Origin of the sequence: Micromonospora sp. LOL_024 (assembly GCF_048060415.1) — a bacterium.
In the GTDB taxonomy this organism is placed as follows: domain Bacteria; phylum Actinomycetota; class Actinomycetes; order Mycobacteriales; family Micromonosporaceae; genus Micromonospora.
Window position 1 is genome coordinate 227,604 of the sequence record NZ_JBHMIS010000003.1, and the last position, 81,522, is coordinate 309,125.

At 71.0% G+C, this 81,522-nt stretch carries 62 protein-coding genes and 1 pseudogene (1 of these 63 cut by a window edge); 38 read left to right on the forward strand and 25 right to left on the reverse strand.

The annotated features are described in order from the left end of the window. From ACFHWY_RS06755 to hrpB, 3 genes are all read left to right on the forward strand, one after another. A protein-coding gene (locus tag ACFHWY_RS06755; RefSeq protein WP_416579220.1) for a helix-turn-helix domain-containing protein crosses the window boundary here: on the forward strand, nucleotides 1-143 show its 3' end. The gene continues 700 nt to the left of window position 1, outside the view; only the last 143 of its 843 coding nucleotides appear in the window; its start codon lies beyond the left edge, outside the window; the stop codon is at nucleotides 141-143. A gap of 43 nt (nucleotides 144-186) precedes the next feature. After that, nucleotides 187-399: a DUF397 domain-containing protein gene (locus tag ACFHWY_RS06760; RefSeq protein ID WP_416579221.1), complete on the forward strand. Its 213-nt coding sequence runs from the start codon at nucleotides 187-189 to the stop codon at nucleotides 397-399. Between the two features lie 103 nt (nucleotides 400-502). Next, nucleotides 503-3,025 carry an ATP-dependent helicase HrpB gene (hrpB, locus tag ACFHWY_RS06765; protein WP_416579297.1) on the forward strand — a complete coding sequence of 841 codons (2,523 nt, stop codon included), beginning with the start codon at nucleotides 503-505 and terminating at the stop codon, nucleotides 3,023-3,025. Nucleotides 3,026-3,029: 4 nt separating this feature from the next. Here hrpB and ACFHWY_RS06770 read toward each other — a convergent pair whose 3' ends face one another. After that, on the reverse strand, nucleotides 3,030-3,758 hold the full coding sequence (locus ACFHWY_RS06770; RefSeq protein WP_416579222.1) for a PP2C family protein-serine/threonine phosphatase: 729 nt from the start codon (nucleotides 3,756-3,758) through the stop codon (nucleotides 3,030-3,032). Nucleotides 3,759-3,980: 222 nt separating this feature from the next. Here ACFHWY_RS06770 and ACFHWY_RS06775 point away from each other — a divergent pair, with 222 nt between their 5' ends. Next, nucleotides 3,981-6,590 carry a glycoside hydrolase family 9 protein gene (locus ACFHWY_RS06775; RefSeq protein WP_416579223.1) on the forward strand — a complete coding sequence of 870 codons (2,610 nt, stop codon included), beginning with the start codon at nucleotides 3,981-3,983 and terminating at the stop codon, nucleotides 6,588-6,590. Between the two features lie 195 nt (nucleotides 6,591-6,785). Here the strand turns inward: ACFHWY_RS06775 and ACFHWY_RS06780 are convergent, their stop codons facing one another. From ACFHWY_RS06780 to ACFHWY_RS06790, 3 genes are read right to left on the reverse strand one after another with little or no spacing between them, the layout of a single operon-like run. After that, a complete protein-coding gene (locus ACFHWY_RS06780) occupies nucleotides 6,786-7,754 on the reverse strand; it encodes a TIGR03885 family FMN-dependent LLM class oxidoreductase (RefSeq protein WP_416579224.1) in 969 nt (322 codons plus the stop codon). Nucleotides 7,755-7,806: 52 nt separating this feature from the next. Continuing rightward, a complete protein-coding gene (locus tag ACFHWY_RS06785; protein ID WP_416579225.1) occupies nucleotides 7,807-9,219 on the reverse strand; it encodes an NADP-dependent succinic semialdehyde dehydrogenase in 1,413 nt (470 codons plus the stop codon). Nucleotides 9,220-9,233: 14 nt separating this feature from the next. Then, nucleotides 9,234-9,497 (reverse strand): DUF6343 family protein, encoded by a 264-nt coding sequence (locus ACFHWY_RS06790; RefSeq protein WP_416579226.1) that lies wholly within the window; start codon nucleotides 9,495-9,497, stop codon nucleotides 9,234-9,236. Between the two features lie 146 nt (nucleotides 9,498-9,643). Here ACFHWY_RS06790 and ACFHWY_RS06795 point away from each other — a divergent pair, with 146 nt between their 5' ends. Beyond that, nucleotides 9,644-10,309, forward strand: a complete 666-nt coding sequence (locus ACFHWY_RS06795; protein ID WP_416579227.1) for an antibiotic biosynthesis monooxygenase — start codon at nucleotides 9,644-9,646, stop codon at nucleotides 10,307-10,309. Nucleotides 10,310-10,421: 112 nt separating this feature from the next. Beyond that, a complete protein-coding gene (locus ACFHWY_RS06800) occupies nucleotides 10,422-11,273 on the forward strand; it encodes a GDSL-type esterase/lipase family protein (protein WP_416579228.1) in 852 nt (283 codons plus the stop codon). Here the strand turns inward: ACFHWY_RS06800 and ACFHWY_RS06805 are convergent. Next, nucleotides 11,261-11,605 (reverse strand): annotated as a pseudogene (locus ACFHWY_RS06805) (hypothetical protein); the annotation flags it as partial. The gene ACFHWY_RS06800 and the pseudogene ACFHWY_RS06805 overlap by 13 nt on opposite strands. 253 nt (nucleotides 11,606-11,858) lie before the next feature. Between ACFHWY_RS06805 and ACFHWY_RS06810 the strand changes: the two are divergent. The 3 genes from ACFHWY_RS06810 to ACFHWY_RS06820 all read left to right on the forward strand — a co-directional run bounded on the left by ACFHWY_RS06810 (nucleotide 11,859) and on the right by ACFHWY_RS06820 (nucleotide 14,085). Further along, nucleotides 11,859-12,773, forward strand: a complete 915-nt coding sequence (locus ACFHWY_RS06810; RefSeq protein ID WP_416579229.1) for a proteasome assembly chaperone family protein — start codon at nucleotides 11,859-11,861, stop codon at nucleotides 12,771-12,773. Between the two features lie 114 nt (nucleotides 12,774-12,887). Continuing rightward, nucleotides 12,888-13,685 carry an exodeoxyribonuclease III gene (locus tag ACFHWY_RS06815; RefSeq protein ID WP_416579230.1) on the forward strand — a complete coding sequence of 266 codons (798 nt, stop codon included), beginning with the start codon at nucleotides 12,888-12,890 and terminating at the stop codon, nucleotides 13,683-13,685. 88 nt (nucleotides 13,686-13,773) lie between these two features. Next, the gene (locus ACFHWY_RS06820; protein WP_416579231.1) at nucleotides 13,774-14,085 is read left to right on the forward strand and encodes an antibiotic biosynthesis monooxygenase family protein; all 312 of its coding nucleotides are present in this window, start codon (nucleotides 13,774-13,776) and stop codon (nucleotides 14,083-14,085) included. A 40-nt stretch (nucleotides 14,086-14,125) separates the two neighbouring features. On the opposite strand, the gene ACFHWY_RS06825 is transcribed toward ACFHWY_RS06820, so the two are convergent. Further along, nucleotides 14,126-14,794, reverse strand: coding sequence for a class F sortase (locus tag ACFHWY_RS06825; RefSeq protein ID WP_416579298.1), 669 nt, complete (start codon nucleotides 14,792-14,794; stop codon nucleotides 14,126-14,128). Nucleotides 14,795-14,960: 166 nt separating this feature from the next. Continuing rightward, nucleotides 14,961-15,644, reverse strand: coding sequence for a hypothetical protein (locus ACFHWY_RS06830; RefSeq protein ID WP_416579299.1), 684 nt, complete (start codon nucleotides 15,642-15,644; stop codon nucleotides 14,961-14,963). A gap of 227 nt (nucleotides 15,645-15,871) precedes the next feature. On the opposite strand from ACFHWY_RS06830, the gene trmB reads away from it, so the two are divergent. The 3 genes from trmB (at nucleotide 15,872) to ACFHWY_RS06845 (ending at nucleotide 19,913) form a co-directional block, all read left to right on the forward strand. After that, a complete protein-coding gene (gene trmB / locus ACFHWY_RS06835; protein WP_416579300.1) occupies nucleotides 15,872-16,513 on the forward strand; it encodes a tRNA (guanosine(46)-N7)-methyltransferase TrmB in 642 nt (213 codons plus the stop codon). A gap of 133 nt (nucleotides 16,514-16,646) precedes the next feature. Then, a complete protein-coding gene (locus tag ACFHWY_RS06840) occupies nucleotides 16,647-19,151 on the forward strand; it encodes a DEAD/DEAH box helicase (protein WP_416579232.1) in 2,505 nt (834 codons plus the stop codon). Between the two features lie 120 nt (nucleotides 19,152-19,271). After that, on the forward strand, nucleotides 19,272-19,913 hold the full coding sequence (locus ACFHWY_RS06845) for a hypothetical protein (RefSeq protein WP_416579233.1): 642 nt from the start codon (nucleotides 19,272-19,274) through the stop codon (nucleotides 19,911-19,913). Between the two features lie 52 nt (nucleotides 19,914-19,965). On the opposite strand, the gene ACFHWY_RS06850 is transcribed toward ACFHWY_RS06845, so the two are convergent. After that, nucleotides 19,966-20,382, reverse strand: coding sequence for a cytidine deaminase (locus ACFHWY_RS06850; protein ID WP_416579234.1), 417 nt, complete (start codon nucleotides 20,380-20,382; stop codon nucleotides 19,966-19,968). A 165-nt stretch (nucleotides 20,383-20,547) separates the two neighbouring features. On the opposite strand from ACFHWY_RS06850, the gene hrpA reads away from it, so the two are divergent. Further along, entirely contained in the window at nucleotides 20,548-24,609 is a 4,062-nt protein-coding gene (gene hrpA, locus ACFHWY_RS06855) for an ATP-dependent RNA helicase HrpA (RefSeq protein ID WP_416579235.1), read from the forward strand. Nucleotides 24,610-24,644: 35 nt separating this feature from the next. Here the strand turns inward: hrpA and ACFHWY_RS06860 are convergent, their stop codons facing one another. Next, complete coding sequence (locus ACFHWY_RS06860; RefSeq protein ID WP_416579236.1) at nucleotides 24,645-25,586, reverse strand: LysR family transcriptional regulator; 942 nt, start codon at nucleotides 25,584-25,586, stop codon at nucleotides 24,645-24,647. A gap of 71 nt (nucleotides 25,587-25,657) precedes the next feature. On the opposite strand from ACFHWY_RS06860, the gene ACFHWY_RS06865 reads away from it, so the two are divergent. The 6 genes from ACFHWY_RS06865 to ACFHWY_RS06890 all read left to right on the forward strand — a co-directional run bounded on the left by ACFHWY_RS06865 (nucleotide 25,658) and on the right by ACFHWY_RS06890 (nucleotide 32,723). Next, on the forward strand, nucleotides 25,658-26,350 hold the full coding sequence (locus ACFHWY_RS06865) for a succinate dehydrogenase cytochrome b subunit (protein WP_416579237.1): 693 nt from the start codon (nucleotides 25,658-25,660) through the stop codon (nucleotides 26,348-26,350). 2 nt (nucleotides 26,351-26,352) lie between these two features. After that, nucleotides 26,353-28,290, forward strand: a complete 1,938-nt coding sequence (locus ACFHWY_RS06870) for a fumarate reductase/succinate dehydrogenase flavoprotein subunit (RefSeq protein ID WP_416579238.1) — start codon at nucleotides 26,353-26,355, stop codon at nucleotides 28,288-28,290. Then, nucleotides 28,287-29,048 carry a succinate dehydrogenase/fumarate reductase iron-sulfur subunit gene (locus ACFHWY_RS06875; protein WP_416579239.1) on the forward strand — a complete coding sequence of 254 codons (762 nt, stop codon included), beginning with the start codon at nucleotides 28,287-28,289 and terminating at the stop codon, nucleotides 29,046-29,048. Before ACFHWY_RS06870 ends, ACFHWY_RS06875 begins: the two co-directional genes overlap by 4 nt. Nucleotides 29,049-29,224: 176 nt before the next feature. Then, a complete protein-coding gene (locus ACFHWY_RS06880; protein WP_416579240.1) occupies nucleotides 29,225-30,406 on the forward strand; it encodes a zinc-dependent alcohol dehydrogenase in 1,182 nt (393 codons plus the stop codon). Nucleotides 30,407-30,487: 81 nt separating this feature from the next. Continuing rightward, nucleotides 30,488-31,519: a serine hydrolase gene (locus ACFHWY_RS06885; RefSeq protein ID WP_416579241.1), complete on the forward strand. Its 1,032-nt coding sequence runs from the start codon at nucleotides 30,488-30,490 to the stop codon at nucleotides 31,517-31,519. Between the two features lie 52 nt (nucleotides 31,520-31,571). Further along, nucleotides 31,572-32,723, forward strand: a complete 1,152-nt coding sequence (locus tag ACFHWY_RS06890; RefSeq protein ID WP_416579242.1) for an MBL fold metallo-hydrolase — start codon at nucleotides 31,572-31,574, stop codon at nucleotides 32,721-32,723. A 63-nt stretch (nucleotides 32,724-32,786) separates the two neighbouring features. Here ACFHWY_RS06890 and ACFHWY_RS06895 read toward each other — a convergent pair whose 3' ends face one another. Next, a complete protein-coding gene (locus tag ACFHWY_RS06895; RefSeq protein WP_416579243.1) occupies nucleotides 32,787-34,298 on the reverse strand; it encodes a deoxyguanosinetriphosphate triphosphohydrolase family protein in 1,512 nt (503 codons plus the stop codon). 62 nt (nucleotides 34,299-34,360) lie between these two features. Between ACFHWY_RS06895 and ACFHWY_RS06900 the strand changes: the two genes are divergently transcribed. The 5 genes from ACFHWY_RS06900 (at nucleotide 34,361) to ACFHWY_RS06920 (ending at nucleotide 39,980) form a co-directional block, all read left to right on the forward strand. Next, nucleotides 34,361-36,778 carry a Tex family protein gene (locus ACFHWY_RS06900; RefSeq protein WP_416579244.1) on the forward strand — a complete coding sequence of 806 codons (2,418 nt, stop codon included), beginning with the start codon at nucleotides 34,361-34,363 and terminating at the stop codon, nucleotides 36,776-36,778. 184 nt (nucleotides 36,779-36,962) lie between these two features. Then, on the forward strand, nucleotides 36,963-37,364 hold the full coding sequence (locus ACFHWY_RS06905; protein ID WP_416579301.1) for a hypothetical protein: 402 nt from the start codon (nucleotides 36,963-36,965) through the stop codon (nucleotides 37,362-37,364). Between the two features lie 182 nt (nucleotides 37,365-37,546). Then, nucleotides 37,547-38,194, forward strand: coding sequence for a sugar transferase (locus ACFHWY_RS06910; RefSeq protein WP_416579245.1), 648 nt, complete (start codon nucleotides 37,547-37,549; stop codon nucleotides 38,192-38,194). Continuing rightward, nucleotides 38,191-39,339 (forward strand): aminotransferase class I/II-fold pyridoxal phosphate-dependent enzyme, encoded by a 1,149-nt coding sequence (locus tag ACFHWY_RS06915; protein ID WP_416579246.1) that lies wholly within the window; start codon nucleotides 38,191-38,193, stop codon nucleotides 39,337-39,339. Before ACFHWY_RS06910 ends, ACFHWY_RS06915 begins: the two co-directional genes overlap by 4 nt. Then, nucleotides 39,336-39,980 (forward strand): acetyltransferase, encoded by a 645-nt coding sequence (locus tag ACFHWY_RS06920; protein ID WP_416579247.1) that lies wholly within the window; start codon nucleotides 39,336-39,338, stop codon nucleotides 39,978-39,980. The genes ACFHWY_RS06915 and ACFHWY_RS06920 overlap by 4 nt, the downstream gene beginning before the upstream one ends. Nucleotides 39,981-40,014: 34 nt before the next feature. On the opposite strand, the gene wecB is transcribed toward ACFHWY_RS06920, so the two are convergent. From wecB to ACFHWY_RS06945, 5 genes are all read right to left on the reverse strand, one after another. Beyond that, nucleotides 40,015-41,139, reverse strand: coding sequence for a non-hydrolyzing UDP-N-acetylglucosamine 2-epimerase (gene wecB / locus ACFHWY_RS06925; protein ID WP_416579248.1), 1,125 nt, complete (start codon nucleotides 41,137-41,139; stop codon nucleotides 40,015-40,017). After that, a complete protein-coding gene (locus tag ACFHWY_RS06930; protein WP_416579249.1) occupies nucleotides 41,136-42,374 on the reverse strand; it encodes a glycosyltransferase family 4 protein in 1,239 nt (412 codons plus the stop codon). The genes wecB and ACFHWY_RS06930 overlap by 4 nt, the downstream gene beginning before the upstream one ends. Further along, on the reverse strand, nucleotides 42,371-43,495 hold the full coding sequence (locus ACFHWY_RS06935) for an NAD-dependent epimerase/dehydratase family protein (RefSeq protein WP_416579250.1): 1,125 nt from the start codon (nucleotides 43,493-43,495) through the stop codon (nucleotides 42,371-42,373). Before ACFHWY_RS06935 ends, ACFHWY_RS06930 begins: the two co-directional genes overlap by 4 nt. Further along, nucleotides 43,489-44,529, reverse strand: coding sequence for a polysaccharide biosynthesis protein (locus ACFHWY_RS06940; protein WP_416579251.1), 1,041 nt, complete (start codon nucleotides 44,527-44,529; stop codon nucleotides 43,489-43,491). Before ACFHWY_RS06940 ends, ACFHWY_RS06935 begins: the two co-directional genes overlap by 7 nt. A 119-nt stretch (nucleotides 44,530-44,648) precedes the next feature. Then, nucleotides 44,649-46,049 (reverse strand): hypothetical protein, encoded by a 1,401-nt coding sequence (locus ACFHWY_RS06945; RefSeq protein ID WP_416579252.1) that lies wholly within the window; start codon nucleotides 46,047-46,049, stop codon nucleotides 44,649-44,651. A gap of 179 nt (nucleotides 46,050-46,228) precedes the next feature. Here ACFHWY_RS06945 and ACFHWY_RS06950 point away from each other — a divergent pair, with 179 nt between their 5' ends. The 5 genes from ACFHWY_RS06950 (at nucleotide 46,229) to ACFHWY_RS06970 (ending at nucleotide 55,262) form a co-directional block, all read left to right on the forward strand. Then, nucleotides 46,229-47,536: a glycosyltransferase family 4 protein gene (locus ACFHWY_RS06950; protein WP_416579253.1), complete on the forward strand. Its 1,308-nt coding sequence runs from the start codon at nucleotides 46,229-46,231 to the stop codon at nucleotides 47,534-47,536. Beyond that, complete coding sequence (locus ACFHWY_RS06955) at nucleotides 47,533-48,858, forward strand: lipopolysaccharide biosynthesis protein (protein WP_416579254.1); 1,326 nt, start codon at nucleotides 47,533-47,535, stop codon at nucleotides 48,856-48,858. Before ACFHWY_RS06950 ends, ACFHWY_RS06955 begins: the two co-directional genes overlap by 4 nt. Before the next feature lie 192 nt (nucleotides 48,859-49,050). Further along, nucleotides 49,051-52,161 carry a M14 family zinc carboxypeptidase gene (locus ACFHWY_RS06960; protein ID WP_416579255.1) on the forward strand — a complete coding sequence of 1,037 codons (3,111 nt, stop codon included), beginning with the start codon at nucleotides 49,051-49,053 and terminating at the stop codon, nucleotides 52,159-52,161. Between the two features lie 94 nt (nucleotides 52,162-52,255). Continuing rightward, nucleotides 52,256-53,185 carry an NAD(+)/NADH kinase gene (locus tag ACFHWY_RS06965; RefSeq protein ID WP_416579256.1) on the forward strand — a complete coding sequence of 310 codons (930 nt, stop codon included), beginning with the start codon at nucleotides 52,256-52,258 and terminating at the stop codon, nucleotides 53,183-53,185. A gap of 199 nt (nucleotides 53,186-53,384) precedes the next feature. Then, nucleotides 53,385-55,262 carry a polysaccharide biosynthesis protein gene (locus ACFHWY_RS06970; RefSeq protein WP_416579257.1) on the forward strand — a complete coding sequence of 626 codons (1,878 nt, stop codon included), beginning with the start codon at nucleotides 53,385-53,387 and terminating at the stop codon, nucleotides 55,260-55,262. A 109-nt stretch (nucleotides 55,263-55,371) separates the two neighbouring features. Here the strand turns inward: ACFHWY_RS06970 and pgm are convergent, their stop codons facing one another. Continuing rightward, entirely contained in the window at nucleotides 55,372-57,012 is a 1,641-nt protein-coding gene (gene pgm / locus ACFHWY_RS06975) for a phosphoglucomutase (alpha-D-glucose-1,6-bisphosphate-dependent) (RefSeq protein ID WP_416579258.1), read from the reverse strand. Continuing rightward, a complete protein-coding gene (glgC, locus tag ACFHWY_RS06980) occupies nucleotides 57,009-58,241 on the reverse strand; it encodes a glucose-1-phosphate adenylyltransferase (protein WP_416579259.1) in 1,233 nt (410 codons plus the stop codon). Before glgC ends, pgm begins: the two co-directional genes overlap by 4 nt. A 95-nt stretch (nucleotides 58,242-58,336) precedes the next feature. Here glgC and glgA point away from each other — a divergent pair, with 95 nt between their 5' ends. The 6 genes from glgA to ACFHWY_RS07010 all read left to right on the forward strand — a co-directional run bounded on the left by glgA (nucleotide 58,337) and on the right by ACFHWY_RS07010 (nucleotide 68,006). After that, nucleotides 58,337-59,533 carry a glycogen synthase gene (gene glgA / locus ACFHWY_RS06985; RefSeq protein ID WP_416579260.1) on the forward strand — a complete coding sequence of 399 codons (1,197 nt, stop codon included), beginning with the start codon at nucleotides 58,337-58,339 and terminating at the stop codon, nucleotides 59,531-59,533. Between the two features lie 24 nt (nucleotides 59,534-59,557). Next, on the forward strand, nucleotides 59,558-61,669 hold the full coding sequence (locus ACFHWY_RS06990; RefSeq protein ID WP_416579261.1) for a maltotransferase domain-containing protein: 2,112 nt from the start codon (nucleotides 59,558-59,560) through the stop codon (nucleotides 61,667-61,669). After that, nucleotides 61,657-63,759 carry a 1,4-alpha-glucan branching protein GlgB gene (glgB, locus tag ACFHWY_RS06995; protein WP_416579262.1) on the forward strand — a complete coding sequence of 701 codons (2,103 nt, stop codon included), beginning with the start codon at nucleotides 61,657-61,659 and terminating at the stop codon, nucleotides 63,757-63,759. The genes ACFHWY_RS06990 and glgB overlap by 13 nt, the downstream gene beginning before the upstream one ends. A gap of 207 nt (nucleotides 63,760-63,966) precedes the next feature. Then, nucleotides 63,967-65,433, forward strand: coding sequence for a lipopolysaccharide biosynthesis protein (locus ACFHWY_RS07000; RefSeq protein WP_416579263.1), 1,467 nt, complete (start codon nucleotides 63,967-63,969; stop codon nucleotides 65,431-65,433). 6 nt (nucleotides 65,434-65,439) lie between these two features. After that, a complete protein-coding gene (locus ACFHWY_RS07005) occupies nucleotides 65,440-66,816 on the forward strand; it encodes a glycosyltransferase (protein ID WP_416579264.1) in 1,377 nt (458 codons plus the stop codon). Continuing rightward, nucleotides 66,813-68,006, forward strand: coding sequence for a glycosyltransferase family 4 protein (locus ACFHWY_RS07010; protein WP_416579265.1), 1,194 nt, complete (start codon nucleotides 66,813-66,815; stop codon nucleotides 68,004-68,006). Before ACFHWY_RS07005 ends, ACFHWY_RS07010 begins: the two co-directional genes overlap by 4 nt. A 46-nt stretch (nucleotides 68,007-68,052) precedes the next feature. On the opposite strand, the gene ACFHWY_RS07015 is transcribed toward ACFHWY_RS07010, so the two are convergent. The 3 genes from ACFHWY_RS07015 to ACFHWY_RS07025 form a co-directional block, all read right to left on the reverse strand. After that, nucleotides 68,053-69,036, reverse strand: a complete 984-nt coding sequence (locus tag ACFHWY_RS07015) for an LCP family protein (RefSeq protein ID WP_416579266.1) — start codon at nucleotides 69,034-69,036, stop codon at nucleotides 68,053-68,055. A gap of 142 nt (nucleotides 69,037-69,178) precedes the next feature. Next, on the reverse strand, nucleotides 69,179-69,382 hold the full coding sequence (locus ACFHWY_RS07020) for a hypothetical protein (protein ID WP_416579267.1): 204 nt from the start codon (nucleotides 69,380-69,382) through the stop codon (nucleotides 69,179-69,181). A 1,582-nt stretch (nucleotides 69,383-70,964) separates the two neighbouring features. Then, the gene (locus ACFHWY_RS07025; protein WP_416579268.1) at nucleotides 70,965-72,005 is read right to left on the reverse strand and encodes an App1 family protein; all 1,041 of its coding nucleotides are present in this window, start codon (nucleotides 72,003-72,005) and stop codon (nucleotides 70,965-70,967) included. A gap of 219 nt (nucleotides 72,006-72,224) precedes the next feature. Here ACFHWY_RS07025 and yaaA point away from each other — a divergent pair, with 219 nt between their 5' ends. The 3 genes from yaaA to ACFHWY_RS07040 all read left to right on the forward strand — a co-directional run bounded on the left by yaaA (nucleotide 72,225) and on the right by ACFHWY_RS07040 (nucleotide 74,857). Continuing rightward, a complete protein-coding gene (yaaA, locus tag ACFHWY_RS07030) occupies nucleotides 72,225-73,019 on the forward strand; it encodes a peroxide stress protein YaaA (protein WP_416579269.1) in 795 nt (264 codons plus the stop codon). A gap of 98 nt (nucleotides 73,020-73,117) precedes the next feature. Then, complete coding sequence (locus ACFHWY_RS07035) at nucleotides 73,118-73,807, forward strand: hypothetical protein (protein WP_416579270.1); 690 nt, start codon at nucleotides 73,118-73,120, stop codon at nucleotides 73,805-73,807. A 78-nt stretch (nucleotides 73,808-73,885) separates the two neighbouring features. Then, nucleotides 73,886-74,857: a TAXI family TRAP transporter solute-binding subunit gene (locus ACFHWY_RS07040; protein WP_416579271.1), complete on the forward strand. Its 972-nt coding sequence runs from the start codon at nucleotides 73,886-73,888 to the stop codon at nucleotides 74,855-74,857. Between the two features lie 64 nt (nucleotides 74,858-74,921). Here the strand turns inward: ACFHWY_RS07040 and ACFHWY_RS07045 are convergent, their stop codons facing one another. The 5 genes from ACFHWY_RS07045 to ACFHWY_RS07065 form a co-directional block, all read right to left on the reverse strand. Next, nucleotides 74,922-76,316 (reverse strand): ATP-binding protein, encoded by a 1,395-nt coding sequence (locus ACFHWY_RS07045; protein WP_416579272.1) that lies wholly within the window; start codon nucleotides 76,314-76,316, stop codon nucleotides 74,922-74,924. Nucleotides 76,317-76,325: 9 nt separating this feature from the next. Next, nucleotides 76,326-76,982: a response regulator transcription factor gene (locus tag ACFHWY_RS07050; protein WP_416579273.1), complete on the reverse strand. Its 657-nt coding sequence runs from the start codon at nucleotides 76,980-76,982 to the stop codon at nucleotides 76,326-76,328. 79 nt (nucleotides 76,983-77,061) lie between these two features. Further along, on the reverse strand, nucleotides 77,062-77,373 hold the full coding sequence (locus tag ACFHWY_RS07055) for a hypothetical protein (RefSeq protein WP_416579274.1): 312 nt from the start codon (nucleotides 77,371-77,373) through the stop codon (nucleotides 77,062-77,064). A 125-nt stretch (nucleotides 77,374-77,498) separates the two neighbouring features. Continuing rightward, a complete protein-coding gene (locus ACFHWY_RS07060; protein ID WP_416579275.1) occupies nucleotides 77,499-79,244 on the reverse strand; it encodes a CDP-glycerol glycerophosphotransferase family protein in 1,746 nt (581 codons plus the stop codon). A gap of 105 nt (nucleotides 79,245-79,349) precedes the next feature. After that, nucleotides 79,350-81,522, reverse strand: a 2,173-nt coding sequence (locus ACFHWY_RS07065; protein ID WP_416579276.1) for a DUF6077 domain-containing protein, incomplete at its 5' end; no start/stop codon positions are given.

An 81,522-nucleotide genomic window follows, 5' to 3' on the forward strand; every position in this document is an offset into this window, starting at 1 on the left:
AGAATCTCTCGATGGGCATGGCACTGGAGGAGGTCGCTCAGGTGCGCTCGTATAGGCTTGTGCACGAGAGGCTGCGCCGTCTCGCGCTCGATCCGGCGGCATCCCTGATCCGCTTGAAAGAAGCTTCTCGCTACTTTACGTGACCGCTTCGACGCGGTCACTGTCGGTATCGACGAAGGGACCGCGATGACCGCGCTCGACCTGTCCAGGGCGAAGTGGCGCACCAGTTCACGCAGTGTGGGCAACGGCAACTGCGTCGAGGTCGCCACCGTCGACGGTCGGGTAGCGGTACGGGACACAAAGAATCGGCCCGGCCCGGTGCTGGCCTTCTCCCCCGACGCCTGGCACGCCTTCCTCCGCACCCTCTCCCCAGCACCGCCCGCCACCCCGTCGATCTAGGGCTTATCGCTACCGCTGGAGATCACCTCGCGACGTTCTGCCCTAGATCGACAGGGCGTGGGCGTGCCGGTTGGATCCGGCGGGGTCGGTGCGAGACTGGGGCGTGCTCTCCGACGTGGCTCTCGACCTACCGGTCCGGCCGGCGCTGCCGGCGATGGTGACGGCGTTGCGTTCGGCGGGCGCCGCGGTCCTCGTCGCCCCGCCGGGCACCGGCAAGACCACCCTGGCACCGCTCGCCGTGGCCGACGCGGTGCCGGGGCGGGTGGTCGTCGCCCAGCCCCGCCGGGTCGCCGCGCGCGCCGCCGCCCGACGGATGGCGGCCCTCCTCGGCGAGCAGGTTGGCGATCGGGTCGGCTACGCGGTGCGCGGCGAGCGGCGAGTCGGCCCGCGTACCCGGGTCGAGGTGGTCACCACCGGGCTGCTGGTCCGCCGGCTGCACCACGACCCCGAGCTGGCCGGGGTCGGCGCGGTCCTGCTCGACGAGATCCACGAGCGGCAGCTCGACGCCGATCTGGCGCTCGCCTTCACAGTGGAGTGCCGGGTCGCACTCCGGCCCGATCTGTGGCTGCTGGCCATGTCCGCGACACCGGAGGCGGACCGCTTCGCCGCCCTGATCGGCAGCACGGCGCCCGCGCCGGTGGTGCGGGCCTCGGCGGCGCTGCACCCGGTGACCCGGATCTGGGTGCCACCGCCCCGGCCGGTGCCGCCACCGGGCGCGGGACCGGTGGATCGGGTGCTGCTCGACCACGTCGCCGCGACCGTCCGACGGGCGTTGGACGAGCAGGGCGGCGACCTGCTCGTCTTCCTGCCGGGAGTGGGCGAGATCGGTGCCGTCGCCGGGCGGCTGGCCGGGCTGCGCGACAGCGTCGACGTGCTGCGGTTGCACGGCCGCCAGACCGCAGCCGAGCAGGATGCCGCCCTGCGGGCCGGTCGGCGGCGGCGGGTGGTGCTGGCGACGGCGGTGGCGGAGAGCAGCCTGACCGTGCCGGGCGTACGCACGGTGGTGGACGCCGGCCTGTCCCGGGTGGCCCGGCTGGACCTGGCCCGAGGGCTGGGCGCGCTGGTCACCGTGCCGGTCTCCCGGGCGGCGGCCACCCAACGGGCCGGCCGGGCCGGCCGGGAGGCACCGGGCCACGTCTACCGCTGTTGGCCACAGGCGGCACACCAGCGGCTGCCGGCACAGCCGGAGCCGGAGATCGCCGCCGCCGACCTGACCGGCTTCGCCCTGGAGTTGGCCGCCTGGGGTGCTCCCGACGGCCGCGGGCTGGCGCTGCCCGACCCGCCGCCGCCGGCGGCCATGGCGGTGGCCACGGAGACGCTGAACGCCCTCGGTGCGCTCGGCCCCGACGGCCGGATCACGGGACGGGGTCGGGCCATCGTCGCCATCGGAGCCCATCCCCGGCTCGCGCGGGCCCTGCTCGACGGTGCCGCCCGCGTGGGTGCGGACCGCGCGGCCGAGGTGGTGGCGATACTCGCCGAGCAGAACGTAGCCGGGTCCGGCGACGATCTCGCCGCCGTCTGGCGCCGGCTGCGCGCCGCGACCGACCCTGGCGCTACGGCACGCTGGCGCACCGAGGTCCGCCGACTGCGCGCCGCCCTACCGGGCGCAGTCAGGGATCAGCCGGCCAGCGGCGCGGCGGCCCGGTTGCCCGACGACCTCGCCGCCGGGCTGCTGGTCGGGCTGGCCTACCCGGAACGGGTGGCTCGGCTGCGCCGGCCCGGCGGTTCGGCGTACCTGATGGCCGGTGGAACCGCCGCGGAGCTACCGGCGGGCTCGGGCCTGGCCGGCGTCGACTGGTTGGCCGTGGCGGTGGCCGACCGCTCCCCCGGCGCACCGGCCGCCCGGATCCGGCTCGCCGCCGTCCTGGACGAGACGACCGCCCGCGAGGCGGGCACCTCGCTGTTGCGTACCGAGCGGGAGGTCGGCTGGTCGGGTACGGACGTGGTGGCCCGGGAGGTGGTCCGGCTCGGCGCGATCGAGCTGGTCGAGCGCCCGCTGACCCGACCCGACCGGGGCGAGGTGGGTGCGGCCCTGCTGACCGGGCTGCGCAGCGCCGGACTCGATCTGCTGACCTGGACGCCGGGGGCGCGGACGCTGCGCGAGCGGCTGGCGTTCTGCCGGCATGTGCTCGGCGCGGACTGGCCCGACGTGTCCGACGAGGCGCTGCTGGCCGACGCGCCCCAGTGGCTCGGGCCGGAGCTGGCCGGCGCCCGCCGCCGGGCCGACCTGGCCCGCGTCGACGTGGTCGGTGCGCTGCGCCGGCTGGTGCCGTGGTCGCTGGCCGGGAGGCTGGACGAGCTGGCTCCAGAGCGGATCGCGGTGCCCAGCGGCTCGCGGATTCGGGTGGACTACGCCGACCCGGCGGCGCCGGTGCTCGCGGTCCGGCTCCAGGAGACGTTCGGCTGGCCGGACGCACCCCGGGTGGGCGGCGGTCGGGTTCCGGTGCTGCTGCACCTGCTCTCCCCCGCCGGTCGCCCGGTGGCGGTCACCGCGGACCTGGCGTCGTTCTGGCGATCGGCCTATCGGCAGGTGCGGGCCGAGCTGCGCGGCCGGTATCCGCGCCATCCCTGGCCGGAGGACCCGGCCACGGCCACACCGACCCGACGCGCCGGGCAGCGGCGCTGAGGTATCACGGCTCGTCGGTCACGTCCGCGACGACCACCGTGATGTTGTCCGGGCCACCGGCCCGCAGCGCGAGGTCGATGAGCGCTCGGCTGCACGCCTCGCGGTCCGGGTGGCCGGCCAGCACCTCGGCCAGGGTGTCGGCCCGCACGACGTTGGACAGCCCGTCGCTGCACAGCAGCCAGCGGTCGCCGGCCCGGGGCACCATCGTCGCGTACGTCGGAGAGACCTCGTCGCCCTGCAACGCCTGGGTGACCACGGCCCGGCGGGGGTGACTGCCGGCCTGGTCCGGGGTGATCAACCCTTGGTCGACAAGCATCTGCACGAAGGTGTCGTCCCGGGTGATCTGCTTGAGCACACCCTCGCGGAACAGGTAGGCCCGGGAGTCTCCCACGTGGGCCAACGCCAGGCAGCTTCCGGTACGCGCGAACAGCAGCGCGGTCAGCGTGGTACCCATTCCCTGCCGCTGCGGGTCCTCGGCGACCGCCTGGCGGATCCGGTCGGTGGTTAGCTCGATACCGTCCTGCAACGCGGCGACCAAGGCGTCCTCGGGGGTCGCCACGTCCAGCGGCGCCACCGCCTCGATGGCTATGGCGCTCGCCAGGTCGCCCGCGGCCATGCCGCCCATGCCGTCTGCGACCGCGACCAGCCAACTGCCGGCGTGCAGCGCGTCCTGGTTGCCGCTGCGGATCAGCCCACGGTCGCTCGTCCCGGCGGAACGAAGCTTCAGGGTCATGGCACGCAGCCTGCCAGGAGAAGGGCTCCGTTGTCTCTAGGAGATCGGGACCACCCGGCGTGGCGCGGCGAATCTCACTACCCGGCGACCCAGAGCCCATCGGGTGAGATCGATTGACATGGCCTGGCCACCCTGGAAACATGCCCGATACCTGGGAGCGCTCCCAGCTTCACCACCCCCACCTCGCGTGTTCCGTCCCGCTCGTCGGAAGGAAATTTCCCCGTGACGCCATCCCGACGTCGTCTCGCGGTGCTCGCCGCAGCGACCGCCGTGGCGCTGGTCGGCGTTAGTGCCGGCACCGCCTTCGCCGATCCACCCGCCGACGCACCCGAACAGATCCGCAACGGTGACTTCAGCGACGGCTCGTCGCCCTGGTTCTCCTACGGCACCAACTCGCTGGACGTGGTCGACGGCCAACTCTGCGCCGCCGTGGCCGGCGGCCTGGCCAACCCCTGGGACGCCGGCATCGGCCACGACGCGGTGCCGCTGATCGCCGGCGCCGAGTACACCCTCGGCTTCGACGTCACCGCCACACCCGGCAACACGGTCGCCGCCGTGCTGCAACTCGGCAGCGAGCCCTACACCGGCTACTACTCGGTCACCGCCGCCGCGACGCCGACCCAGCAGCGCGTGGAGCGCACCTTCGTCGCCCCGGACGACGACGAACGCGCCCAGCTGATCTTCCAGGTCGGCGGCAGCGCCGTGGCACAGACCATCTGCCTGGACAACGTCTCGCTGCGTGGCGGCAACCCGCCCGAACCGTACGTGCCGGACACCGGCCCCAGGGTCCGGGTGAACCAGGTCGGCTACCTGCCGGGCGGGCCGAAGAACGCCACGGTGGTCACCGAGGCGACCGAGGCGCTTTCCTGGAAGTTGCACGCCGCCTCCGGTGCCGTGCTGGACAGCGGCACCACCACTGTCCGTGGGGTCGACCCGGCCTCGGCGCAGAACGTGCACTCGGTGGACTTCTCGTCGTACCGCACGCCGGGGCAGGGCCTGACCCTGGCCGTGGACGACGAGGTCAGTCACCCCTTCGACATCTCCGGCACGCTCTACGACCAGCTGCGGTCGGACGCGCTGCAGTTCTTCTACATCCAGCGCAGCGGCATCACCATCGACGGTGACCTGGTCGGCGAGGAGTACGCCCGCCCCGCCGGGCACCTGGGTGTCGCCCCGAACCAGGGCGACACCGACGTGCCCTGTGCCGCCGGTGCCTGCGACTACCGCCTCGACGTGCGTGGCGGCTGGTACGACGCCGGCGACCACGGCAAGTACGTGGTCAACGGCGGAATCGCCACCTACCAGCTGCTGAGCACCTTCGAGCGGACCAAGAACGCCGCCACGGCCGGATTCGGAGCCGACCTCGGCGACGACACCCTGCGGCTGCCCGAGCGGGACAACGGGGTGCCGGACGTCCTCGACGAGGCCCGCTGGGAGCTGGATTTCCTGATGCGGATGCAGGTGCCGGCCGGCAACCCGCTGGCCGGAATGGCCCACCACAAGATCCACGACCGGAACTGGACCGGCCTGCCGCTGCAGCCCGAGGACGACGACGAGCCGCGCGAGCTGCACCCGCCGTCCACCGCGGCCACCCTGAACCTGGCCGCCGTCGCCGCTCAGTGCGCCCGGCTGTTCGCCCCGTACGACACGGAGTTCGCCCGGCGCTGCAGCAACGCGGCGAAAACCGCCTACGCGGCGGCCAAGGCCAACCCCGCCCGGTACGCCAGTCCGACCGGCAACGGCGGCGGCCCGTACGACGACACCAACGTCACCGACGAGTTCTACTGGGCGGCCTCCGAGCTGTACCTGACCACCGGCGAGGGCACCTACCTGAGCGACCTGACCGCCTCGCCGCACCACACCGGTGACGTCTTCGACGCCCGTGGCTTCGGCTGGCAGAGCGTGGCCGCACTGGGCCGCCTCGACCTGGCGACCGTGCCCAGCGGGCTGACGACCGCCGAGCTGACCCGGATCCGCGCGTCGGTAACCGCCGCCGCCGACAGCCACCTCGCCGAGATCCGCCAGCAGGCCTACGGGCTGCCCATGCCCGGCGACGCGAACAGCTACTTCTGGGGTGGCAACAGCAACGTCATCAACAACGCGATCGTGCTGGCCACCGCCTTCGACCTTACCGGCGCGGAGAAGTACCGCGACGGCGCGGTGCAGGCCATGGACTACATCCTCGGCCGTAACGCGCTGAACATCTCGTACGTGACCGGGTGGGGCGAGCACGCGGCGGAGAACCAGCACAGCCGCATCTTCGGCCACCAGCTCGACCCGAGCATGCCGAAGCCGCCGTCCGGCTCGATCGCCGGCGGACCGAACGCGGCCCTGCAGGATCCGTTCGTCGAGCAGTTGCTCAAGGGCTGCGCGCCGATGTTCTGCTTCGTCGACGACATCGCCTCGTACTCGACCAACGAGGTGGCCATCAACTGGAACTCGGCGCTGGCCTGGATCGCCTCGTTCCTGGCCGACCAGGGCGATTCCGCCGCGGTGCCGGCGCCCACCTGCACGGTGTCGTACACCAACTACGGCCCGTGGCAGGGCGGCACCGGCTTCACCGCCCAGGTGAACATCCGCAACACGGGCACCGCCACGGTGAACGGTTGGACCGCCCGGTTCGCCTTCACTGGGGACGCCAAGGTACGCGAGGCGTGGATGGCGAACGTGACGCAGTCCGGGGCCACGGTGACCGCGAAGAGCGAGTCGTACAACTCGCGGATCAGCCCGGGTGGCTCGGTGATGTTCGGTTTCAACGCCACCACCGCCGGCGGCGCCACCCCCTCACCTCACCTGGTCACCGTCAACGGCGCCCCCTGCGCCGCGTCCTGAGCCCCGGGTGGGGTGCCGTCGGCGACCGGCACCCCACCCGGCCCCATCCCGAATGAGGTGATCAGAGAAACGACGGTGCGGTGGGCGGTGGACCGCAGCCGGACGGGATCCACCCTCACCGCCACCGAACCGTAGACGGTCGCCGACCCTGGCCGGGTCAGTGCTCGCCCGCCGCTGCCCTGCACCGCCGACCGGTCAGCCGGCCGAGCCGCGCAGCTTGGGCAGCACCTGCTCACCGAACGCGTCCAGGAACGGCCGTTGCTCCTGCCCGACGTGGTGCAGCGCGATCTGGTCGAAGCCGAGGTCGACGTACTCCTCGAGCCAGCCCAGGTGCCGGCCCAGATCGGCGGAGATGTTGACCACCTCGGCGAGCCGGGTCATCGGCACCTCGGCGGCGACCGCGTCGAAGTGCTCGGGCGTCGTCAGGTCCCAGCAGACCGGCGGCGCGAAGACGTTGCTGCGCCACTGGTCGTAGGCGATCGCCTCGGCCTCGGCCTGAACGGGCGACCAGCTCAGGTGTACCTGAAGGTGCACCGGCCCCCTGCCTCCGGCCTCCCGGTACGCCTCGATCATCCGGCGCAGGTGATCCGGCGTCGCGTTGACCGTGATCAGCCCGTCCGCCCACTCGGCGCACCAGCGGGCCGTGGCGACGCTGACCGCCGCACCGACCAGGGCTGGTGGCTGCTCCGGACGGCTCCACAGTCTGGCCCGGTCGACCCGGATCAGGCCGTCGTGGCTGACCTCCTCGCCCGCCAGCAGGGCGCGGATGACGTCGACACACTCACGCAGCCGGGCGTTGCGTACGTCCTTGCGCGGCCAGACGTCGCCGGTGACGTGCTCGTTGGCGGCCTCACCGGAGCCCAGGGCCGCCCAGAACCGGCCCGGGTACATCGCACCCAGGGTGCCGATGGCCTGCGCGATGATCGCCGGGTGGTAGCGCTGCCCGGGCGCGTTGACCACACCGAACGACAGCCCGGTGGCCTGCAACGCCGATCCGAGCCAGGACCAGGCGAACCCGGAGTGCCCCTGGCGCTCGCTCCACGGCGCGAAGTGGTCGGAGCACATCGCGGCGTCAAAGCCGACGCTCTCCGCGTGGATCACCGCTGCCAGCAGATCACGTGGATGGATCTGCTCGTGGGAAGCGTGGAAACCGATCACCGTCATGCCGCCACTCCCTACCCAACCGGGCGCCGCCCTATGCAGGGTCAGGGCTTGCCTACTCGGAATGCACGCCGGCGCCGGCCGGGGCCGTGCCCACACCCATCCAGACGGTCTTGACGTTGCAGAACTCGCGCATTCCCTGGGCCGAAAGCTCACGCCCGTAGCCGGATTTCTTCACCCCGCCGAAAGGCAACTGGGGATAGGAGGTGGTGATGCCGTTGATGAAGACGGCTCCCGCCTCCAGGTCGGTGGCGAAGCGCTCCTGCTCCTGCGGATCCCGGGTCCACGCGTTCGAGCCGAGGCCGAACGCGGTGCCATTGGCGAGCTCGATCGCGTCGTCGTACGACGACACCCGGTACAGACCGGCGACCGGCCCGAACACCTCCTCGGCCCACATCCGCATCCCCGGGTTTAGGTCTGCCACCACCGTCGGTGGGTAAAACCAGCCCGCGCCGCCGGGCTTCTCGCCGCCGCAGAGCACCGAAGCTCCCTTGTCGACGGCATCTCGCACCTGCGCGTCGACCTCGTCGCGGCCCCCTTCGCTGGCCAGCGGACCGACATCGGTGTCGTCGTCCATCGGGTCGCCCACCCGCAGCGCGGACATCCGATGCGCGAACGCCTCGGCGAAGACGTCGTACACGTCGGTGTGCACAATGAAGCGTTTGGCCGCGATGCAGGACTGGCCGTTGTTCTGGCAGCGGGCCGTGGTGGCCACCTCGGCGGCCAGTTCGACGTCGGCCGAGGGCATCACCACGAAGGGGTCGCTGCCACCCAGCTCCAACACGGTCTTCTTCAGCTCCCGGCCCGCGATCTGGGCGATCGACCGGCCGGCGGCCTCGCTGCCGGTCAGGGTGGCGGCCCGGACCCGGGTGTCACTCAGGATCCGGTCCACGGCGTCGGCGCCGACCAGCAGGGTGGTGAAGGCGCCCTCGGGGAAGCCCGCACGGCGGAACACGTCCTCCAGCAGCAACGCGGTCTGCGGCACGCTGGAGGCGTGCTTGAGTAGCCCGGTGTTGCCTGCCATCAGTGCCGGCGCCGCGAAGCGCATGACCTGCCAGAGCGGAAAGTTCCACGGCATCACCGCCAGAACCGGCCCGATCGGCTGGTAGCGGACGAACGCCCGGGTGGCGGAGACGGCCCGGGCGTCGGCGGGTTCGTCGGCGAGGAACTCGGCGGCCCGCTCGGCGTAGAAGCGGCAGGCCGCCGCGCACTTGGTCACCTCGGCCTTCGCGGCGGCCAGCGTCTTGCCCATTTCGGTGGTCATCAGCCGGGCGATCTCGTCCCGCTCCGCCTCCAGCAGGTCGGCCACCGTGTTCATCCACCACCCCCGCTGTTCGAGCGTGGTGCCGCAGAGTTGCCGGTACGCCAGGTCGGTCCGTTCGATCGCGTCGTCGAGCTGCTCGTCGGACATCGCCTCGTACGTCTTGAGCACCTGGCCGGTCACGGGGTTGGTGGTGGCGATGGTCATCAGGGCTACTCCCGTCACTCGAAGAGCGAGTGCCGTGCGCCGGGCTCCTCCCGGCGGCGGGCGGCACGGCGGCGTTGGATGACGATCAGGTCGACGACGGCAACCACCGCGAAGACGGCACAGACGACACCCAACCAGGCCAGGTCGGCACGGAACGCCAGCACCGCGAAGGCGGTCATGGTGACGAGCCCGAAGCTGGCCAGCACGAACCGGAGGTTCAACGCGCTGTACGCGTGACCGACCGTGCCGCGGGCACGCCGGGGCTGTGATCTCGTCATCACCCTCACCTACCCGGCCCTACCGCAGCTAACCGTCACCGCCGCGGCCAACAGCCGGTGAGGTGACGTGTCGCCGGTGGTGGGTTGCGTTACACCGGCCGGCGGTGAGCCTGCCTTTCCGCCCACTGGCGGGGAACATGGCAGACATGACCGTCTGTACTCCCGCGCCGGTGACCGTCGCCGTCGCCCGACGCACCGACCCCGCCCGCACCGACGAGATGGTGGCGTGGATGCGGGCCGGCACCGCGCTGGCCGAGGCGTTTCCGGGTTTCCTCGGTGCGGGCTGGGTACGCAGCGCGCCGGGATCCGGCGAGTGGCACATGCTCTACCGCTTCGCGGATCAGGACATGCTGCGCCGCTGGGAGGAGTCGCCGCAGCGGCGCTGGTGGCTGACCTCGGCGCAGGGCATCGTCCAGCACACCCGGGTCGAGCGCCGGACCGGCGTAGAGGGCTGGTTCGACCCGCCCCGGGAGGCGATCACCGAACCGACCTCCGTCCATGACAGCGGGGCTCGCAGAACCGGCGCTCCGCTCGCGCTCACCGCCGAGCGGCTGGACGTGGCGCCGACCGTACCCCCGTCGCCGCCGCGGTGGAAGCAGGCGGTGACGATCTGGTTGGCGTTCTTCCCGCTCAGCCTCACCGCCACCCTGCTGACGGGTCACCTTCTGCCGGGCCTGCCGACCGCGGCGCGGGTGCTGGTCATGACACTCACCCTGACCCCGCTGATGACCTACCTGGTGCTGCCCTGGATCACCCGGGCGCTGCACTGGTGGCTGCACGGGCTGCGGGCACCCTGGCGCATACCACGCTGACCGGCGCACGCCCCCCTCAGTGCCGCATCCCCGACAACAGCGCGTGTCGAGCCACCGCACCACCCGTAGAGTCACCATGCTGTCGCTCTGCGCTGTGAGGCTGGGGAAAGTGATGCCTGGACGCTGGACCACCGCCGCCGTCAGCCTGCTCGCGCTCGTCGCGTTGGCCTGCGAGGCGGGCGGGGACGCCGCGCCCCGACCGCCGGGGGGCACTCCCCCGCCCGGGTCGCCGAAGGTGGTCGCGGCGCTCGGCGACTCGATCACCACCGGGTTCGGGTCCTGCCTGGTCCTGACCTCCTGCGAGCGCAACTCCTGGTCGACGGGGGGCGGGCTCCGGGTCGACAGCCACTACCGGCGGCTACTCGACCGCGACCCGGGGCTGCGCGGCAAGGCGCACAACCACGCCCGACCGGGTGCCCGCGCCGCGGCGCTCGCCGGCCAGGCGGAGGCGGCGGTACGCGACCGCGCCGACTACGTGACCATCCTGATCGGGGCCAACGACGCCTGCCGGGGCACCATCGACGCGATGACGCCGGTGGACGATTTCCGGGCCGGGGTGGACCGTGGGCTGCGGGTGCTGCGTGAGGGCCGCCCGAAGGCCCGGGTCCTGGTGGTCAGCCTCCCGGACCTGTACCGGCTGTGGGAGGTCGGGCACGACGAGTCACGGGCCGTCCGGGCCTGGCGACGCGGCGTGTGCCCGGCCCTGCTGGCCGAGGCGACCTCGACGGCACCGGCCGACCGGACCCGCCGGGCGGCGTTCCGGGAACGGGTCGCCGCGTACAACAGGCAACTGGCGGCGGCCTGCCGGGCGTACGGCTCCCGGTGCCGCCACGACGGCGGTGCCACCCACCGGATCCGATTCGACCTGGACCTGGTCAACGCGCTGGACTATTTTCACCCGAATACTGCCGGCCTGTCCCGCCTGGCGGAGGTGACCTGGCGGTCCGCCGGCTACGCCGACTGACCACCCGCCTCGTCCGCAGGGCGGCGCGGCTGCGGGACCCGGGGGCCACGGTGCTGGCGATAGAGCATCCGGGAGCGCTCAGCAAGATCCTTGGTGGCCGAGGAGTTCGCCCAGGTGCCGAGGATGATCGCCGCGCCGGGCACCACCTTGGCTACGATCCGTTTCGCCGCGCGTACCCCGGCCATCTGCGCGAGGCGCAGGCCGAGCCGCAGCATCACTCGGCCGAGCGGCGCGGAGTGCCCATCACCGCCGAACAACGCGCAGGCCCGCTGGCGCCCGGCAGCCACCCCCAGCGCCACCCGGGCGCTCTCGGCGACCTTGTGCACCTTCTGCGGTGGACCGCGAGGAGGGCGCGGTGACGGGTTGACCGTCGGCGGGAACCGGATCGCTCATCGCCTCTCCTTTCGGTGGCGCCCACCCCTGTGTACCCCGTCGCGGCTACGCCGTTCCGGCGGACGGTCACCCGTCGATGCCGGGCCGGGCGGCCAGGCCCGGCAGGAATGCACCAGGATGGCGGGTACGTTCTGGCGATCGGGACGTCGTCAACCCGACGACCCGTTACGCACATCCAGGGAGGCCGCACCGGTGCTCGACCCACACGAGCTCTACGAGCTCACCGACGATCTGCCCGACCTCGGTCAGCCGGTCCTGATTCAGGCGCTCACCGGTTTTGTCGACGCCGGCAACGCCGGCCGGCTCGCCCGCGAACAGCTGCTCACATCGCTGGAGTCCCGTCCGATCGCCCGATTCGACCTGGATCAGATCTTCGACTACCGCTCCCGCCGCCCGGTGATGACCTTCGTGGAGGACCACTGGGAGAGCTACGAGGCACCTGAGCTGGAGCTGCGCCTGCTCCACGACGACGACGAGACCCCCTTCCTCCTGCTCACCGGGCCCGAGCCCGATTTGCAGTGGGAACGGTTCACGGCCGCCGTCGCCGGGCTGGCGGCCCGGCTGGACGTCCGGCTCACCGTCGGGCTCAACGCGATCCCGATGGCGGTGCCGCACACCCGGCCGACCGGCGTGACCGCGCACGCCACCCGGCGGGACCTGATCGCCGGCTACGAGCCGTGGCTGCAACGGGTCCAGGTTCCCGGCAGCGTGGGACACCTGCTGGAGTTCCGCCTCGGCGAGGCCGGCCGGGACGCGCTCGGCTTCGCCGCACACGTGCCGCACTACGTGGCGCAGGCCGAGTACCCGGCCGCCGCAGAGGTGCTGCTGGCCTCCGTGTCCCGCAGCACCGGCCTGCTGCTGCCCCGCGACGGGCTGCGCTCGGCCGCCGAGGCGGTCCGGGTGGAGATCGACCGCCAGGTCGCCCAGAGCGACGAGGCCAGCGGCCTGGTCCAGGCTCTGGAGGAGCAGTACGACGCTTACTCGCGCGGCCAGGGCGGAAAGAACCTGCTCGCCGCGGAGAACGGCCCGCTGCCGACGGCCGAGGAACTCGGCGCCGAGCTGGAACGGTTCCTGGCCGAGCAGACCCGTCCGAACAACGACAGCTAGAGGGGTAGAGACGGGGCCCCTGTTATCGCCTGACGCATAGCAGGGGTCCCTTGTTATCACCGTTCGGGGCGAGCCGGCCGCGCGAGCCGGCCGATTATGCGGCAGGCTGAGACCATGCGCCTGGCGACCTGGAACGTCAATTCGGTCAGGGCCCGCCTGCCCCGGCTGCTCGACTGGCTGGCCGGCACCGGGCCCGACGTGGTCTGCCTGCAGGAGACCAAGTGCCCCGACGGCGCCTTCCCGGTCGCCGAGGTGGGCGAGCTCGGTTACACCGTGGCCAGCCACAGTGACGGCCGGTGGAACGGGGTTGCCATCCTGTCCCGGGTCGGCCTGGCCGACGTCGCGGTCGGGTTCCCCGGCGAACCCGGGTTCCCCGAGCCGGAGGCCCGGGCGATCGCGGCCACCTGCGACGGGCTGCGGGTCTGGTCGGTGTACGTGCCGAACGGTCGGACGCCCGACGACCCGCACTACGCGTACAAGCTGTCCTGGCTGGCGGCGCTGCGGGACGCGCTGGACGCCGAACTGGCAGGCGGTCCGGCGCTCGCGGTCTGCGGCGACTTCAACGTGGCCCCGACCGACGACGACCTCTGGGATCCGGCGCTGTTCGTGAACTCGACCCACGTCACACCGGCCGAGCGGGCGGCGCTGGCAGCGCTGCGCGACCTCGGTCTCAGCGACGTGGTGCCCACCCCGATGAAGGGTCCGCACCCCTACACCTACTGGGACTACCGGGCGGGGATGTTCCACCAGAACAAGGGCATGCGGATCGATCTGGTGTACGCCTCGGCGGCGGTGACCCGCGCGGTCCGCTCGGCATACGTGGACCGGGATGCCCGCAAGGGCAAGGGGCCGTCCGACCATGCCCCGATCGTGGTCGACACCGACCTGATCCCCGCAGTCGAAGCCTTCTGACCCTGACCATCCCGTGGATCCTGATCCGAAACCGCCCCTGGAGGGGCGGCGTAGGCGCGCCAAGATGTTCGCGGTCTAGGGTGAGGTCATGGCAGTCGTAAAGATCAACGCGATCGATGTCCCGCCCGGTGCCGGCGAGGAACTGGAGAAGCGGTTCGCCGCCCGCGCCCGCGCCGTGGAGAACTCCCCCGGATTCCTCGGATTCGAGTTGCTGCGGCCGGTGGCGGGCGAGAGCCGCTACTTCGTCTACACCCGGTGGGAGACCGAACAGGCGTACCAGGACTGGGCCGCCGGCCCGGCCCGTGCCGCCCACGCCGCGCCGCCCGGCGCCGGGCAACGCCCCCCGGTCGCCTCCGGCGCGAGCCTCCTCGAGTTCGAGGTGGTCCAGCAGGTCCCTTGAGATGCCCCGCCGCACCCCGGCGCGGGTCGGCGCGGGTCGGTCAGGCAGCGCGGGTGGAGGTGAGGGTGGCGAAGGCGATCACGTTGTCGGCGTAGCCGGTGCCGCCACCGAGCCACTGGCCGCCGCACGTGATCAGCCGCAGGCTGGCCGGGCCTTCGTGGCCGTAGACCCGGTCCGCCGGCAGTTGGTCCTTCGCGAAGTGCTCCACCGAGTCCACAGTGAATACGGCCACCGAGCCGTCCTTCCGCGCAACCTCGACCGTGTCGCCGACGCGCAGCTTGCCCAGATCGTAGAAGACCGACGGGCCGCTCTTGGTGTCCACGTGCCCGACGATGACCGCCGGACCGGGCTCCCCCGGCACGGGCCCGCGGTCGTACCAGCCGGTCTCCTCATGACGGCTTAACGGCGGCACGGCGATCGAACCGTCCGGAGCGTCGCCGACCGGCTGCACCGGAGCCAAGACCTCGATCGACGGGACGAACAGGCTCACCGGCCGGGCGACCGTGGCGATGGCGGGCCCGCCGGCCGACGACTGCGCGCCGCCGATGGCCGCCCATTCCAGCGGCCCTCCGGCCGTGCGGCCAAGCCCGGCGCCGGTGGCGAAGACGCCGGCCAGGACCAGTACCACGGCGAGCGGCAGAGACCAGGGGCCACGGCCGGACCGTGCCGTGCCGGCAGCGGCACCGGGCGGACCGGGGCGGGAGACCACAGGAGGCACGAAGTGGTCGGTGCGAGGCCCGGGACGAGGCGGAGCGCCGGGAGGACGGCCGGCCCGTGCGCGGCCGGCGGCTCGGGGTAGGTGTGCGGAGCCGGTGGGTCGGGTTTCTCGACCGGATCCCGCGGATCTGGGTGCGCGTGCGGCGGTCATGGCCACGTCACCGGCTACTGTCGCGGCGACGCGCCGCCGCGACCCAGACGACCATGCCGGTGACGGTCAACGCGAGCCCGCCGGGCAGCAGTAGTCCGGCGAGTACGCCGTCTGCGCCGCCACCGAACCCGGTCGCCGGCCCACGGCTGGGGTTCGAGGGCTGGTGGCTGGGCTTCATCTGGCGTACCACCTGCATCATTGTGGATGCGGTTTCGCCGCCCCGGCATTCCAGCTTGACCCGGTAGTTCCCGGGCAGCACCCGATCCTTGACCATTGCCGTCCCGGTCAGCAGGCCGCGCTGCGGCTGCACGGCTACCCGGCCGAACGCGTCCGAGACGACGATGGCTCCCACCGAGTTGTCGTGGCAGCTCGCCCGGAGCCCGACCAGGTGTCCCGGCTCCACCATGCTCGGCGAGACCTCCACGAACACGCTCGGGCCCGGCTGCGGCGCGGCTTGGGGCGCACCGGCCTGTGCGGCGACGGTCGGCGCGACGGCCGCCAGGACGGGTGCCGCCGGCGACAGCCTCGCCGCTTCGGCCGCCACGGGTGGCGACAGAGGTGCCGCCACCGCCGCCGCCGGTAGCAGCGAAGTGGCGGCCAGGGCGATCGCGAGCAGCGGTGCGACGGCCGCGAAGGCGAGCGGCGGGCCGAAGGTCGAGGCGGCAGGAGGTGCCGGACGAGTACGGACCACTGACACGATGCCCCCTCCCGGCGCCCCGGGGCAGGCGCCGGATGCCGCCGGACACCCGGTTCTCGCCTCCACCGATGACGGTCTCACCACTGGTCGTACCTCACATCCGATCCGGCGCGGCGCTCGCGTAAACTCGGTGTGCTGTGACCCCCACCGACCCGATCACCGACGTCGCCGCACCGCACGCGGCTCGGCCGATCCGCACCTTCCACCCGCGTCGCGGTCGGATGAGCGGCCGGCAGGTGGCGGCGTTGGAACAGCTCTGGCCGGTCTACGGCCTGCGCGTCGCCGACGCCGTCCCGTTCGATTCCGCCGGCCCGTTCGATCCCGCCGGCCTGTTCGGCCGCCGGGCTCCGCTGGTCCTCGAAATCGGTTCCGGCATGGGCGACACGACCGTCGAGATGGCCGCCGCCGACCCGGATCGAGATTATCTGGCGGTCGAGGTGCACACGCCAGGAATCGCGAACCTGCTGTACCTGGTCCACCTGCATGAGCTGCGCAATGTCCGGATCGCTGAAGGCGATGCGTTGGACCTGGTCGAGCTGCTGCCGCCCGACTCGGTGGCCGCGGTACACGTCTTCTTCCCGGATCCGTGGCCGAAGTCCCGGCACCACAAGCGGCGGCTGATCCAGCCGGCCCACGTCGCGCGACTGCGCTCCCGGCTGGCCGTTGGTGGCACGCTGCACTGCGCCACCGACTGGGCGGAGTACGCCGAGTCGATGCGGGCCACCCTGGACGCCGACCCGGGTTTGGTCAACCCGCACGACGGCTACGCGCCCCGGCCCGCTCACCGGCCGGTGACCCGGTTCGAGCGGCGGGCGCTGGCCGTCGGCCGGCCGATCGCCGACCTGATCTACCTCCGACGGTGAGGAAGGGCACCCCCGGTTGACGCCTGTTGTATCAGAAGGGTCCCTCCCAACAACCAGCGAACAACCAGCACCGAGCGGCCAGGCGGAGCCCGGTTGGCGTCGGGGTCCACGGTCGGGGCACCATGGACCGGCCATGACACTCACCGCCGCGCTGCCGAAGTCCGCCGACCCCGACACCCTCTACGACGCGTTCGCCAGTTGGGCGTCCGGGCGCGGCCTCGACCTCTATCCCCACCAGGAGGAGGCGGTCATCGAGATCGTCTCCGGGGCGAACGTGATCATGAATACGCCGACCGGCTCGGGCAAGAGCCTGGTCGCCATCGCCGCGCACTTCGCCGCCCTGGCCGAGGACCGGACGACCTTCTACACCGCGCCGATCAAGGCTCTGGTGTCGGAAAAGTTCTTCGCGCTCTGCGAGGTCTTCGGCGCCGAGAACGTCGGCATGCTCACCGGCGACGCGAGCGTCAACGCCGATGCCCCGATCATCTGCTGCACCGCTGAGATCCTCGCCAACCTGGCGCTCCGCGAGGGCACCCGGGCCGACGTCGGCCAGGTGGTCATGGACGAGTTCCACTTCTACGCCGAACCGGACCGGGGCTGGGCCTGGCAGGTGCCGCTGGTCGAGCTGCCCCAGGCGCAGTTCGTCCTCATGTCGGCCACCCTGGGCGACACCACCCGGTTCGTCGACGACCTGGCCCGGCGTACCGGCCGGCCGACCGCCGTCGTCCGCTCGGCCGAGCGGCCGGTCCCGTTGCTCTTCTCGTACGCGATGACGCCCCTGCACGAGACGCTGGAGGAGCTGCTGGAGACCAGGCAGGCCCCGGTGTACGTCGTGCACTTCACCCAGGCCGCCGCCCTGGAACGCGCCCAGGCGCTGATGAGCGTCAACGTCTGCACCCGGGGCGAGAAGGACATGATCGCGCAGGCGATCGGTGGGTTCCGGTTCACCTCCGGCTTCGGCAAGACGCTGTCCCGGCTGGTCCGGCACGGCATCGGCGTGCACCACGCCGGCATGTTGCCCAAGTACCGCCGGCTGGTGGAGACCCTCGCCCAGGCCGGACTCCTCAAGGTCATCTGCGGTACGGACACTCTCGGCGTCGGCATCAACGTGCCGATCCGCACTGTGCTGTTCACCGGCCTGTCCAAGTACGACGGGGTGCGGACGCGGCTGCTCAAGGCCCGCGAGTTCCACCAGATCGCCGGCCGGGCCGGGCGGGCCGGCTTCGACACACTGGGCCGGGTCGTGGTGCAGGCCCCCGAACACGTCATCGAGAACGTGAAGGCCCTCGCCAAGGCCGGCGACGACCCGAAGAAGCGCCGCAAGGTGGTCAAGAAGAAGCCGCCGGAGGGCTCCATCGGCTGGGGCGAGCCCACCTTCACCCGCCTGGTCGACGCCGAACCGGAACCGTTGACCTCCAGCTTCCAGGTCAGCCACTCCATGCTGCTCAACGTCATCGGTCGCCCCGGCGACGCGTTCGACGCGATGCGGCACCTGCTCACCGACAACCACGAGGAGCGGGCCGCCCAGCGTCGGCACATCCGTCGGGCCATCGCCATCTACCGGGCCCTGAAGGCCGGCGGCGTGGTCGAGGAGCTGCCCGAGCCGGACGAGACCGGCCGACGGGTTCGGCTCACCGTCGACCTCCAACTCGACTTCGCGCTCAACCAGCCGCTGTCGCCGCTGGCACTGGCCACCATCGAGCTGTTGGACAGCGCGTCGCCGTCGTATGCCCTCGACGTGCTGTCGGTGATCGAGTCGATCCTCGACGACCCACGTCAGGTGCTCTCCGCGCAGCAGTTCAAGGCCCGTGGCGAGGCGGTCGCCGCGATGAAGGCCGAGGGCATCGAGTACGAGGCGCGCCTCGAACTGCTCGACGAGGTGACCTGGCCCAAACCGCTGGCCGAGCTGCTGGGTAGCGCCTACGAGATGTACCGGCAGGGGCACCCGTGGGTGGCCGACCACCAGCTCTCTCCCAAATCCGTGGTACGCGACATGTACGAGCGGGCGATGACCTTCACCGAGTATGTGCAGTTCTACTCGCTGACCCGCTCCGAGGGACTGGTGCTGCGCTACCTCGCCGACGCTTACAAGACGCTGCGGCAGACGGTGCCCGGCGAGGCCAAGACCGAGGAGCTGGTCGACCTGATCGAGTGGCTCGGCGAGTTGGTCCGGCAGGTCGACTCCAGCCTGATCGACGAGTGGGAGAGGCTGCGTAACCCGACCGACCTGCCTGAGGTCGCCTCGGCGCTGGCGGATCATGCGGCGGCGGTGACCCGCAACGCGCGGGCGTTCCGGGTGCTGGTGCGCAACGCCCTGTTCCGCCGGGTCGAGTTGGCCGCGCTGCGGCAGTGGCACGCGCTCGGCGACCTGGACGCGGACTGCGGTTGGCACGCCGACGCCTGGGCGGACGCGCTGGAGCCGTACTTCGAGTCGTACGACGGGATTGGCACCGGGCCCGACGCCCGCGGACCCGCGCTGCTCATGATCGAGCAGGGTCGGGAGCGGTGGACGGTTCGGCAGATCCTCGACGACCCGGACGGCGATCACGACTGGGGCATCAGCGCCGAGGTCGATCTGGCCGCTTCCGACGAGGCTGGCGCCGCCGTCGTCCGGATCATCGACGTCGGCCAGTTGTAGAAAGTCCGTTCTTGAGGGCCATCCGGAGTGTCCGGGTGGCCCTTTTTCTTCCCTGGGCAATGTCAGGGTCGTCGATTAGAATGTATGTACTAATCGAGTTCCTGACCTGGGAGGATGCTCGTGACAGCACCCATCTCCACTCCCCTCACGCCGTATGCCACCCTCCTCGGTTTCACCCGGTACGTCGGTCGCACCGGGCCGACCAAGGCCAGCTTCGTCGGCGGGCTGCGCCGCCAGCGGGCCAGCCGCTCCGGATTCAACCCGCACGGCCAGTTCGTCAAGGCACTCAAGGCCGACATCGCCTTCCACACCGGCGGCACCCACCTGGCGCAGGTGGTCGATGTGGTCAAGCCCCGGTGGCGCCCGCTCTACCGGGCGCTCGTCCCCGGGGCGACCGCGTGGCTGCACTCGCTCGGCGGGCCGGCCGGCGTCGACCTTACCCAGACCCGGGACACCCTGGCCATGCTCGGCGACCTCCCTATCAAGATCAACCCTCATTTCGGCGTCCGGTTCGCCGACGGTCGCGCCGAGGCGGTGCGGCTGCACTTCGACGAGGCCCCGCCCAGCGAGGAGGGGATGCTGGCCGCGTTGCACCTGACGGCCCGCCACATCGACGCTGTTCTACCGCATGCCGAGCCGGTCCTGGTGGATGTCCGTCGGGGCACCACCCACCGGATGCCCGTGGGCGCCAAGCCCGACGAGATCGAACGCTGGCTGGCCGGTGAGGCCGCCGCCTTCCGCGCCATCTGGTCCGCCGCCTGAGCCCGCCCCACCCGTAGAATTCGCTCCACTTCGGGGAAGTTGACGCCGACGGTCACGCCGAGGCGATGTCTTCCCCGAAGTCGCACACATCCTGGGGTGTAGGTCCGGGTAGGTCGGTGAGGGGTGTGGAGCTTGGGGCGTCGGCGGGACCGGAGATCACTCGCAGCGACGGGAAACGGTCCTGCAGGAGTTGGCGGCACGAGTCGCACGGGGTGAGCAGGATGCGGCCCCGGTCGCCGACCGTGACGATCGTCTCCAACTCGGTCACGCCCTGGGTGACGGCGGTGCCGAGCACGATCACCTCGGGGCAGGCGCCCCCCGCGGGGTGCACCACGTTCACTGCGGACACCACCCGACCGTCGGCCGTCCGGGCCGCCGTGGCGAGGGTGTGGGCGGCGCTGCGGCAGCGTAGCTTGGCCACCGCGCTGGCGGCCTGTACCAGTGCCCGGTCCGTGTCCCGCATCGTCATCGGCGTCCCCGTGATCGCTCCTGGTCGTTGATCAACCATAGCGTCCCGCCGGCCTCGCGGGAGATCGACCGGCCGTCGCCGAGACGATCAGCCGCACCGGAGAGACGCATCGGGCGGGTAACCGGGAGGCGGCTCGCCAGTGAGCTGCCTATCCTTGGGCACGCCATGCAGAATCCAGCCGCACCCGCCACGAGCGACCCTGTCCGCGAGTTGCAGCGCCGCCTCGCCCTGCTGATGTTCCGCGACCAGCGCCACCTGCGGCGCAGACTCGACGGGGTGCGCAAGGTGCGCGACCCGCAGCACCGCGAATCGGCGCTGGCCGAGATCGTCGCCGACGTGACGGCTGCCGAGGGTCGCCTGGAACGGCGACGGGCCGCGGTGCCCGCGGTCAGCTATCCGGCCATCCTGCCGGTGAGCGAGCGCAAGGACGACATCGCCGCGACGATCCGCGACCACCAGGTGGTGATCGTCGCCGGCGAGACCGGCTCCGGCAAGACCACCCAGCTACCCAAGATCTGTCTGGAGCTGGGCCGCGGGATCAGCGGGCTGATCGGGCACACCCAGCCCCGGCGGCTGGCCGCGCGGACGGTCGCCGACCGGATCGCCGAGGAGCTGGGCACCGAGTTGGGCGACGTGGTCGGCTACAAGGTGCGGTTCACCGACCAGGTGAGCGAGAACAGCCTGGTCAAGCTGATGACCGACGGCATCCTGCTGGCCGAGTTGCAGAACGACCGGATGCTCCGCCAGTACGACACCTTGATCATCGACGAGGCGCACGAGCGCAGCCTCAACATCGACTTCATTCTCGGCTACCTCAGGCAGCTGCTCCCCCGTCGCCCCGACCTCAAAGTGATCATCACTTCGGCGACCATCGAGACCGACCGGTTCGCCCGGCACTTCGCCGGCCCGTCGACCGTCGGGCATCCCGACGGCGAGCCGGCGCCGGTGGTGGAGGTCTCCGGCCGCACCTATCCGGTCGAGGTGCGCTACCGACCGTTGGTCGAGGTGAACGAGGACGCGGCGACCGACGACGGGGACGAGGAGAACGTCCGCGACCAGATCCAGGCGATCGGCGACGCGGTCGAGGAACTAGCTGTCGAAGGGCCCGGCGACATCCTGGTCTTCCTCAGCGGGGAACGGGAGATCCGGGACACCGCCGAGGCGCTCGGCAAGCTGGTGCAGCACAAGCAGGCCCTGCGGAACACCGAGATCCTGCCGTTGTACGCCCGGCTGAGCGTCGCCGAGCAGCACCGGGTCTTCGCCCCGCACGCGGGGCGGCGGGTGGTGCTGGCCACCAATGTCGCGGAGACCTCGCTGACCGTTCCCGGCATCAAGTACGTGGTGGATCCCGGCACCGCCCGGGTCTCCCGCTACTCCCAGCGGCTGAAGGTGCAGAGGCTGCCCATCGAGCCGGTGTCCCAGGCGTCGGCGAACCAGCGCAAGGGCCGCTGCGGGCGTACCTCGGACGGCATCTGCGTCCGGCTCTACGACGAGCAGGACTTCGCCGCCCGGCCCGAGTACACCGACCCGGAGGTCCTGCGCACCAACCTGGCCTCAGTCATCCTGCAGATGACCGCCATCGGTCTCGGCGACATCGCCGCCTTCCCGTTCATCGACCCGCCGGACAGTCGCAACGTCGCCGACGGGGTCAACCTGCTGCACGAACTGGGAGCGATCGACCCCGCCGAGACCGACCCGGCCCGTCGACTCACCGCGCTGGGCCGGCGACTCGCCCAACTGCCGGTCGATCCTCGCCTGGCGAGGATGGTGCTGGAGGGCGAACGCAACGGCTGTGCGACCGAGGTGATGGTGATCGCCGCGGCGCTGTCGATCCAGGATCCACGTGAGCGGCCCGCGGAGAAGCAGGCCCAGGCCGACCAGGCGCACGCCCGGTTCGCCGACGCCGAATCCGACTTCGTCGGGTACCTCAATCTCTGGCGGCACCTGCGCGAGCAGCAGCAGGCGCTCTCGTCCAGCGCCTTCCGCCGGATGTGCAGGGCCGAGCACCTCAACTACCTGCGGATCCGCGAGTGGCAGGACATCGTCAGCCAGCTACGGCAGGTGCTGCGTACCGGCGAGGGGGACGGCCGGGGACGCGGCCGGCGGGGCGCCGCCCCGGCCGGGGACGCGGCCGGCGGGCGACGCCAGGCCGGCGCGGACCTGCCGGAGGAGATCGACACCCCGAAGGTGCACCAGTCGCTGCTGCCCGGCCTGCTGTCCCACGTCGGCCTCAAAGATGCCCAGAAGCACGAGTACCTGGGGGCACGCGGTGCCAAGTTCGCGCTCTTTCCCGGGTCGGCGGTGTTCCGCAAGCCACCGCGCTGGGTGATGGCCGCCGAGCTGGTGGAGACCTCCCGGCTGTGGGGACGGGTGAACGGCCGGGTCGAGCCGGAGTGGGTCGAGCCGCTCGCCCAGCACCTGGTCAAGCGCAGCTACAGCGAGCCGCACTGGGAGAAGAAGCAGGCAGCGGTGATGGCGTACGAGAAGGTCACCCTCTTCGGCGTACCACTGGTCACCGCCCGCAAGGTGAACTTCGGCCGGATCGACCCGGCGCTGAGCCGGGAGTTGTTCATCCGGCACGCGCTGGTCGAGGGAGACTGGTCCACCCACCACCGGTTCTGGGAGGCAAACCAGCACCTGCGCGCCGAGGTGGAGGAGTTGGAGAACCGGGCGCGGCGACGCGACATCCTGGTCGACGACGAGACGGTCTTCCAGTTCTACGACGAGCGGATCCCGTCCGAGGTGGTCTCGGGACGACACTTCGACACCTGGTGGAAGACGACCCGGCGGGAACAGCCCGACCTGCTCACCTTCACCCGTGAGCTGCTGGTCAACGCGGGCCGGGGTGCGGTGGACGAGGGCGACTTCCCCGACCGGTGGAGCGCCGACGGGGTGGCCCTGCCGCTGACGTACACGTTCGAGCCGGGCACCCCGACCGACGGGGTGACGGTGGACATCCCACTGCCGCTACTCAACCAGGTGCCGGCCGACAGCTTCGACTGGCAGGTCCCCGGGCTGCGCGAGGACCTCGTCATCGCGCTGATCCGGTCGCTGCCGAAGCCGGTCCGACGCAACTTCGTGCCGGTCCCCGACTACGCCCGCGCCGCCCTGGCTGCGATCACCTCAGGCGAGGAGCCGCTGCTGGACGCCCTTACCCGGCAACTGCGCCGGATGACCGGGGTGACGGTGCCCCGCGACGCCTGGGACGTCGCCAGGTTGCCGCCGCACCTACGGGTCACCTTCCGGGTGCTCGGCGACGACGACAAGCCGGTCGCCGAGGGCAAGGACCTGCCGGCCCTGCAACGTCAGCTCAAGGCCGAGGTACGTCAGGTGGTGGCCGCCGCCGCACCGGACCTGGCCCGAACCGGGCTGACCGGATGGGAGATCGGAGTCCTGCCGCGCACCATCGAGCAGGTACGCGCCGGGTACGCGGTGACCGCCCATCCGGCGCTGGTCGACGAGGGCGGCACGGTCGGGGTGCGGGTGTTCGACTCGCCGGCCGAGCAGGAGGCAGCCCATTGGGCGGGTACCCGGCGACTGCTGCGGCTGACCGTGCCGTCGCCCGCGAAGTTCCTTCAGGGGCGGCTGACCAACGAGGCGAAGCTGGCGTTGTCCCGCAACCCGCACGGCGGGGTGCAGGCGCTGATCTCCGACGCGGCCGGCGCGGCGATCGACAAGCTGGTCGCCGACGCCGGCGGGCCGGCCTGGGACGCCGACGGCTTCGCCGCGTTGCGCGACAAGGTCCGGGCCGGGCTGGTGGACACGGTGGTGCAGGTGATGGACCGGGTCCGGGCGGTGCTCGGTGCGGCGTACCAGGTGCAGCAACGGCTCGGCGCGACGAAGAACCTGGCCGTGGTGGCCGCGCTGGCCGACATCCGCGCCCAGCTCACCGGGCTGGTACACGCCGGTTTCATCACCGAGGCCGGGTACGCCCGGCTACCCGACCTGCTGCGCTACCTGACCGCGATGCAGCGGCGGCTGGACCGGCTGCCCGGCAACCCGGCCCGGGACAAGCAGCAGCAGGACCGCGTCGCGGTGGTCCAACGGGAGTACGACGAGATGCTCAAGGCACTGCCCGCGGCCCGCCGCTCGTCCGCCCCGGTGCGGCAGATCCGCTGGATGATCGAGGAGCTGCGGGTGAACGTCTTCGCCCAGGCGCTGGGCACCCCGTACCCGGTTTCCGAGCAGCGCATCTACCGTGCCATGGACGACGCCGAGGCCCGCTGACTGGGCGCGGCCGGTGAACGTGCCTGGACACCGCACTAGCTGGGGCAGGGTTCGACGCCGGGTGGAAGCTGGTCGCTGGCGGTGGCGGTGTGCACGTGGTCGAGCAGGATGCGGCGTAGCTCCCGGCCGGCGTGGGTGGGCACCACGTCGCGGCGGCGGGCCACTGCGATGGTGCGCCGCACACCGGGAGGTGCCAGCCGGGTGACCCGGATGCCAGGCCGGCGGTCCACCACCATGCCGGGTACCACGGCGATGCCCAGTCCGGCCTCGACGAAGCTGAGCACGGCGTCCATCTCCCCGCCGTTGACCGAGAGGGTCGGTTCGAAGCCGGCTTCCCGGCACGCCGCGAGGGTGGCGTCGCGCAGGTCGTAGCCCTCGCGGAACATCACCAGGGGCTGGTCGCGCAGGTCGGTGATGCGCAGGTCGCCGCCGGCCGAGGCGCTTGGCACCGGGTCGACGGAGGCGACCACCAGACTCTCGGTGAGGATCTTCTCGGCCCGCAGGCCGGGGTCGGCGCCCCGGGCCGGCATGATGACCAGCGCCAGGTCCAGATCGCCGCGGAGCAGGTGACGGACGAGGTCCTGCGAGCCGCCTTCCTCCACCCGCAGGTCGACGGCGGGGTGCGCGTCGCGGAACCGGCGCAGCACCGGTGGGGCGAGCGAGGTGGCCAGGCTGGGGGTGGCGCCGAGGCGCACCTGGCCGCGCCGCAGGCCGACCAGCTCCTGGACCTCCCGGGTGGCGGTCTCGACGTCTGCCAGGATCCGCTTGGCCAACGGCAGCAGCGTCTCGCCGGCTCCGGTCAGCCCGATGTTGCCTCTTATCCGTTCGAAGAGTGGGGCGCCCAAGGTGTCCTCCAGGGCGTGAATTTGCTTACTCAACGAGGGCTGGGTGATGCCCACGACGTCCGCCGCCTGAGTGAAATGTCGCGTTTCGGCCACCGCAACGAAGTACTTCAGCTGATGGAGCTGCATGTTCATAGCTTATGACTATGAAGACTGCGGCGTCGATGCATTGGACGACTGATCGGAGTGCTCCTAGCGTCGGTCGGGTGGTAGTCACGACGAGAACGCGGTCGCCCATCCGATCCAACGTCGGCCTCAAGGCCGTCATGGCGGTGACGGGCATCCTCCTGGTGCTGTTCCTCATCGCCCACATGCTGGGCAACCTGAAGATCTTCACGGGTGCCACGTCGTTCGACCACTACGCGCACTGGTTGCGCGAACTCGGCGCCCCACTGCTGCCGAACGCCGGATTCCTGTGGATCCAACGGGTCGGGCTGCTGGCGGCGGTGCTGCTGCACATCTGGGCCGCCACGGTCCTCGCGCTGCGCGCCCGAGCGGCCCGCCCGGTGCGCTACGCCCACCGTAGAAAGGTCCAGGGCAGCTACGCGGCCCGCACGATGCGCTGGGGCGGCGTGATCATCCTGCTCTTCGTGATCTACCACATCCTGGACCTGACCACCGGCACGCTGAACCCGGTCGGCGACCCGGCCCGGCCGTACGCCAACATCGTCGCCGACTTCGCCCCGCAGCGCTGGTACGTCACCGCCTTCTACACACTGGCGATCGTCGCCCTCGGCTTCCACCTGCGGCACGGCGTGTTCAGCGCGCTGCGCAGCCTCGGCCAGCAGACCCCACGCGGCGAGCAACGCGCCCGGGCGGCGGCGCTGGCCCTCGCCGTCGTGCTCTGCGCCGGCTACCTCGTGGTCCCGTTCGCCGTACTCACCGGATTGGTGTCCTGACCATGGATCTCTTCACCGACGGCGACCCGATCGCCGACACCAGGGCTCCCGACGGGCCGATCGAGACCCGCTGGGAACGCCGCCGTTTCGAGGCCAAACTGGTCAACCCGGCCAACCGGCGCAGGATGACGGTGATCGTGGTCGGCACCGGCCTGGCCGGCGGCTCCGCCGCGGCCACGCTCGCCGAGCAGGGTTACCGCGTCAAGTCGTACTGCTACCAGGACAGCCCCCGCCGAGCCCACTCGATCGCCGCGCAGGGTGGCATCAACGCCGCCAAGAACTACCGCAACGACGGCGACTCGGTGCACCGGCTCTTCTACGACACGGTCAAGGGCGGCGACTTCCGCTCGCGGGAGTCGAACGTGCGCCGGCTGGCCGAGGTGTCGGTCAACATCATCGACCAGTGCGTCGCCCAGGGCGTGCCGTTCGCCCGCGAGTACGGCGGCCTACTGGACACCCGCTCGTTCGGCGGTGCGCAGGTGCAGCGTACCTTTTACGCGCGGGGCCAGACGGGCCAGCAGTTGCTGCTCGGCGCCTACCAGGCGGTGGAGCGGCAGATCGGCCTGGGCAACGTGGAGGTGAACACCCGGCACGAGATGCTGGAGCTGATCGTCGTCGATGGCAGGGCCCGCGGCATCGTGGTCCGGGACATGGTCACCGGCGAGATCACCTGCGAGTTCGCCGACGCGGTGGTGCTCGCCTCCGGCGGCTACGGCAACGTCTTCTACCTCTCCACCAACGCCAAGGGCTGCAACGTCACCGCCACCTGGCGGGCCCACCGCAAGGGCGCCTACTTCGCCAACCCCTGTTACACCCAGATCCACCCGACCTGCATCCCGGTCTCCGGCGACCACCAGTCGAAGCTGACCCTGATGAGCGAGTCGCTGCGCAACGACGGCCGGGTGTGGGTACCGAAGGTCAAGGGCGACGACCGGGCGCCACGGGACATCGGAGAGGACGAGCGGGACTACTACCTGGAGCGGATCTACCCCTCCTTCGGCAACCTGGTGCCCCGGGACATCGCCTCCCGGGCCGCGAAGAACGTCTGCGACGAGGGACGGGGGGTGGGCCCGACGAGGCTCGGCGTCTACCTCGACTTCACCGACGCCATCAGCCGGCTGGGCCGGAAGGCCATCGAGGCCAAGTACGGCAACCTGTTCGAGATGTACGAACGGATCACCGGCGAGGACCCGTACGAGGTACCGATGCGGATCTATCCCGCCGTGCACTACACGATGGGCGGCCTCTGGGTCGACTACGACCTCCAGTCGACCATCCCCGGCCTGTTCGTGATCGGCGAGGCCAACTTCTCCGACCACGGCGCGAACCGGCTCGGCGCCTCGGCGCTCATGCAGGGCCTCGCCGACGGGTACTTCGTGCTGCCCAACACGGTCGCCGACTACCTGTCCGCCGGCCCGTTCGAAAAGGTCGACGGCAGCCACCCGGCGGCAGTCGAGGCCCGCCGGGAGGTGGAGGACCGCATCCAGCGGCTGCTCGCCATCGACGGCGACCGGACCGTGGACTCGTTCCACCGCGAGCTGGGCCAGATCATGTGGGAGCACTGCGGCATGGAGCGCTCCGAGGCCGGGCTGCGCAAGGCGATCGACGAGATCCGCGCCCTGCGTGACCAGTTCTGGCAGCGGGTACGGGTGCCCGGTGACGGCGAGGGGCTCAACCAGTCGCTGGAGAAGGCCGGTCGGGTGGCGGACTTCTTCGAGCTGGCCGAGTTGATGTGCGTCGACGCCCTGCACCGGGAGGAGTCCTGTGGCGGCCACTTCCGGGCCGAGCACCAGAACCCCGAGGGCGAGGCGCAACGCGACGACGAGCGGTTCGCCTACGTCGCGGCCTGGGAGTTCACCGCCACCGGCGAGCCACCGGCGCTGCACAAGGAAGATCTGAACTTCGAATACGTCCACCCCACGCAGCGGAGCTACAAGTGAAACTGACCCTACGTATCTGGCGCCAGTCCGGCCCCGAGGACAAGGGTCGGATGGTGAGGTACCAGGTCGAGGACGTCTCCCCGGACATGTCGTTCCTGGAGATGCTCGACGTTCTCAACGAGCGGCTCATCCTCGCCGGAGATGAGCCGGTGGCCTTCGACCACGACTGCCGCGAGGGCATCTGCGGCATGTGCGGCCTGATGATCAACGGCGACGCGCACGGCCCGCAGCGCGGTACCACCGCCTGCCAGTTGCACATGCGGCAGTTCTCCGACGGTGAGACGATCGACATCGAGCCTTGGCGGGCGCGGGCCTTCCCGGTCATCAAGGACCTGGTGGTCAACCGCGGCGCCTTCGACACGATCATCGCTGCCGGCGGGTACGTCACCGCACCGACCGGCAGCGCGCCGGAGGCGCACTCCGTGCCGGTCGCCAAGGCCGACGCGGACTCCGCCTTCGAATCCGCCGCCTGCATCGGCTGCGGCGCCTGCGTGGCCGCCTGCCCGAACGGCTCCGGAATGTTGTTCACCGCCGCCAAGGTCACCCAGCTCTCGCTGTTGCCACAGGGCCAGCCCGAGCGCCACACCCGGGTGATCGGCATGGTCGACGCGCACGACGAGGCCGGCTTCGGTGGCTGCACCAACGCCGGCGAGTGCACCGCGGTCTGCCCGAAGGGCATCCCGCTGACCACGATCGGCCGGCTGAACCGTGACTACCTGGCGGCGACCGCCAAGCAGGGCAACACCCCCGGCACCTGAACGCCCCCGCGACGTCACCTCCGGGCCGGCCGCGACCGCGACGGCCCACGGCAGCTGACGAGCTGATCCGTCCGCGCTGTCGTGAGACGCCGGACCAACCGTCGACCGCCGCATCCGATTGAACCGGTCGCAGACGGGTAGCCGGCCAGCTATCGGAGATCGGCGGAGGGGGCGGAATGCGGGCATTGACCTGGCAGGGGAAGCGGGACGTACGGGTCGAGGAGGTGCCCGACCCCCGCATCGAGGAGCCGACCGACGCGATCGTGCGGATCACCTCCACCGCCATCTGCGGCTCCGACCTGCACCTGTACGAGGTGCTCGGGCCGTACCTCAAGCCGGGTGACGTCCTCGGCCACGAGCCGATGGGTGTCGTCGAGGAGGTCGGCCCGGAGGTGACCCGTCTCAGGCCCGGCGACCGGGTGGTGGTGCCGTTCAACATCTCCTGCGGATCCTGCTGGATGTGCCAGCGGCAGTTGTACGCGCAGTGCGAGACCACTCAGGTCACCGCCGAGGGCAAGGGCGCCGCCCTGCTCGGCTACACCTCCCTCTACGGTTCGGTGCCCGGCGGGCAGGCAGAGTACCTGCGGGTGCCGTACGCCGAGTTCGGCCCGATCAAGGTCCCGGACGACGGCCCGGACGAGCGGTGGCTCTACCTCTCCGACATCCTCCCCACCGCCTGGCAGGCCGTGAAGTACGCCGAAACTCCGCCCGGCGGCACCCTCGCGGTCCTCGGGCTCGGCCCGGTGGGCCAGTTCTGCGCCCGCATCGGTCGTCACCTCGGCGCGGAGCGGGTGATCGGGCTGGACCTGGTGCCGGAGCGGCTGGCGATGGCGCGCCGCCACGGCATCGAGGTGCTCGACATCTCCCAGCTCGACGGCGTGCCCGACACGCTGATCGACCTGGTGGACGGGCGCGGGCCGGACGCGGTGATCGACGCCGTCGGTATGGAGTCACACGGCGCTCCGCTGGGCAAGGTCGCCCAGACCGCTGCCGGGCTGCTGCCCGACAGGCTGGCCCAGCCGATGATCGACAAGGTCGGGGTGGACCGGCTGGTCGCGCTCAAGGCCGCGGTCAAGGGCGTCCGGCGCGGTGGCACCGTCTCCATCTCCGGTGTCTACGGCGGCGAGGTCGACCCGTTGCCGATGATGGAGATGTTCGACCGGGGCATCCAGCTGCGGATGGGCCAGTGTCACGTCCGGCGCTGGATCGACGAGATCATCCCGCTGCTCACCGACGAGGACCCGCTCGGTGTGGCGGATCTGCTGACCCACCGGATGCCCCTGGACCAGGCGCCAGAGGCGTACCACATGTTCCAGCGCAAGGAGGACGGCTGCGTCAAGGTCGTACTCGCCCCGTGAGCGCATCGACAGAATCACACGCGTCGATCGGATCGCCTATGGTGTCCGGAGGACACGCTCGGCGACCGACGGGAGACACGAGTGACCATCCGGATGAACCGCAGGGCAGCGCTCGGCCTTGGCACCATCGCGACGGCCGGGACGGTGCTCGGCACAGCGGTGCCTGCCGGCGCTGATCCCGGCGGCGAGGCGGCGGCCAAGGTCGGCGCGGCCACCGACGACCGTGCCCAGGTCGCGTCGCAGATCGCTGCGGTCTACGAGCGGCTCATCGACCGGGCGGGCGGGAACTGGCAGTCACACGTCAGCCTCGCCGACCAGGGCGGCGACGCTGCCCTGGTCGCGGTGAGCGAGTCGGCGGACCAACGGATCGAGGCGTACAGCGTCAACAAGATCGCGGTGGCCGCCGCGGTGCTCGACAAGGTCGACCGTGGCCTGCTCAGCCTCGACCAGCAGGTGGAGGTGACCGCCGCGATCGTGGTTCCCGGCGGCGACGGCATCTTCAGCCTGGACGGTGCCTACCCGAGCCTGGTCACCCTCGGCCACGTCCTGGCGAACCTGCTCACCGTCTCCGACGACACCGCGGTCCGGCTCTGTGGGCTGGTCTGCCCGGCCGCCGAGATCAACCAGATCCTGGTGGCGAAGGGCTTCCTGAACACGCGGGTGCAGCCGGTCACCAACCCGAACCGGTTCTTCCTGGGCACCAGCACCCCGAGGGAGACCCACGACCTGTTGCGTGCCCTGGTCGGCGGCACCCTGATCTCCGCCGCCTCCACCGACTTCGTGCTGCGACTGCTGCGCTCCCCAGTGGCCTTCACCGACGGCGTACGACGGGAGATGTCCTCTGCCGAGCGAGCCCGGATCGCCACCAAGGCCGGCTGGTTCGTCGACGCCCGACACGAGGCCGGAGTGATCTTCGACACCGCCGGGGCACCCATGGTCACGTACGCGCTCTTCGCCGACGGCCAGTCCGGTGCGGACGACTTCGGCGCCACCCACCCCGCCGTGCAGGCACGGGCCCGCTTCGGTCGCCGCGTTCTCGACCTCACCGACGGTCTCGGCGGCAGCGGCACCGCCCACCGCGAGCATCTGTACCGCCCCAGCAACGGCAATTGAACCGGCCAGGGGCGGCTAGCGTGGACCCCGGGTTTCAGGTAGAGGGGGGTCCATGCGGGCATCGAAGGAGCCAACCGGTCCGGCCGCTGGCCGGCGGATCAGCAGATCAGCGGCCGGCCTGGCCACGTTGGCCGGGCTGACCGGTGTCGCCTGGGGCGCGCGGAACATACCCGCCGCCCTGGGCGGTCGGCTGGCCGGTCCGCGAGCCGACCGGGCCGCCCGGTCGCCCCAGTACCGTGACGGCACGTTCCACAACCGCGCGGGTACCCGGACGATGGTTGCCGCAGCCGATCGCAACCTGCTCCGGGAACTGATCTTCGGTAGGCAGAAGCGGCGGCCCACCGAACCCGTGCCGCTGGTCCGACCCGCCGTCGAGACCGGCATCGATTCGGCTCGTGAGCTGAACGTCGTCTGGTACGGCCACGCCTCCACCCTGGTCGAGATCGAGGGTCGGCGGGTGCTGCTCGACCCGGTGTGGAGCGACCGGTGCTCGCCAGCGGCAGCGGTCGGTCCGCGCCGGCTGCACGAGCCACCGGTACGCCTCGACGAACTGCCCCGCATCGACGCGATCCTGATCTCGCACGACCACTACGACCACCTCGACATGGCGACCGTGCGGGAGCTGACCCTCCGGCAGGCGGCGCCGTTCCTGGTGCCGCTCGGGGTGGGCGCCCACCTAGACCGGTGGGGTGTGCCGGCCGACCGCATCATCGAGCTGGACTGGTCGCAGACCCACCGGGTGGCCGACCTGGAGATCACCTGCACCGCCGCTCAGCACTTCTCCGGCCGGGGCCTGCGCCGCAACGGCACCCTGTGGAGTTCCTGGGTGGTGGCCGGAGGACAGCGGAAGGTCTACTACACCGGCGACTCCGGCTACTTCGGCGGGTACGCCGAGATCGGCGCGGAACACGGGCCGTTCGACGTGACGCTGATGCAGATCGGCGCGTACGACCGGTCGTGGCCGAGCATCCACATGTTTCCCGAGGAAGCCGTCACCGCCCACCTGGACCTGCGCGGCGGGCTGTTCGTTCCGGTGCACTGGGCGACGTTCAACCTCGCCCTGCACGACTGGTCCGAGCCGGTGGACCGGCTGTGGGCCGAGGCCAAGGCACGCGACGTCCGGTTGGCGGTGCCACGCCCCGGCGAGCGGGTGGTGGTCGACGACCCGCCGCCGGTCGACGGCTGGTGGCAGGGCGTCGCCTGAACCCGATGTCGACCGGGGGTCCCTGCTTCTGCTCAGGCGTCAGCGAGGGGCCCTCCTCGCATCTCAGAGCACGAAGGCGTCGGTCCAGAGGGCGCCGGAGCGTCCGGAGAGGGCGTCGAGCATCGCCACCGCCTGCCCGTCGGTCAGCTGCGCCACGAAGTCCACGATGGCCCGACCACGGGCCCGGCCGATCCGGTCCACGGTTCGCGGGTGCAGCTCCGCCTCGGCCAGCTCCACCAGGTCGTGCAGCCGCCGGGGCAGCCGGGACTCCTCCTCCGGGTCGAGCAGCCACTCCAGCAGCGCCTCGACCAGGGTGCCGAGCAGCCGGGCCTGGCCTCGCTGGTGCAGTGCCAGGTCGGGGCGGGCCAGCACGAAGCGGTGGTGCACGAACTTGAGCACCTGCACCTCGTGCCACTGGGCCGGGGCCAGCAGCACGTGCCCGGAGCGCACCGCCGGCTGCTCGACCACCGTGATTGAGTCGACGAAGCGGGTGGTCCACCGCGCCGAGAAGCGCGCCACGTACTGCTCCGCCTCGATCGAGCCGTCGAACGGCAGGGCGAGCAGTCCTTCGACCAGCTCCTCCCGGACGTGCTCGACGGCGGCGGCGAACGCGTCGTCGTTGGCGACCCAGCCGTCCTTGCGGTGCAGTTGGCGGCGCAGTCGCTCGATGGCCGCGCCGGGCCGGCGGGCCGAGGTGTGCAGCGCCGCGTCGGTGATGGCCCGCAGGTGACCGCCCTCGCGCTGCCAGGCCATCAGCTCGGCGGCCACCGTGCCCTGCTGTAGCACCCCGACCCGGTAGAAGTCCTCCACGTCGTGGATGGCGTAGGCGATGTCGTCGGCGGTGTCCATCACCGACGCCTCGGCGGTCTGCTGCCAGTCGGCGATCCGGCCGGCGAACGGCGCCCTGGCCTGCCGCAGGTCGTCCAGCTCGGTGCGGTACGCCCCGAACTTCACCGAGCCGCTGTCGGGGTCGTCGGGCGGTGGGCTCGCACCGCGCGGCGGCGGGTCCATCAGCCGTGGGTGCGGGTCGGGGTGGTCGAGCCGGGTCCACGGGTACTTCAGCATCGCCGCCCGTACCGCCGCGGTCAGGTCCAGGCCGGTGGTCGCCGCGCCACGGATCTCGGTCGAGGTGACGATCCGGTACGACTGCGCGTTGCCCTCGAAACCGTCGGCGAGACCGAGCCGGTGCCGGGCCAACCGGTCCAGCACCCGCTCCCCCAGGTGCCCGAAGGGTGGGTGGCCGAGGTCGTGCGCGAGCGCGGCGGCCTCCACCACGTCCGGATCGCAGCCGCCCAACTTCTCCACCAGGTCACGCTGCCATTCGTCGGAGGTGAGTCGCTCGGCGATCGCCCGGGCCACCTGGGCGACCTTGAGACTGTGGGTGAGCCGGTTGTGCACCAGCAGCCCGGAACCTCCCGGGCTGACCACCTGGGTGACCCCACCCAGCCGGGTGAAGAACGGCGAGGAGACGATCCGGTCCCGGTCGGCCCGGAACGGGCTGGTCGCGAGGTCGCCGAGGGCGCGGGCGCTGCCGCCGAAGAGCCGGCGCGCCCGAGGCTCCACAGGTGGTTCCATGATCGCCACGCTAGCCGGGCACAATGCAGGGCGGAACCCAGACCCGAAGGCGGAGCGAGATCGTGACCCTCTCTGTTCATCAACGGATCGCCGAGGAGCTCGGCGTCGCCGAGCGCCAGGTACGCGCGGCCGTGGAGCTGCTCGACGGCGGCGCCACCGTGCCGTTCATCGCTCGCTACCGCAAGGAGGCGACCGGCCTGCTCGACGACACCCAGCTGCGCACCCTTGAGGAGCGCCTGCGGTACCTGCGCGAGCTCGACGAACGGCGGGCGGCGGTGCTGGAGTCCATCCGCAGTCAGGGCAAGCTGGACGAGGCTCTGGCAGCGCAGATCATGGCGGCCGACTCGAAATCCCGGCTGGAGGACATCTACCTGCCGTTCAAGCCGAAGCGGCGGACCCGGGCGCAGATCGCCCGCGAGGCCGGGTTGGAGCCGCTCGCCGATGCGCTGCTCGGCGATCCGACGCAGGACCCGAAGACGGCGGCGGCCTCCTTCGTCGACGCCGAAAGGGGCGTGGCCGACGCCACCGCCGCGCTGGACGGCGCGCGGGCCATCCTGATCGAGCGGTTCGCCGAGGACGCCGACCTGATCGGCACGCTGCGCGAGCAGATGTGGTCGCGAGGCCGGCTGGTGTCCCGGGTACGCGAGGGACAGGAGACCGCCGGGGCCAAGTTCTCCGACTACTTCGACTTCGCCGAGCCGTATCCGAGGCTGCCCTCGCACCGCATCCTGGCCATGTTCCGTGGCGAGAAGGAGGGCATGCTCGACCTGACCCTGGACCCGGAGGCCGAGGGCGACCCCGGCGCTCCGGTGACCGGCCCAAGCCGGTACGAGGCCGTGATCGCCGGCCGCTTCGGGATCAGTGACGCCGGCCGGTCCGCCGATCGCTGGCTCGCCGACACGGTGCGCTGGGCGTGGCGTACCCGCGTCCTCATCCACCTCGGCGCGGACCTGCGGATGCGGTTGTGGCAGGCGGCGGAGGAGGAGGCGGTTCGGGTTTTCGCCACCAACCTGCGTGACCTGCTGCTCGCCGCGCCGGCCGGTGCCCGGCCCACCATGGGGCTGGACCCGGGCCTGCGTACCGGGGTGAAGGTGGCCGTGGTGGATGCCACCGGCAAGGTGGTCGCCACCGACACGATCTACCCGCACGAGCCGCGCCGGCAGTGGGACGCGTCCCTACACACGCTGGCGAGACTGGCCGCGGCGCACGGGGTCGAGCTGGTCGCCGTCGGCAACGGCACCGCCAGCCGGGAAACCGACAAGCTCGCCGGTGACCTGATCAAACAGCACCCGGAGCTGAAGCTGACCAAGGTGATGGTCTCCGAGGCCGGCGCGTCGGTCTACTCCGCCTCCGCGTACGCCTCACAGGAACTGCCCGGAATGGACGTGTCGCTGCGCGGGGCGGTCTCCATCGCCCGCCGGCTGCAGGATCCGCTCGCCGAGCTGGTCAAGATCGACCCGCGTTCCATCGGTGTCGGGCAGTACCAGCACGACCTGTCCGAGGTGAAGCTGTCCCGGTCGCTGGACGCGGTGGTGGAGGACTGCGTCAACGGTGTCGGGGTGGACGTCAACACCGCGTCCGCGCCGCTGCTGACCCGGGTCTCCGGCATCGGCGCGGGCCTCGCCGAGAACATCGTGCTGCACCGGGACGCCAACGGGCCGTTCCGGACCCGGGCCGAGCTGAAGAAGGTGGCCCGGTTGGGCCCGAAGGCGTTCGAACAGTGCGCGGGCTTCCTGCGCATCCCCGACGGCGACGACCCGCTGGACTCCTCCAGCGTGCACCCGGAGGCGTACCCGGTGGTGCGCCGGATTCTCGCCACCAGCGGTCAGGACCTGCGCTCGGTGATCGGTCGCAGCACGATCCTGCGCGGGCTGCGCGCGACCGACTTCGTCGACGACACGTTCGGCCTGCCCACCGTCACCGACATCCTCGCCGAGTTGGAGAAGCCGGGTCGCGACCCTCGGCCGGAGTTCAGGACGGCGACCTTCGTCGACGGCGTCGAGAAGATCGGCGACCTGACGCCCGGCATGGTCCTGGAGGGCGTGGTCACCAACGTCGCCGCGTTCGGCGCGTTCGTTGACGTCGGGGTGCACCAGGACGGCCTGGTGCACGTGTCGGCGATGTCCCGCACCTTCGTCAAGGATCCGCACGAGGTGGTGAGGTCCGGTGACGTGGTGAAGGTCAAGGTGCTGGACGTGGATGTGCCCCGCAAGCGGATATCGCTGACCCTGCGGCTGGACGACGAGGCGGAGCCGGGCGCCGGGCGCGGCGCTGACCGGGCCGGCGCCGGCCGTGAGGGCCGGAGCGGATCCGGCGGGCGCGAGGGGCAGGGACGCCGTGGGCAGGGACGTGGCAGCCAGGGCCGCGGCGGCCAGTCCGGCCAGTCCCGCGGTGGTCAGGTGCGCCAGGGCCAGGGCGGCGCGACGTCGCCCGCCGACGGTGCGATGGCCGACGCACTTCGGCGGGCCGGCCTGCTCTGAGCCACCGGGCCCACGACCGGCACGGCGCAGCGGGTGGGCGGTGCACCTCGGGCAGCCCGCCCGCACGCCTGGTCTGCTCTCGCCGTCGGGGCGTACCAGACCGGCGGAGGGCGCACCAGGTGGCGGTTACGGGTGGGCGTACCGTCGGCTCGTGGTCAGTGACGACGGCCCGGACTGGCGGGAGATGCGGCGACACGCGGTGCTGGCGCATGCGGCGGCCGAGCAGCGACGCCGGCGCGACGAACAGGCCGAGGCGGCGCGGCTGGTCAGCGTGTTCGTCGCCGAGGCGCGGAGACGTGGTCTGGCCACCACCCGGCTCGTCGCCCGATCGCACGACGGCCGGGCCCGGTACCGGACCGGGCTGCACGGCTGGTACATCGACCGGGCGCTTAGCCGAGCGGTCGACGTCGACGGACGATTCCACCTGCTGATCGTGCCGCGCGCGCTGCGGGCCCGGTTCCTCGGGGCGGACCCGCAGCCCGGCCCCGCCCCGCTGATCGTCGGCGCGGGGGGCCGGGACGGAGAGTCGACACCGCTGCGGATCATGCTGCAGCGGCGCCTCGACGCCGGCGACAGCAAATCCTGACCAGCGGCTCGGCGACACTCCCGAGGTAGGTCGACGCGCCGACGTGCGTGTCCTTTGCCGGCCGCCCCGGGTTGACGTGTCGGGGTGCGTGTCGACTGTTGCTACTTTCCGGCGGGACCAGCAATAAGTCTGATACAACCCGTTTGTCCGCTATTGCCGGTAGACATACGGAGGTCATAACGGTGCCCGTATCCATGGCGACCGCGCCGGCACGTCCGACCCGGTCCGCACGGCGCGGCGATCCGGCCAAACGTGTATTCGACGTGGTCGTCTCGGCCCTGCTGCTGCTGCTGACCACGCCGGTGATGGTGGCGGTAGCGGTGACGGTCGCCGTGGGCCTCGGCCGACCGGTGCTGTTCCGGCAGTGCCGCATCGGGCGCGACGACCGCCCGTTCGAGCTGGTCAAGTTCCGCACCATGCGGGCACCGTGCGGAGGGCTGACCAGCGACGCCGACCGACTCACCCGGCTCGGTCGCTGGCTGCGCGCCACCAGCCTCGACGAACTGCCCACACTCTGGTGCGTGCTGCGCGGCGACATGAGCATCATCGGTCCCCGGCCGCTGTTACCCGAGTACCTCAGTCGCTACTCCCCTACCCAGGCACGGCGACACGAGGTCCGGCCCGGTGTCACCGGGCTGGCCCAGGTACGTGGGCGCAACAGCCTCGACTGGGATGACAAGCTCGCGCTCGACGTGGAGTACGTGACGCGCCGCAGTCTCCGCCTGGACCTGGCGATCCTGGCCGCCACGATCCGTACGGTGCTGCGGCGGGACGGAATCTCCGCGGCCGGCAACGCCACCGCGCCGGAGTTCCTCGGGAGTCGACGATGACCGACAAGATCCATCTGTCCGCGCCGGATGTCGGTCCGCTGGAGGAGTCCTACCTGATCGCGGCACTGCGCTCCGGCTGGGTCGCCCCGGCCGGCCCGGATCTCGACGCCTTCGAATCGGAGGTCGCCACCAAGGTCGGCACCCGTGGCGCGGTGGCGGTCAGCTCAGGCACCGCCGCGCTGCACCTGGCCCTGCTGGGGCTGGGCATCGGTCCCGGAGCCGTGGTGCTGGTGCCCACGCTGACCTTCGTCGCCACCGCCAACGCGGTCTGCTACACCGGCGCCCGTCCGATCTTCGTCGACTGCGACCCACGGACGGGCAACATCGACGTCGCCCTGCTCGCCGAGTTGCTGCAACGGATCCGCTCGCGGGGCGAGCGGATCGGCGCGGTGATCCCGGTCGACATGTTCGGTAGCTGCGCCGACTACTCGACGTTGCTGCCGATCTGCGCCGCCGCGGACGTTCCGGTGGTCGAGGACGCCGCGGAGGCACTCGGCGCGACCCACCTCGGCCGGCCCGCCGGTTCGTTCGGGCGGATCGGGGCGCTGTCCTTCAACGGCAACAAAATCATGACCACCTCGGGGGGTGGGATGCTCGTCGGCGACGACGTGGCCCTGCTCGAACGGGCCCGACACCTGTCCACCCAGGCACGCGAGCCGGTCCCCCACTACGAGCACCGGGAGACCGGCTACAACTACCGGCTGAGCAACCTGCTCGCCGCACTCGGCCGGGCCCAACTGATCCGGCTGGGCAGCATGATTCACCGCCGCCGTCGTCTCCGTGACCAGTACGCCAAGTTGTTCGCCCCGGTGCCGGGAGTACAGCTGATCGGCGCAGAGGACACCGGTTCGAACTGCTGGCTCACCAGCATCCGGGTGGACCGGCAGCGCTCCGGATGGGCTGCCGCCGACCTCGCCGCCCACCTCGCCGCCCGGCACATCGAGACCCGTCCGGTGTGGAAGCCGATGCACCTGCAGCCCGCGTACGCCGACGCCGAGAATCGACTCACCGGGGCCGCCGAGCGTCTTTTCGCCGAAGGGCTGACCCTACCCAGCGGCAGTGTCCTCAACGAGCGGCAGGTGACCACCGTGTTCTCGGCGATCGACGAGTTCCTGACCACCCGTACCGGGGCGCCGGCGGCGTGACCGTACCTCTGGTTATCGTCGGTTGCGGCGGGCACGGACGGGAGATCCTGACCATCGCGCGCGCGGTGAACGCCACCATCGGACGACCCCGCTGGCAGTTGCTCGGCTTCGTCGACGACCGACCCTCGGAGGTCAATCTCAAGCGGGTGCAGCGGCTCGACGTGCCTTACCTGGGCGGGACGACCTGGCTGGCTGAGGCCCCCCCGGACACCCACCACGTCGTCGGTGTCGGCGACCCACGGATCCGACGGGCGGTCGCGGATCGGGTCGACCGGTACGGGGTGGCGGCGGCCAGTCTGGTGCATCCCGACGCGACACTCGGCCCGGACCTGCGACACGGTCCCGGTCTGGTCGCCTTCGCCGGAACACGGGTCACCACCAACGTGACCGTCGGGCGGCATGTGCATCTCAATCAGAACTGCACCGTCGGGCACGACTGCGTGCTGGCCGACCACGTGTCGGTGAACCCGCTGGCCTCGATCTCCGGCGAGTGCCGGCTGGACGAAGGGGTGCTGGTCGGCACGAACGCCGCCGTGCTGCAGGGGCTCCGGGTCGGCCGGGACAGCACGGTCGGCGCGGGTGCCTGCGTGGTGCGCGACGTGCCCGAGGGTGTGGTGGTCAAAGGAGTTCCGGCCCGCTGAACGGGAGCCTCTCGGGTCCCAGCCCCGGCTGGACTCAGCGGCGGATGCCCGCCCAGCCGTGGTGCCGCCGCACAGTGGACAGGATGAAGTCCACCACCCGCCGTGAGGTGTCTGCGACTCGGTAGTCGGTTGGGCAGGGCACCCCGTCCGCGTTCACCTGCGCAACAGTGACTTCCACGGCCTCCACCACGCCCTGTGGGTCCAGCCCGGTCATGATGATGCCGCCGACGTCGAGCGCCTCGGGTCGTTCGATCGACTCCCGCAGGGTGACCGCCGGGAAGCCGAGGATCGCCGACTCCTCGCTGATGGTCCCGCTGTCCGACAGGGTGCAGAACGCACGAGTCTGCAGGTGCACGTAGTCGATCAAGCCGAACGGCTCGTGAAAGGCGATGCCATCCAGCACGGTCGCGTCGGGGGCCAGTGCCTCGAGCCGCTTGCGGGTTCGTGGGTGGGTGGAGACCAGCACAGGGTGGCCCCAGCGGTCCCGGACGGCGGCGAGGCAGCCGAGCAGCCGCCGCAGCCGGGCGGGCTGGTCGACGTTCTCCTCCCGGTGGGCGCTGACCATGACGTAGCGGCCGGGGGTCAGGTCGAGCCGGCTGAGGATACGCGAGCTCTCGATCTCCGGCTGGTAGTGCTCCAGCACCTCACGCATAGGCGAGCCGGTGTGCAGGATCCGGCGCGGGTGCAGACCTTCGGCGAGGAGGTTGCGTCGGGCGTGCTCCGTGTAGACGAGGTTGAAGTCGGCGACGTGGTCGACCATCCGGCGGTTGGTCTCCTCTGGCACGTTGAGGTCGAAGCAGCGATTACCGGCCTCCATGTGGTAGACCGGCACCCGCATCCGGCGGGCCATCAACGCGGCGATGCAGCTGTTGGTGTCGCCGAGGACGAGCAGCGCGTCCGGTCGCAGTTCGGAGATGGCCGCCTCAACCCCGACCAGCACGCCACCCAGCACCCGCGCCAGCGAGGACGTGTCCACTCGCAGGAATCGGTCCGGCTCCCGCAGTCGCAGCTCGGTGAAGAAGACGTCCGAGAGGTTGCTGTCCCAGTTCTGCCCGGTGTGCACCAACGAGTGTTCCACGGTCTCGTCGAGCCGGCTGATGACCCGGGACAGCCTGATGATCTCAGGACGGGTACCCACCACCGTCATGATCCGCGTCATCTGCGTCCCCTCCGTGTGGCCAACTTGACCATGATGTCCTCGAACTGGTCGACGCCGACGCGCACCGACATCCGGTTCTCGTAGACCTGTCGGGCCTGGCGCCCCATCTGGTCACGGCGGTGCCGGGGCAGCGCGGCGGCCTCGGTGAACCGGGCGGCCAACGCCCGCCAGTCCTCCGGCGGACTCACGAGTCCCACCCCGCTCGACCGGATCAACGCCGCCGCGTCGCCGGCGATCGACCCGATGACCGGCGTGCCGCAGGCCAGCGCGGCCTGCAACTTGGACGGGGTCGCGCCGCGCAGCGCGGGCAGGTCCCGCAGGCAGACCAACTGGAAGTCGGCCGCCGCGTAGAGCGCGGCCATCTCGGTCGCCGGGCGGCGGCCCACGAACCGGACGTTGTCGGCGCCCAGATCGACGGCGAGCTGACGGATCTGTTCCTCGCCGGCACCGGAACCGACCAGCACCAGATCCATCCGGTCCCGGACCGCCGCGGCGGCGCGTACCGCGGTGTCGAGCCCCTGCAGGAGGCCGAGGTTTCCGGCGAACATGACGGTGCACCGACCGCTGTGTCCCAGCACCGCCCTCGCGTCCGGCGTCACCGGCACCGGCCGGAACAGCGAATCGTCGGTCCAGTTCAAGACGACCCTGACCCGGTCCGGATCAGCGCCACGTGCCACCACCTGCTCCGCCATGGCCTGCGAGATGACCACGATCGCGCCGGCGGTCCGGTAGGCGGCACGCATCAGGGCGCCGACACCGGTCTCCAGTGCCCGTCCCAATCGGCCGACGGGGGCCATCCCCGATGCGGTGACGGCGTCCGGCCACAGGTCCTGCACGTGCAGAACGACGGGGGTACGCCGGGCCACGCGCAACAGGGCGGCGACCGTGACCGCGGTCGGCGGTGGATGGTAGACGTACGTGACGTCCACACCGGCCAACCACCCCGGGCCGGCCAGCGCGCTGCTGGCACCGAAGGAGAGGTGGCTCAGCGCCCGCCTGGCCGCCGAGGTGTCGTGGCTGGTGAACGTGGGCACCCGCCGCACCGCGACCGGGCCGTCGGTCTCCCGGTGTCGCCAGCGTTGACGCCATCCGGGAAAGGTCCGGCCGTTCGGATAGCTCGGAAAGGTGGTCAGCACTCGCACGGCATGTCCTCGATCGGCCAACCCCCGTGCCAGGTTTCCCGGGATGAACACCCCTTCCGGGGGGTACCACTGGGTGACGACGCCGATCTTCACGCGGCGACCGCTACCTGCGTCGGCACCGCCGCGTCCACCGGCTCGGGCCAGGTGTCCGGGCTGGTCGGATCGAACAGCTCGTTGGTCCAGAAAAGAGTGACCAGTTCACGATCACCGGTGTTGACCAGGTTGTGCACCCACATGGTCGGCATGTCCACGGCCACCGGCGCGTCGCCGGTCACGGGAAAGCGCACCACGTCGGCGTGGCCGACGCGCCGGAGACTGATCTCGGCGGAGCCACGGAGGACCACGAACCGCTCCACCTTGGCGAGGTGGAAGTGCTCGCCCCGGATGATCGCCGGATGCGAGGTCGAGCAGAACGTCTGGCCGCCGCCATGGGACCTGACAGTTTCCACGAGTTCACCGCGGGCGTCGGCCCGACGGTGCAGCGGCAGCGGGTAGTGCGCCGGGAAGCAGTGCGACCGGTAGGTGTTGAAAAGCCTGACGTCGTGCCGGTCGCGCAGCAGAGGCAACTCGCCGGTGCGGTAGGTGGCTGCCGTCGCCGACAGCCGGTCGGCCAGTTCGCGTACGCCGACCCGGAGCGCGGGCATGCCCGGATCCCAGGAGCCACCGGCCGGAACCCCGACCAGCCGAGCCGCGGCGTCGGTGACGTGCACCAGGTCGAGTTCCCGGTCGGCGTGCACCTCTGGCTGCCCGCCGTCGGCGAGCACCCGGCAGAACGTCGCGACCGCCGAGTTGTACCGCGGCCGACCATGTTCGCCGTACAGGTTCGGCAGCCTGACGTCGTCGAGCGGCAGCCCGGTATCGGCGAGCAGTTGGGCACAGGCAGCCTTCGCGTCACCGTACGGTGTGCCGTTGCCGGCCTGCACCGAGTTGGCGAAGACCACCCTGGCCGGCGCGACGTCCGCGGCCCGCAACGCGGCGACCAGGTGGGCGGCGGCCCGCAGGTTGCCCGCAGCCACGTCGTCGGGCTCACCCCGGTTGAGCCCTGCCAGATGCAACACCCGGTCCACGCCGGACAGCAGCTCGCCGGCATGCCGTGGATCGGCCAGCTCGTTCCGGCCCACCCGGACGGGTTCCGGCCAACCGAGCGCCCGGACCAGCACCCGCACGTGCCAGCCGAGGAAGCCGTCGGCTCCGGTTACGGCCAACCTCAGCATGTCGGCACCACGTCGCGAAGTCCCAGCTCCGTGCGGACCTCCGGCAGCGTCAGCAGCAGATTCACGATCTCGGGTACGCCCAGCCGCAGCGCGTTGGCGGAGTCGAAGTCGGCGGCCGGGCCCCCGTCCGGATCCCCCTCCGAGACGTAGAGCGCGTAGTTCAGGTCGCGGGCGTCCAGCGGCACCCGGAAGAAGTCGCCGAAGTCCTCGGCCCGGGCCAGATCCTCCCGGCTGGCCAGCGTCTCGTGCTGCTTCTCACCGTGCCGTACGCCGATGACGTCGAGCTTCGCGGGCACATCGAAGAGTTGGCACACAGCTTCGGCGAGGTCCCCGATGGTGCAGGCGGCGGCCTTGCGGATGAACACGTCACCCGGGCGGGCGTGCTGGAAGGCATGCTCCACCAGCGCCACCGAGTCCTCCAAGGACATCAGGAACCGGGTCATGGCGGGGTCGGTGACGGTGGGGGCGCGGCCGGCCTTGATCTGTTCGATGAACAACGGGATCACCGAACCGCGTGAGTACATGACGTTGCCGTACCGGACGCAGGAGACGACGGTGGAGCTGTCCGGGTTGTTCCGGGCATGCGCCTGGGCGACCTTCTCCATCAGGGCCTTGCTCATGCCCATGGCGTTGACCGGGTACACGGCCTTGTCTGTGCTCAAGACGACCACCGAGGCGACTTCGTTGCGCTGGGCGGCCTCCACGACGTTGGCGCTGCCGAGCACGTTGGTACGCACCGCCTCAAGGGGGAAGAACTCGCAGGACGGCACCTGCTTCAGCGCGGCCGCGTGGAAGATGTGGTCGACGCCCCGGCTGGCGCGCAACACCGAGTCGTGGTCACGGACGTCGCCCACGTGGTAGCGCACTCGCCAGTCTCCGATCAGCCGCCGCATCGCGTCCTGTTTGGCCTCGTCGCGGCTGAGCACGCGAACCTCGCCGACGCCGCTGGCTAGCAGCCGACGGACCATCGTCTGGCCAAAGGATCCGGTGCCGCCGGTGATGAGTACGCGCCCGCCGTTCGTCGTTGAGGTCACTGATGCTCCCGTTCGTCGTCGCTGAGGCACCCGCCAAGGTCGGTCGGACAGCCACATGACAGAAAACGAGCCAGCCATTCTCGGGAAACGTCATATGCCACAAAACGACAAGCTGGTCGTCAGCGGCGGCACCCCCTCGGCAGCCGCCCATCGACCGTCGCCGGCCCCGCGGATCCAGTGCCCGACCACGGGCTCCCGTCGTGGCCGGATGCCATCAGGCGACTCGCTCCCCAGGCCAAGGCGAACACCAAGGGCACGGCGATCAGCACCAGCAACCGCCCGCCGGTGCGCACCACGTAGGTGAAGCTGCCCACCCACACGAGATCGAACAGACCGACGGCGAGAAGGACCGTCCCGACGTAGGCGCCCACCGGGTAGGGCCCGACGAGCGGCTTCGACGAGGCCACGAGCAGGAGCCGGTCGAGGCCGCGGACCACGAGACCGGTGACCGGAATCATCAGCACCAACCCCAGCAGCCCGAAGTTGAACAGCCACTCACCGTGCCAGAGCGCCGCCTCGGAATGCCCTGTGCCAGCCAGTTCGGGCGACAGGAACACAACCAGGTCGGCGCCGAAGCCGGCCGGTTTCTCCGGCCAGGCCGCGCGGGGCACCAGGCCGACCGCCGCGTTCAGGAAAGTCTCTCCCAGCGCCGATGGCAGCAACCCCATCGCGTGCAGGTCGAGCAGTTGGGCGAATGAGTGCAGTGGGCTGACAGCCGACTCGAACCCGTCCTCCTCGACACCAGGTGACGCCGAGGCACCGCTGGCACGTAGCCCCGCGAGGAACAACAGGACCGGGCCGGCGCCGAGCAGGACGAGGGACTTCGTGAGTCGCCGGCGGTCACGGTGGGCCGACATCACCAGCAGCGCCAACGCGAGCGCACCAAGGACGATCCGGCCGAAGCCGTTGAAGAGGTAGATGAAGTAGGTCGCGAAAGCGATTCCGATGACCACTGCGCACAGCGGTAGCCAACGGCGCATCGGCCCTCGCAGCAGGCCCGTGGCAAGGAACAGGACCCCGATGAAGCCGGCCGCGTTGGCCAATGGCAGTGATCCAGAGGCCATGGACGACCCGGCCACCGCGAGTGTGAGCAGGACGGCACCACACCGCATCGCCCAGCCGGCAGTCCGGCCGTCGGCCTGCGCGGCGTCCGGCGGTAGGTCGGGTCGCCCGATTCCGCTCCAGAACAGCAGCCACGTCACCACCTGCGCGAAGTAGCAGATCGCCAGGGCGGTGAGGAGCGGCACTCCCGGAGCGTCCGACCAGGCCCACGCGACCTGGTACAAGCCACTGAAGCCGACGAAGACAGCGAACGCCAGGTGGTAGAGACCGACAGCCGTGATCCGGCTGGCACCGTCGCGCCAGAAGACCCACATCCCGAAGAGGGCTGCCAGGGCGCTCAACCCGAGGGCGCCCTGACGGGCCCAGCCAGCCGTCTGTTGACCGTCGAGGAGGAAGCACACCGCACCCGCGGCCAGCCAGGTCAAACCGACGAGCCCACGTCCCAGGACGTTCGTCACCCGTCGATTCATGCGGCGGCCATCGAATCCGCGGTAGACGTGTCGAGGCCGCCCAGATCCAACTTTCCTTATTGTGGACGCTTCGGTCGATGTCGCCATGACCGCCGATCGTAATCGTAGTTCGACCCCACAAACTATCGAACAACAAGGCCGGCGGCACAGTATGTGCGTCACCGTAGGTGGTTCGTCGTCGTTGGCGATGCGTGGCTGAAAACCCCGGAGCCCCGGCCGACGATTGCACCACCGCAGCCGCGAGCAGTGTTCACGATTCGCCTTTATCCAACCCTGGCATCCTCTCGCGAACAGCGAGCCACCACCCCGACCGACCGAACCTCCCAGCATGCCCCGCCCTGCCGTATCGCGTCCTCTTGACGAGCGACTTCTTCGAGCCGGGGTTCCGTGCCGGAGGTCCGGTCCGCTCCGTGGCAAAACTGCTGGATGACGTGTCGACAGCCATCGAGGTGACGATGGTCACGAGGGATCGGGACCTCGGTTGCCAGCAGCCTTATCCCGGGCTCTCCGGCCGGTGGTTCCGGCGCCGACAGGCTCGGATCTACTACCTTGACACGTCGAACCGCAGGCAGTTCTACACGCTGCTCCGCACGCTACGGTCCACCACGTTCGACCTCCTGTACGTGAACAGCCTCTGGGCGACCTTCGCGATTGTGCCGATCCTTGCCGCGAGGATCGGCGTATTGCGCGTGAGGCAGATTCTCATTGCGCCCAGGGGCGAGGTCGCGCCGAGCGCTCTTAAGGTGAAGAGCTTCAAGAAGTCGTTGTTCCTACGTGTGTGGCGACCGTTTCTCAGGTCGTCGAAGGTGCGCTGGCACGCCACCAGTGACCGCGAGGCACAACTGATCACCCGCGTCTTCCCCTGGGCGCAGATCGAGACCCGTCGATGCGACGTGGCTCTCCCTCCGGAGCCCATCACCCCCGTAGAGATCAACGGCCCGCTGCGGCTCGTCTTCATCGGACGGATCAGCCCGATCAAGAATGTGTCAGTGGCGATCGAGGCCCTGACCCGGATGACCCGACCGGTGATCTTCGACCTGTACGGGCCACTGGAGGATCCGGCGTACTGGGCCGGATGTCAGGACCTCGCCCGAGAGCTGCCCACACTGGTGACCCTCACCTACCGGGGCGAACTCAGGCCGCACGAGGTGCCGTCCACCTTCGCCGCTTACGACGCGTTTGTCTTCCCGACCCAGGGGGAGAACTTCGGGCACGTCATCGCGGAGAGTCTCTCCGCGTCCTGTCCGGTCGTCTGTTCGGACCAGACGCCGTGGACCTCGCTGCTACGCGCAGGTGGCGGTGTCGTGCTGGCGGAGAACACGCCGGCGGCCCTTGCCTACCATCTCGATCAACTTGCCGGGCTGACGCCGGCCGAACGACTCGCCGCGCGTCGGGCGGCCGGCGATACCTACCGGTCGTGGCGCGGTGAGGCGCGCGGCCCGAACATCCTCGACCGGATCAGGATGATCGGTTGACGGCCGGACACGTGCCGCCAACGGTCAGCGTTTCCACCCCGCCCGAGCGGTCCAACGGCACCGGGCTGCGCGCCAACACTCTCGTCGTGTCGGCGAGCAGTCTGGCCAACGGCTTACTCAACGCGGCGATGTTGGCGTACGCGGCACGGCAGGGCCAGACCGCGGAGATCGCTGCCTACAGCGTCATGACCGCAGCCCTCACCTGGGTGGCGATTCTGGTGATGGGGGGGTCGTCCCTGCTGTATGTCTCCGGAGACGAACACGAGCGTTTGGCCGCACGCAGCCAGCGCCTGCTGATCGCCCTGCCGGTGATGGCGGCCGCCACCTGCCTGATCGCCGGCCTGTACGCGGTGCAAGGCTACGCCGGTACGGCCCTGGTTGCCGCCGGCTGTGTGCTGATGCTCAACAGCCTCGCCGAGCTGCGCTACAGCGATCTGATCCGACAGCTGCGGTTCGTCGGCGTCTCCGCCGCTCTCACCGGCACCCGGGTGTTGGCCCTCGGTCTGCTGATCGTCGACGTTCCGCTGACCGCCGCCCTAGCCACGGGGGCCGCCATCTACCTGCTTCTCGTGGAGGTGCTCGCCCGCCGGGACGGCAACGGAGTACAGCCGATCTGGTCCGGGCTGTCCGGACGAGCGGCCAGGGGGGCGTTCCGGCTGAACCGCAGGCTGTTCGGACACAGCATCGGCGACGCGTTCAGCGCCCGAGCGGGGACGCTCGCGCTCTCCCTGGTCGCCAGCCCACACGTGGTGGGATGCTACGGGGCTCTGGTCAGCATCTACCAGGCGCTGGTCGCGGTCGTGTTCAGCGGTCTCCGGGTGCCGATGGCGATGCGGACCCGGCGACGCCACCGGATCGGGCCCCCGCGCCCCGTCGGACGGGAGGCCGAGATCATCTCGACGGTCGCCGCGACCGTGGTCGCGGCGGGAATCGTCGGCCTGGCACCCTGGCTTGCCACCGACGTTCTCGGTCTGGACGTCGCCGGCGCGGCGGTGTGGCTGCAACTGCTGGCGGTCGCCCTGCCGTTCGCCTCCGTGAATCGGGCCTTCGCCCTGAGCCGGATCGGTGACGGCGACTACCGCGCGGCGACCCGGACCGCCGCCGCCGTCGCCGTCATCGTCCTGGTTGGCCTTCTCGCGCAGGCCACGACACTCACGCCGACCGGAACCGCTGCGGTGGCCGGTATCGCCGAGTTGATCGTCGCGGTGGCCATCCTGACCGCAGCGGCCCGCCGCCGCATCCGTCGACCAGCGCCGGCATCTCCGGAGTCCCAGGTCGGCACCGGGCATGCTTCCCGGCCCGGTTCTGTCGGTGCCCGATGATCTCGCGACGTCGATTCCGTCCGACCTCCTGTCGGGGCCGGCACCGGTGCACGGCCGAGCCGGCGTGGGTGCGGCTAAATGCGCGGTTACCTGCACCGACCACCCGCAGCGGGACGTTACGCCAAACGTATTGACAGGCTTCATGACCGGCACAAGGCTCGCCGGAGAAGTCCTTCGATCGAAGGGGGCAGGATGAGGCGCACACCGCTGGCGATCGCCGGCGTGTTCACTCTGGTCGGCGTTCTCGCGCTGACCGCACCGGCGAGCGCACGCCCACCGTCAGAGCCGGGTGGCCGCGACGGCCTTGAGGTATACGTCGGCACTGTCGGACCGGCCGCGCTGCACCACCTGCGCGAGGCCGGTGTCGACGTCGGGCACGGCTCGACACCCGACCAGTCCGGCAGGACGGAAATCGAGACCGTGCTCAGCCGCGATCAGGCCGACCGGCTGAGCCGCAAGGGCGTCGACCTGAAGGTCAAGAAGGTGCGCGGCAGGGACGCGTCGCAGGTGCTGCGGGAGCAGACCGCGGCGGGCTGGACAGGGTTCCGGTCCTACAGCGAACCAGGCGGCATCCGTGACGAGATCACCGCGACGGCGGCGCGGCATCCGAAGCTGGCCAAGGTGCAGTCCATCGGCCGCTCGACGCAGGGCAAGCCGATCCTGGCCGTCAAGGTCACCAAGAATGCGAGGAACACGAAGGACGGCAAGCGGCCGGCGGTGCTCTATGTCGGCGCCCAGCACGCCCGAGAGTGGATCACACCGGAGATGACCCGCCGGCTGATGCACCACGTGCTGGACAACTACGGTTCCGACCGGGAGATCACCCGGCTGGTCGACACCACTGAGCTGTGGTTCATCCCGGTGGCCAACCCGGACGGCTACGACCACACCTTCACCCCCGGCAACCGGCTGTGGCGCAAGAACCTGCGCGACAACAACGGCGACGGGAAGATCACCGGCGTCGACGGTGTCGACCCCAACCGCAACTTCGGCTACAAGTGGGGCTACGACAACGAGGGATCCTCGCCGGACCCGGCCAGCGACACATACCGTGGGCCGGGCCCCAACTCGGAGCCGGAGACCAAGGCGCTGGACGCGCTCTTCAAGCGCCTGAAGTTCAAGTTCTTGGTCAACTACCACTCGGCGGCGGAGCTGCTGCTCTACGGCGTCGGCTGGCAGGTGGCCACGCCGACCCCCGACGATGTGATCTACGAGGCGCTGGCCGGCGACGACGCCAACCCGGCGGTACCCGGCTACGACCCGGACATCTCCGCCGAGTTGTACACCACCAACGGCGACACCGACACGCACGCCACGGTGCATTACGGCACCCTGGGCTTCACTCCGGAGATGTCCACCTGTCAGGCGGCGGCCGAGTCGGACCCGGACGACCAGTGGCGTCCGGAGGACTGCGCCAGCATCTTCACCTTCCCCGACGACGAGAAGCTGATCGCCGCCGAGGTGGCCAAGAACATCCCGTTCGCGCTGTCGGTGGCGAAGTCGGCGCACCAGCCGGACGAGCCGATTTCGGTCCTCGGCCGCAGCACGCCGGACTTCGTCGTCGACGACTTCGACGTGTCGTACGGCCGCAACCAGCAGGTGGCCGCGATCGCCCGGCGCTCACTGAGGAACGTCAAGCTGAACTGGACGATCAACGGAGGTCGGACGAAGTCCACCACGGTCCGTCAGTGGCGCGGCGGTGAGCGCTACGGCGACACCCACGACGACTACTACGCCGAGCTGCGCGGAAAGGTCACCGGCGCCCGGCCGGGCGACCGGGTGCAGGTCTGGTTCACCGCCGTCAAGCCCGGGAGAGGCAAGGTCAAGGTCACCAGCGAACGCTTCACCTACCGGGTACACGACGACATCGGCGGAGACGTGCTGGTGCTGGCGGTGGAGGACGTCACCGGGCTGAGCCCCACACAGGACACCGGCACCGCGAAGTACGCCGACGAGATCGCCACCGCGCTGAAGGCGGCCGGGCGCAGCAGCGACGTGTACGACTTCGACGCGATGGGGCGTACCGCCCCGCACCATCTGGGTGTGCTGTCGCACTACCGGGCGGTGGTCTGGGAAACCGGCGACGACATCATCCTGCGCGAGCCGGGCCAGGTGCCGGGCACGGTGGCGAAGGCGGCCGTGGAAATCGAGATGTCGGTCCGGGACTACCTGAACGAGGGCGGCAAGCTGCTGGTCAGCGGCAAGTACGCGCTCTACGCCCAGGCCGCCGACGGTTCGTACGGTTACCTGCCGGACGCCCCGCCGGAGTGCACGAACGCCGCCGACCCGACGTGTCTGCCACTGCTCAACGACTTCCAGCAGTACTGGCTGGGGGCATACAGCTACGTCAGCGACGGCGGCACCTCGCCCGACGGGGAGCCGTACCCGGTCGTCGGCGACGCGGGCCGGTTCGCGGGGTTCACTGCAACGCTCAACGCCGAGGGCTCCGCTGGCAACCAGGACCACACCGCGTCCTTCCTGACCACGTCGAGTTTCCTGCCGCCCGCGCAGTACCCGCAGTTCGCCAGCTCTGCTCCGGTGGGCTGGGGACGGCCGGGCGGCGCGCCGTTCGACCCGCGTACCGGTGACTGGTACCTGTTCAGCGGGCAGGCCGACGAGTCGTACAAGCGGCTGACCCGGACCGTGGACCTGACCGGGGCTGACAGCGGCGGGCTGCGATTCTTCACCTCGTTCGACATCGAGACGAACTGGGACTTCATGATCGTCGAGGCGCACGAGGTGGGCACCGACGACTGGACCACGCTGCCCGACACGGGCGGCCTGACATCGCGGGAGACAGGGGACAGCTGCGCCTCCGGCTGGGTGGAGCAGCTGCACCCGTTCCTCGCGCACTACCAGGGCGCGGACTGCTCACCGACCGGCACCACCGGTGAATGGCACGCGGCCACCGGCACATCCAACGGCTGGAAGGAGTTCGTGGCCGACCTGTCGGCGTACGCGGGCAAGCAGGTGGAGGTCTCCATCACCTACGCCACCGACTGGGCCACCCAGAACCTCGGGGTGTTCCTGGATGACCCTCGGGTCGTCGTCGACGGGGCCACGGTCGCCGAGACGTCGTTCGAGACGGACCTCGGTGGCTGGGCGGTGGCCGGTGCCCCGGCAGGCTCCGGCCCGGCGGCCAACGACTGGTCGCGCAGCCAGCAGGCGTTCGAGGAGGGCTCGGTGGTGGTCACCGGGGACAGCGTCTATCTGGGCTTCGGGCTCGAAGGGCTGGCCCCGGCCGCCCGGGACGAGCTGGTCGCCCGATCGCTGACCCACCTGACCGGCCGCCCGCGCCAGTAGCGGTGGTCGAAGGCGCGCCGGCGGTCGGGACACCGCCGGCGCGCCTTGCCGCGTACCGCCGTGTGACCGGCTCGGACTGTGGTGAGCTGGGGATATGGACCGGATCCGGCTCGGGCTTGTGCTGCACCCCACCCGGGACGTGACCCCGGTGGTGGACACCATCGCGGCTTGGGCCGCCCGGCACGACGCCACCCTCGCGGTACGTGCCAAGGATCGGCACCGGGTGCCCGAGTCGGTCCGGGTGGTGCCGGATGACCAGCTCGCCGGCCGGTCGGACGTGCTGGTCAGCATCGGTGGGGACGGCACCATGCTGAGCGCGCTGCGGATGGCCGTGAACGACCCGAAGCCGGTCCTCGGCGTACACCTGGGGAAGTTGGGGTTTCTGTTGGAGGTGGAGCCGCCGGAGTTGCCGGCGGCGCTGGACCGGCTGCGCACCGGGGACTACACCGTCGAGGTACACAGCTGCCTGGCCTGCGACGTGTGCGGCGACGACGTGGTCGCGTTCAACGACATCGTGCTGATCCGCCGTCCCGGGCAGGGCTTTGTCAACGCCACCCTGGCGGTGGACGGGCAGCAGTACGGCTACTACCGTTGTGACGCGCTGGTGGTGAGCACTCCCACCGGATCCACCGCCTACAGTTACGCTGCGGGCGGGCCGTTGATCTCCCCCGCGACCGGGGCGGTGGTGGTGACCCCGAGCGCGCCGATGTCCGGCATTTCCCGGTCGGTGGTGCTCTCCCCTGGGGAGCAGGTGCGGTTGGAGCTGCGCCCCGGGTCGGGACCGGTCGCGGTCGAGGTGGACGGGCTGGTCATCCGGGAGGACTCCACGTCGGGCGCGGTGGACATCAGCTACCGTCACGACGCCGGTCTGGTGGTCCGCCTCGATCCGCGCCGCTACCAGGAACGCAGCCAGCTCAAGCTGAGCCTGCTGGATCTGCCGTTGCTGCCCGAGCAGCTGCGCGAGCTGCTCCCCGAGGGCCTACGCCGCCAACTCGGCCGCCGCGAACTGCCGCCCCTGCGTTGAGCCACCAATACAGAGATGAAGGCTTTACCGAAAGCGGCGCGGCTTGCCGATAGGCCGAAAACAGAACCAGACGACCGGCCACAGAAATGTGAAAACCGGAATAGCAGGGTCATGGTTCCGCTAAGCATTTAGCGGGACGTGCGTGGCCCCTGACCTGACCTGGGTCACTGCCGGCCACGGACAGGACAGGGAGTCGTAAATGCCGCCGGAAATGCAGCGGGTTCAGTCAACGACATCAACAGCCGCCGGCCGTGGCAGGGTCAGCCGTCGTCGTACCGCCATCTTTCTTGCCGCCGACGCCCTAGCCTGGGTCGGGGGGTTCACGGTCGCCGGTTGGGCGAGATACGAACAGGGGCTCACCATTGGTCAGGCGGTGAACGCGGTGCTGCTCGGTGGCGCGGCCGCCGTGCTACATGTCGGCGTGAGCGCTCTGCGCCGGGTCCACTCCGGCCGCCAGCCACTGGGAACCATCGATGAAGTTCGTGGTCTCGCCGGCACCACCTGCACCACGGCGGCGGTGATCCTGATAACTCTTCTCACGCTCGACGACCGCCCGATACCCGCTAGCAGCCCGGTGATCGGTGGCGCACTTGCGCTGCTGCTGATGCTCACCTTCCGGCTGCTACATCGACACCGGCGGGACCGCGCCATGCGTCCTGACGCCCGTTCCGCCATCCCGGTGCTGCTCTTCGGCCTCGGCGAGGCCGGCCAGGGCCTGGTGCGCGCGATGCTCAGCGACCCGAAGGGCCGCTACCTGCCCGTCGGTGCGCTCGATGACGACCCGGACAAGCGTGACCTGCGCATAGCCGGAGTCCCGGTGCTCGGCGGCCGGCACCACCTCGTCGACGCGATCCGCCGCACCGGGGCGACCACCGTGATCTTCGCCGTGGCGAACGCCGACGCCACGCTGATCCGTGAGATCCGGGAGGCGACCCTCCGAGCCGGCGCGGCATTCAAGATCCTCCCGCCGGTTCGAGAACTGGTGGATCATCGGATCTCGGTCAGCGACGTGCGCGACGTCCACGTCAGCGACCTGCTCGGTCGACGCCAGGTGGTCGGCGACCTGACCCTGGACGACAACGGACTCACCGGCCGGCGCGTGCTGGTCACCGGGGCAGGTGGCTCGATCGGCTCGGAACTGTGCCGGCAGATCATGCGCGCCAATCCGGCTGAGCTGATGATGCTGGACCGCGACGAGTCGGCGCTGCACAGCCTCCAGATGTCACTCACCGGACGTGCGCTGTTGGACGGCCCCGAGCTGATCCTCGCCGATCTTCGCGACGACGAAGGTGTCCGACGCATCATGCGGCAACGGCGTCCCGAGATCGTCTTCCACGCCGCGGCGCTGAAACACCTGACGCTACTGGAACGCCATCCGGGTGAGGCGGTGAAGACCAACGTCTGGGGTACCCTCGCCGTCCTGGACGCCTGCCGGGATGTCGCCCGGTTCGTCAACATCTCCACCGACAAGGCCGCCGACCCGATCAGCGTCCTGGGCTACTCCAAGCGCATCACCGAGATGCTGACCGCGCACGCCGCGGCGACCTGTCCGGGCACCTTCCTCAGTGTTCGGTTCGGCAACGTGCTGAGTAGTCGGGGTTCGGTGGTGACCGCCTTCCAGCGGCAGATCGAGGCGGGGCAGCCGGTGACCGTCACCCACCCCGAGGTGACGCGATACCTGATGACCGTGCAGGAGGCGGTGCACCTGGTCCTCCAGGCGGCAAGCATCGGGGGCGACGGTGAGGCCTTGGTACTCGAGATGGGCGAGCCGGTACGCATCGACGAACTTGCCCGCCGGATGGTCGCGCAGGCGGCCAGCCAGGTCCCGATCGTCTACACGGGCCTGCGGCCCGGTGAGAAGCTGCACGAGGCCCTGCTCGGTCGGGGGGAGAAAGACCACCGGCCGCTGCACCCGCTCATCTCGCACGTGACCGTGCCTGTGCTGGACCCGTTGGAGGTCGGCGGGCTGGATCCGTTCGACGAGCCGGCCAAAGTCATCGATCAGTTGGCCCGGCTCTGCGGCAGCCTGCCCGGTCCGCTTCCCGAGCCCCGCACGGGCGTACCGCTGGCCCGCTGACAGCGCCGCGACGGGCCGACGCGGCACTCCGCGTCGGCCCGGTCACGCTCGGCGGATGTCAAGCAGGGGCCCCTGCTCTACCTCAGGCGTCAGGAAGGGGCCCTTCCTCTCACCCGAGGACGCCGGTGACGAGGGACTGCGCTTCCTGCTGGATGCGGGCGAGGTGCTCCGGCCCCTGGAACGACTCGGCGTAAATCTTGTAGACGTCCTCGGTCCCGGAGGGGCGGGCGGCGAACCAGCCGCTCTTCGTGGTGACCTTGAGCCCGCCGATCGGCGCGCCGTTGCCGGGGGCGGTGGTGAGCGTCATGGTGATCGGCTCGCCGGCCAACTCGGTCGCCGTCACCTGCTCGGGCGAGAGCTTGCCGAGCACGGCCTTCTGCTCACGGGTGGCCGGGGCGTCGATCCGGGCGTACGCGGGTGCGCCGAAGCGCTCGGCCAACCCGGTCCAGTGCTCGCTCGGGGTGCGCCCCGTCACCCCGATGATCTCGGCGGCGAGCAGGCAGAGCAGGATGCCGTCCTTGTCGGTGGTCCAGGTGCCGCCGTCGCGGCGCAGGAAGGACGCGCCGGCGCTCTCCTCGCCGCCGAAGCCGACCGCGCCGTCGAGCAGCCCGGGCACGAACCACTTGAAGCCCACCGGCACCTCCAGCAGCGGACGCCCGAGGTCCGCGGCGACCCGGTCGATCATCGAGGAGGAGACCAGGGTCTTGCCGACCGCGGCGTCCGGCCCCCACGCACTGCGGGTACGGAACAGGTGGGCGATCGCCACGGCCAGATAGTGGTTCGGGTTCATCAGCCCGCCGTCGGGAGTGACGATGCCGTGCCGGTCGGCGTCGGCGTCGTTTCCGGTGGCCACCTGGTAGTCGGCGCGCCTGGCGATCAGCGAGGCCATCGCGTTCGGCGAGGAGCAGTCCATCCGGATCTTGCCGTCGCCATCGAGGGTCATGAACCGCCAGGTCGGGTCGACGGTCGGGTTGACCACCGTCAGGTCGAGCCGGTGCCGCTGGGCGATCTCGCCCCAGTAGTCGACGCTGGCGCCACCGAGTGGGTCAGCGCCGATGCGGACCCCGGCGGCGCGGATCGCCTCGATGTCGAGAACGGCCGGCAGGTCGTCGGCGTAACGGCCGAGGAAGTCGTACGTGTCGGTGGTGTCGGCGGCCCGGGCTCGCGCGTACGGCACGCGGCGCACCTCCTTGAGCCCGGCGGCGAGGATCGTGTTCGCGCGGTCCTGGATCCACCTCGTGACGTCGGAGTCGGCCGGTCCTCCGTGGGTGGGGTTGTACTTGAATCCGCCGTCGTCCGGCGGGTTGTGCGACGGGGTGATCACTATGCCGTCGGCCAGGCCGGCGGTGCGGCCCCGGTTGTGGCCGAGGATGGCGTGCGAGACCGCCGGGGTGGGGGTGCAGCCGTCACGGCTGTCCAGCAGCACGGTGACGTCGTTGGCGGCGAGCACCTCCACAGCGTCCACAGTGGCCGGCACGGAGAGCGCGTGCGTGTCCCGGCCGAGGAACAGCGGGCCGTCGACGCCCTGCTCCCGCCGGTAGTCGCAGAGCGCCTGGGTGACCGCGAGGATGTGGTCGGAGTTGAAACCGTTGCGCAGGCTCGACCCGCGGTGACCTGAGGTGCCGAAGGAGACCTGCTGCGCCGGGTCGGCCGGGTCGGGGTGCTCGGCGTAGTAGGCGGTCACCAGCCGCGGTACGTCGACCAGGTCGGTGGGCTCGGCCGGCTGCCCGGCGCGGGGGTGACCGCTCATAGTTCCACCTTCTGTCCCTTGCCGATGACCACGATGCCGTTCTCGGAGACGGTGTAGCGCTGCCGGTCCCGTTCCAGGTCCACGCCGATCTCGGCCCCCTCGGGCACTTGGACGTTCTTGTCCAGGATGGCCCGACGGACCACGGCGTGCCGGCCGATGTCGACGCCCTCCATCAGTACCGAGCCGTCCACGTGCGCCCAGGAGTGGACCTTCACCTTCGGTGACACGATCGAGTTCTCCACCAGCGAGCCGGAGATCACCGCGCCGGGCGAGACCATCGAGGCGACCGCCCGGCCGACCCGCTCGCCCCACTGGTGCACGAACTTGGCTGGCGGGAACGGCGGCTGCTCGGTGTAGATCGGCCAGTCGAAGTTGTAGAGGTTGAACACCGGGTGGACGTTGATCAGATCCATGTGGGCCTCGTAGAAGGAGTCGAGGGTCCCCACGTCCCGCCAGTAACCGCGGTCCCGGTCGGTGCTGCCCGGCACGTCGTTGTCGCGGAAGTCGTAGACGTTCGCCTCACCGCGCTCGACCAGCGCCGGGATGATGCTACCGCCCATGTCGTGCTTGCTGGTCTTGTCCTCCGCGTCGTGCTCGACGGCGTCGACCAGGGCCCGGGTGGTGAAGACGTAGTTGCCCATCGAGGCGTAGATCTCGTCGGGCGCGTCGGGCAGGCCCACCGCGTCGGTGGGCTTCTCGCGGAAGGCCCGGATCCGCCGGCCGTCCTCGCCGACCTCGATGACACCGAACTGGTCGGCGGTGGACAGCGGCTGCCGGATGCCCGCCACCGTGACCGAGGCGCCGGAGGCGATGTGGTCCTCCACCATCTGCTGGGGGTTCATCCGGTAGATGTGGTCGGCGCCGAAGACGATCACGTAGTCGGGCTGCTCGTCGTAGATCAGGTTGAAGCTCTGGTAGATCGCGTCGGCCGACCCGGCGAACCACCAGGGGCCACGGCGCTGCTGCGCGGGCACCGGGGTGACGTAGTTGCCCAGCAGGGTCGACATCCGCCAGGTCTTGGTGATGTGCCGGTCGAGGGAGTGGGATTTGTACTGGGTCAACACGACGATCTTCAGATAGCCGGCGTTGGCCAGGTTGGAGAGGACGAAGTCGACCATGCGGTACATCCCGCCGAACGGGACGGCCGGCTTGGCCCGGTCCGTGGTCAGCGGCATCAGGCGCTTGCCCTCTCCTCCGGCCAGGACGATCGCGAGCACCTTGGCAGCCATGAACAGACGCTATCCATACCCGTGCCGGTTCACCACTCGTACGGGCACAGTTCCGCAGCCGGTGCGGTGCTCGGTTCTGCACTAGGGTGCCGGACATGACCGACTCCGCCCCGCTACGCGTCGACCTGCTCACTCGCGAATACCCGCCGGAGGTCTACGGCGGTGCCGGGGTGCATGTCGAGTACCTGGCTCGGGAGCTGCGCCGGATCGCCCACGTACGGGTGCACTGCTTCGGCGCGCCGCGCACCGAGCCGGGGGTGCGGGCGTACGCCGAGCCGGCGGCCCTGGCCGGCGCGAACGCCGCGCTGCGGACGATGGGGGTGGACCTGGAGATGGCTTCCGGATGCGCCGACGCGGACGTGGTGCACAGCCACACCTGGTACGCCAATCTGGCCGGGCACACCGCGAAACTGCTGCACGGGGTGCCGCACGTGGTGACGGCGCACAGCCTGGAGCCGCTGCGGCCGTGGAAGGCCGAGCAGCTCGGTGGGGGCTACGCGCTCTCCTCGTGGTGTGAGCGCACGGCGTACGAGTCGGCTGACGCGATCGTGGCGGTCAGCGCGGGGATGCGCCGAGACGTGCTGACCGCGTATCCGGCGATCGATCCGGACCGGGTGCACGTGATCTACAACGGCATCGACACCGTGCAGTACGCGCCGGACCCGGGCACCGACGTGCTGGTGCGGCTCGGCATCGACCCGGCCCTGCCCAGCGTGGTCTACGTCGGGCGGATCACCCGGCAGAAGGGGCTGCCGCACCTGCTGCGCGCCGCCCGCGAGCTGCCGCCGGACACCCAGTTGGTGCTGCTGGCCGGGGCGCCGGACACCCCTGAGATCGCCGCCGAGGTGCAGGGCCTGGTCGCCGAACTGCTGGCGACCCGCTCCGGCGTGGTCTGGGTGGCGGAAATGCTGCCCAAGTCCGAGGTGATCCAGGTGCTGACCCACGCGACGATCTTCGTCTGCCCGTCGGTGTACGAGCCGATGGGCATCGTCAATCTGGAGGCGATGGCCTGCGAGACGGCGGTGGTGGCCACCGCCACCGGCGGCATTCCGGAGGTGGTCGCCGATGGCGAGACCGGCCTGCTGGTCCCGATCGAGCAGTCGGCCGACAGCGCGCCGCTGGACCCGTCTCGCTTCGAGGCCGACCTGGCGGCCCGGCTGAACGAGTTGCTGGCCGCCCCGGAACGCGCCGCCTCACTCGGCCGGGCGGGCCGGCACCGCGCCGTCGTGCACTTCTCCTGGGACGCCGTCGCCGACCGCACCGTCGAGCTCTACCGTGCGCTGCTCAGGTAGGGCAGGACGCAGTAGGTTGAACCGGTGAGCGGACGGTTCCCGATCGAAGACGTCTCCCCCGCCGTCTCCTGCGGTCGCTACCCGGCCCGCGCGGTCGTCGGCGAGCTGGTGCCGGTGTCGGCGCGCGCCTACCGCGAGGGGCACGACGCGCTCGGCTGCGACGTGGTGTGGCTCGGCCCCGACGGGTTGGCCCGCCCGTTCACCCGGATGCGGCCGGGTGAACCCGGGCAGGACCGGTGGCACGCCACCGTCGCACCGGACGCGGTCGGCGAGTGGAGGTTCACCGTTGAGGCGTTCAGTGACCCGTACCTGACCTGGCACAACGCGGTGACCAAGAAGATCGCCGCCGGCCAGGGCGCGGTGGATCTGGCCAACGACCTGGCCGACGGAGTACGCGTGCTGCGCGCCGCAGCCAAGCTGGTGCCGGCGGCGCAGCGGCGCCGGGTCGACCGGGCGGTGAAGGCGCTGCGCGACGGCGTCCGACCGTTACCCGAACGGGTGAGTCCGGCGCTGGAGCTGACGGAGCTGCTCTGGGAGCATCCCGTGCGGGAGCTGGTCACCACCGGCGAGGAGTACCGCATCTGGGTGGACCGTCCCCGCGCTCTGTTCTCCGCCTGGTACGAATTCTTCCCCCGCTCGGAGGGGGCGATCCCGGCCACGGTCGACGCGCCGGCCCGTTCGGGCACCTTCACCACCGCCGCCGAGCGGTTGCCCGCGGTGGCCGCGATGGGGTTCGACGTGCTCTACCTGCCGCCGATCCACCCGATCGGCCGGGTCAACCGCAAGGGACCCAACAACAGCCTGGTCGCCGGGCCGGACGACGTGGGTTCACCGTGGGCGATCGGCGCCGAGGAGGGCGGGCACGACGCCATCCACCCGGACCTGGGTACGCCGGAGGACTTCCGGGATTTTGTCGCCGCCGCCGCCGGGCACGGCCTGGAGGTGGCGATGGACCTGGCGTTGCAGTGCGCGCCGGACCACCCCTGGGTCAGCGAGCACCCGGAGTGGTTCACCACCCGGGCCGACGGCAGCATCGGGTACGCGGAGAACCCGCCGAAGAAGTACCAGGACATCTACCCGCTGAACTTCGACAACGACCCCGAGGGCATCCGCGCCGAGATGCTGCGGGTGGTGCTGCACTGGGTCGGCGAGGGCGTGAAGATCTTCCGCGTGGACAACCCGCACACCAAGCCGGTCGACTTCTGGCACTGGCTGATCCGCGAGGTCAAGAAGGTAGACCCGGACGTGCTCTTGCTCGCCGAGGCGTTCACCCGGCCGGCGATGATGCACGGTCTGGCCAAGGTCGGGTTCACCCAGTCGTACACGTACTTCACCTGGCGGACCTCGGCGGCGCAGATGCGTGAGTACTGCGTGGAGCTGGTCGCGGCGGCAGACTACATGCGGCCGAACTTCTGGCCCAACACCCCCGACATCCTCCACTACGCGCTGCAGCACGGCGGCCCGCCGATGTTCAAGATCCGGGCGGTGCTGGCCGCGCTGCTCTCCCCCTCCTGGGGCATGTACGCCGGCTACGAGCTGTTCGAGCACGTCGCCCGCCCCGGCGCCGAGGAGTACCTGGACAACGAGAAGTACCAGCTGCGCCCCCGGGACTGGGCCGGCGCGCTGGCGCGGGGGCGCTCGCTGGCGCCGTTCGTCACCACGCTCAACCGGGTCCGCCGGGACAATCCGGCCCTGCACCGACTGCGGAACCTGGTCTTCCACGACATCGACAACCCGGCGCTGCTGTGCTGGTCCAAGCGCGACCAGGAGACCGGCAACACGGTGCTGGTGATCTGCTCGTTCGACTCGCACACCGTGCAGTGGGGCAACACCACACTGGACATGCCGGCGCTGGGCCTGGACTGGCACGACCGGTTCACCGTGCACGACGAGCTGACCGGCGCCAGTTACGACTGGGGGCAGCGCAACGCGGTTCGACTCGACCCTTACCTGCAACCCGCGCACGTACTCACCCTGCGCCGCCCGGCCGCGCCCGGGCCGGCAGACGTCGGGTCGCCGGGTCAGGCCGGCTCCGAACCGTTCACCCTGACCGTCCAGGACGTGCCCGCCGACCTGTTGGGCGCAACCGCACCGACCGCTCCCGCCCAGAAGGACAACGCCCGATGGACCAGCTGATCTCCGGGGAGATCCACGACCCGCACGCCGTGCTCGGCGCGCACCCGGCCGACGGGCGTACGGTGATCCGCACCCTGCGCCGGGGCGCCGACGACGTGAGCGTTCTGGTGGGCGACGAGCGGCATCCGATGAAGCGGGTACACGACGTCGGGGTCTTCGAGACGACCGTCCCCGGCGACGTGCTCGACTACCGGGTCGATGTGGACGGCCGGCTGGACGACGACCCGTACCGGCACCCGCCGGTCCTCGGTGACCTGGACCTGCACCTGATCGGCGAGGGCCGGCACGAGCGGCTGTGGGAGGCGCTCGGCGCCCGGGTCCTCGGTGACGGGGTCGCGTTCGCGGTGTGGGCGCCCAACGCCCGGGGTGTGCGGGTCGTCGGCGACTTCACCGGTTGGGCACCCGACGACGGTTGGCCGATGCGCTCGCTCGGCTCGACCGGGGTGTGGGAGATCTTCGTACCGGGGGCGTCGGCCGGCAGTCGGTACAAGTACCGGATTCTCGGCGGCGACGGGTACTGGCGGGACAAGGCCGACCCGCTCGCGGCGTACGCGGAGGTGGCGCCGGCCAACGCCTCGGTGGTGCACCGCTCGACGTACCGGTGGGGTGACGGCGACTGGCTGGCCCAGCGGTCGCAGCGGCAGCCGCACCAGGAGCCGATGAGCGTGTACGAGGTGCACCTCGGCTCGTGGCGGCCCGGCCTGGGCTACCGGGAGCTGGCCGAGCAGTTGACCGCGTACGTGACGGAGCTGGGCTTCACCCACGTGGAGTTCCTGCCGGTGATGGAGCACCCGTTCGGTGGCTCCTGGGGCTACCAGGTCACCGGCTACTACGCCCCGACGGCCCGGTTCGGCAACCCCGACGACTTCCGGTACCTGGTGGATCGGCTGCACGTCGCCGGCATCGGGGTGATCCTGGACTGGGTGCCGGCGCACTTCCCGAAGGACGACTGGGCCCTGGCCCGCTTCGACGGCACCCCGCTCTACGAGCATCCCGACCCGCGCCGGGGCGAGCACCCGGACTGGGGCACCTACGTCTTCGACTTCGGCCGCCGGGAGGTGCGAAACTTCCTAGTCGCCAACGCGCTCTACTGGTTCGACGAGTTCCACGTCGACGGACTGCGGGTCGACGCGGTCGCCTCGATGCTCTACCTGGACTACTCCCGGCAGGATGGGCAGTGGGCGCCGAACGTGCACGGCGGCCGGGAGAATCTGGAGGCCATCGCCTTCATGCAGGAGGTCAACGCGACGGTCTACAAGCAGCATGCCGGGGTGGTGATGATCGCCGAGGAGTCGACGGCGTGGCCGGGAGTCACCCGGTCGACCGGCGACGGCGGGCTGGGCTTCGGGTTCAAGTGGAACATGGGCTGGATGCACGACACTCTGCTCTACACCTCGAAAGACCCGATCTACCGGCAGCACCACCACCATCAGCTCACCTTCTCCCTGGCGTACGCCTGGAGCGAGAACTACGCGCTGCCGATCAGCCACGACGAGGTGGTGCACGGCAAGGGTTCGCTGCTGGCCAAGATGCCCGGCGACATGTGGCAACGGCTGGCCAACGTGCGCGTGCTGTTGGCGTACATGTGGGCGCACCCGGGCAAGCAGCTGCTCTTCATGGGCTGCGAGCTGGCCGACGACCGCGAGTGGAGCGAGGAGCGCGGCCTCGACTGGTACCTCCTGAACGACCCGGCGCGGGCCGGCGTGCAACGCCTCGTCGCCGACCTGAACCGGGTCTACCGGGACACTCCCGCGCTGTGGGCGCAGGACACCGCGCCGGCCGGGTTCCGCTGGCTGGCCGGTGACGACGTCGCCAACAACGCCATCTCGTTCGTCCGGATCGCGCCCGACGGGGCGACCCTGGTCTGTGTCGCCAACTTCTCCGCGCAGCCGCTGGACGACTACCGGGTCGGCCTTCCGGCCGCCGGCGCCTGGGCGGAGGTGCTCAACACCGACGCCCACCACTACGGCGGCTCCGGCGTCGGCAACCTCGGCATCGTGCACGCCGAGGACATTGCCTGGCATGGCCTGCCCGCGTCCGCCGCGCTGCGCGTTCCGCCGCTGGGCGCCCTCTGGCTCCACCGGAGGTGAACGGGCGGGCCCGGGCCCCCGCGATCCACCAATATCACTTTTAGTCCGTTTTGCGTAACTACTAGGGCTATGCCCCGTTATGCCGATTATGGCGCGAGGGCGGGGTGGGCCATGGTCCGGACGCGAGGGACACTCCTCCGCTCGTCCATGCCCGCAACGACCGCCGTCGCCGCTGGACCGCCGACACCCACCCGCGGGTAGAAACCGATGAGCGGTCGACACACCATCCGAGGAGACCGGCCACCAACCCCGGACCCGGGCGTCAAGCCCGCGGTGAGTGGGCCGGACGGCTCGTCCTCGATCGCCGTCGACGAATCCGACGCCGGGCAGGTTGGCGGGCACCCGCCCGGCAGTAGCCGTGCCTGGGGAATCGCCTCCTGGATAGCCACCGCCGTGCTCGGGCGCGTGGTCAGCGCGATCGTGCCCTTGGCGCTGATCCCGGTGACACTGGCGTACCTCGGCCCGGATCTCTACGGGCTGTGGATGGCCGTGATCGCCCTGACCGGGATGGCCGCCTTCGCCGACCTGGGACTCGGAAACGGGCTGCTCACCCGGCTGGCACCGTGTTGTGCCAGCGGTGACGACCACCTGGGTCGGCGATACGTCAGCAGCGCGTACGCGATGGTGTCGGCGATCGCACTGGCCGGCTGCGCGGTGCTCTGGCTCGGTGCCGGCCTGGTTCCGTGGCGGGCCGTCTTCAACGCGCCGGACTCGATCTCGCCCGCCGACGCTCGGGCGCTGACCCTCACCTGCCTGACGGCGTTCCTGCTGAACATGCCCCTCTCCCTGGTCAACCGGGTCCAGTTCGCATACCGGATGGGGGCGAGAAGCAACCTGTGGCAGGCAGCCGGGTCGGCGTCGTCGTTGCCGCTGGCGCTCGGCGCCGTGCACGCCGAACTGCCCGCCGCCGTGGTGGTCGCCGCCGCCGTCACCGGACCGGTGCTGGTCAACCTGGTCAACACCTGCTGGACCTTCGGTCGGCGGCTGCCCGGCCTGGCACCGACGTGGGGCGCCCTCGATCCGGCCACCGGCCGGGGGCTGCTGCGGATCAGCGGCCTGTTCGGTGTCGTCACGGTCCTGATGACGGTCGCCGACAACGCGGACAGTCTGATCATCGCGCACACCCGAGGGCTGTCCGAGGTCACGGCCTACGCGGTCCCGGCCCGGCTGTTCACCCAACTCGGCGTGATCGTGATGCTGGTGAACCAGCCGTTCTGGCCGGCACACGGCGAGGCCCTCGCAGCCGGGCGGGTGACCTGGGTGCGGCGTACCGCACGACGGATGACGCTGGTGTCCACGGCGATCGTCCTGCTTCCGGCGGCGGCCCTGGTGCTCTGGGGGGAATGGCTGTTCACGACCTGGTTGCCGGTGCCGCTGCTGGGTGACCGCTGGCTCCTGCCCGGCCTGGCCGCGTGGTGGCTGATCGTGGCGGCCACGTCTCCGGTCTTCATGGTGCAGAACGCGGCCGGAGTGGTCCGCCCGCAACTGGTCGGCTACGCGGCGTACCTGGGCCTGTCGCTGGTCGGCAAGTGGTACGGCGCGACGCACTTCGGCATCTCCGCCGTGCCGTACGTCGGCGCGGCCTGTTACCTGCTCACGGTGGTGCCGGCGGCGCTGCACGGCTACCGCCGCGCGCTCACGGCCCACGCATCCGCACCGACGGTCGAAAGGTGATTCGCGATGACACATCCACGTGACGAGTTCTCCGAGACAGGGAAGTTTCCGAAGGTCCTGGTGGTCGGGCATCTGCCGTTCGATCGTTCCACCGGCACCACGATCACCCTGTCCAACCTGTTCCACGGCTGGCCGAAGGACCGGCTGGCGCAGATCTACACCTCTGCAGGCGAACCGTCGGCGGAGGTGTGCGAGAACTTCCTGCACTTTCCGCCACGGGAGCACTACCCGCGACCGCAGTATCTCGCGCTACGGATGCTGGGGTGGAACGGCAGCGGCCCGGTGCAGGGCATTCCGGCGATCGCCGCGGTCCGCGACGCCGCCGACCGACGCTCCGCCCTCGCCGCCGTCTACCCGCACCTCGTCGCCCTGGGCGACCTCAGCCCGCTGCACCTGCCGCCACGAATCGTGCGCTGGCTCCAGGAGTACCGGCCCGACGTGGTCTACTCCATGCTCGGCAGTGTCCGGCTGACCCGACTGGCCACCCGCGCCGCGCAGCTCTGCGGGGTGCCGCTGATCCCACACTTCACCGACGACTGGCCGGCGACGTTGTACTCACGCCGTGAGCTGGGTGGCCTTGCGCGGCGGCGGCTCCACGCGGCGGTCGACGGGCTCATCGGGCTCGCTCCGGCCGGCATGGTCATCAGCGAGCCCATGGCCGAGGTGTACCAGCGCCGCTACGGAATTCCCTTCGAGGTGTTCGCGAACTCGGTGGATGCCGACTTCTTCGCGATTGCGCAGGACGGATCCACCAGCCGGGATCGGCCGGTGACGAACCTCGTCTACGTCGGCGCGCTCCACCTGGGGCGTTGGCGGTCGCTGCGCACCATCGCGGCGAGCGCCGCGGCGATCAGCGCAGCCGGGGCCAACCAGGTCCGGCTCACCCTGCACTGCCCGACCGAGGACGCCGAACGCTATCGGGGGGCCTTCACCGGGCACCCGGGCGTGGAGTTCGGGCGGTCGCTCGCCAGTCACGAGGTGCCCGGCGTGCTCGCCGCCGCCGACATCCTCGTGCACGTCGAGAGCTTCGCCGAGGACACCCGGCGGTACACGCGGTACTCGGTGTCGACGAAAATTCCCCAGTACCTTGCCGCCGGCCGGCCCATCTTCGGTCACGGTCCGGCCGAACTCGCCTCGATGTCCCACATCCGTGCGGCCAACGCCGGGGTCGTCGTCGGCGTACCGGACACGGACCTGGTCACCGAAGAGCTGTGGAAGTTGAGCCTCGACTCGTCCTCGGCACAGGCGTTCGGGCGTAACGGCCGGGCCCACGCGGAGCGTCACCATCGCCGGGAACGGGTGGCGGTGCGGTTCGCCGACGTGCTCCGCACGGCCGCGGGACGGGCCTGGTCACGGACAGCCGAGACGGCGCGACGATCGTGAGACGCACCCAAGAGTGGATAGCGTGCGTCGGCCCCTTCCTGTTTCCCTGGGGTGAACCCGGCTCGCGACGCGTGTTCGGGCTCGTCGGGTCCCTGGCGGCCGCCGGTCGGCACGTGGTGGTGGCCAGTGGTGACGCCCAGCCGGGCGTCCCGACTCCGATGCCGGTCTTCGACGGGCCGGGATCGGTGTCCTACGTGGGACTCGGTGAGGCGCCAGCAGCCGACGCGGGACTGCTCCACGCGTCGGCGCGGACGTTCGTCACCTGGGGCCTACGTACGGTTCGCTGGCTGGACGCACAGCCGACGAAGCCGTCTCACGTGCTGATCCACGGAGGACAGGCACAGTATGCCTACCGGCTGAGGCGCTGGTGTGCGCGTCACCGGGTGCCGGTGGTGGCCGACGTGGTGGACTGGTACAACGGGCGATACGTCCGGGGTGGCCCTCTCGGCCCGCTGCACGTCAGCATGAAGCTGGCGCTGCGGCACCAATATCCACGGTGCGACGGGATCATCGCCATCAGCTCGATGCTGGCGACGCACTACGGCGCACGGACCGACGCCGTCATCCAGATCCCACCCACGCTGGACGTGCGGAACCTTCCCCTCACCGCGGCTCCGTCCCGACGAGGCCCCGCCCTGGTCCTCGTGTACGCGGGCAACCCCGGAAGGAACAACAAGGACCTGCTCGCCAACGTGGTGCTCGCCGTACGGCGGGCGCACCACACGGAGGCTCCGATCGAACTCCGCATCCTCGGTCCGTCCAGTGACGAGGTACGCGCCATGGTCGGCGGGCCGCTGCCGGACAACGTGCGGGCGCTGGGACGGTTGGCGCAGCAGGAGGTCCCACACGCGGTGCAACAGGCGGACTTCAGCGTGCTGCTGCGGCGGCCGGAGCGCGCCTCGAACGCGGGATTCTCCACCAAGTTCTGTGAGAGCATGGCCAACGGGGTTCCGGTGCTCGCGAACCTGACCAGCGACATGGGCCAGTACCTCCACCACGGGGTGGAGGGGCTGGTCTGTCCTGACCATTCGGTCAGCAGTCTGGCGGAGACGATCCGCGTCGCAGCCCGGCTCGACGGGCGGGACCGGGCACTGCTCCGGCTGGCGGCCCGGGAGCGGGCACTCAAGTCGTTCGACTACCGCGCGTACGCCGCCGCTATCGGCACCTTCTTCGACGGCCTGCGCGACTGACCCGCCGCGTCGGTCGCCGCCGGCCCGCGCGCGGGCAGCCGGGCCGTCACTGCGGGTTCTCTGCCAGCCACCGGTCCATCTCGTCGCGACTGATCGCCGCATACAGTTCGGCGGCGGCGGTACGGTCGGGCAGGACGACACTCTGGTCACCGATCATGCCGACACCGGCCGAAGGACTGGTGAGCGCGATCAGCCGGTCGGCCCTGATCTGCCGCAGCCGCCACACGATGTCCGGAATCACCAGATCCGCATCGACTTGCACGGCACCCGCGACGGTGCGGAGGAAGCGGTCGAGCCGGAACGGTTCGGCCAGGATGCCCTTGCGGGTCACCTCCTGTAGTACCGCGGTGACGATCGCCTGCTGATGGCGGATCCGGCTGAAGTCACCGTCGGCGAACTGGTGGCGTTCGCGGGCGTACTCGAGCGCGACGGCACTGTTCATCCGGTGCGTGCCCGATCGGAAGACGGCACCGCCCGCGGCCAGGGAGATGAACGTCTCGTCGACGGTGACCTCCACCCCGTCCAGCGCGTCGATGATCCGACCGAACCCGGCGAAGTCCACGACGACCACATGGTCGATCCGGATACCGGTGAACTCCTCGACGGTGCGGACGAGCAGGGGCGCACCGCCCCAGGCGTACGCGGCGTTGATCTTAGAAGACCTCGGCGATTCCGCCGCGTCGGTGGGGGGGATGCTGACCCAGGTGTCGCGGGGGATCGAAACGAGGTGCGCCCGGTCCATAGTGGATGGCACGTTGACCAGGATGATGTTGTCGCTGCGCGACGATGCGCCCGGCGCGTCAGCCTGGTCCGCGCCGATCACGAGGAGGTTGAGCGCCTCGTCCGGCGACGGTCGTTGCTCGGCGGGAACATGGTCGAAGATGTCCACCCTCTCGACTCCGGAGTCGAGTGACCGGACGTAGAGCCAACTGCCGGCACCGAGGCTGGTGACCAGGAGAATCAGGACTCCGACCACCGCACCGGCCCGGGTCCAACGGTTGTTGATCGAGTTGAGCGGTGGAAGTCTCACCGGACAGTTCCCCCTCCGACACCACCCGCCCGCCCGCTACGTCGCCGCCACCAGCGCCGACGACGGGACCACCGGTCAGGGGCAGGCGTCCGGCCGAGCCGAATCGGACAGCTCGTCGCTCCAGGGAGGTTCCGGGAGACCTTCACAGCACCAGACCCGGCTCGCGGAGGGCCAACTGGCACATGGCCAGGGCCAGATTTCCGACCCTGCAGGAGCGGGCCTTGTGGATGAACACATCACCGGGCAACGCGCGGGTGAACGCCTGTTCCACCAACCGCACCGAGTCCCCGAACGAGCCGGTGCCGCCCGTGACGAGCACTGTCGCGTCGGACTCCAGAAACGTCATCGAGATCCTTCCCACGCCATCGATCCGCCACAGCGGCCGGTCCATACCTCAGCTAAGAACTACCGGACTATGGGGCGTAAGGCGGACAAAAGACCAAAATAGTGAATTAGGATGGGTTCTTCGCTGGCCAGGCGACGTCGTGCCACGACAGGTCCGTGGTCCCGCCCATACGACGCGCTCGCCGCTGACCGCCTCTCCCGCGGACGGGCGTACAGCGGCGCGAGGCCGACCGGAAGGTGCTGAAGGTGACACCCGTGAACGCGAGGCAGAGTTCGGACCCACAGCCTCACCGACAGGAAACCGACATCTCCTCGTCCGTACCGCGGAGGCCGTGGCTCCCGCTGGTTCTGGCGCTGTGCTGGATGCTCGGGACCTTCGGCGCCTTCTGGTTGACCGGTCTGGGATTACGGGTTCCCGACAAGGAACAGCTGTGCGTCTTCGTGCTGAGCGCCGCAGGCCTGTTCGCCCTCGGATATGCCGTCCAGGTCTGGCGTTGGCCGGCAACAGGATCGCGCCCCACGAGACCGACCCACTTCGTTCGGGTGCGGCGCCTGCTGATCACCGGTGCCGGCTACTACATCGTGCTGAGCGTCGTCGGGATGACGGCGCTCGGGGCGACCAGCCCGGGCAGTCTCTGGGCGAACGTGCGGGATCCCGCCGGCGCGTACCTGCACAAGTTGGAGGCGTACGACCAAGGCATCGGCCAGGGCAACACAGTCCTGTCACTACTGGCTCTACTTGGTGTCTTCGGCACCACACTGATGCCGCTTCTCGTCGTCTACTGGCGCCGCCTGTCCTGGCCGACCCGGCTGCTCGGCCTGCTCGGCCTCGTCCTGCACGTGACCTCCTACCTCTACCTCGGCACGCTCAAAGGTCTCGGGGACGTCGCCGTCATGCTGGCGGCGGGCCTGCTCATCGTCGCCGTCAGCCCGGGCCGTCGCGCGAGAGCCCAGCGCGGCACCGCGGTCGCGGTCGGTGTGTCGATCGCCGTCGCCTTCGTCGCCTACATGGTCTTCAGCCAAGCGGCCCGGATGAACGAGTTCGGCACGAGCACCATGGTCAAGGCCGATCCGGCCGTGGTGAGCCTGGCCGGCCCGAAGATAGCCCACGGGCTCGCCGCGGTGCTGTTCTACCCGACCCACGGCTACCTCGGCCTGGCGTACAACCTGCAGGTGCCCTTCGAATGGTCCCACGGCCTCGGCACCGCGCCCGCCGCGACGATCCTCGCCGAGGAGTCGTTCGGCGCGGATGCCTCGGCGCACCCCAGCTACCCGGTGCGCACGGAGAGCGCCACCGGCTGGCCGGCCGGGCTGTACTGGGCGACGATCTACCCGTGGTTGGCCTCCGACCTCACGTTCCCCGGCGCCGCGCTCTTCATGGGTCTGGTCGGTTGGCTATTCGCCCGGGTCTGGCTGGAGGCGACCACCTCGCGGCGGGTCCTACCATTGCTGATCTTCGCGCAGCTGTGGATCCTCATCGCGTACCTGCCGGCGAACAACCAGCTCGGCATGTCCCCGGATTCCTTCATCGGAACGATCACCCTCGTGGCGCTGTACCTGGCCCGGCTGGGGCACCGCGACCGTCACACGAGGTCCGCCGCGCGCAGCAGCGTCCACAGACCGGCCCCGTCCGGCGCGGAGAGCCACTTCTGCCCCACCGGCCCGGTCGACGACCGGCCGGCCGGTGCCGGCAGGGTGCCGGCAAGCACCGCCTGGGTGGGCGAGAGCCGGCGGATCGCCACGCCGGCGACGCTGTCCGGGTTCGCTGCGGCGAACTCCCGGTAGATCTCCTGGTCGTGCTGGCCGTCGTCGCCGACGAGCAGCCAGCGCACCTCGGGGAACTCCTTGGCCAGCCGGTCCAGGGTGGCCCGCTTGTGTTCCCGGCCGCTGCGGAACCAGCGGTCGTGGGTGGGCCCCCAGTTGGTCAGCAGCAGCGGCCCGGCCGGGTAGAGGTGCCGGGACAGGAACCTGGTCAGCGTCGGGGCGACGTTCCACGCCCCAGTGGAGAGGTAGAACACCGGGGCACCGGGGTGAGCGGTGACCAGCCGCTCGTAGAGCACCGCCATGCCGGGCACCGCCGCCCGGGCGTGCTCGTCGAGGACAAAGGTGTTCCAACCGGCGAGCAGTGGACGCGGCAGCGCCGTCACCATGACCGTGTCGTCGATGTCGGAGACGACCCCGAAGCGGACTTCCGGGTCCAGGATGCGGACCGGGGCCTCGACCGGCTCGGCGTCCGGCACGGAGAGCCGCACCGAGCCCCAGCCGGGCGGCAGTTCCGCCTCGACCACGGTGTCGACGAAGCCGCTGCGGTCCGCCTGCGTGTCGTGGCGTACCCCGCCGGTCTCGATCGTGACGGTGACGTGCTTCGCCGGCAGGGTGGCGAAGCTGCGCCAGCCCCGGACCTTCTCCAGCCGGCCCCGCTGGCGGGTGTCGGGGCGACCCAACAGCACCCGACACATCACCCGTACCCAGCCGGGCGCACCGTAGCCGGTGTAGGCGATGATGTTGATCCGCCAACCGGTCCGTCGCAGCCTGCGTTCCACCAGGTGATGCACGGCGTCCTCGATCCGCGCGGCCCGGTGCAGATTGGTGACGGCCAGCTGGCCGGCGGGAGTGGGTGGCACGGGTGCAACCCTGCCACAGAGCGGCGACCTCGGCCACGCGAGCTGGGCCGAACCGCCGTTGGCGTCATGCCGCAGGGCAACCTGCGGTCGGGACGACGACAGGCGCGATGGTCGTACCACGAGCAGAAACGGCGGGACCACGCGGTGGCGGGCGCGGCTCGACCGGCCGGCGTTCATCGCGCTGCTGTGCCGCCTGCCGCCGTGGCGTTAGAGTCGCCCATGCTCATCCTGCTGCCGCCCTCGGAAGGCAAGGCCGACGCCGGCTCCGGTCGCCGGCTGGACCTGACCCGGCTGTCCCTGCCGGAGTTGAACCCGGTCCGCCAGGAACTGCTGACCACCCTGGTCGCGCTCAGCGACGAGCCGCCGGCGGAGGCGCTGGCCGCTCTCGGGCTCGGTGCCGGCCAGCACGGCGAGCTGCGGCGCAACGGCCGCCTGGAGCGGGTCGCCACCGCACCCGCCGGCCGGATCTACACCGGCGTGCTCTACGGGGCGCTCGATCTGGCCACCCTCCCGCCGCCGGCGCAGCGGGCGGCGCGACGGCAGGTGCTGGTCAGCTCCGGCCTGTGGGGGGCGGTACGCCTGACCGACCCGATTCCGCCGTACCGCTGCCCGATCGGGGCGCGGCTGCCCGGCATCGGTGGCCTGCCGGCGCGATGGCGCCGGGCGCTGGAGCCGGCGCTGACCGAGGCGGCCGGCAGCGGCCCGGTGCTGGACCTGCGGTCCGGGGCGTACGCGGCCGCCTGGACGCCCCGTGGCGAACTGGCGGACCGCACGGTGAACGTGCGGGTGCTGCACGAACGAAAGGTCGACGGCGTGCCGGTGCGGTCGGTGGTCAGCCACTTCAACAAGGCCACCAAGGGACGGTTGGTCCGTGAACTGCTGCTCGCCGACGTCCGGCCGCGCACCGCCGACGCGCTGCTGGCCGCGCTGCGGGACCTGAGGTACCTGGTGTGCGAGCAGGCGACCGCACCGGGCCGGCCCCGGCAGGTCGATCTGGTGGTTTCCGACCTGTAACCAGGCGCAAGATTTCCTCAAAGCTGGACCGGATCGGTACCACTGGCTGGGGCGACGGGTCACCGTAGACAGACCCGACGCCACGAGGAGGCCCTCCGGTGGTTGCCGAACCGATCCTGATCGACCAGAACCGCCCGCCGCCGGCACTTCCACCGTCGCCCCTGCCGCTGTTGGACTGGACGACCCTGGCCGACGCCTTCGAGGCGGCCTGCCTGCTGCGCTGCATGCCGCCCCCGGCAGCCCCCGGTCCACGGCACGCCGGGCGCCAGCCCGTCCGGCCGACGACAATCGAGTTCAACCGGGAGGAGGCGGCGCGGCGGACCCGGCAGTTGCTGGACCGCCTCGACATCCCGGTCCGGCACGAACTGGCCGTCGGTGGGCTGCGCCGCCGCTACGAGCTGCACCGGCTGCAGGTGCCGCGCGAGCACCGGCCGGCGTACGCGGCGATGGTGGAGAACGGTTGGCGCCGTGGCCGGCGGGAGCTGCTCGGCGGTCCGGTACCGGGCGCGTCCACGGCCCGTCGGCTGTGGCGCACCCGGCTGGCCGCCGCTGCCTGGCGGGCCGCCCTGCTGGCCGGCGGCCGGCACGTGCGCCGGCACATCCTCGGCGTGCGGATCACCGACCGGGAACTCGCCGCCGTGCTGGTCCGCGGCGCCGCTCTGCTCGACGTGCCGGCGGAGCTGCGGGCCGGCACCGGCTGCTTTCTGGTCAGTGTGGCGCAGGGCCCCGACCGGGACCGGATCCTGCGGCACGCCGCCGAGGAGGCGGTGCACCGCCCGGTGGGCTGACCACCGGGCAGCGCGACCGCCGTCGTGCTCCGCCGCACCCAGGGCAGGGCTTGCGTCGCGGGGGTCCGGCGGCGCACAGTGCTGCCCGTGAGCCGTATCCGGTACAGCGCCCGAGCCCGGCGGCGCGGCGCCCGCGCGGCGCTCGCACTGACCGTGCTGCTGGCCCTGCCCGGCCTCGGTGCCTGCCGCGAGGACGACGGCGAGCCGGTGCTCATCCGCATCGCCACCGGCAGCCCCACTGCGGTCTACCACGCCTTCGGCGAGTCGCTGGCCGCCATCCTCAACCGGGAGTTGCCCCAGGTACGGGCCGAGGTGATGGTCACCGCCGCGTCGGCGGAGAACGTGCAGTTGCTGGGCGACGGCAAAGCCGAGTTCGGCTTCACCCAGGCTGACGTGCTGCCCGCCGATCCGGGCCCGGACCCGGCGGTGGTGGCGGTCGCCCGGGTCTACGACGATCTGCTGCACCTGGTCACCACCGCCAACAGCCCGGTACGGGCCCTGGCCGACCTGCGGGGGCGCCGGGTCTCGGTCGGTGCGGCCGGCTCGGGGACCGAGATCACGGTGAGCCGGCTCCTCCAGGTGGCCGAGCTGGACGGCCCGCCGGTGCACCAGCAGCGGCTCGGGCTGGACGATTCGGTGACCGCGCTACGCGCGGGTGAGATCGACGCCTTCTTCTTCTCCGGAGGGCTGCCGGTGCTCGCCGTCGACCAGTTGGCCCAGCAGACCCCCATCCGGATAGTCGGTCTCGGCGAGTGGACCGCACCGCTGCGGCTGAGGTACTCGGAGGTGTACGTGCCGCGGGACATCCCCCGCTCGGTCTACGGCATCGACCTGCTCACCACCGTCGCCAACCCCAACTATCTGCTGGTCCGGGCCGACCTGCCGGAGACGCTGGTCCGCGAGGTGACCCGGCTGCTGATGGAGCGACGTTCCGAGTTGGCCGCCGCTCATCCCGCGGCCGGCCGGATGAGCCCCCGCTCGGCCATCGCCACCCTCCCGCTCCCCCTGCACCCCGGCTCAGTGCACTACTACCGCGCCAGCAAACCCTGACCCCCCCCCACCGTCGATCTAGGGACAATCGTCGCTAGTCGATCTCCAGCGACGACGACAAGCCCTAGATCGACGCTGGGACGGGGGGTGCGGGGGGCGGGGGGAACCAGAGGGCGGCTATCAGGCCACGGGGCGAGTTCGGGTGCATGGTGAGCCGGCCGTCGGAGGCGTCGACCAGTACGGCGGCGATCGTCAGGCCGAGGCCGGCGCCGTCGACGTTCTGCACCTCCGGCGCCCGCCAGAACCGTTCGGTGGCCCGGCCGAGCTGGCTGCGGGTCATCCCCGGGCCGGTGTCGAGCACCTCCAGCGCGACTCCGCTGTCGCGGGCCGCCACGGTCACCGTAACCTCACCGCCCGCCCCACTGAACTTCACCGCGTTGTCGATCAACGCGTCGAGTGCCTGGTCGATCGCGGTCGGTACGGTCAGGGCGTACACCGGCTCCGGGTCGGCCGACAGGCGCAGCGCGACCGACCGGTGGCGGGCCAGCGGCCTCCAGGCCGCGACCCGGGACGCCGCGGTGGCCCGCGCGTCGACGGTGACCCGCTGGTTCTCCTGGCGTTCGGCCCGGGCCAGGGTGAGCAGCGCGTCGAGCAGCAGCGCCAGCCGGTCGGTCTCCTCCAGTGCCAGCTGGTGCTCGGCGCGACCCTGCTCGTCGGTCACACTCGGCCCCAGCTCCTCCACCCGCAGCCGCAGCGCGGTCAACGGATTACGCAGTTGGTGGCTGGCGTGCGCGACGAAGGCACGCTGCCGGTCCATCACGTCGGAGACGACGTCGGCCATGTGGTTGAAGCTCGTCGCGAGGCGACGCAGCTCCGGCGGGCCCAGCCGGTGCTGCACCCGGGCACCACGGTCACCCTCGGCGATCTCGTGGGTGACCGCGTCCAGCTCGGTGACCGGGCGCAGCACCCAGCCGGCCAGCCCGAACGCGGTGAGCACGCAGGCCAGCACGGCGAGCAGCCCCAGCGCGACGACCAGCGTCCACCAGGTGGCGACGGTACGGCGAACCCCGTCAGACGGGGTGGCCGTGATCACCGCGCCGAGCACCTCGCCGCCGTCGTTGATCGGCACCGCCACCACGATCTGGCCGTCGAGCCACGGCCAGACCGCGTCGGGCCGGCTCGTCTGCTGGCCGGACAGGGCGATCTCCAGCGCCTCGCGGGTGCCCGGCGGCGGCTGCCAGCCCAGCGAGGGTGCCACCACCCGCCCGTCCCGGTCCACCACGGCCGCGCCGATTCCGTACAACTCGTGGTAGCTGTCCAGTTCGTTGGTGAGCGGGCCGATCGTGCCGCCCCGCAACGCCGGCCCGGCCAGCGACGCGAACCGGGTGGCGTCGGCGAGCCGGTCGGCACGGACCCGCTCGGTCTCCCGGGTTGTCAGCGTCACCGCCAACGGCGTACCCAGGGCCACCACCACCAGCACCATCAGCAGCAGATAGCTGATCACCAGGCGCCGTCGCATCGTGGGCGCTCACTCGCCCCGGAGCCGGTAGCCGACCCCCCGGACGGTCTCCACCAGCCGCGGGTCACCGAGCTTGCCGCGCAGCGACCCGACATGCACCTCGACGGTGTGCCGGTCGGTGAAGGTGGTGCCCCAGGCATCGAGCAGGATCCGATCACGCGGCACCGCGACGCCGGGTTGCCGGGCCAGCGAGAGCAGGACGTCGAACTCCTTGCGGGTCAGCGACACCGACCTGCCGGCCACGGTGACGGTGCGGGCAGCCACGTCGATGTGCACCGGCCCGGCCTCGATCTGGTTGCGTTCCGGTGCGGCGTGCGACGCCCGCCGCAGCACCGCCTCGATGCGCGCCTGCAGCTCCACCATCGAGAAGGGCTTGACCACGTAGTCGTCCGCGCCGAGCCGCAGGCCGAGCACCCGGTCCCGTTCCTCGCCGCGGGCGGTCACCGCGATGATGCCGATCTGGCTGCTGCGCCGGCGCAACTCCCGGCACAGGTCGGTGCCGTCCCCGTCGGGCAGGGTCAGGTCGAGCAGCACCAGGTCGCAGGGGGCGGCGGCGAGGGCGGCGGCGGCGGTGGAGGCGTGTTCCACCTCGTACCCGCGCCGGGTCAACGCGGACGACAACGCGGCGGCCACCCGACGGTCGTCCTCGACCAGCAGGATGCGCACCCGGCCTCCCCCGTTAGGTCTGCTCCGCTGTCGCTAGATGGTGGCAGACAACCGGCGGGGTTGACAGGGCCGGGCGGGCTCAGAGCCCGAAGACCTCACCCGAGGTGCTGTCGCGCGCCCCGTCCACGAAACCCTTGAAGCTGGGATCCTCGTGGCTGGCCGGCACCGTGGTGACCACCTCGCCGGTGGCCTGGGTGACCGCGTCGACCAGTGACGGAAAGTCGATCTCGACGTCGGCGAGGGTGTCGTCGTCCGCCTCCGCCATGTTGATCACCTGTTGGACGTCCTCGGACGGCGTGTCGGGGTCGTCGGCCCAGTCGGCACCGGCGCGGTAACACTCGTCGTAGAGCGCCCGCTGGCTGTCGGACCAGTCCTCGTGATAGCTCTCCATCCCATCCCCCTCTCCGGCGGCCTGCCCTCCGAGCATGCCCGCCGGGGCCGCGGATCGGGCCGGTACGGACCAAAAGCGTTCCGGCGCGGCCCCGATAGCGGTGACTTGCGGCGCCGCGTCAACGATCAGCGCCGGCAGAGCCGCCCGACCTCCTCGACGAACCGGCCGAGCGGGTTCGCCTCGGCCGGGCCGAGCAGGTAGGTCCTCAGCTCCCGACGGGCCTCGGTCATCGGGTCGTTACCCGCCCGGGTCACCGCGACGATCTTCTCCACTTCTCCGCAGTCGCCGTCGAGCAGGTAGCCGGCCCGCGAGGTCGGGAAGGCCCGCCGGAACTCGTCGTCAGGCAGGCCGGCGGGATTGGTGACCACGTACGGCCGCTGGCTCTGCACGAAGTCGGAGACCACGCTGGACACGTCACTGACCAGCAGATCGCTCTGGTTGAAGCAGTCGAACAGCGCGGGCCCGGCTCCGGTGACCACCCGGTGCGCGGTCCCGTCCAGCTCGGTCGCGTCGACGTCCCCGCCGGCGCTTCGGATGCGCTGCACGATCCGGTCGTGCGCCGCCCTGGCCCGGCCGGACTGGCTCCCGGTCAGCGGGTGCGGCTTGTAGACAAGCCGGACCGCCGGCCGGATGGCCAGCAGACCGGCGACGATCCGATCACCCATCAGCACCACCGAGGTGTGGTACGGGTCGTCGGCGAGCCACCCCTCCCAGGTTGGCGCATAGAGCACGGTGAACGGGCGGTCGACGGACTCCGTGCCGGCGGCGTGTACGCCAGCCAGTTGCGGCCGACCGATCTCCACCACGTCGCAGTCGCGTACGCCGACACCGGCGCGGGCGTGCCGCTCGCGGCCAGCCGGACCGGCGACCCAGACCTCGTCGTAGACCCGGCAGAACGGGTTGACGCTGGCCGCCTTGTCGCTGTCGCCGTGACCGAGGAACACGTGCTTCATGCCCGGTTCGCGCAGCAGGTGGATGTTCTCACCGGCGTTGGCCGGGTAGAGGGCCGCCCGGATGCTGCTCTTGTCGAGGTTCATGAAATCGGCCCCGGACGGCACGCAGACCACCGGCAGCCGGAGGTCCGCCAGCGCGGGCAGGGCCTCCGGGTTTCGCAGGAACACCACCGCCGGCCGATCGAGCGCCTCGGTCGGGGTGAGCCACATGTTCGCCTGGTAGGCGTCCTTGGCCGGGCCGGCGAAGTACAGTGCCACTTCCGGGCGGTAGCTTGTCAGCCAGCGCTGCGCGGCCGACAGTCGGGTGCCGCGTCCCCTGCCGCGCAGCCAGGTCAGCGCGACGGTCCCGCCGACCACCGCGGCCAGCGCGAGGGCGACCGCGCCGGCCAACTGGACGGGCACCACCTCCCCGGCGACCGCCGCGACCACCGCCGCCGGTACGAGCGGCACGTTCACCCAGGGCAGCCGGTCACCGCTGAGGCCGCCGGTCCAGCTCGGCAGGCCGGGTGCTGGGGGTCGACCCAGGTCGACGTTGCGCACCAGCACCCCACCGTCGCGCCGGTCGATGATACGCCGGAACGCGCCGGCGAACACGGCGATCAGCCACACCGTGGCGGGCAGCAGAAGCAGCAACGTCAGCGCGCCACCGGCCACCGGCACCTCGGCGACGACCAGCAGCACCACCGACACGTCGCGGGCCAGCTGCCGGTAGCCGAGGCCGAGGCCGGCCTTGTCCATCAGGGTGGCGGTGGCCGGTGACCACCGCTGCGCGGCGAACTCGCCGAGCACCGCCGCCAGGCCGGCGACCGCGAAGACGGCCACCCAGCCGAGCGCGCCGGCGGCGAGCAGGAGCAGGTAGGTCGAGACCAGCAAGGCCCCACGCGCGGCCACACCGACGCGCAAAGTCAACGTGCCCAACGGGTAGCTCCCTAACGAGATCGATGGCCGGCGCCACGGTCCCGGCGTCGGCGCAGCTGCGACCTTAACGCGAAACATCGACGGGATGACGTCCGGGTGACGGCGCTACCCACGACGTAGGCAGGTCACCGAGTTCGGGTGGACGGGAGGGTCGGCGGACCGCTCGGCGAACTCGACGTAGCCGAGGCGCGCACCGGTCTGGCGGGCGTAGCGGTTCTGGTTGTAGACGCAGATCGTCCCCACGGCCAGCCGCTCCAGCGCCCCGGTCACCTCGTCCGGGGCCGGCCGGTGCGCGGCTGGGCCGCCGTTGGCGAACCGGGTCAGCAGCAACCGGTCCTGCGAGAACTGCGAGTTCAGGTCGTACTCGATCAGGAAGAAGTCCCGGGGCAGGACCACCCGCGTACGGGTGGTGAGAATCGGGATGGTCCGCATGATGCTGGCCGGCGCGAGCACGAGGCCGTCCGGGTGGTCGAGGTCCACGATGAACTGCCCGATGGCCTGCCGTTCGGTCCGGAGCTTCCAGGTCGGCTCGCCGTGCACCAGCACGCCGCTGCGCTCGTCCCACATTGGGACGGCGCGGCTGGCGAACGCGGCTACCATCGCCCCGGCCAGCACCAGACCGACCAGCGCCCGCACCGCCCGTATTCGGGTGGGCAGCCAGATGGTGCACAGCAGTCCGACCAACGCCGGCACCGCGAGCAGCCAGGGCACCCGCCAGAGCACCACCGAGACGCCGGTGAGCGCACTGAGCCACTCCAGAACCCCGGGCACCAGCAGCACGCTCAGCGTCAGCGCGCCACCGGCCGCAAGCAGCGCCGGAGTACGGCGTCGGGCCAGCAGCGGACCGCACCACAGGGCGAGCCCGCCGATCACACCCACGACGCCGATCTGGAACGTACGGCGATAGGTGTGTGCGGCGTCGTAGAAGTTGACGTCCGCGGCGGCCTCGCTGGCCGAGCCGAGGAGCAGCTGGCTGACCGCCACCGCGCCCACCGGGTACGCCAGCGCGGCGACGCCGACGGCGAGCGCCGACCTCCAGCGCCCCACCGCCAGCATCATCAGCGCCGCCCCGCCGACCAGCAGCGGCAACACGATCGCCGCCGTGGTGGTCAGCCCGGTCGCGGCGATCGACAACGCGACCACCAGCACCAGCCCGCGCCCGCGCCGGTCGTCGAACCAGCGGGTCAGGTAGAGCCACATCAACGGCACGGCCGCGGAGACGAACATCCCCTTGCCCTGGTACAGCCGGGGTAGGTGGAAGTTGCCCAGGGCCGCGTCCGGGCCGCAGACCAGTGCGAGGAAGGCGACGGCGACGGTGAAGGCGAGCACCGGACGTCGCGGTGCCCACGCCTGCACGAGCCGCCACAGCGCCAGCACGGCCAGCACCGCCATGATCGGCAGCAGGACGTACCAGGTCGCCGAGGCGGCGGGGATGCCGAGGAGGCGGGCCAGCGCTCCGGCGAGCACCTCGATGCTGGCGATCGGGGGCTGCGAGGCCATCGCCGGAAGGACGTCCTCGCTGAACAGGAAGTCGTTGAGCGCAACGGTGTCCCGCTCCGCCACCCATACCGACCGGCCCACGTAGTAGATGTCGTCGGGGGTGTTGCGGGCCAGGTGGAGCGAGCCGACCGCGGCCACCCCGGCGACCAGCAGCGCATACGCCGTCGGCCAACTGGCCGGCATCGCCGCTGCCGGACCGCTCGCCGCGGCGCCCCGCCAACTCCGCCGGGTCAGCAGCACCGCCCCGACTGCCGCCGTGGCCCCGGCCGAGGCCGGTACCCACCAGGACACGTCGGCGCCGGCCGGCGTCCCGGCCAGGCCGGCGGAGCTGGCCGCGCCGGTGCCGACCAGCAGGACCAGCGCCGTCCACCAACGCTGGGCGACCGGCATCCGGTCCGCGGCGCGCGGGGCTCCGCGGTCACGGTCCGCCGCCACGGCCTCAGCGGCTCCGCGGTCACGGTCCGCCGGATCCACGGCCGCACCAGCCCCGCCGGCCTCGCCGGTCGCCGTGGCCACCGCCACGCGGCGGCGTCGCCTCCGGGGGGCAAGCAGGGCGAGCAGGGCCAGCGCCGGACCGACCACCAGCCAGATCCGCAGGGTGAGGGACGGGGCGAGACCCAACGGCAGGGCGGCGTGGTAGAGCAGCGTCCAAGACGCGAACGCCAGTACGGCGCCATCGGTCAGCAGTACGGGCACCGCCCGGATCCGGCGTCGGCCGACGAACCGGCCGGCCGGTTCGTCGGCCGACGCCGGCACCGGTACGGCGATGGCGACGCTC

Coding starts and splice junctions, on each gene's coding strand:
- ACFHWY_RS06760 (WP_416579221.1), top strand. CDS start 187: ATGACCGCGCTCGACCTGTCCAGGGCGAAGTGGCGCACCAGTTCACGC.
- ACFHWY_RS06770 (WP_416579222.1), bottom strand. CDS start 3,758: ATGACCCTGAAGCTTCGTTCCGCCGGGACGAGCGACCGTGGGCTGATC.
- ACFHWY_RS06780 (WP_416579224.1), bottom strand. CDS start 7,754: ATGACGGTGATCGGTTTCCACGCTTCCCACGAGCAGATCCATCCACGT.
- ACFHWY_RS06785 (WP_416579225.1), bottom strand. CDS start 9,219: ATGACCATCGCCACCACCAACCCCGTGACCGGCCAGGTGCTCAAGACG.
- ACFHWY_RS06790 (WP_416579226.1), bottom strand. CDS start 9,497: ATGACGAGATCACAGCCCCGGCGTGCCCGCGGCACGGTCGGTCACGCG.
- ACFHWY_RS06795 (WP_416579227.1), top strand. CDS start 9,644: ATGACCGTCTGTACTCCCGCGCCGGTGACCGTCGCCGTCGCCCGACGC.
- ACFHWY_RS06800 (WP_416579228.1), top strand. CDS start 10,422: ATGCCTGGACGCTGGACCACCGCCGCCGTCAGCCTGCTCGCGCTCGTC.
- ACFHWY_RS06815 (WP_416579230.1), top strand. CDS start 12,888: ATGCGCCTGGCGACCTGGAACGTCAATTCGGTCAGGGCCCGCCTGCCC.
- ACFHWY_RS06820 (WP_416579231.1), top strand. CDS start 13,774: ATGGCAGTCGTAAAGATCAACGCGATCGATGTCCCGCCCGGTGCCGGC.
- trmB (WP_416579300.1), top strand. CDS start 15,872: ATGAGCGGCCGGCAGGTGGCGGCGTTGGAACAGCTCTGGCCGGTCTAC.
- ACFHWY_RS06840 (WP_416579232.1), top strand. CDS start 16,647: ATGACACTCACCGCCGCGCTGCCGAAGTCCGCCGACCCCGACACCCTC.
- ACFHWY_RS06850 (WP_416579234.1), bottom strand. CDS start 20,382: ATGACGATGCGGGACACGGACCGGGCACTGGTACAGGCCGCCAGCGCG.
- hrpA (WP_416579235.1), top strand. CDS start 20,548: ATGCAGAATCCAGCCGCACCCGCCACGAGCGACCCTGTCCGCGAGTTG.
- ACFHWY_RS06860 (WP_416579236.1), bottom strand. CDS start 25,586: ATGAACATGCAGCTCCATCAGCTGAAGTACTTCGTTGCGGTGGCCGAA.
- ACFHWY_RS06870 (WP_416579238.1), top strand. CDS start 26,353: ATGGATCTCTTCACCGACGGCGACCCGATCGCCGACACCAGGGCTCCC.
- ACFHWY_RS06880 (WP_416579240.1), top strand. CDS start 29,225: ATGCGGGCATTGACCTGGCAGGGGAAGCGGGACGTACGGGTCGAGGAG.
- ACFHWY_RS06890 (WP_416579242.1), top strand. CDS start 31,572: ATGCGGGCATCGAAGGAGCCAACCGGTCCGGCCGCTGGCCGGCGGATC.
- ACFHWY_RS06895 (WP_416579243.1), bottom strand. CDS start 34,298: ATGGAACCACCTGTGGAGCCTCGGGCGCGCCGGCTCTTCGGCGGCAGC.
- ACFHWY_RS06905 (WP_416579301.1), top strand. CDS start 36,963: ATGCGGCGACACGCGGTGCTGGCGCATGCGGCGGCCGAGCAGCGACGC.
- ACFHWY_RS06915 (WP_416579246.1), top strand. CDS start 38,191: ATGACCGACAAGATCCATCTGTCCGCGCCGGATGTCGGTCCGCTGGAG.
- wecB (WP_416579248.1), bottom strand. CDS start 41,139: ATGACGCGGATCATGACGGTGGTGGGTACCCGTCCTGAGATCATCAGG.
- ACFHWY_RS06935 (WP_416579250.1), bottom strand. CDS start 43,495: ATGCTGAGGTTGGCCGTAACCGGAGCCGACGGCTTCCTCGGCTGGCAC.
- ACFHWY_RS06960 (WP_416579255.1), top strand. CDS start 49,051: ATGAGGCGCACACCGCTGGCGATCGCCGGCGTGTTCACTCTGGTCGGC.
- ACFHWY_RS06965 (WP_416579256.1), top strand. CDS start 52,256: ATGGACCGGATCCGGCTCGGGCTTGTGCTGCACCCCACCCGGGACGTG.
- ACFHWY_RS06970 (WP_416579257.1), top strand. CDS start 53,385: ATGCCGCCGGAAATGCAGCGGGTTCAGTCAACGACATCAACAGCCGCC.
- pgm (WP_416579258.1), bottom strand. CDS start 57,012: ATGAGCGGTCACCCCCGCGCCGGGCAGCCGGCCGAGCCCACCGACCTG.
- glgC (WP_416579259.1), bottom strand. CDS start 58,241: ATGGCTGCCAAGGTGCTCGCGATCGTCCTGGCCGGAGGAGAGGGCAAG.
- glgA (WP_416579260.1), top strand. CDS start 58,337: ATGACCGACTCCGCCCCGCTACGCGTCGACCTGCTCACTCGCGAATAC.
- glgB (WP_416579262.1), top strand. CDS start 61,657: ATGGACCAGCTGATCTCCGGGGAGATCCACGACCCGCACGCCGTGCTC.
- ACFHWY_RS07000 (WP_416579263.1), top strand. CDS start 63,967: ATGAGCGGTCGACACACCATCCGAGGAGACCGGCCACCAACCCCGGAC.
- ACFHWY_RS07005 (WP_416579264.1), top strand. CDS start 65,440: ATGACACATCCACGTGACGAGTTCTCCGAGACAGGGAAGTTTCCGAAG.
- ACFHWY_RS07020 (WP_416579267.1), bottom strand. CDS start 69,382: ATGACGTTTCTGGAGTCCGACGCGACAGTGCTCGTCACGGGCGGCACC.
- yaaA (WP_416579269.1), top strand. CDS start 72,225: ATGCTCATCCTGCTGCCGCCCTCGGAAGGCAAGGCCGACGCCGGCTCC.
- ACFHWY_RS07045 (WP_416579272.1), bottom strand. CDS start 76,316: ATGCGACGGCGCCTGGTGATCAGCTATCTGCTGCTGATGGTGCTGGTG.
- ACFHWY_RS07055 (WP_416579274.1), bottom strand. CDS start 77,373: ATGGAGAGCTATCACGAGGACTGGTCCGACAGCCAGCGGGCGCTCTAC.